The sequence below is a fragment of the Amycolatopsis sp. La24 genome (assembly GCF_029087445.1).
Lineage (GTDB): Bacteria > Actinomycetota > Actinomycetes > Mycobacteriales > Pseudonocardiaceae > Amycolatopsis > Amycolatopsis nivea.
Map to the genome: position 1 here is coordinate 1 of NZ_JARACH010000019.1, position 114,043 is coordinate 114,043.

The window sequence follows — 114,043 nt, forward strand, 5'->3', positions numbered from 1 at the left end:
GACCCCCACCCCATCGGCCGACTTGACGCGCCCTCCGTCCAGGGTGCATCCTCACTGTTATTCAACAGGCGATGAATAAGAGGGAGCTGGGGAAGATGACCGAGCACACGGGCTGCGTCATAGTCGGCGGCGGACCGGCAGGCATGGTGGCGGGTTTGCTGCTGGCCCGAGCAGGCGTACAGGTAACCGTGCTGGAAAAGCACGCAGACTTCCTCCGCGATTTCCGCGGCGACACCGTCCACCCGTCCACCCTGAGGCTCCTGGACGAGCTGGGCCTGGGCGAGAAATTCGAAGCGCTCCCGCACACCAAGGTGACCACCGTCGGACTCCCCACCCCCGACGGCGATGCGCTGACCCTCGCCGACATGTCCCTGCTGAACGTCCCCCGCCCGTACGTGGCGATGGTCCCCCAATGGGATTTCCTGGACCTGCTCGCCGAGACAGCGCAGAAGGAGCCGACCTTCACCCTGCGCCTCGAAACCGAAATGACCGGCCTGCTCCGCTCGGGCCGCCGAGTCACCGGCGTCCGCTACCGCACCGCAGACGGCACCGAAGGCGAACTGAAAGCCAACCTGGTCCTCGCCGCCGACGGCCGCTGGTCCCTGGCCCGCCGCTCAGCCGGCCTCACCCCGCGCGAGTACTACACCCCGTTCGACGCCTGGTGGTTCCGCCTCTCCCGGAAGCCCGAGGAACAGGAAGCCACGCTCATGCCGAGGATGCGCAACCACCGCTTCGCAGTGCCGTTGCCACGCAAGGGTTACTACCAGATCGCCTACCTCACGCCGAAGGGCAAGGACCTGAAAGACGCCGGCATCGAAAGCTTCCGCCGCGACGTCACCGAGGTCTGCCCGGAATTCGCCGACCGAGTGCACGAACTGAAGTCCATGGACGACGTCAAGTTCCTCAACGTCCGCCTCAACCGCCTGCACCGCTGGCACGTCGACGGCCTGCTGTGCATCGGAGACGCCGCCCACGCGATGTCGCCAGTCGGAGGCGTCGGAATCAACCTGGCAGTACAAGACGCCGTCGCCGCCGCGAGGCTGCTGGCCGAGCCGCTCCTCCACGGCAAACCGACCGAAAAGGACCTCACCGCAGTCCGCCGCCGTCGCCTCCTGCCGACCGTCGCCGTCCAGGGCCTGCAACGCCTTCTCCACCGCCGCGTAATGGGCCCCGTGATGACCGGCCACGCCGACGGCCCGCCCGCACAATTGATCGCCCTGCTCAGGCGCTTCCCGAAACTCGCTCGAGTTCCGGCGTACCTCATCGGCGTAGGCATCCGCCGGGAATCCGCCCCAGCCTTCGCCCGCCGCCCAGCAGAACCGGCCAGCCGCTAAGCCACCCCCGGATTCGCCGCCAACCGGCAACGCCGAGCACCTCTCACCCACGCGACGCACCCGCCCACCGGCATCACCCGCCGGTGGGCAAAGCCGACAACGGGAATGCGTTTCGCCACCCAACGGCAACAACGCCACCGACCCGCCGACTGACCATCAGCGCTCTCGCCACCCAGCGGCCACAACGGCACCAACTCGCCAACTGACGATCAGCTGCGCTCTCGCCACCTACCGGCAACAGCACCGACTCCCAGCCAGCTCAGCACCGATCGTGTTTCGCCGCTCCGAGGCAACAGCACCGACCGCTCGCCAAGCGAAGCGCCAGCGGTCATTCGCCGCTCAACGGCAACAGCGCTGACCACTAACCAGCCCGAGCACCAGTCACCTCTCGCCGCCTCGCGGCGACAGCGCCGACCACTCGCCAGCCACCATTCGCCACTCAACGGCAACAACACCCGCCGCTCCCGCCAGAGCAGCGATCACCTCTCGCCACTCAACGGCAACGGCTGCCACCAACCCAGGCACTAGCCACCCGCTCGCCACCGAGCGGCAACAGCCCAAGCCGCCGCAGCATCACCCCGGCAGCCAGAAAACCAGCCCCGACCAGGGATTCGCCACTAAACGGCAACGCCCGAACGCACTCCGCCGAGCCGCTGTCGCCACTAAACGGCAACACCCGAACCCGCCCAAGCACCGTCGCCACCAAACGGCGACACCCAGCTCAGAGGTCCTGAACCGGGTTCGTCAGAGTCCCGATGCCGTCGATCGTGATGGACACCGACTGCCCGTTGACGATCGGACCGACCCCCTCCGGCGTGCCGGTGAGGATCACGTCGCCGGGAAGGAGCGTCATCACCCGCGACACGAACTCGACCAGTTCGGGCACCTTATGCACGAGATCCGAGGTACGGCCGTCCTGCTTCAGCTCGCCGTCGACCTCGCTGCGGAGCGCCAGGTCGGACGGGTCGATCGACGTGTCGATCCACGGACCGAGCGGGCAGAACGTGTCGAACCCCTTCGCCCGGCCCCACTGGCCGTCGGACTTCTGCAGGTCGCGCGCGCTCACGTCGTTCGCGACCGTGTAGCCGAGGATCGCACTGGCGGCGCGGGCCGCGGGCACGTTCTTGACCGGCTGTCCGATGACGACCGCGAGTTCGCCCTCGAAGTCGACGCGTCCGACGTCCGACGGACGGCGGATCGGAGCATTCGGCCCGACCACCGTCGTGGACGGCTTGATGAACAGCATCGGCGCGGACGGCACCTCGTTGCCGAACTCCGCCGCGTGCTTCGCGTAGTTCCGGCCGACCGCGATCACCTTCGACGGCAGGATCGGCGCGAGCAGCCGAACGTCGGCGAGCGGCCAGCGCTTGCCGGTGAAGTTCGGCTGGCCGAACGGATGTTCCGCGATCTCGAGGACCTGGGCATCGTCGCCGTCCCCCTCGATCGAAGCGAACGCGACACCACTGGGATGAGCAATACGAGCTAGACGCACGGCACCAGTCTACGTACCCCCACCGACTGTCGCGCACCCCGAGCGTGCGCGACAGTCCCCCTCGCTCCATTCCGCACGAACGGCCCCTCGCCCCAGTTGACCGGCCGTGACACAACTGGCGCGAACGGACCCATCGCACCGGCCAGAAACGACCGCAAGTACAAGCCAGCCTCAGCACCAGCACGCACGGCCACCAACGACCCGATTGTGAGCCGCAATACCACCCGCACGAAGGCCAGACCCGAAAGCCTCAACGCCCCCCCCAGCAGGAAAGCCGGAATCACCCGCCCACAGCAGCCACCCCCAGCTCGGGCACCGACGGTTCCGACGCGACGGCCAGGCTCTTGTGCACCAACGCGTCGCACAACGCCAGCCAGCTCGCCTCGACGATGTTGCCGTGCACGCCGACCGTCGTCCATTCGTGTTCGCCGTCACTAGTTTCGAGAAGCACCCGCGTGACAGCGTCCGTCCCTGGGTTCGACGGCAGGATCCGTACCTTGTAATCAGCCAGCTCCATGCTGTCCAACCAGGACAGATATGGCGTCAACGCCTGGCGCAGCGCCGCGTCGAGGGCGTGCACCGGGCCGTTCCCTTCAGCAGTCGCGATGACTCGCTCGCCCGCGACGTGCACCTTCACCGTGGCCTCGGAGACGACTTCGCCGTCCTGGCGGTGGTCCAGCACCACCCGGTACGACTCGAGCTCGAACGGCGGCGGATCCGACTTTTCGCCGGAAACCTCCTCGACCTCGCGACGCAGCAACAGCCCCAGTGACGCGTCGGCCGCTTCGAACGACCAGCCTTCCGATTCGAGTTCCTTCACCTTCCGCACCGCGTTCGTGAGTGCGTCGGGCCGGCCGGCAAGGTCGACCCCGAGTTCACGTCCCTTGAGCTCGAGACTGGCCCTGCCGGCCATCTCCGTGACCAGTACTCGCATGCCATTGCCGACGGAAGACGGATCGATGTGGTTGTACAACAACGGATCCACCTTGATCGCACTCGCGTGCAGCCCCGCCTTGTGAGCGAAAGCGGACGACCCGACGTAAGCCTGGTGGGTGTCGGGTGCGAGGTTGGCGATTTCGGCCAAAGCATGGGAGACGCGAGTGAGCTCGGCGGCTCCTCCGGTCGGGAGGACGTCCATTCCGAGCTTGGTCACGAGGTTTCCCGCTACGGCGAACAGGTCGGCGTTGCCGGCCCGCTCCCCGTAGCCGTTCGCGGTGCACTGCACGTGCGTCGCACCGGCCTGTACCGCGGCGACAGAGTTCGCCACGGCACAGGAAGTATCATCCTGGCAATGGATTCCGAGTCGGAATCCGGTCTTTTCCTTGATCTCGCCTACGGTTTCGGCAAGTCCTAGTGGCAGCTGCCCGCCGTTGGTGTCGCACAGCACGAGAACGTCCGCGCCAGCGTGCGCCGCAGCGTCGAGCACCCGCAGCGAGGTTTCGGGAGAGAAGGCATAACCGTCGAAAAAGTGTTCTGCGTCAAGGAAAACGCGTCGTCCTTCGCCGACGAGGAACGCGACCGTGTCCCGCACCATCGCGCACGCCTCGTCGACGTCGACCCGCAGCGCTCGCTCAATGTGCCGAAGGTCCGATTTGGCCACCAACGTGACGACCGGGGCCTCCGAATCCAAAAGCGCACGGACCTGCGGATCCTTGTCAGCCGCGGTTCCGGCCTTGCGCGTGGATCCGAACGCGACGAGCGCAGCGTGCTTGAGCGGCAATTCTCCCTGTGCCGCGCGGGAAAAGAACTCCGTGTCCTTCGGCAACGCACCCGGCCAGCCGCCCTCGATGAACCCGACACCCAGTTCGTCCAACAGCCGCGCAACAGCCAGCTTGTCCGTGACGGAGTAGGTGATCCCTTCGCGCTGAGCACCGTCGCGCAAAGTGGTGTCGTAGAGGTGGAAGGCATCGCCGAGCGGCGTGCCGGCGGGTTCCGTGCGGGTCACGGTGTTCTCCTTGTGGCGGGGCAGAACCTGGTCCAGGCAACAAAAAAACCTCCCGCATGGGTGCGAGAGGTTGCGCGCCGGTAGCTCTTGTGGAGCGTCTATCCGGCGCGCAAGGCAATAATGACGGAGATGGCGGTCATGTGGGCCATCATGCCACAGCTTCGCCCGGCTTCCAAACGCCGGGCGAAGCATCCCACCTTCTGAGAGTCGTCAGCCGGGCAGTTTCGCCAGGTAGCGGCCGAATTCCTCGACCGCGGCCGCATTTCGCGGCCCCTCCACCAAAGCCGCGTACGGCAGCGCGAAGAAGCGTCCCTTCTTCACCGCCGGGATGTCGCGCAGACCAGGACGCGAGCGGAGGAAGTTCTCCTTCTCGGCCACACTGCCGACCTCGCCGCCGTAGTCGTTGATGAGGATGACGTCCGGCGCTCGCTGGATCACGGCTTCCCAGCTGACACTGGTCCAGCTGTCGTTGAGGTCGGCGAAGATGTTGGCACCACCCGATTTGGTGATGATTTCGTCCGGTCCCGCGTTCCGTCCGGAGGTGAATGGCTGGTCACGGCCGTCGTCGTAGAGGAACACCTTGGGTTTCGGCCGTCCGGCCGGGACCGCGTTCGTGACAGCGGCGACCCGTGCGCGGTACTCTTCGATCAAACGTTCTGCACGATCACTGATTCCGAAAATTTTCCCCAGATTGCGCATATCTGTGTACAGCGCGTCGAGCGGTCTCATGATGCCCCGTTGCTTGCCATTGCCGTTGCGGCAGGCCTCGGTGAGCAAGTAGCTGGAGATGCCCAGCTTCGCGAGGGAGTCCGGAGTGAACCCGGTTGCTTCCGAGAAGCCGTAGTTCCAGCCCGCGAACACGAGGTCCGCTCCCGCGCCCTGCACCACCTCACGGTTGATCTTCTCCGCGAGCTTGGGCACCTTGGCGAAATCTGCTTTCCATGGCGACGAGGCGACGCCGCCGGACTGTCCTTTGTCGACCACGTAACCGGCCATCCGGTCGCCCAGGCCGAGCGCGAACATCAACTCGGTGATGCCGATGTCATTCGTCACGACCCGAGAAGGAGGTTTGGACACGGTCAACGACGAACCGCAATTGGTCACCGTCACCGGAAACCCGGCCGGGGCCGCTCGACTGTCCCCTTCGGACACTTGAGCGCCGCATCCGGTGGCGACGAGGGCGACCGTCACGAGCAACGCGACTGTCCTACGCATGACTGTCCTCCTGGGACTCGAGCAGGTCGAACAACAACTGCGGACGGCCCGTAGCGGGATGCGGCACCACATGCCCGCGCACGCCGAACACCTCGGCGAGCAGAGCGGGCGTGAGCACCTCGGCCGGGGTTCCGCTCGCGACGAGACGGCCGTGGTCGAGCACGTGCACCACGTCGCACACGGCGGCGGCGAGGTTCAAGTCGTGAAGTGCGGCCAGCACCGTAGGTCCGCTGGTGCGTGCGAGCGCGAGGACTTCGAGCTGGTGCCGGATGTCGAGATGGTTAGTCGGCTCGTCGAGCACCAGGATCCGGGGCTGCTGCGCGAGTGCACGCGCGATCAGCACCCGTTGCCGTTCGCCGCCGGACAAGGTGAGCACGCCTCGCTCGGCCAGGTGCGACAGACCCACTTGATCCAGCGCGTCGGCGCACAACCGGTGGTCGGTCGCGCTCATGCGGTCGAGCAGGCCGTGATGCGGCATTCGACCCATCGCCACCACTTCGGCGACGGTGAAGTCGAACTCCGCGTGCGATTCCTGCGCGACCGCGGCGATCGCGCGCGCCCGCTTCCGCGGTGCCAGACCGTCCAGCGGTCGACCGTCGACCAAAACAGCTCCGGCCGACAGCTTGAGCACTTGGCAGACGGCGCGCAAGGTCGTCGACTTTCCGCTGCCGTTCGGGCCGAGCAGTCCGACGAACTGACCTTGCCGTGCTTCGAGGGTCACATCTTCGACCAGCGTGCGACCGGCTGCGGTCACGCTGACGCCGTTGAGCGAGAGGTCCATTCACGCACCTCCGAACACGTAGGCTCGACGGCGCATCAACAGCAGGAAGGCCGGTACCCCGACCGCCGCGGTCAGTACCCCGATCGGCAACTCCTCGGGTGCAGCGAGCACCCGCGCCGCGACGTCCACCCACACCAGGAAAACCGCGCCGGCCAGCGGTGCCACGGCAAGTACCCGACGATGATCCGCACCGACGACCAACCGCACCAGATGCGGAAGGATCAGCCCGACAAATCCGATCGCCCCGCTCACCGCCACCAGAACCCCCGTCATGGCGGCGCAAACGATGAACAGGAGGATCCGCAGTTTCCCGACGTCAACGCCAAGGGTCGTCGCCGCTTCGTCGCCCATGGCGAGCGCGTTGAGCCGTCCGGCCAGCGCCAGCAACAACAAAACCCCGCCGACCACCACGATCGCGGCGATCGGCAGCGTGCCCCAATTCGCGCCGGCGAGACTGCCGAGAAGCCAAAACAGCGCCGACCGCGCGGCCTCGCCGTTCGGCGCTTGGAAGACGATGACCGTGGTAATCGCGAAGAACCCATAAGACAACGTCGTTCCGGTGAGCACCAGACGCAGCGGTGTGAGTCCTTGCCGCGTACGGGCGACGAGATAAACGATCAAAGTCGCGGCGAGCGCGGCCACGAACGCCCCGACCGACAACGCGTAGATCCCGAGCGACGCGAAGACGCCGAACAACGTCACCGCAGTCGCGCCGACGGACGCGCCAGAAGAAATCCCCAGCACGTACGGCTCGGCGAGCGCGTTGCGCACCATCGCTTGAATCGCGACGCCCACCGTCGACAACCCAGCGCCGACAACCACCGCGAGCAGGACGCGAGGAAGCCGAAGGTCCCAGATGATCCGGTACTCCCCGACCGCGTCCGGGCTGATCGTCCCGCCGAACAGCCCCGCGCGGAGAAAGGCCCACGTGTGAGTGACCGGTACCGCCACCGTCCCGATCCCGACAGCGATGACAATCGACCCGAGCAGCGCCACCCCAAGCCCGAGCAGCACCGGCGTCAACGGTCGCCGCCGCTGAACGGCTACCGCCCCGACCTGGGATTCGCCGCTCAACGGCGACGCAGCCTGCTGGCCCTGCGATTCGCCAATCCGCGGCGACACAACCTGCTTGTGCTGGGGTTCGCCATTCGACGGCGACGGGACCCGCTCGCTCTCGAATTCGCCGCTCGATGGCGACGTGACCGGCTGGCTCTCGAGTTCGCCAATCTGCGGCGACACAACCCACTGGCTCTCGAGTTCGCCACTCGACAGCGACACAGCCCGTTCGCTCGGGGATTCGCCACTCAACGGCGACGCCACCCGCTCGCTCTCGGATTCGCCACTCAACGGCGACGTCACCCGCTGGCTCTGAGATTCGCCAGTCCACGGCGACACAACCGGTCGGCTCTGAGATTCGCCAGTCAACGGCGAACCCCGCCCCTCCCCGAAGGATTGGCCATCCAACGGCGAGACATCGCGAGCCCCGGAGCCACCCAACTCACGGCGAGCCGAGTTGTCGGCCGGCAACTCACCGATCGGCGGCTCACCGCACTGCCCCGAGTTGCCGCGAAGTGGCGAATCCGCCGTAGCAGCACCCCCCGGTCGGCTCAAGCCGCGCGTATCGCCATCGCCGCTGAACGGCGAAACACCAGAACCACCGTCGCCGGAAACCGGCGAATCCCCGGCCTCGTCGACCACGGGCTCGGGAGAAGCAGAACGTCCTTCAGAAAAAACCACCGGCGACGACCCAATCGAAACATTGGGCCCGCAAAAGACGGCAGCCGCCGGCGGCGGGAGTGTCGTCTCCCGCAGACCACGACGGGAGGGGACGAGGTTCGAGGAACCTCCGCCGGTATCGGGCTCGCCTTCGGCTCCCGGGAGAGGGAGCCGAAGGCCTACCGTTGCGGGTCAGCGCCGGAATTCGACCGGCTTCCGCGGCGGGGGTCCGAAAAAAATCAGGCGGTCAGCCGGCCTGACGCGCGTTGGACGAGACGAGCGCCGCGAGGCGGTCGCCGATCGCCTGGGTCGCGCCGGGGGACGACTGGTCGCGCGTGGCGAGATCGAACGCCACCGAGGCCTCGATCCGCCGTGCCGCTTCCTTCTGGCCGAGGTGGTCCAGCAGGAGCGACACCGAGAGCACCGCGGCGGTCGGGTCCGCGAGACCCTGGCCTGCGATGTCCGGAGCGCTGCCGTGCACCGGCTCGAACATGCTCGGGTTCCGGCGCGTGATGTCGAGGTTCCCGCTGGCCGCGAGGCCGATGCCGCCGGTCACCGCGGCCGCGAGGTCGGTGATGATGTCGCCGAAGAGGTTGTCGGTGACCATCACGTCGAACCGCGACGGGTCGGTGACCAGGTGGATCGTGGCGGCGTCCACGTGCGAGTACGCGACGGTGACGTCCGGGTGCTCCAGCGAAACCTCTTCGACGATCCGCGACCACAGCGAACCGGCGTGCTCCAGCACGTTGGTCTTGTGCACGAGCGTGAGGTGCTTGCGCGGCCGCTCTTCGGCGCGGTTGAACGCGTCCGCGACCACGCGTCGCACGCCGAAGGCCGTGTTGACGCTGACCTCGGTGGCGATCTCGTGCTCGGTGTCCTTGCGCAGCAGACCGCCGTTGCCCGCGTACGGGCCTTCGGTGCCTTCGCGCACCACGACCATGTCGACGTCCCCGGCGTCGGCCAGCGGGCCGCGCACTCCGGGGTACAGCCGCGCCGGGCGCAGGTTCACGTGGTGGTCCAGCTCGAACCGCAGCCGCAGCAGCAGGCCGCGCTCGAGGATTCCGCTGGGCACCGTCGGGTCGCCGACCGCGCCGAGCAGGATCGCGTCGTGCTGGCGCAGTTCGCCGAGCACCGACTCCGGGAGCAGCTCCCCGGTGGCGTGCCACCGCGAGGCGCCGAGGTCGTAGTTCGTGATCTCCGCCGCCGGTGCTACCTCACCGAGCACCTTGAGCGCCTCGGCGACCACCTCGGGCCCGATCCCGTCCCCTGGGATCACCGCGAGCCGCATCCACACACCTCCGTAGCCCAGGCCACCGGGCGCACCGATGGCCCATTCGCACAAAAACGCCAGCAGCGGAAGGTTACCGGCCGTAGACAAGGTGCCGTAGCCGCACCACCCTTATGCCGCATCCTCCCACAGGGTGAGACACCCGTTCGGGCGAACGGAAACGGGGGCTTGCCCAGGCCGGACAGCCTGGGCAAGCCCCCGCGTCCCGCTATGCGGCCGCCTGCGCGGCGCCCTTCAAGTTCCCCTCAAAGGGTGAACCAGGTCAGCCGCGCGGGAACTGCGATTCGATCCGCACGACCGAGGCGCGCTGCCCGGCCGCGTTGTGGTGCTCGATCGCCAGCAGGCCCTTCGCCTTGTCCCCGGCGACAGCGGCCTTGTTGCGGTTGACCACCAGAGCCGTGCCCGGCTTGGCGACGTAGCCCAGCGCCGCGTCGCCGCCGCCCTGCGCGGAGTACGCCGGTGCGAGCACATCGAACGACAGCGGAGTGCTGACCTGGTCGATCAACCCGTTCGAGGTACCCGGAGCGACGTAGTACCCGGCGGTGCCGACCGTGTAGCTGATCCGGTGCGACGCCTCCTTCGGGTCGATGCCGAGCGCGGCGATGCTGACCGGCAGCACCATCACGTTCGAGTCGAACACGTTGGTGTCGACGTCGCCGAGCTGCCCGTTGATCGCCTGCAGGTCCACCGACGGGTTGCCCGGCTTGGTCAGCGACACCGTGTTGACGAGCAGCACGTCCGACCCCGTCGCCTTCGTCACGAAGGTTTCGAAGTCCGGCTTGCCGTCGCCGGTGGTGTCGATGTCCACGAACGGCACCGTATTGCTGCCGAGGTTCGCGAAATCGCTCCAGGTGGTGATGCCGAACGCCAGCGTCGCGTTCTCCGGCTCCCCCTGCGCCTTGGCGAGCGGGGCCGTCGACGCCGCGCCGACGTAGCGCAGGTCGCCGCCCTTCGCGGTGCGGTTGAGGGTGCAGTCGGACGTGACGTGCGAGTCGCATTCCGGCAGCTGCGGCGATTCGGCCTGCAACTCGAGGACGCTGATCAGCGAGCGGTACCGCTGGGAGCCGCTGCCCTGGTCGATGCCCTTGCCACCGAGGTTCAGCACGGCCTGGTCGGCGTTCGCTCCGAAGCGCACGCCGGCCGGGGTGGTGATCGCCGAAACCGGCTTCGGCGACGAGTACACGGCCACCCGCAGCGGAACGGTCGCGCCGTTCTTCGGGGTGAACGCGACCCGGCCCGAGGCGTCGGCCACGAACTGCCGGGCGAGCCCGGCCTGCGAAGCCGCCATGGTCGGGTCGAGAACCTTGCGCAGCGCCTTCGGGTCGGTGATCTTCAGCGTCACCTTCACCGTCGCGACCCCGCGCGGGTTCAGCTTGACCGAGCTCTTGTCCACTGTGTACTCAACGCCGGGCAGGCTGTTGACCGCCTCGTAGCCCACCGAGTACTCGGCCGCCTTGACGCCCTTGTTGACCACCTTGATCGTCTTGCTCAAGGTGACCGGCCCAGCCGCCTCGACGGTGCCGAACGTGACGCTCACCGCGCCCGGGTTGTCCTGCACATACGCGAGAACCTGGTTGTCCAGCGCGGCTTTCGCGTCGATCCGGCCGGCCCCGACCCGCTGCGGGCCGTAGGTGTGCCCGGCCCCGTCGGTGATGTCGTGCACCGCGGTGCCCACGACGTCGGCCTTGACCTCTTCGACGCTCCAGTCCGGGTGCGCCTGGCGGACCAGCGCCGTGATGCCCGACGTGTGCGGCGCGGCCATCGAGGTGCCCGAGATGACCAGCCGCTCGTTGCCGCTGCCGCGGAACGCCGACGTGATCGTGTCGCCAGGCGCGGCAACGTCCGGCTTCACCGACGGACCGCGTCCGCCGCGCGAAGTGAACGAACTGGGAGTGTCCACGATGGACTGGTCATAGGTCTGCAGCGTGGTCCGGCCGGCTCCGTACAGCCGCACGGTCAGCGTGCCCGCGGTCAGACCCGCCCGCACGGCCTGGGTGGCCTTGCCGGTGAGCTGGAACATCGGAACGGCCGCGTTGCCCGCGATACCCGCGCCGAAATGCTCCACAGTGGACGAAAGCAGCACGCCCTTGGCACCCGCGGCCTGCGCGTTGTTGGCCCGCGCCGCGGAACCGCACGGACGGGTGGCGTCGTTGTCGTCCCACTCCAGCCACGCGATCTTGCCCGCGACCTTTGCCTTGTCCTCAGCCGAATAGGCGGCGCAACCGGCGTTGTTGCTCGCCGAGATCGGCACTACCGGCGCGGTGAGGTCGAGGGTGTCGTAGCCGGTGTACTCCTGGCTGTACTGGCCAGGCTGCTGACCGGCGGTCGGGGCCTTGACCTCGATCGCGTCCCGCAGTTCGCCCGCGTCGCGGCTGCTGGCCACGGTGAGCGCTTCCGGCGTGTTGCCCGGCGAACCGGCGATGTCGTTGATGTCGCCGCCGTTGCCCGCCGAGATCACCGGCAGCACGTTGTTCTGCGCGAGCTTGCGCACGAACAGCGAGTCCGGGTCGTCCGGCGCGCCGAAGTCGCTGCCCAGCGACAGGTTCACGACGTCGAGGTGGTCGGTGAAGTCGCCGTCGCCGTCCGGGTCGAGCGCCCAGTCCAGCGCCTGCGACGTGACGTTCGTGGAACCCTTGCAGCCGAACACCTTGATCGCGTACAGCAAAGCCTTCGGCGCGGTGCCCGGCCCGATCCGCATGGCGTCGAGCGTCTTCTTGTTCAGCTTCTTGTAGTCGCCGGTGAACGTGCTGCCGTCGGCGTTCACGCCGAAGCCGCCGATCGTGCCCGCGACGTGCGTGCCGTGCTCGCCGCACGCGATCGGGTTGGGGTCCGGCACCGGCGTCGGCGAACCGGTCTTGCCCGCCGAGTCGTAGTCGTCGCCGACGAGGTCGGTGCCGCCGACCACCTTGGCGCTCGGGAACAGCGGCGACGGCTTGGCGCGGTCGACCGCCTTGTACGCCTCGGGCGTGCCCGGTCCGCCGAAGTCGGCGTGGGTGTAGTCGATGCCGTCGTCGATCACGCCGACGCGGATGTTGTCGCCGAACTTGCCGGTTTTCTGCCAGCTGGCAAGCGTGTTGGTGAGCTGTTCGGCGCTGGCGTTGGTGCGGTTCTTCGGCACGACCGTGCGCACCGAGACGACGTCCGGCCGTTCCGCGAGCTGGCGGATCTTGGCCGCGTCCGCGGTGACGACGGCGCCGGGCACCGCGTTGGCCGTCTGGGTGACCAGCTTCATGCCCGCGTCCGCGGACCGCAACTGCCCGACGACGGAGCTGACCGCCGCGGCGACGTCGGCCTTGGCCGCCTTCGCTGCCTGCTTGGCCTTCTCCTTGCCCTTGCCCTGCTCCTCCTTGAACGCGTCCACCGCGGGCTTCTTGGCCAGCTCGACGAACGCAGTGATCTGCCCCTGGGCCGCGCTCAGCCGGGGCGAAAGCTTCCCCTGGACCTTGCTCGCGTCGACCTTCACCGGAGCGACCGGCTCGGCAAGCGGCGCGCCCTGCGCGGACGCCGCGGGCACGGCGACAGCCGCCGCCAGCACCACTGCGGAACCCACGACCACCGAGCGGGCAGCCCACCCGGGCAACCGGGTTCTGCTCATGAGTAACCCCTTCTCGAGGCCCGGATCACGAACCTGCCCGCGCTCCCCATTCGCACCCCCGACGGTGAGCACCGGCGCCGCACCGTGCTCTCACGGCGCGTGGTTCAGCCTCGCGGCAAGAACCTAACTGTCCGAAACCCCTACTTTCGTGCGGAAAAAGCTCCGTTACCCGAATGTTGCCGGTGCGGGCGAACGACAGAACGGCCCCTTCCCCGGGAGTCCGGGAAAGGGGCCGTTCGGCGAAATCGGGACTAGCTGAAGTCGACGGCGCGGATGGTGTGCGCGCCGACGGTGGCTCCGATCGGCTCGAGCACGTTGGCGTCCACGTGCCGGTCGACGCGCAGCAGCATGATCGAGTCGGAACCGTCCGTGCTCTGGCTGATCTGCGCGGCCTCGATGTTGATGCCGGCCTCGCCGAGCAGCGTGCCGACGCGGCCCATGACGCCCGGGCGGTCCGGGTACTCGATGACGAGCACGTCGCCCTCGGCGCGGAGGTCGAAGTGCCTGCCCTTGACCTCGACGATCTTCTCGACCTCGTCCTTGCCGGTGACCGAACCGGACACGGTGAGCGTCCCGCCGTCGCCGTGCACCGCGCGGAGCGTGACCAGGCTGCGGAACTTCGGGCTCTCCGACTCGGAAACCAGCTCCGCCTGCACGCCGAGCTCCTCGGCCAGCCGCGGCGCGTTGACGAAGGTGACCTGGTCCTCGACCACGCCCGCGAACAGCCCGCGCAGCGCCGCCAGCTTCAGCACCGCGGTGTCTTCGCTGGAGATCTCGCCCTTGACCTCGACGGTCAGCGACGTCGGAGCCTTCGGGTTCAGCGCGGTCAGCACCTGGCCGAGCTTCTGGGTGAGCGACAGGTACGGCCGCACGTGCTCGCCGACCGCGCCGCCGCCGGACACGTTCACCGCGTCCGGCACGAAGTCGCCGCGCAGCGCCAGCAGCACCGAACGCGCCACGTCCGTGCCCGCGCGGTCCTGCGCCTCGGCGGTGGACGCGCCGAGGTGCGGCGTGACGACGACGTTCGGCAGGTTGAACAGCGGGCTCTCGGTGGTCGGCTCGGTGACGAACACGTCGATGCCCGCGCCGCCCACGTGGCCGCTGCGCACCGCGTCGGCCAGCGCTTCCTCGACGATCAGACCGCCGCGGGCGGCGTTGACGATGATCACGCCGGGCTTGGTTTTCTTGAGCGCCTCGGCGTCGATGAGACCCTTGGTCTCCGGCGTCTTCGGCAGGTGGATGGAGATCGCGTCCGCGCGTTCCAGCAGCTCGTCGAGGGTGACCAGCTCGATGCCCAGCTGGCCGGCGCGTGCGGCCGAGACGTAGGGGTCGTATGCGATCAGCTTCGCGCCGAACGCGGCGAGCCGCTGGGCGAACAGCTGGCCGATCTTGCCGAGCCCGACGACGCCGACCGTCTTGCCGTTGATCTCGACGCCGGAGAACGAGCTGCGCTTCCATTCGCCGCCGCGGAGGCTCTGGTCGGCGGCGGGAACACGGCGGGCGACCGCGAGCAGCAGCGCGACCGCGTGCTCGGCGGCGGAGACGATGTTCGACGTCGGCGCGTTCACCACGAGCACGCCGCGCTCGGTGGCAGCCGGGACCTCGACATTGTCCAGGCCGACGCCCGCGCGGGCGACGACCTTCAGCTGAGTGGTCGCCCCGAGCACCTCGGCGTCGACCTTGGTGGCGGATCGGACCAAAAGCGCGTCGGCGCTCTTCACCGCCTCGAGCAGAGCGGGACGGTCGGTGCCGTCCACGTGCCGGACCTCTACCTCGTCACCGAACACACTCAGCACGGAGGGCGCGAGCTTCTCCGCGATGAGGACTACGGGTTTGCTGGGCTTGGTCACGATGCGGCTCCCACTATCTGGTCACGAAATCGAGGACGCTCTCTCGCGGCGCACGTCGTTGTGCCCGGACTGGCGGGAGTTTAACGCGGGGCACTGACAGCCCGCTGCCCCCGCTGTTCACTTGTTCGTAATCCGGTGAAGACAAGCCCCATCAGGCGCTCTGTACCGCCTTCTCCCGGAAGGTGGGATCCGGCCCAGGAAGCGCCGTGCAGCAACAAAAGCAGCTCCCGGACCGTCACGTCGGCGCGGAAAACGCCGGCCGCTTGCGCCCTGTCCACTAGGTGAGACGCGGCTTCGCGCATCGCTTCGCAGGAGGCGTGCAGCCGCGACTCCGGATCGTCGAACGCGTCCGCGAGCATTTCGGTAAGCCCGCGGTAAACGGCCGAGGTTTCGCCGAAGCCGATCAGCCAGGCGTACAGCCCGTCGAGCGGATCGTCGGCGAGCAGCAGCTCACGCGCCTTTTCCGCCTGGGTGTCGAACCGGTCCCGCAGCAGCGTCTCGATCAGGTCTTCCCTGGTCGGGAAGTGGCGATACAGGGTGCCGATCCCGACACCGGCGCTGCGGGCGACGTCTTCGAGCGAGGCGTCGACGCCGCGTTCGGCGAAGGCGCGCCTCGCTTCGGCCAGCAGGCGGTCGTAGTTGCGGCGGGCGTCCGCGCGCATCGGCTTGACGTCGGTCATCTCGGGTCCGAGTTTATCCCGTGACAAATCGGAGGCTTCCTCCGTATAGTAACCGGAGGCAGCCTCTGGTTCTGCGGTGCGTCCTCAGTGGACGTATCGACCTTGGCTGCGCCGGGATCACGCCGCGCTTCCGCGGCCAGGAACTTCTTGGAGTCTGTTGTGGATCTGTTCGCGAAGCTTCCCGCCGCCGCGGAAGGCGGAACCCGATGACCGTCGGGATCTGGACGTTCGCCTTTGACGGCAAGGAAATCGGCGAATTACGCACGGCCGCCCGCGAGGTCGAGTCGCTGGGTTTCACTGCCCTGTGGTTCGGCGAATACCGCGGCCGAGAGGCGCTCACGCAGGCCGCGCTGCTGCTCGAGACGACCACGACGTTGACTGTGGCGACAGGAATCGCACGATTTTCCGAACGGTCGGCAGCGTCCGCCGAAGCTGCTGGACGCACGCTGGCCGAGGCGTACCCAGGACGGTTCATGCTGGGCTTGGGCGGACATCAGCCCGGCGGCGGAGGCAGCGCGATGCAGGACTACCTCGACGCCATGGATGCAGTCGACCTGGACTTTGCTTCCAGAGTTCGGCCACGTCGGCTCCTAGCCGCCCTCGGCCCGAAAATGCTGAAACTCGCGGCGACTCAGGCCGACGGCGCGCACACGTACTTCGTCCCTCCAGAGCACACCGCATTCGCCCGGGAAACGATGGGACCCGACGCGTACCTCGCCGCCGAACAAGCCGTCGTCCTCGACCCAGACCCGTTGCGGGCGCGGCGAATCGCCCGCGAACACGTCGCCGGCTACGTGCGGCTCGCCCCACACCAAAGAGCGAATCTGCGCCGCCTCGGCTACACCGAGGAAGACCTAGCCGACGGCGGCAGCGACCGTCTGGTCGACGCGATCGTCGCCTACCGCAGCGAGCAGGAAGTCGCCGACCGAATCCGCGCACACCTCGACGCCGGCGCGGACCACGTCTGCGTCCAGGTTCTCGGCGACGGGCCGGAGATTCCCGTAGACGGCTGGCGTCGCCTCGCCGACCTGGTTCCCTGACTCCCCGATGGGGCTTTCGGCACTTCCCGCGAAAGCCCCACCCGGCTTACTCACGAGATCTCCGCCAAACCCGGCTACCGGTTCAGCCCGCACTCGCCGAAGCCGTCCCTCGGACGCCGAATCCCCTGCTCACCACGGATTCGCCACTAAACGGCGAATCCGTTCATCCCCTGCATACGGGCACTTTTTCGTTCATCACCGACATTCTCCCGCCTCCGCGCCCGCCGCAGTGATCCCGACGAACACTTCCCCTGAACGGGCGACCCCGGCGGGACCGTTTCGCCGTTCAGCGGCCACCACCCGCTGTTATCTTCGCGAGACGCCTCGCCCGCGTTCGCCCCGGGAGCCGCCGGTGTTCACGAAACTCGCCATCGCCGCGTCCCGAACAGTCGAACTGGTCCTGCTGGCGCTGGGGATCGTCACCTTTATCCAGGACGACAACGTCCTCGCCCTTCTCTCCTGGGATCTGCTCGCGCTGATCTATCTCGGCATCCGGATCGCGCGCGTGTCCCGTAGCCGGAAAAAAGACCACACCGACGCCCGGTGGCTGAAAGGCGTTCTCGGCCGTCGGCTGGGACTCCTGTTCACCCTGTTGACCAGCCTGGTCGGCGTCACCGCCGGACTGTCGATCGTCTTGCCGGAAACAGCGGGCATCGACCCGGTCGTGGCGAGAATCGTCGGTGTCCCCGCAGTCCTGCTGGCCTGGGCGATCCTGCACTTCGGTTATGCGGAGCGCTACGCCCAGAAGTACTACGACAGCCTCCCGACGCAGCACTTCCGCTTCCCCGAAACGGAACGTCCCACGCTGGCCGATTTCACCTATTTCGCGTTCACCATCGGGACGAGCTTCGCCGTCTCGGACGTCGAAACGAGGACGACGTCGATCCGTTCCCTTGTCCTCGCGCACAGCGTCCTGTCATTCATGTACAACACGGCCACGCTCGGCATCGCGGTCAGCGTCATCACCGGCGGACGTTGACCCCTTTGAGGGCTCATCCCAATCGGGGGTGTAGGAGTTGGGGTCTGAAGCCGCCGGTCTCGAGCAGGCTTCGGGCGATGTAGTTGGTCAGGTTGCGGAACCCGAGTGCGGAGCCGCGCAGGTGTTCGAGCCGTCCGTTGAGCGCCTCGGTCGGCCCGTTGCTGGTGCCGGGTCGTTCGAAGTAGGCGAGCACGTCGGCGGCTCGCTTCTTCAGGGTCCGGCCCAGGGTGGTGAGCTCGGTGAGCACCTTGGGGACGCCGGCGCTGAGGTCGGTGATCAGCTTCTCCATGAGCTCGCGGCCACGTTGCCGGTCCTCGTGGCGATAGGCGGCGATCATGCGCTGGTAGACACCCCAGGTCGCCTCGACCTCGACGTGAGCGTCATCAACGAACAGCGCGCGTAGCCTGTCGCTCTGCTTGTCGGTGAGCAGGTCCGCGCCGGTGTGCAGCGTGCGCCGCGACTTGTAGAGCGGGTCGTCCCTGAACCCACGGTGCCCGTGGATCGCGAGTTGGACCCGGCGCCGGCACCTGTCGAGGGCGTCACCGGCCAGGCGCACGACGTGGAAGGGATCCATCACCGTGACCGCGTCCGGGATCTCCTCCGCAGCGGCGGTCTTGAACCCGGTGAAGCCGTCCATCGCGACCACCTCGACCGCGTCACGGAAGGCGTCGTCGCGGTCGGCGAGCCAGGTCTTGAACGCCGCCTTCGACCGGCCCTCGACCATGTCCAGCAGCCTTGCTGGGCCGGCGCCATCGCGGACCGGGGTGAGGTCGATGATCACGGTGACGTACTTGTCGCCACGCCTGGTGTGGCGCCAGACGTGCTCATCGACGCCAATGACCTTCACGCCCTCGAACCGCGTGGGGTCGTTGATCAGCAGCCGATTGCCTTCGGCCAGGACCGCGTTGTTGGCGGTGTCCCACGCGACCCCGAGTCCCTCGGCGACACGGGCGACGGTGAGGTGTGCGACCACGATCCCTTCCAGCGCCCACCGCAACCCGGTGCGCGAGAGCTTCGCGCGTGGCTCCGTCGCGGCGCTGGTGTCTTGGCGCCACACGTGTCCGCAGTCGGCACAGCGGTAGCGGCGCACTACAACTTCCAGCACGGTCGGTCGCCAGCCCAGCGGCTCGTGGGCCAACCGCCGGATCACGGTGTCACGAGCAGCGCCTTCGCTGCCGCACCGTCGGCACCACTGATCTGGTTCCACCACGCGGCACGCGAGGACCGCACGATCCGGTTCAAGTCGTTGCCCGGTCACGCTCAGACCGAGGCCGTCGAGTCGAGCGAAGGCGGTCAGGTCAGGGCGGCCGAAGCCGGCCGGCGGGGTAGCGTCGGACACGTCGAGGTCTTTCGGATGGATGGCGTAGGAACCTCCATCGTCGGGAGACCTCGACGTCTATCTGCGGACCGACGCGCCCGGCCGACCTACACCCTCATCTGGGAAGAGCCCCTTTGAGTTACAGTTGTCCTCGCGCGGCAGGGGCCGCGTCCTGTCCGCGGAAAGGGCTGAGCCCACCCCCGTACTACGAGTTGCCGAGCTTTTCCTTCTTCCCTGCCCGGTGCCGGCGGACCACGGGGCGCACAAGGGAAGGAAGGACTCCCTGATGACGGCCTTGCCCGCCAACCCCGACCTCGGTCAGCTCCGCAAACAGGCGAAGGAACTCGCCCGCGCGGATGCGGTCGCACTGTCGGAAGCGCAGTTCCGGCTCGCCCGCCGCTACGGATTCCCCAGCTGGCCACAGCTTCAGTCGTACGTCCGGCGAATCGCCGAGCACGGACCGGACGTCCAGCACGCCTACCACCAGGACGTCGAGTACTACCGCGGCCGCGCCGTCGGCCTCCTCGCCTCAGCCGAAGACGGCACTCCCGACGCCCGCGCCGCCTTCGACCGGCACGAACAACCGTTGACCCGCACCGGCGCGCGAACCGTCATCGCCCGCGAGCACGGCTTCCCGACGTGGCGAGCACTGAAGGCCCACGTCGAGAACTTGCCGAAAAACGGCGAACCGTTCGCCCGGGCGTACCAGCTGGTAGAAGCCCGAGACTTGGACGGCCTGACCGCACTGCTCACCGAAGCCCCGCACCTTGCCCACGCACGCGGCACCAACGGGAACGATCTGCTCGGCATGGCCTCCGCGACCCATGACGAACGCCTCGTCCGCATCATGCTCGCCCACGGTGCCGATCCCGCACGAGCCAACGCACACGGTTGGACTGCCTTGCACCAAGCCGCCTACAGCAATTTACCACTGATCGCCGACCTCTTGATCAACGCCGGCGCACCCTTGGCCGTCTCCGGCCGCGGCGACGGCGGAACCCCGCTCATTGTGGCTCTATTTTGGGGAAATCGAGCTGTTGCCGAAAAACTGGCAACGCACGAACGGTCCCCTCGCAACCTGCGCGTCGCAGCCGGTCTCGGTGACGACGCGCTACTGGATGAACTCGTCAGTCCAAAGGGGACTCTTTCTCCCGCAGCCGGCGCACACCGTGAGTTCTACCGTCCACACAGCGGTTTTCCCTTCTGGCAGCCCACAAACGACCCCAAGGAAGTCCTCGACGAATCCCTAGCCTGGGCCGCCCGCAACAACCAAACAACCGCACTCCGCACCCTGGCGTCACGCGGCGCGAACCTGGACGCCGACGTCTACCGCGGCACCGCCCTCACCTGGGCAGCGACGTGTGGCCACTCAGCGGCAACAGAAACCCTGCTGTCACTGGGCGCAAACGTCAACCACGTCGGCACCTTCGGCGGCCCACGCCACGGAGTCGGCGTCACGGCGCTGCACCTGGCCGCCCAAAGCAACCGACTGGACGTCATCGAACTCCTCGTAAACGCCGGCGCCGACCTCACCGCCCGCGACGCTCTCTGGGACAGCACCCCCGAAGGCTGGGCAGAAGCCTGCGACAGCCCCGCCGCTCAAGAACTACTGCACCGCCTCAGTCGCCACTAATCGGCAACTCCCGGCCGGTAGACAACCGGAGTCTGTAGTCCGTATCGTAACGGACTACAGACTCCGGTTAACCGACCCCGCGGAGACCCTCATGCCGACTGCACGCGACCTTTTCGACCAGCTCTCCACCGGAATCACCGACGGCCGCTTCGCCGACCTCGCACGCCTCTACTCCGAAGACACCATCGTGGAACACCCCACCGCAGTCCCCAGGCCCGGACGCTTGGAAGGCCGAGCCGCAGTGCACGACCGTTTCGTCAGCGGCCTGGGCCAAACCCTTCGCCTCAAACGCCACGACGTGACCATTCACGACACCGCCGACCCCGAGGTCATCGTGGCCGAATACCAGTACACCGCCGAATCGCTAAAAACCGGCCGGACCACCGAGACCGCCAACATCCAAGTCCTCCGCGCCCGCGACGGACTCCTTACGCACACCCGCGACTATCACGACTACCTACGCCTGGCCTCGATCCAAAACGCGACCGCCGGCCTAGACCGCGGCATACGCCCAAGCGCCCGCTTACGAACCACGCCCCATCGCTCCGCGCCCGGCTGAACTCTTCTCCCCGAACAGCCGCGAAGGCGTATTCCAACGAGTCGTCTTCGGCGTCGCCGGCGGACGCTGGTCCGAACTCCCCGACCTCTATGCGGCAAAAACCGACGTCCGCCACCCGTTCCTGCCCGGCGCCCCTGTCCTCCGCACCCGAGACGACCTGCGAGCCCACTTCGCCGCCGGTGCCGCAGCAGCCTTCCGCATCGAGGTGACCGACTTAGTGCTCCACTTGAGCACCAACCCCGAAGTCGTCATCGGCGAATCGACCTACGTAGGCGAAACCAGCTCCGGGACTCCGTTCCAGGTGAACAACATCTTCGTCATGCGCGTCCGAGACGGCCAGATCATCGAATCCCGCGACTACGGTGACCACCTCGCCCTGGCCGCAGCCACCGGACGCCTGCCGGACCTCATCGCCCGCGTCGCCGAATAACGGCAACACCTCCAGCCTCTCGCCGCTGAACGGCAACCCCCACGCTATCCACAGCCACCACGGCGGCTCGCCACAAGATTCGCCACTCAACGGCGAACCAACATCCCGACGCAGCCAATCAAGCATCGAAACCCATCGTTGCCATTAAGCGGCAACAGCCGCCGCCCCACCGGCCGCGCCGGTCGCCGCTGAACGGCAAGTCACCCCAGATCAACTTTCGCCATTAAATGGCAAATGCCCCCTGACCAGCTTCAACCCACTGAATCTCCGCCAACCACCGGCACCCGCCTAGGTACTTCCCGAGCCCTCACCACCAACATCCTCACGCTCTTCAACAACCTTCACCAAAGCCGAAGCCACCAACGCCACCGCCCGGTCCCCATCCCCCGCCAGTTGCTGCAACGCCTCGCGCGCGAGCGTCCCCGGCATCTCCGCGAGCGCCTGCGTCAACCGGATCCGCACCGCTGAATCCGCAGGATGCGCCGCCGACGCATCGACCAACGCGCCGACAATGTCGTCCGCGCCCCCGTCCGCCAGCGCGCCCAAAACCTCAGCCGCCTCGACGTCGTTTCGCCCCTCAACGACCATTTCGACGAGCGTCGGCACAGCCTCCTCCACACCGCGCGCGCCCAGAGCGAGCGCCGCATGCCGACGGACCGCAGGATCGGAACCGGCGAGCGCGTCCATCAACACCGCGGTCGCCTCGTCGCCGGGCAACTCGATGAGTGCCAGAATCGCGCGTCGGCGGACGTCCGCGTCCTCCGAGCGGAGACCCGACGCCACATTCGCCACACCGTCGCCGTCGGTCCGGGCGAGGGCCCACCGGAGTGCGCCGGCGACGTTCGGGTCGGATTCAGTGAGGATCGCCCTAGCCAGCACTTCCGCGGGGACCGGAACATCGTCGGCCGGAGCCAGGACGGTCTGCTGTCGACGCGCGGCACCCGGTGAACTGAGCCCGCGCAGCAATTCGACGATGCGCAAGGCACCCTCCCATCCGGAGGGTGCCGAGGCATCGACCGCGCGGAGCCGGTCGAGCAGCTCCTGTTCCCGCTTCAGCCGGTCTTCGGTCCGCCGGATGAGGTCGCCGACCAGCTCCGACGGCACGAAAGCGGGATCTTCCAGCGCCCGGCCGATCTGCCGCAGCGACATCCCGAGCGACCGGAGGCTCTCCACGTGGAAGATCCGGCGGATGTCGTCGGCGGAGTATTCGCGATAGCCGCCCACGGTGCGGCCGGTCGGCCGCACCAGCCCGAGAGCGTCGTAGTGCCGGAGCATCCGGGTACTCACCCCCGAGCGGCGGGCGACCTCGCCGATCAGCACGCGGTTTCCCGAGCCCGTTCCGGACCGAGTGCGACAATCCGTTTCGCCTCGTCCACGGCTTGGTCGAAACCGGCGTCCGGGTCGCGAAGCAGCCGCTCTGTGGCAACAGCGTGCGCCCGAACATCCGGGTCGGTACTCGTCACTGCGGCCTCCAGCACCGGCTCGATCGTGGGGCCGAGCGCGACCAGCGCCCGGCTGAGGCTGAGCTGCAGGGTTCGGTCACCGCGACCGAGCTGTGTCGCCAGTTCAGCCGCCAGCCCGGGCTTGTCCCCGTCCGGCACCAGGACGACAGCTGCCCGCCATGCGCTTCTCGCGACCTCGTCGTCGGCGTCGCACAGCAACGATCGGGTGATCGCTGGCCACACGTTCCGGTCGCCGATTTTGGACAACGTGTGCAGCGACTGGCTCCGGGCCTGCGCCACCGGCGACCGCAGCTCCGCGAGAAGCCGCGGCACCGTGTCCCCTGCCGGGAACCGGGTCAACGCCCAAGTGAGCATGTCGCGCACGTAAAAGTCCGGCTCGATCGCGCACCGTGCGACGAGCGTCTCGACGAGACCAGGGCCGTCCGGGCGCGTTCCGATCGTCAGTGCGGCCTGCAGCCGCGTCGACGAGTCCCCGGCGCCCAACGCCTCGATCAGCCGTGTGAGCTGGGAATTCATCTGGGTCGAGTTCATCGGGATCACCTCCGCCGACCAGTGAAGACCTTGTCACAATGTCAATGTCAAACGCGGCGGGCAAAAGGAGCTGTCGCCGCTCAGTGGCGAATCCGGCCTACGTCCGATCCGCACCGACAGCGACGCCCACGATCGTGCACGGTTCGGTGCCGTGGTTTCGCCAAGCGTGCCGCGTGCCGTTCTGGACGACGACGTCGCCTGTCCGCAAGACCGTCTGCTCCCCGTCGTCCAGCTCCAACGTGACCTCGCCCGAGACGACCAGGACGTAATCGAGGGTGTCGGTGGTGTGCATGCCCGGTACGTCCGGCTCCATTGCGGCGGCCGCGCCCGGTGCCTGTCGCTCCAGTTCTTCCCAGGCTGCCGTCACGTCGAGATCCCGCGCCGGGGTCAGTTCGCCAGGCGCGATCGTGTTGATCATGAACCGCGAACCGTCCCGCGGCGGGTAATACGCCTCGGCCTGACCTGGCGAGCCGTTGTCGGGAAATGCCGGTCGCTCGTCCCTGCCCCACAGCCGGTAGATCGCGCAGCCCGGCATCAAGCCGGAGGTGATCGGCTCGACGGTGCCATCGGCGACCACCCGGGCCTTGCCGTCGGAGTCGTGCCCGGTGACCACTCGGCGAACCTTCGCGTGTGCCATCTCTTCGCCCCTCAGTACGGCAGCGTATGGATACGGCTGCGCATGGATACGCCACCGTATCCAGCGCGGACAGGGCCGTCAATACGGTGGCGTATCCTCCGCGCATGGTGAACGATTCGCCCCGGCTGTCCGCCCAGGACTGGACGCGGGCCGCGCTGAAGGCGATCGCGGACGGCGGACTGGCCGCGGTCGGAGTCGAGCCGCTCGCGCGGACGCTCGGCGTGACCAAGGGCAGTTTCTACGCGCACTTCCGCAACCGGGACGAGCTGATCACCGCGGCTCTCGCCGATTGGGGGCGAAACCACGGCGAAGCGGGGCTCGCCGAGTACGCCGCAATCGCCGATCCGCGGCAACGGCTGCGCGAACTGCTCACCGCCGTCGTGCGCGCCGTCCAGCCGTTGGCCCCGTCGGTACACCTGAGCCTGCTCGGCGATCGCAACGACCCGCGGGTCAAGAACGCGGTCGGCCGCGTCAACCAAGCCCGACTCAACCTTCTGACCAGCACGTATCTCGAACTCGGCTTCCCGCCGGATCAGGCGGCGCATCGGGCGCGAGTCGCTTACGCGGCCATTCTCGGGCTGCTGCACCTGGCCCAAACCGAGGCGGACTCGCCAAGTCCCGACGCACTTGCCGACGCGGCGGCGGCGATCTTCCTGCCGTCCTGAGGGCCAGCCCGCGCGCACCGCACCGGCCGCTGCAGCATTGGCCTCCCAGTGGCGAATCCGACGGGACACGAATCTGGTCCGGCGAGATCGGAGTAGCCGCGAATCGGCGAAACTCGCGATCGACCGAACATCCGGAGACCCGAGAATCCCGCCAAACGCGAGGCGGCCGATCGCGACCCGTGCACGGAATCGCTCGATAAGGTGGCATTCCTGACCATGTGTCGCCAAGAAGGGCGTGATGGAGATGCGGGTGCTCGTCTCGGTCGACATGGAGGGAATCGCCGGAGTAGTCCACGGCGAAGAGGTCATTCCCGGGCACAGCGAATACGAACGCAACCGCAAGCTGCTCACCGCGGAGGCCAACGCAGCCGTCCGCGGCGTATTCGCGTATGACGCAGCCGCGCACGTCCAGGTCACCGAGGCGCACGCGAGCTTCCGGAACCTTCTGCCCGAACTGCTGGACCGACGCGCCGAATTGCTCCGCGGCACACCCAAGCCTGGCGGGATGATGGCGGGATTGGCCGAGAATACGGACGCGGTCCTGTTCATCGGCTACCACGGCAAAGCCGGCACGCCCCGCTCGGTCATGGCGCACACCATCTCCGGCGGGACCATCGCGGACGTCCGTTGCAATGGCCGTTCGTTGGGCGAAATCGGGCTGAACACCGCGCTCGCGGCGCACTACGGCGCGCCGCCGGTGCTGGCCAGCGGCGATGACACCGTGGCCGCTGAGGCGGCCGAAGTCGCCCCGGGCATTCACTCCGTGGTGGTCAAACGCGCGCTGGGTGCGGGCGCGGCCGCGATGCTGCATCCCGACGAGGCGTGCGACCAAATCGAGCACGCGGTACCCGAAGCGCTGGCCGGCCGGGAGGACGTCCGGCCGCTGCGCTTTGACGGCCCGGTCGACCTGGAAGTCCAGGTGCACCGACCCCGGATGACCGAACACGCGCTGCTGGTGCCGGGAATGGAACTCGCCGACGGCCGCACCCTCCGCTACCGGGCACCGGACTTCCCGACTGCCTACCAGGTCATCGAACTCATCGCGACGCTCGGAGCCGTCTGACCCGGACAGCCAGACCCGACCGCGCAGCCGCGCTCGAACCTCTGACCTGGGCAATCACGCCGCTAACCACAGATTCGCCACTAAACGGCAACAGCCGCCCCCAAGCAGGGAGGCCGGTTTCCCGGTCAGCAAGGGCCGCGAAAAACCCTACGACTCCGGCAGTTCGAACTCGCCGTCCCGAACCCCGCGCGTGAACGCGTCCCATTCCGAAGGCGTGAACACGAGCACCGCACCGTCCGGGTCGGTCGGCTGCCGGATGGCCACGTAGGTCACCCCGTCCGAGTGCGGGACGAATGCGTACTCCGCGCAATGCTCCAGGGTCGCGCCCGCCGGTTCGGCGCGGATCCAGGTGACGCCGGTGAGGTCGAGTTCGTGCCGGATGTGCGCCTTGTCGTCGGTCGGGCGGCTCATCGCCACAGCGTATCCGCCATTCAGCGGCAACGCCTTGGAACGAAAAGAGGCCCCTGCCGTCCGGCGAACGGACGGCAGGGGCCTCCTGCCAAGAAAAACCGTCAGGCGGTCTCGGTGATCGGCCGGTCCACCCACGACATGAGGTCGCGGAGCTTCTTGCCGGTCTTCTCGATCGGGTGCTGGTTGCCCTGCTCCTCGAGCTTCGTGAAGTTCGGCCGGCCGGCCTCGTCCTCGGCGACCCACTCGCGGGCGAAGGTGCCGTCCTGGATCTCGCCCAGGATCTTCTTCATCTCCTCCTTGACGGCCGGCGAGATGACGCGCGGGCCGCGGGTGAGGTCGCCGTACTCGGCGGTGTCGGAGATGGAGTAGCGCTGGCGCGCGATGCCGCCCTCGTACATGAGGTCGACGATCAGCTTCAGCTCGTGCAGCACCTCGAAGTACGCGATCTCCGGGGCGTAGCCCGCCTCGGTGAGCACCTCGAAACCGGTCTGCACCAGCGCGGACGCGCCGCCGCACAGCACGGCCTGCTCGCCGAAGAGGTCGGTCTCGGTCTCCTCGGTGAAGGTCGTCTTGATGACGCCGGCCCGCGCGCCGCCGATCGCCGCGGCGTAGGAGAGCGCGAGCGCCTGGGCGTTGCCCGAAGCGTCCTGCTCGACCGCGATCAGGCAGGGCACGCCCTTGCCGTCCACGAACTGGCGGCGGACCAGGTGGCCCGGGCCCTTCGGGGCGACCATCGCGACGTCGACGTTCGCCGGCGGCTTGATCAGCTCGTACCGGATGTTGAAGCCGTGGCCGAAGAAGAGCGCGTCGCCGTCCTTGAGGTTCGGCGCGATGTGCTCTTCGTAGATGAAGCGCTGCTTCGTGTCCGGCGCGAGGATCATGATCACGTCGGCCTCGGCGGCCGCCTCGGCGACCGACAGCACGCGCAGGCCCTGCTCCTCGGCCTTCGCCCGGGACTTGGACCCCTCCTGAAGGCCGATCCGGACGTCGACGCCCGAGTCGCGCAGGCTGAGCGAGTGCGCGTGGCCCTGGCTGCCGTAGCCGATCACGGCGACCTTGCGACCCTGGATGATCGACAGGTCGGCGTCGTCGTCGTAGAAGATTTCCACTGCCATGGGGGGTACTACTTCCTTCCGTACTTACACGAAATCTGAGGTTCAGCGGGGAGAAGCGGCGGTGATCGAGCGGGCCCCGCGGCCCACCGCGACCATGCCGGACTGGACGAGTTCGCGGATGCCGTACGGCTCCAGCATCCGCAGCAGCGCGCCGATCTTGTCCGACGTCCCGGTCGCCTCGACGGTGAGCGCCTCCGGCGAGACGTCCACTACCTTGGCGCGGAAGAGCTGGACGGTCTCGAGGACCTGGCTGCGCACGGTGGCGTCGGCCCTGACCTTCACGAGCAGCAGTTCGCGCTGCACCGCGCTGCCAGTTTCCAGCTCGACGATCTTGATCACGTTCACCAGCTTGTTGAGCTGTTTGGTCACCTGTTCGAGCGGTAGCTCCTCAACGGCGACCACGATCGTCATCCGGGACACCTCGGGGTTCTCCGTGGGCCCGACAGCAAGGGACTCGATGTTGAAGCCGCGGCGGGAGAACAGTCCCGAGACCCGGGCGAGCACACCGGGCTTGTTCTCGACCAGCACGCTCAGCGTGTGGACAGTCATGCTTGTTCTCCCTCCGCGGCCGCGGCCTCGGCGGCTTCCTGCGAAACCTCGTCGTCGTCGAACAGCGGCCGGATGCCGCGGACGGCCATGATCTCGTCGTTCCCGGTGCCCGCGGCGACCATCGGCCACACCTGGGCATCCTTCCCCACGACGAAATCGATCACGACGGGGCGGTCGTTGATTTCCATCGCGCGCCGGATCGTCGCGTCGACGTCTTCCTTGGCCTCGCAGCGCAGGCCCGCACAGCCGAGCGCCTCGGCCAGCAGCGTGAAGTCCGGGATGCGGTGCTTGTGCGTGCCGAGGTCGGTGTTGGAGTACCGCTCGGAGTAGAACAGGTTCTGCCACTGGCGGACCATGCCGAGGTTGCCGTTGTTGATCACGGCGACCTTGATCGGCGCGCCCTCGATGGCGCAGGTGGCGAGTTCCTGGTTGGTCATCTGGAAGCAGCCGTCGCCGTCGATCGCCCACACCTGCGTGTCCGGGAGGCCGAACTGCGCGCCCATCGCGGCCGGGACGGCGAAGCCCATGGTGCCGAGGCCGCCGGAGTTGATCCAGGTGCGCGGCTTCTCGTACTTCACGAACTGCGCGGCCCACATCTGGTGCTGCCCGACGCCCGCGGCGTACACCGCGTCCGGGCCGACCAGCTCGCCGATCCGCTCGATGACGTACTGCGGCGACAGCGAACCGTCGTCGGGCCATTCGTAGCCCGCCGGGTAGTCCTCGCGCCACGAGTCGACCTGCGTCCACCAGTCGCTCAGGTCGGGACGGGCGCGGTCGAACTCGGTCTTCACCGCTTCGATCAGCTCGCCGATGATCTCCTTGCAGTCGCCGACGATCGGCACGTCCGCCTTGCGGTTCTTGGAGATCTCGGCCGGGTCGATGTCCGCGTGGACGATCTTCGCGTCCGGCGCGAACGACGACAGCTGGCCGGTGACCCGGTCGTCGAACCGGGCGCCGAGCGCGACCAGCAGGTCAGCGCGCTGCATCGAAGCGACCGCGGCGACGGACCCGTGCATGCCGGGCATGCCGACGTGCTGGCGGTGCGAGTCCGGGAACGCGCCGCGCGCCATCAGCGTGGTGGCGACCGGGATGCCGGTCAGCTCGGCGAGTTCGCGCAGCTGCTCGGACGCCTCGGCCTTGATCACGCCGCCGCCGACGTACAGCACCGGCCGCTGGGCCTGCGCGATCAGCTTCGCGGCCTCGCGGACCTGCTTGCCGTGCGGACGCAGCGTCGGGCGGTAGCCGGGCAGCCGCAGTTCGGGCGGCCAGGAGAACGAGGTCATCTCCTGCAGCACGTCCTTGGGGATGTCCACCAGCACCGGGCCCGGTCGTCCGGTCGCGGCCAGGTGGAACGCCTCGGCGATCGCCCGCGGGATCTCCGCCGGGTCGGTGACGAGGAAGTTGTGCTTGGTGATCGGCATGGTGATGCCGCAGATGTCGGCTTCCTGGAACGCGTCGGTGCCGATCAGGGCGCGCGACTGCTGCCCGGTGATGGCGACGACCGGAACCGAGTCCATGTTGGCGTCGGCCAGCGGAGTGACGAGGTTCGTGGCTCCCGGACCCGAGGTGGCCATGCAGACGCCGACCTTGCCGGTCGCCTGGGCGTACCCGGTGGCGGCGTGTCCGGCGCCCTGCTCGTGGCGGACGAGGACGTGGCGGACCTTCGTCGAGTCGAGCAACGGGTCGTAGGCGGGAAGGATGGTGCCACCCGGAATGCCGAACACGACCTCCGCGCCGACCGCCTCGAGCGAGCGGACAAGCGACTGCGCGCCGGTGACGCGCACCGGCGTACCCGCCGGCGGGGCGGGCTTCGGACGTGCTCCTGGGACACCGGGCGCGGTCGGCCCGGGCTTCGCGTCGCTGCGCGACGTGGCACTGGTCATCGGTTCTGCCTCGTGGGTTCTCGGTGTCACTCGTTCGGGTTGTCTGGGCCGTACTTCCGGTCGGGGAACCGGTTTCACGCAACAAAAAACCCTCGCCGACCGTAAGGTCGCACGAGGGTCGCGCGTCGACGCAGAGGACTCTTCCTAAGCGTCGGCGCGCTGGGGAAGTACGAGACCGGTCTGCGTAATCACGGCCCCGACGTTAGTCGCGCGCCCGGGCGAGTGTCAACTCTACGGGACGGCGGTTCCGCATCGTGGACGGCCAGTACTGCTCCCGCGCGACCCGGACGCAGGTCACTCCCGGCGTCGGTGCACCATTCCTGCGTGGCCAAGAAACAGCAGGACCAGCGTGCGGACGAGGGCCGGAAGGCCGTGTTCCGGATCCCGACCACGGCGTATCTCGCGATCGGTCTGCTGACCGTCTGTGTGACACCGATCGCACTGGGCGAGATCGGCGGATTCCAGTGGCTGTACGTCTTCCCGCTCGCGCTGCTCGTGTTCGTCGCGCGCACGCGCACCGTCGCGACCCGCGAAGGACTCCACATCCGGACCGTCTTCGGCAAGCGCGACCTGCCGTGGTCGTCGCTCAAGGGCCTGGCGATCACGAACAAGGCCCGCGTGCGCGCGGTCCTCGGCGACGACACGCAGGTCAGTCTTCCCACGGTGCGGACGCGGCACCTTCCGGTACTGGCGCTGGTGAGCGAGGGCAAGATCCAGGACCCGTCCGGCGTGCTGAGCGACGAGGAGCTCACCGGTCGCAAACCGGCCGCCGCCGAGACCGCGCCGGACGCTGCTGAGGAACCCGCTGAGGAACCCGCGCCGGAGCCCTCTCCCGAGCCCTCCCCCGGGCCCGCCGAACCGGAGCCTTCCGCCGACGCGGAACGGACCGGCGGCGGCAGCGGCAAACCCGCCGAGTAGAATTGGTAGGACCAGTTTGCGGAGCCGTAGTTCCCCTCCGCCTGGTTCAGCCTTCTGACCTGGGAGAATGCCGTGCCGCACCTCCGTTCCCGGACCACCACCCACGGTCGCAACGCGGCGGGCGCACGCTCGCTCTGGCGTGCGACCGGAATGACCGACAGCGATTTCGGCAAGCCGATCGTCGCCATCGCCAACTCCTACACCCAGTTCGTGCCCGGCCACGTGCACCTCAAGGACCTCGGCGAGATCGTCGCCGAGGCGGTCGCCGAAGCAGGCGGCATCGCGCGCGAGTTCCACACGATCGCGGTCGACGACGGCATCGCGATGGGCCACTCGGGCATGCTCTACTCGCTGCCCTCGCGCGAGATCATCGCCGACTCGGTGGAGTACATGGTCAACGCGCATCAGGCCGACGCGCTGGTGTGCATCTCCAACTGCGACAAGATCACGCCGGGCATGCTCAACGCTGCGATGCGGCTCAACATCCCGACCGTGTTCGTCTCCGGCGGTCCGATGGAAGCCGGCAAGGCAGTGGTCGTCGAAGGCGTCGCGCACGCCCCGACCGACTTGATCACCACCATCGCGGCCTCCGCGAACTCCGCAGTCGACGAGGCCGGTCTGTCCGAGGTCGAGCGCTCCGCCTGTCCGACCTGCGGTTCCTGCTCCGGCATGTTCACCGCGAACTCGATGAACTGCCTCACCGAAGCGCTGGGCTTGTCGTTGCCGGGCAACGGTTCCACGCTCGCGACGCACGCGGCTCGCCGCGAACTGTTCTCCAACGCCGGACGCACGGTGGTCGAGCTGTGCAAGCGCTGGTACGGCGACGATGACGAGTCGGCGTTGCCGCGTTCGATCGCCACCAAGGAGGCGTTCGAGAACGCGATGGCGCTCGACATGGCCATGGGCGGGTCGACGAACACCGTGCTGCACATCCTCGCCGCCGCGCAGGAGGGCGAGGTCGACTTCACGATCAGCGACATCGACGCCATCGGACGGCGGGTGCCGTGCCTGTCGAAGGTCGCGCCGAACTCCGACTATCACATGGAAGACGTCCACCGGGCCGGCGGAATCCCCGCGATCCTGGGCGAGCTGTACCGCGGCGGCCTGCTGAACACCGGCGTGCACGCGGTCCACGCGCCGGACATCGCGACGTGGCTGAACGAGTGGGACATCCGCGCCGAGTCTCCGTCGGAGAAGGCGCTGGAGCTGTTCCACGCTGCCCCGGGCGGGGTCCGGACCACCGAGGCGTTCTCGACGGAAAACCGCTGGTCGTCGCTGGACACCGATGCCGCTGGCGGTTGCATCCGCGACGTCGAACACGCCTACACGAAGGACGGCGGCCTCGCGATCCTGCGCGGCAACCTGGCCGAGAACGGCGCCGTGATCAAGTCCGCGGGCATCGACGAAGAGCTGTGGCACTTCCAGGGCCCGGCGCGGGTGCTGGAAAGCCAGGAGGAAGCCGTGTCGGCGATCCTCAAGAAGGAGATCCAGCCGGGCGAAGTGCTGGTCATCCGCTACGAGGGCCCGGCGGGCGGTCCCGGCATGCAGGAAATGCTGCACCCGACGGCGTTCCTCAAGGGATCCGGCCTCGGCAAGAAATGCGCCCTGATCACCGACGGCCGCTTCTCCGGCGGCTCCTCGGGCATCTCGGTCGGGCACATCTCGCCGGAAGCTGCCGCGGGCGGACTGATCGGCCTGGTCGAGAACGGCGACCAGATCGTCCTGGACGTCCACGAGCGCCGGCTCGAGCTGCTGGTCGAACCGGAAGTTCTGGCCGAACGGCGGGCGAAGATGGAGGCTTCGGAGCGTCCGTGGCAGCCGAAGGACCGGGAACGCCCGATCACCTCGGCGCTGCGGGCCTACGCCCGAATGGCCACGTCGGCCGACACCGGCGCGGTCCGGGACCCGAACCGCTGATCCTGCTGTTCGCTTTGCCGGAAGGGGCCCGCGCGTGGTGCGCGGGCCCCTTTTCCGTATCTCGGCCAGTCGGCTTCCACCGCCGCAATCCCGAATTGCGCCGCCGACGGTCCCGGCCGACACAATTCGCCGCTAAACGGCCAACGGTTACCGCGGCTGGCCCGAGTCCCCCGGTCCGCCCCATTCGCCACTCAACGGCGACCGCTCCCCTGACCAGCCCAACCCACCCCGGGGTCAACGCGAATCGCCACTCAACGGCGAGCAGTCGCTCCGGCCTGCCCGAGTCGCCAGGCAGCAACATTCGCCGCCAAACGGCGAACACTCGCTCTCGCCAGCCCAAGGCCCCCGAGCGGCACGATTCGCCGCTCAACGGCCACGGACCGCCCACCCGCGCGCCAAGCTCCAGCCGCGGCACCCACGTCTACTGCCGCCACTCACGAGCGAGTCCAGCGAACCTCGGATTGCGGCCCCGACCAGGCATTCGCCACTAAACGGCAACACCTGAGCGGTCTGGTCAACGACCCGAGCCCACCAACCCCACCGTTGCGTCCTCCGCGCAGTCAGCGACGCAGGCCCCGGCCGGGTCAGCGAGTCAGAACGATGACCACCACAGACGCGGCCGCCGCCAGCAGCAACGAGATGAACCCCAGCGGCAGCGGCCGTTTCCGCCACGGCGTGTTCCGCTCCAGCGAGATGGTGCCCGCGCCGGTGAAGATCAGCGTCAGCGCGCACAGGCCCAGGAGCAGCTCGTACTCCCAGCCCTGACCGGCACCCTCGAAGAAGCCTCCGTGGAACTTCGCGTAGACGATGTTCGCGGCCACACCCAGCAGCCCCGCCGCGGCGAGCGGGGTGAAGAGGCCGACGATCAGCAGCGCACTGCCCGCGACCTCGGTGATGCCGGTGATCCAGGACAGCAGCGTCGTCTGTTTGTGGTACCCGAACATCTCGAGCACGTGCGCGAACCCGCCGACGCCCGGTCCGCCGAAAGCGCCGAACAGATGCTGCAGGCCGTGCGCACCCATGATCACGCCGAGCCCCAGGCGCAAGACGAGCAGGCCGAAGCCGAGACCGCCCTGCCGCGGTTCGTCGTAGTCGTTGCCGGCAGAGTCCTCGACACCGGACAGCACGCTGGTCTGGTAGTCGTCCCCTTGAGTGGTCACGCGGCGAAGATTAGGGGATTCAGCCGTGGCCCGCGAGCGAGCACGCCGAGGTCAGGGGCTCTTTCAGGGTTCACCCTGAGTGCCATGCCGACATCCGGGAAATGATCAGTATTCGCCGCGCACGAGATTGCCAGGTAGCTCTCCGCCAGCGTACCGGGCGATTTCCGCGGCAGCCACCAAATAAGCGCGCCGCCGGACGCCCCGCACCGCTCCGGCGACGTGCGGCGTCAGCACGAAACCGGGCGCCGTCCACAACGGATGGCCGTCCGGCAATGGCTCGGGATCGGTCACGTCGAGCGCGGCGCGAAGCCTTCCCGCCACCAGCTCCGCCGCGAGCGCGTCGGTAACCACAACAGGCCCTTGAGCAGCATTGACCAACACCGCGCCGTCACGCATCGCCGCGAGGAAATCAGCGTCGACCATCCCCCGCGTCCGCGACGTGAGGGGGACCATCATGACCACCACATCGTGGTGCGGCAGCAGTTCCGGTAACTCATCGACACCGTGCACGCCCTCACGCGCCGACATCCCGACCATCGTGCAGCGGACGTCGAACGGCTCCAACCGCCGCCGCAACTGCCGTCCGACGTCCCCAGCCCCGACGATCAATACGCGCTGGCCCTGCAGAGTGTCCGACGGCAACTGCTCCCATCGCCCAGCCCGCTGCGCCGCCGCGTAAACGTCCAGGTTCCGATACATCGACAACAGGACGCCGACGACCCACTCCGCCATGCTGCCGCCGTGCGCGCCGCGGCAGGTGGACAACAGCACGCCGTCCGGGACGCGGCCGACCCAGTCTTCCGCGCCGGCGGTCAGGAGCTGGACCAGCTTGAGGTTCGGCAGATCGCTCCAGATGTCGTCGCCCGCCGAATCCATGGCCGGGACGAGCACCTCGGCTTTCGCAGCCTCCGGCGGCAACGGGCGGCCCCATTCGTAGCGCACCGCGTGGACGAGGGGGATTTCGGACAGCACGGCGACGCCCTCGTCGTCCGGGACCAGCACGGTGACTGTCATGATCACCACGGTAACCACTTACCAGTGGCTCACGCCGCGCCACCTAGGCTGGGGCATCATGCGTACCCGGTTCCGGTGGTCGGCGCCGCTGGCCCTCCTCGCCTGCGGCGGCCTCGTGCTTTCCGGCTGCGCCCGGTTCGACGACACCGCCGCCGGCCAGACGTTCACCCCCGCGCCGGTGCCGAGCCCGGAATCGCCGCCGCACGTCCAGGAGCACGGCGACGGCCCCGGCAGCGGTCCCCGAAACGGCCCCGCGCAAGCGCCGCCCTCGCCGGTTCCGCCTCCGCAGGGCTGCAAGGACTTCGACAAGGCCGTCATCGCCACCTGCCTGGACACAGTCGCCGCCGTCGCCGGACTTCCCGGCGAAGGTTCCGCACCCGCCGCTCTCGCCGGTGAACGGAAAACCGGCCGGGTGATGCTGGCCAGCTCCGGACATGACGCGACGTCGTTCGCGCAACTGGACGTCCAGGCCGACGGCGACGGAGGGCTCACCAGCCTGGCGCTGTCGCCGAGTTATGTCGAGGATCAGCTGGTCTTCGCGTACGTCACCACTGCGTCGGACAACCGAGTCGTGCGCTTCGCGAAGGGCCAGGCCCCGAAGCCGGTGCTGACCGGAATCCCGAAGGGCCCGACCGGCAATCGCGGCGCGCTGGCCAGCGACGGAAGCGGCGCGCTGCTCGTCGCGACCGGCGACGCCGGCAACCCAGCCGCAGCTGCGGACCCGAATTCCCTGGCAGGCAAGGTCCTGCGCATCGACGTGTCCGGGAAGCCGGCCACCGGCAATCCCACGTCCGGATCGGCCGTCTACGCAGCCGGCCTGCACTCCCCCGGCGGCATCTGCCGTTCGTCCGACGGGAAGCGCACGTGGGTGACGGATCACCCGGCCAACGGCCCGGACGCCGTGTACCGCCTGCAGCCCGGGCAGCCCCTCAACACACCCGCGTGGACCTGGCAGGACAAGCCCACTCTCGGCGGCTGCGTCGATTTCGTCGATGCGAACGGCATCCTCGGCATCGCGTCGTCCACCGGCATGCAGAACGTGCCGGTCAACAAGGACGGCGCGGTCACCGGCAAGCCGACGGTCACCCTCGACGGCAAAAGCAAGGCCGCCACGACGTACGGCCGGCTCTCCGCCATGAGCATGATCAACCCTCAGCTGGCCGTCGCCGGAACCGTCAACAAGGACGGCGGCAAACCGGTCTCCAGCGACGACCGCGTGGTCCTGATCGTGATGAGCGACACGGGCGGCGGTCCGGGCAAGGACTGACACCGGACGTGCCGGGTAGCGCCTTTCCCGGGGTTCAATAGGCCAGCTGACCTGCGGTTAGCCACTTAGTGGCAACAGCTGACCCGGTCACGCGACATTCTGTTTCCGCTCGAGTTGCCCGCTTGCCGTGGCCCGCTGCGCCCAGCTGACGTGAAATCCGGCCAGAGTCGCCGCTCAACGGCGAATCCACCAACCCGCTTCCCGGCTGAGCATGCGTCGCCGCTCAACGCCCCATCCGCTAAGCGCCGACTCCCGATCCAAGCACCGTCGCCAGCCAGCGGCGAATCCCCCGAAGCCAGCCCACGAAGAGCCACCCCGTCGCCACTGAGCGGCGAATCTGCCAGAAGCCCAGCCAGGACCGACCCGCGTCGCCGTTCAGCGGCGACGACGGGAAGCCCGGCTCTCCGCCCGAGCCGCCCGGATGTCCACGATCGCCAACACGACCGACCCAACTGCGAATGCCATCCCGAGATACCGCCCGACCCCACCCGAGATCGACACGCCCGCAGCGTCCAGGAACGCCCGTTGATCGCTGTCGAACACCCAGTCCAGCGTCGTCCAGCCGATCACCATCAGCAAAACCGTCGCCAGGCCGCCCACCAGCCACAACTGTGGCAGCCCGCTCACCCGCGCCTTCGTGACCTGCCCGAACAGGACCACCGCGAGGCCGACCACGGCCAGCAGCAACGGCGGCCCCCACGAGAAAAGATCCGAATTCCACGCCGTGCGCACGACGTCGCTGTGCGGCAACGTCTTGAACGCCTCGCGGACATCGGGCGTCGCGGTGTCCGCCGACAACACCGTCCAGGGCAGGGCTGTCGACCCGGCCGCGAGCAGCCCGGCCGCCAGGCCGAGCCACTCGCGCCAGGTGACGCGTCGAAGCGAAAAAGCCACTCAGGAACCGACGCGCTCGATGATCAGCTCGCGCACCCGCTTGGCGTCGGCCTGGCCCTTGGTCGCCTTCATGACCGCGCCGACGATCGCGCCTGCCGCGGCGACCTTGCCGCCGCGGATCTTGTCGGCGATGTCCGGCTGCGCGGCCAGAGCTTCGTCGACCGCGGTGAGCAGCGCCGAATCGTCGGATACGACCTTCAGGCCGCGCTTCTCGACGACCTCGCGCGGCGAACCCTCGCCCGCGAGAACGCCCTGCACGACCTCCTTGGCGAGCTTGTTCGTCAGCTCCCCGGAGGACACGAGCCCGATCACCTCGGCGACCTGCGCCGGCGTGATCGCCAGTTCGGTCAGCTCGACCTCGCGCGTGTTCGCTTCCTGCGCCAGCGTGTTGACCCACCAGCCGCGCGCCTCGTCCGGCGTCGCGCCGGCTTCGACCGTCGCCGCGACGAGGTCCACAGCACCGACGTTCAGCAGGTCGCGCAGCGCTTCGTCGGAGAGCTTCCACTCTTCCTGGATCCGCTTGCGCCGCTCCCACGGCATCTCCGGCAGCGTCGCGCGCAGCTCCTCGACCCACTCGCGCGACGGCGCGATCGGCACGAGGTCAGGCTCCGGGAAGTACCGGTAGTCCTCCGCAGTTTCCTTGGCGCGCCCGGACGACGTGGTGCCGTCGGCCTCCTGGAAGTGCCGCGTCTCCTGCCGGATCGACCCGCCTTCGGCGAGAATCGCCGCCTGGCGCGTCATCTCGTACCGCACCGCGCGCTCGACACTGCGCAGCGAGTTGACGTTCTTCGTCTCGGTGCGCGTGCCGAATTCCGTCGCGTCCTTGGCCATCAGCGACACGTTCGCGTCGCAGCGCAGCGAGCCCTGGTCCATGCGGACGTCGGACACATCGAGCGCCCGCAGCAGGTCGCGCAGCGCGGTGACGTACGCGCGCGCCACCTCGGGCGCCCGCTCGCCGGTGCCGGTGATCGGCTTGGTGACGATCTCGATCAGCGGCACGCCGGCGCGGTTGTAGTCGAGCAGCGAGTGCTCGGCGCCGTGGATCCGGCCGGTCGCGCCGCCGATGTGCAGCGACTTGCCGGTGTCCTCCTCCATGTGCGCGCGCTCGATCTCGACGCGCACGACCTCGCCGTCGTCCAGCGTCACGTCGAGGTAGCCGTCGAACGCGATCGGCTCGTCGTACTGCGACGTCTGGAAGTTCTTCGGCATGTCCGGGTAGAAGTAGTTCTTCCGGGCGAACCGGCACCACTCCGCGATCTCGCAGTTGAGCGCGAGACCGATCCGGATCGCGCCCTCGACCGCCTTGCCGTTCACGGCAGGCAGCGAACCGGGCAGGCCGAGACAGGTCGGGCACGTCTTGGTGTTCGGCTCGCCGCCGAACTCGTTGACGCAGCCGCAGAACATCTTCGTGTTCGTGCTGAGCTCAACGTGGACCTCGAGCCCGAGTACGGGGTCGAACCGCTCGATGACCTCGGCGTAGTCCATCAACTCGGCCACGGCAGTCACTTCGTTCCTCCCAGCTCCGGAGCCTGGTGCACGAGCGAGCCGCCGGCAGCGGCGTCGCGCGCGGCCTCGTACGCGGCGCCGACGCGGTACAGCCGGTCGTCGGCGAGCGCCGGGGCCATGATCTGCAGGCCGACCGGCAGCCCGTCCTCGTCGGACAGTCCGCTCGGGACGCTCATGGCGGCGTTGCCCGCGAGGTTCGACGGGATGGTGCACAGGTCGGCGAGGTACATCGCCATCGGGTCGTCCACGCGCTCGCCGAGCTTGAACGCCGTGGTCGGCGTCGTCGGCGACACGAGCACGTCGACCTTCTCGAAGGCCTGCGTGAAGTCGCGCGTGATGAGCGTGCGCACCTTCTGCGCGGAGCCGTAGTACGCGTCGTAGTAGCCCGACGAAAGCGCGTACGTGCCGAGCATGATGCGACGCTTCACTTCAGCGCCGAAGCCCTTCTCGCGGGTCAGCGACATCACTTCTTCGGCGCTGTGTTCGCCGTCGTCCGAAACGCGCAGGCCGTACCGCATCGCGTCGAAGCGCGCGAGGTTCGACGACGCTTCGCTCGGCGCGATCAGGTAGTACGCAGGCAGCGCGTACGTGAAGTGCGGGCACGACACCTCCACCACTTCGGCGCCGAGAGCGCGAAGCTGCTCCACGGCAGCCTGGAACGAGCGCAGCACGCCTGCCTGGTAGCCGTCGCCGCCGAACTCCTTCACAACGCCGACGCGTACGCCGGACAGGTCGCCCTTCGCGCCTTCGCGCGCCGCGGCGACAACCGGCGGCACCGGTGCGTTGATGGACGTCGAGTCCATCGGGTCGTAGCCAGCGATCGCTTCGTGCAGCAGCGCGGCGTCAAGCACCGTACGCGCGCACGGCCCGGCCTGGTCGAGCGAAGACGAGAACGCCACGAGGCCGTAGCGCGACACTCCGCCATACGTCGGCTTCACGCCCACAGTGCCGGTGACAGCGCCGGGCTGGCGGATCGAGCCGCCGGTGTCCGTACCGATCGCGAGAGCCGCCTCGAACGCCGAAATCGCCGCAGAGGAGCCACCGCCCGAACCACCCGGGATGCGCGCGTGGTCCCACGGGTTGTGCGTCGGGCCGTACGCCGAGTTCTCCGTGGAGGAGCCCATCGCAAACTCGTCCATGTTCGTCTTGCCGAGGATCACGACGCCCGCTTCGCGCAGCTTGCGCGTGACGGTCGCGTCGTACGGCGGCAGCCATCCCTCGAGCGTGCGGGACCCGCAGGTCGTCGGGACGCCCTTAGTGGTCAGCACGTCCTTCAGCGCCAGCGGGACGCCCGCCAGCGGCGACGCCGGCTGCTCTCCCGCGGCCAGCTGCTCGTCGACGGCCTTGGCCGCGCCGAGCGCGCCTTCCGTGTCGACGTGCAGGAACGCGTGCACGTGGTCGTCCACCGCGGCGATCCGGTCCAGGTGCGCCTGCGCGACCTCGACGGCGGACACCTCGCGCGAGTGGATCTTCGCCGCCAGTTCGGCGGCGGTCAGCTTGACGAGTTCGCTCACTGTTCTTCTCCCAGGATCCGCGGCACCCGGAACCGGCCGTCCTCGGCGGCCGGCGCGGCGGCCAGCGCGTCCTGCTGCTCGAGACTGGGCCGGACGGTGTCCTCGCGGAAGACGTTCGTCAGCGGCACGGCGTGCGAGGTCGGCGGGACGTCTTCCTCGGCGACTTCGCTGACCTTCGCGACCGAGTCCAGGATCTGATCGAGCTGGCCGGCGAAAACGTCCAGCTCGTCGTCGGTCACGGCCAGCCTGGCCAGCCTCGCGAGGTGTGCGACCTCGTCTCGGGAAATGTTGGGCACGCGGGTGACTCCCGGGGTGTGCTGTGCGGGTGCTCTCGGAAGCTGCAAGTCTATGGTGACGGCGTCGGACGGTTCGACCGGGTTATCGGGCCGCGGGCGCCGGGCAGGGCGTCCCGCTTGCCGGACAGCGGGCCCCCGCGGGTACCCGGTCTGTCACAATCGGCGCCCGGCAAGCGCGTCCCACGACAGGGCTGGGACGCCTGAGGCGAGAGGGGCGCGTGGTGTCGTTCCTGATCCGGGTCCAGCTACCGGACTCCCCCGGCACCCTCGGCGCGGTCGCGACCGCGCTCGGCACGGTCGGGGCCGACATCCTGAGCGTGGACGTGGTGGAACGCGGCGGCGGCCTCGCGATCGACGACCTGGTGGTCGAACTCCCGTCGGGCAGGCTCCCGGACGCGCTGATCACCGCGGCCGAGAGCGTGGAAGGCGTCGAGGTCGACGCGGTGCGGCCGTACGCGGGCATCCTCGACACCCATCGCGAGCTCGAACTGGTCGAGGAGATCGCCGCACAGCCGAAGGCCGGGCTGGATTTGCTCGCCGAAGGTGTGCCGAAGATCATCCGCGCCGGGTGGGCGGTGATCGTCGAGCACGCGGAATCGGGACCTCGCCGCTTGGCTTCGTCGAGCGCGGCGCCAGAGAACCCGTTCACGGACTTGCCGTGGCTGCCGCTGGAACGTGCGACCGTCTTGGACGGCGAGGATTCGTGGGTCCCGGAGACGTGGAAGGAGCTCGGCACCGAACTGGCCGCCACTCCGCTGGGCAAGCCGGGGAAGGCGATGCTCGTCGCGCGACCGGGCGGGCCCAACTTCCGTGCTGCGGAGGTCGCCCGGCTGGCGCACTTCGCCGGGATCGTCGCGGTGGTCCTGGACGGGTGACCCGAGATTTGGGTCAGGTGTCCTGAAGGTGGTGGCCGAGCGGAGCGTCTGGCGGATCTTGGTTGCCGATAATCGGCGAATCGGCCGGTAAAAGGTCGTAGCCAGCACAAATTCGAGCCCGACTCGGCCCCTCGTCGCACTGTAGTTCAGCCGCCGTCGGCCGTCCTCAAGTGCAGACAATCTCCCTCATGAAGGTGAAACGCCTACCGACTCCCCTGGCTGCGGCGATCAGCACTTGTCGGCATAGAGGGTGACGACTGTGCCAGCGGAAACCACGGTCCCGGGCTTGGGATCCTGCCCGGTCTGGCACCAGTTCCGGTCGATGATCATCATCCGTTTCTTCCCGGACGAATCGACCTCGCGCAGGTTGTACAGCCCAGCCGCCTGCATGGCGTCCTGCGCGTCCTGATGATTCATCCCGGACACGTCAGGGACTTTGATCGTCGCCGGCTGCGCAGTGCTGACCGGTGCGCTCACGGTTGCCGTCGCGGACTGGGTCGCCGTCGCGGTCACAGTCTCGCTCGTGACTGTCGTCGTCGAGGTGCCACCAGGTTGTGGTGCCGCGTTGCACGCAACAGCAAGAAACGCGGCAACGCCAACGACCGGTACTGCGGCTTGAACGAATTTCGCCATGCTCACGCTTCCTCGGTACGAGTCGGTACTTCACGCGTGACAGCTTGAGTCGAAGCCAGACATCCAGACGTTACAACCCGTACCCAGTCGAAGCTCGCCAAACAGACGCGCCGACGCACAGCCGTCCGCCAGCGACAGCCTCGACCACTTCCGCCCGACCGACGCCCACCGCCAGGTCCGCCAAAGCGCTCACCAGTACCCGACGGAAGCCCAGGCGGGGTTCGCCAAACCGTCGCCACTCAACGGCGAAAACCGGCGGCGAACCCCGTCCAACGCTTTCGCCAAAAAACGGCAAAAGTCCCTGACCAGCGAGAACGAGCGGTCAGAAGCCGTATTCGTAGGCGATCAGGTTGACCCCCGGATGCGGATGCCAGTCCCGCGCGGGCAAGCGCCGGAACCCAAGCCGCTCGTAGAGCCGGTGCGCCTTCCGCATCACGTCGAGGCTGCTCAGCACGACCCGGTCGACGCCGAGTTCCCGGCCACGGGTCAGCACCGCCTGGGTGAGCGCCTCCCCGACCCCTCGCCCGCGCGCCGCCTCCGCGACCGCCAGCATGCGGAACTCCAGCTCACCCGGCTGGGAAATCTCGGACAGCTTGCTCCCGGGCTGAACGATCGCGACCGAGCCCAAGACCTCTCCGTCCGGATCTACCGCGACCAGCAGCTCGGCGTGCTCCGCTCGCCCCGACACGTCACGGAGTTTCGCCTCGTACGCCGCGTCCGTGTCGAAGAATCCCTCGATCCGGTAAGCCTCGACGGTCACCTCGCCGAGCGCCTCAAACTCCTCCGGCCGCGCCGGACGGATCTCCACCTCACTCATCGCCGCCCTCAGCTTCCTCGTCCGAACCGGTGTCGAGCGCCAGTTCCGCAGCCGCCTCCGGGCCGCGCTCCAGCAACGCGCGGAACCCGTTCTCGTCCAGCACCGGCACCTTCAACTGCACAGCCTTGTCGTACTTCGCCCCCGGAGCTTCGCCCACCACAACGAACGCCGTCTTCTTCGACACCGATCCCGCAGCTTTGCCGCCGCGCGCCATGATGACTTCCTTCGCTTCGTCACGGGAAAACCCGTCCAGCGAACCGGTCACCACGATCGACAGGCCCTCGAGATTCCGCGGGATGGACTCGTCGCGCTCTTCCTCCATCCGAACCCCGGCCCGTCGCCATTTTTCGACGATTTCCCGGTGCCAGTCGACCTCGAACCATTCCTGCACGGCGTGCGCGATGGTCGGGCCGACGCCGTCGACGTCCGCGAGTTCCTCCTCGCTCGCGTCCTCGATCCGTTGCAACGAACCGAATTCGCGCGCGAGCGCCTGCGCCGCGGTCGGCCCGACATGCCGGATCGACAGCGCGACGATCACTTTCCACAGCGGACGGTCCTTCGCCGAATCGAGGTTCGCCAGAAGCTTCCGCGCGTTCACCGACAGGTCGCCTGCCTTGGTGCGGAACAACTCCACCTCGGCGAGCGCCTCCTCGGTGAGGTCGAATACGTCGCCCTCGTCAGCGACCACCCTGGCGTCGAGCAGCGCAACCGCCGCCTCGTACCCGAGCACCTCGATGTCGAACGCACCGCGACCGGCGAGATGGAACAGCCGTTCCCGCAGCTGCGCAGGACAGAACCGGGTGTTCGGGCACCGGATGTCCTTGTCGCCTTCCTTTTGATAGGCGAGTTCCGTGCCGCATTCCGGGCATTCGGTGGGCATGACGAATTCGCGCTCGTCGCCGGTCCGCGCGTCGACGACGGGACCGAGCACCTCGGGAATCACGTCGCCGGCCTTGCGGATCACGATCCGGTCGCCGATCAGCACGCCCTTGCGCTTGACCTCTTCTTGGTTGTGCAGCGTCGCCCGCGCGACCGTCGAGCCCGCGACCTTCACAGGCTCGGTTACGGCGAACGGGGTGACCCGCCCTGTGCGCCCGACGCCGACCTGGATGTCGAGCAACGTCGTGATCGCCTCTTCCGGCGGATACTTGTACGCGATCGCCCACCGCGGCGCACGCGACGTGGTGCCGAGCCGGCGCTGCAAAGCGACCTGATCGACCTTGATCACCACGCCGTCGATCTCGTGCTCGGCGTCGTGCCGATGTTCACCCCAATAGGCGATGTGATCGGTGAGCTCCTTGCCGGTCCGCAGCACTCGCGTGTGCGGCGACACCGGCAACCCCCACGCCGCCAACGCGTCGTAAGCATGCGACTGCGTCACCGGCTCGAAACCATCGCGCTTGCCGAGACCGTGGCAGATCAGCCGTAGCCGGCGCTCCCTGGTGATTTTCGGGTCCTTCTGCCGCAGCGACCCGGCAGCGGTGTTGCGCGGATTCGCGTACGGCAACTTGCCCGCCTCGACCATCTTCGCGTTCAGCTCAAGGAAGTCCTCGACGCGGAAGTAGACCTCGCCGCGCACCTCGACGAGCTTCGGCACTGGGAACTCGTCGGTGCCGGTGAGCTGGTCCGGTACCTGGTCGAGGGTGCGGATGTTGAGCGTGACGTCCTCGCCCGTACGCCCGTCGCCGCGGGTAAGGCCCCTGGTGAGCTTGCCGTTTTCGTAGAGCAGGTTGATGGCGAGCCCGTCGATCTTCAGCTCGGCCAAGTACTCCGTGGACCCGATTTCCTTCTCGACCCGTTCGACCCAGGTGAGGAACTCCTCGGTGTCGAACACGTTGTCCAGGCTCAGCATGCGCTCGAGGTGGTCGTGCGCGACGAACTCGGTGGAGAACGTGCCGCCGACGTTCTGGGTCGGCGAATCCGGCGTGACCAGCGCCGGGTACTCGTCCTCGATCTCCTGGAGATCGCTGAGGAGCGCGTCGAACTGGCCGTCGGAGACGATCGGCGAATCCAGCACGTAGTACCGGAACTGATGGCCGCGGATCTCCTCGGCGAGCGCGCCGTGCCGCTCGCGCACGTCGGCCGGTACGTCGGTCACGTCCTGGGCGGCCTCCACGGCCGCCTGGTCTTGGGGAAGGTCGGTGCTGCTCACAGGTGGTGAGCCTAGCCGGAGGCACCGACACTTTCGTCCGGTCGCTCCGTCAGTCCGCGGACCAGCTCCCGGAACTCCAGCAGATCGATCGTGCCCTCCGGCACCGCCTCGGCGGTCTCGACCCGGCGGAGCCTCTCGGCGGCCAGACGCTCGCCTAACGTCGCGTCGAGCGGCAGGAACGTCATCGTGGTGCGGGCAGCCTCGTCCAGCTCCGCGAACGCCGGATGATGGACTGCGACGTCGACCACGCCATCGTCCACCTGCGCGACAACCCGGACATCGGCCAGCGAGATCCGATGCTCGCCCAGGTTCACCGTCACCTCTGTCGGGTCCGGGACCGGAGGCACCGAATCGTGGTACTCCCAGATCGCGTCGTCCGGCGGTCCAGCCGCTTTCCACGCGTCGGTGTACGGGCGCAGCTCCGGGTCTTCCTGCCCGCTCACGACCAACGCGTAGATGGCGGTCCGGCCGCGTTCGAGCGAGAAGTGCAGCCGCGGGTGCAGCGCCTCGACCAGCACGCACAGATCGTGCTCGACCCGATGCGGCTCGCCTTCGCCCAGCGCAGCGCTGACTTCGGGCAGGAGGTCGTACCACCCTTCCCAGAACGCAGCCGCCGCAGCGACGGCGTCGGACGGCACCTGCTGCTCAGGCCATGGCGTACGGGGATCTGGCGGCGCGGCCTCGGTGTCGGCTTCCGAGCGGCGACGACGGAACAAACGCATGATTCGGAATTCCCCCGATTGTTTCTCTTCGCCAGCCGCGGTACGCGTCACGGCAGCGGCGCGTCCGCGAAATCACCAGTTCTCGGGTGGCTCCACGAACCCTTTGCCCAGGTCGCTACTAAGAGCGAGCGCACGGCGCATCCACTCGTTCGTGGCACCGGCCAGCCCGCACGCCGGCGTCGGAACCGCACGCTCGGCCAGGATTGAACGGTTGAACCCCAGCCGGTCCACGAGCTTGAGCGCCGGCGAAGCGAGGTCTTTCAGGCCCGGAGCCGTCACCGGGTCCGTAGCCGGTACGAGGCCCAAGAAGAACGAGATACCGCTGTCCCAAGCCTCGCCGATCTCGTCCAGGAGCTCGGCAGACGCCCCGGCAAGCAGGCTGACGTCGAACGCGATGGCCCCGGCACCCGCGGCACGGAGGAGCGCGATCGGCGGCCGCGGAGCGCAGCAGTGGACGATGACCGGCTGCCCAGTCAACGCGCCGATCCGTTCGATCGTCGTCGCAAGCAGCTCCCGAACCTCAGGCTCGGGCACCGCCGGCACATTGCCGTACCCCGACGGAGTTGACAGTTTTCCGGCAAGAACAGCAGGCAACGACGGCTCGTCGAGCTGCACGACCACCGGTGCGTCAGTCCTCGCGGTCAGCTCCGCGACATGCTGGGCAAGCCCGTCGAGGAGTGACGCGGTGAAGTCCCGCAACGCCCCGCGGTCAGTGAGCACCCGGTGTCCGCGGGCAAGCTCGATCCCCGCGCCGAGCGTCCACGGCCCGGCGATCTGGGTCTTGAGAACGGCCGGCGCGCCAGCGTTCTCGCGGGCGGCTTGGACGGCGTCGAGGTCCCACTGGAGCAGGTCACGCCCGCGACGATGCTCGTGACCGGGCCTCCCGGCCACGCGGTAACCGCTGGGCACAACCTCGATCGCCAGGTCGACGAGCAACGCCGCGGTCCGGCCGACCAGGTCGGCACCGACGCCACGAGCCGGCAATTCGGGCACATACGGGAAGCCGGGAAGCTCTCCGAACACCACGGCAGCGGCCTCGACGGGATCGGTCCCCGGCATAGACCCGATTCCCGTTGCCGCGCCCGCGGGCCAAGGTCGTTCAGTCACAGGCCGGATTGTCGCGGAACGTGCGGGTGCCGTCCGCACCGCCCCTGTGGACAAGCTTCACCCAGCCGCGCGGCAATAGCCGGACATTCGCCGCATATCCCTTTGCCTGCACCGAATTCGCGGTCACCGCGTTAGTCTGGATCGTCATGACCAGCTCCGCCCCGCCACCGCCCGGCAAAACACCCGGTGACGCATCCGCCCGGGAGCCGCGGCGGGGCAACATGCCCGGCGCACCGGGCCGCCGGGCTTCAAGTCGCTCCTTTGAGCGCACTCTCTTCACCGAGCCGGTCCTTTACGTCAGCCGGGAGGCGAAGCCGACCACCGTCGGCCAGGAGTACGGCGTGTTCGACCGCCACGGCCTCCACATTGGCGACGTGGCCGTCACGACGCCCAGTTTTCTGCGCAGAGTCATTCAGCATCTGTGGAAATCCGGCCAGCACATCGGCCGCAGGTTCGAGGTCCGCGACGCGAACCAGAGCACTGTCCTCAAGGTCGAGAAACCCGCGAAGGACCAGTTGGCCCGCTTCGTGGTCACACGCGCGGACGGAACTCCAATCGGCGAAATCATCCCGGCCGACGCAGGCCGCGTCCGTTTCACGCTTCGCGCCGAAAGCAAGACGATCGCCACCGTCATCGCCACTGGCCGGCAACGCTGGGAAGTCACGGTCGAGGACCCGGCCGGCGCAGAGGTCGCCCAAGTCGGAGTTCCATCGCCGGAGCTTTCGCCGCTCAGCGGCAACGCCTGTCTCGTAGAGATCCCGCAGCAGGTCCCCGAGCCGCTGGCCAGCATGCTCATCGCGACAACGTTGACTATCGACCTCGCGCTCACCGCACCATCCGGCTGATCACGTGACCGGTGTCTCAGCCCCGCCAGGTGGACAGCGACCGGAATACGGCCCAATGTAAGGAAAGTCCGGGACGCCGAGGTCCCGCCTGGACGGAGGTCGCCGTGGAGCCGTTGCCCGAAGGCAGTTACTCGAACTGGGCCGATCCCGGGGTCTACGAAGTGGCCGCGGGCGTCTACCGGATCCCCTTGCCGCTTCCGAACGACGCCCTGCGCGCGGTCAACGTCTACGCCGTCACCGACGGCGCGAACCTCGTGCTCGTCGACTCGGGATGGGCCCTCACCGAATCACGCCAGTTGCTAGCCGACGCGCTCAAGGCGATCGACGCCGAACTCGGCGACGTCCGCGAGTTCCTCATCACCCACGTCCACCGCGACCATTACACACAGGCAGTCGCGCTTCGGCGGGAGTTCGGCAACCGGATCGCCCTAGGCAAGCTCGAGCAGCCTTCACTGGACGCGAGCGCCAACCCGAACCAGTTCCCCATGCAAGCCCAACTCGATCTCCTTCGCCTCAGCGACGGGCAAGAGGTCATCACCGCGCTCAGCAAGCTGTTCGGTTCGGAACCTCGCCACACCGAGGCAAATCTTTGGGAAGAGCCGGACGAATGGCTGACACCCGGCCGGCGAGCGGTGCTGCCCGACCGTGAGTTCGACGTGGTCCACACCCCAGGGCACACCAACGGACATGTGGTTTTCGTCGACGGCGCAGCAAACCTGTTGTTCTCCGGCGACCACGTGCTCCCGCACATCACTCCGTCGATCGGCTTCCAGCCGGTTCCGGCCGAGTTGCCGCTGAACGACTATCTCGACTCTCTCCGTCTGGTTCGAGGCATGCCGGACCGGCGAATGCTGCCGGCTCATGGCCCAGTCACCGACAGCGTGCATGCCCGCGTCGACGAACTTCTCGAACACCACCGGCAACGTCTCGACACGATGGCGGCCCAGATCGAAGCAGGGGCAAGCACCGCTTTCGAAGCCGCCAACCGCCTCGGCTGGACCCGCCGCGGCCGCAAACTGTCCGAAATGGACGCCTTCAATCAGATGCTCGCCGTCCTGGAAACCGGCGCACACCTGGATCTGCTGGTCTCACAGAACAAACTCGCAGCCGAAGAAGTCGACGGCATTCGCCGCTACAAGACCACGTAGCGGTCGACCGTCCAGCGATCGCCCAATGGAATACTGAACTACCGTGCCTCCTATCACTGTGAGACGAGCTCGAGCCGACGATGTCGAAGCGATCGTCCAGATGCTTGCGGACGACCAACTGGGAGCAACCCGCGACTCGCCAGCCGACCTGGAGCCCTACCTGCAGGCTTTCAAAACCATTGATGCAGACCCAAATCAGCTACTGGTCGTCGCAACGTCAAACGACCGACCGGTAGCCACACTTCAGCTGACGATCATCCCCGGTCTCGCGCGGCGCGGAGCACTTCGCGGGCAAATCGAAGCCGTGCGTGTGCACCGCGATCACCGCAGCTCGGGCATGGGCGCACAACTCGTGCAGTGGGCCATCGACGAATCACGACGACGCGGCTGCAACCTGGTCCAGCTCACCTCGGACACAACGAGGACGGCAGCGCACCGCTTCTACGAACGATTGGGCTTCGTCGCGAGTCACACGGGTTTCAAGCTGCATCTCTGATCACTCCCTCCCGCAGCTTCAACCGTCCGCACGCTCGATAGCCCTGCCTTCACCGTGCCAGAGTTGCCACCCGGAAGCCAAGCGATTGCACGAGGGGTCCCCTCGTGCAATTTAGCTGACTGTGCTCGAATAAATGCGTATCGTGACGATCATGAGCAAGTCGACCGCGCCGGCGGATCACGTCGGCCAGACCAACACCACCACCGAAACCGCAGACCTCGCCTTCCTGCTCCGCACCATGCACGCGAACCTCAGCCTTTTCGATCGCTTGCAGCCAGACCAGTTGATAGCGGCAGTAAAGGATGCGAACCGGCAGATCGCCCGCTTGCAGGCGTTGCAGTTGCATTGCATGGCGGGCATGCGAAGACGAAGATCAGACCCGCACGAACTGGCGTGCGAGCTCGCGATTGCCTTGCATATCACCGATACCCGAGCCGGAGCGATGATCCACGCGGCCGAAGCTCTGGCCCACCGTCTGCCTCGAACTTTCCGGCTGATGGACCAGGGCAAGTTCGATCTCTATCGCGCCATGAAAGTCACGGACGGCACCAGCCAGCTGTCCGACCACCACGCGCGGATGGTCGACTACCTGCTCGAACACCGGCTGGAAGACAAGAACCCGACCCAAGTCCGCAAGGCGACTGCATACGTCGCAACGAAAATCGACCCTGACGGGGTGATGAACCGACTGTCTCAGCGGAAAGCTGAGCGTCGCGTCATCCTGCAGCACCAGAGCGAAGGAATCTCGCGGTTCTCCATCGACAACGCCTCGACGGACAAAGCTGCAGCGGCCTACCTCCGCGTCGACAAGATCGCTCGGTCGCTCAAGACGGGCGACGAAAAGCGAACCCTCGACCAGCTGCGCGCTGACGTCGCGATCGATCTGCTGCTCAGCGGCAAGGGCGGCGTTCCCGAGCAGACCGAGGTGTACCTCTACGTCGATCTGAAGACATATCTAGGCCTCAACGAGAATCCCGCTGAGCTGGCCGGCCACGGTCATATCCCCGCCGAACTCGCGCGCCACATCGCGACTGGTCCCGACACGATCGTCCGCCGGGTCATCACTGACCCGCTGACCGGGCAAGTGATCGAGGTCGGCAAGTTCCGGTATCGGCCGAACATCGATGTCGAGGAGTTCGTGCGGGTCCGCGACCGTGAGTGCCGACAGCCCGGCTGCCCGCGGCCCGCACACAACTGCCTCACGGAGCCGACCGGCCCCGATTCCGCGGACGCAGACTCGACTTTGAGCTACTGCCTACGTCACCGTCGTCTCAAGAATCGAGCCGACTGGAGCTATGAGGTCATGCAGGACGGGAAGCTGATCGTCACGACTCCGACGGGCGAGACGGCTGAAAGCGCGCCTCCGCCACTGCACGATCCACAGCCCACGCCGGAGCAACCTGAGGAGGAACGCCTAGGCGCGTAGGGAGATCAGCGCGTGCCAGAGATATTGGCACTCCCGAGCACAAGGTCGCCGGCCTGGTCGTCTTGCCGATAAAGGACAACGACCTGGCCAGGTGCCACACCGCGCAGTGGCTCCCGCAGTTGGATGGAGACTTGTCCGTCTTCATCCACTTCGGCGACCGCATCGGCGATGCCTCCGTGCGCGCGAACCTGGACGGTGCATTCGGTCGGCCCGTCCAATGCTCGTCCGCTCGGCCAGATCGGGCGGTCCGCGTCGATGGCGTGGACACCGAGGTCTGCCGACGAACCGACCTTCACCGTGCCCGAAACAGGTTCGAGCGAAAGGACATACCGCGGTCGCCCATCAGCGGCCGGCGCATCGATGCCGAGGCCCTTCCGCTGGCCGACGGTGAACCCGTGCACGCCAGTGTGATGCCCAAGCACCGCACCGGTCTCTGCATCGACGAGTTCGCCAGGACGTTCGCCGAGTCGCTTCTCCAAGAACTTCTTGGTGTCGCCATCCGGGATGAAGCAGATGTCGTGGCTGTCCGGCTTCCGCGCGACGGAAAGCCCGCGCTGCTCCGCCTCGGCACGCACATCCGACTTCCAGGAGCCGCCCAGCGGAAACATCGCATGACGCAACTGCTCTGGCTGCAGTGAAGCCAGTACGTACGACTGGTCCTTGCCTTCGTCCGCGCTCCGGCGAAGTTCCAATTCGCCGTCAACGGTCGCCAGGCGCGCATAGTGACCGGTCGCGACAGCATCGAAGCCAAGAGCGAGCGCCTTCTCAAGCAGCGCCTCGAACTTGATCTTCTCGTTGCAAGTCACGCAAGGATTGGGCGTACGGCCGGCGGCGTACTCGCCGACAAACGTCTCAACGACCTCTTCGGTGAAGCGCTCCGCGAAATCCCAGATGTAGAACGGGATACCGAGGATATCCGCGGCCCGGCGGGCGTCGTGTGAATCTTCGATGGTGCAGCAGCCGCGGGAACCTGTCCGCAGCGTGCCGGGTTGAGCTGAAAGCGCCAGGTGCACTCCGACGACGTCGTGGCCGGCGTCCACTGCACGCGCGGCGGCGACGGCCGAGTCGACTCCTCCGCTCATTGCGGCCAGTACCCGCATTGCTTTACACCTCTTGCTTCTGGGTCTGCTTGCGCATGCCGACGAGGCCGGCCTGTCGGGCACGGATGACGACGCCACCGATCTCGCGCGCCAGCGTGTGCACGTCGTCCAGGGTCGACGTGTGGCCAAGCGAGAATCGGAGCGAACCGCGAGCCGCGGCGGCGTCTGCCCCCATTGCCAGGAGGACGTGGCTTGGCTGCGCGACACCTGCGGTGCACGCCGAGCCGGTGGAGCACTCGATGCCCTTGGCGTCCAAAAGCATGAGCAGGCTGTCGCCCGCGCAGCCGGGGAAGGTGAAGTGAGCGTGGCTCGGCAAACGCTCGCCGTCGCGACCATTAAGAATCGCGTCCGGGACCTCCCGCAAGACCGCGGCGACGAGTTCGTCGCGCAGCTTCTCAACTCGGTCGGCGTACTCCGCGCGGCTGCTGATCGCCGCTTGGACAGCAGCAGCGAAGCCAGCAATCGCCGGGACGTCGAGAGTGCCCGAACGAACGCTGCGTTCCTGGCCACCGCCATGGAGTACCGGCACGCATGACGTATCCCTGTCGAGAAGAAGCGCACCGACGCCGTACGGGCCGCCAAGCTTGTGACCGGTCAGCGTGAGTGCGGCTGCGCCGGATGCGGTGAAGTCGACCGGAATTGCACCGACCGCCTGGACGGCGTCGGTGTGCAGGGGGATGCCGTACTCGTTGCAGACCGCGGCGAGGGCGGCGACCGGATTGACCGTGCCGACCTCGTTGTTCGCCCACATCACCGTTGCCAGGGCGACAGTCTCCGGTGCCGATTCAATCGCCGCGCGGAGCGTTTCCGGCGAGACCCGGCCCTGGTCGTCGACTTCGAGCCAGGTGATCTCGGCGTCGGAGTGCTGCTCCAGCCACTCGACAGTGTCGAGGACCGCGTGATGCTCGACCGTGCTGCAAAGGATGCGCCGCCGAGCCGAGTCCTCGCCGTGGCGAGCCCAGAAGATGCCCTTGACCGCGAGGTTGTCACTCTCCGTACCGCCGCCGGTGAAGATAATCTCCGAGGGCCGCGCGCCCAGAGCGGCGGCGATCACTTCGCGCGCTTCCTCGACGGCCCGCCGAGCACGACGGCCCGAAGAATGCAACGCGGAGGCGTTGCCCACGGTGGACAAAGCCTCAGTCATCGCCGCAATGGCTTCGGGCAGCATCGGAGTCGTTGCCGCATGGTCGAGATAGGTCATCGCTCTATCAGGGTAGACCGATGCGGCCTGTGACGAAGCTCGCCCCGGGCCGCGGAGTGGCACGTCACACCTGTTTCGGCCACCTGCTCGTGAGTTGGACGCCGAGCAGCGCCAGCAGGACGAGGGCGATACTGAGCAGTCCCATCGCGGAGGACGGCTGGGCGGCGGACGCGACGGCGGCCAGGAGTACCCCGCCGAGCCCGATGAGCAGCGCTGATCCGACCCAGTCGGCGAGCTGCATCGCGGAGGTGTTGAAGCCGCGCTCTCCTTCCGGGGAGTAACGCAGCAGGAGAACTGAGATGGCGGGCATCGCGATTCCCATCCCGGCGCCGCCGACCGCGCAAACAGCGAAGGCCACCCAGGCTGGGAACCACGGTTGGGCGACAAAGCCGAAGCCGACCAGGCCGATCGCGACGAGTGCGAAGCCAGTACGCAGCGATGCCTCGCGGGACCAGTCGAGGAACCGGCCTTGGAGGGCAGATGCGGCGGACCAGCCGAGAGCGGTGATGGTGAGCGGCAGACCAGCGAGTGCAGGGCTGTAGCCGTGAACGGCGGTCATGGTCAGCGGGAGGTACGCCTCCATGCCCGCGTATGCGCCAGCGATCAGGGCTCGGGAGGCAACCACCGTGGGCAGTCCGGGGCGAAAGGTCATCGTTCCGGCAGGCAGGAGTTTGCGCAGTGCGACGGCTAGCGCGACAAGACCCAGAGTTCCGTATGCGATTGCGGCAGGCGATGGGTGTTGGGCGGCCCAGCTCAGGGCGGCGACGCCGAGCGCGGCGACGACGGCGGCGATGACGCCCGCGCGACGTCCGGCTGGCAGCGGCACATGGGCAGGCAAGCGGCGAGTGATCTTGTAGAGCAGAGCAATTCCGATCCCGACCAGCGGAAGCAGGCCGAGGAAGACCCATCGCCAGCCCACCGTCACGGTCACCACGCCGGCGACGGATGGCCCGATGACCGCGGGGAGGACCCAAGCGGCCGCGTTCGCCGCGTAGATGACGGGGCGTTCGCGGTCGGTGAACGTCAGGGCGATCAGCAGCGAGACGGACACCAGCAGAAATCCCGAGCCGAAGCCCTGCAGGGCTCGGCCGACCAGGAGCATCGGCATCGTCGTGGCGATGCCTGCGACAGCTAGTCCTGCCGCAAACAGCGCCGGCCCCACTAGCAGTGCTGGTGCCGGACCTCGACGGTCGCCTAGCCGTCCGGACAAGACGGTCGCGACGACGCTCGCCACCAGGAACGTGGTAAACGGCCACGAGTAGAGCGCAAGACCATGAAGTTCGGCGACCAGCGTCGGCATCGCGGTGGCGACGCCCATGTTTTCAAAGGCCACCAGCGTGACCACAAGCAACAGCCCGACGGTGACAAGGCGGTGTTCGCGACTCCAGAGGACACTTTTTCGAGGCTGCGCTTCGACGGCCTGGCTCATGATCGGAAGCTTGCAACCTCCAGCGCTCTGGAGGTCAAGCCACCCGTAGGTCTTCAGGGGCGAACAGTGGGGCGGATCGCATCCAGGGTGGATCGTTGCCTCAGGTTGGCGTTAGCCCGTGGATGCGGCGGCGGGCCGAGCGAGGGGCGCTCGGCACAGGAAGTTGATGACGCCGGGTAACTGGCGACGTCGCTGCAGTCGCCTAGAACGATGGATCAGGCTCAGGGCTGGTGGTCGAGCGCGACAGAGCCCGGATTTTGCCGTTGACTGGCGAATCGAGCGTGCGGTTCGGAATGCGCCGGATGCTGGCTGGCTTTAAGTAGGACGTACGGCGACCGAAGGAGAGTGCGAACCGAGATGCGAGCCATCACTTTCGCCGAGTACGGCGGGCCCGAAGTGCTGCAACTGAACGAGGTTCCGACGCCGGAGCCTGGCCCGGGCCAGGTCCGGGTCGCGGTCCGGCGCGCGGGGATCAACCCGATCGACTGGAAGATTCGTTCGGGGGCGATGGCTGGCGGTGCGGCGCTCAAAACTCCGCAGATTCCGGGGTTGGAGATCGCCGGAGTGGTCGACGCGGTGGGCGACGGTGCTGAATTCGGCGTCGGAGATGAGGTGTTCGGCTGGTCGGCGACCGGCGGATACGCGGAGTACGCGCTCGGCGGTGCGATCGTTCGCAAGCCTGTCGGCCTCTCCTGGGAAGACGCGGCTGCGTTGCCGGTTGCTGGCGAAACTGCGTTGCGCGTGTTGCGGCTGCTCGACGTCAAAGCTGGCGAACTGTTGGTTGTCCACGGAGCGAGCGGCGCTGTCGGTCGTTTCGCGACACAGATCGCGGTCGCATTGGGCGCGACCGTAATCGGGACGGCTGGACAGCACAATCTCGATGAGGTGAAAGCGCTGGGCGCGATTCCGGTGCGTTACGGCGACGGGTGGCTGGAGCGGGTCCGTGCAGTGGCGGACCGACCGGTCGATGCGGTGTTCGACGCGTCCGGCCATGGCGTTTTGCCGGAATCGATCGAGCTCCGAGGGGCGAAGGATCGCATCGTGACCATTGCCGACGGTGCGGCTTTCGAACTCGGAGTGCCGTTTTCGTCTGGTGGCCAGGACGGACAGACACAAGAGGTCCTGAACGAGATCCTCGGATATGTACACAACGGGCTGCGGATTGCGCAGGGCAAGACATTCCCCTTGGAGGAAGCAGCAGCTGCGCAGGAGGAGAGCCGGAACGGGCACCCCGGCGGGAAGCTGACTCTTGCCATTTCTTGACCATGATCCTCGGCTAGGCTTGAGGACGACGCGGCTCGGCAGGTTGGTGTTGCCGGTTTACGGCGACCGCGGCACGTGGGCCGTTGCCGCTCAGTGGCGAAAAGGCTGAGCACCGCGGGCAGCCGCGCCGAGGGTACGCGACTGTTGCCATTCAGCGGCGACAGATGCGAGTCGCGGAAATTAGGCGCGCCGACCTGAGTGATTCGCCGCTGGGAGGCGAGTGGCGGATGGCGAGGTGGCGGTTACAGGCGACGAGCGGGTAGCCATCCGGCGGTGAGGCGAGTCGGGCGGCTGTCGCCGTTGAGTGGCGAAATGGGCTGGTCCACTGTCAGCCGAAAGGCTAACCGCGGCTGGGCTGGGAGCCGCGGAGAAGGTGTCGCCAAAAAACGGCAACTCCCCTCCGCGGCCCCGTGACCAGGGGGTTCGTCAGTGCGCAACCGGCTGGGAATCCGCAGGGCGGCCGACGAGAACCCGGCGACGACGCTGCGGCGGGATGCGGACTGTGCCGAGGGCCGAGTGGACAGCCGCTTCGGCAAGGGCGGCCAGCGAACGGCGGTCCTCTGCGCGGCCGGGAGCGATCTCCGGGCACACATGCACTTCCAGCACCAGGCCGCGCAGCGCGGCGACCCGGCGTAAAGACGCGATGAGCGACTCCGGTCCGATGAACGCCGGCTGACTGGTTTCGCGGCCATCGGCGAGGCGGTAGCGGAGGGCGATCGGCCGGACCGGAACACCGCCGTCGATCGCGGCTTGGAAGGTGGCCGTCGTGAAGCGGCCGGAGGCCAGGCCGCACCAGGTGGTGCCCTCGGGGGTCACGTTGACGAGCGCGCCCGCGCGGAGGCTGTCGGCAAGTTCGGACATGGTGTCCGGCAGAGCGCGCAAACGGTTGCGGTCCAGGAAAATGCTGCCGCCGCGACGGACAAGCGTCCCTAGGATCGGCCAGGAGGCGATCTCGATCTTCGCGAGGGCGCGCATCGGGCGCAGCGCGTTGATCGCGATGATGTCCAGCCACGAGATGTGGTTGTTCACCACGAGCGCACCTCGACCCGCGGGAGCGGCGAGGAAGTCCGCGCCGCCGACTACGGACATCCGCACGCCGAACGCCCTCAGCACTGCCCGGAAGATCCGGCGCACCAAGCGTTCCCGGCTCCGGCCGCGGATCACCAGCAACGCCGGCGCGAGAAGCAGCGCCGCGAAGACCACTGAAACCGCCGCGAGGAAACGCAAACTCCGTCGAGGCAGACCGACCGTCGGTGCGCCCTCGGTGAGGCAACCGTCACCGCAGGGTGACGTCGGCATCCATGCGTGGCTCATCCTTGCGCCCCGAGGAAGAACTTCAAGTACCGCTCGTCGACCTGCTGCAGATCAAGAAGGACGAAAAAGTCCGCGACCCCGAAGTCGGCGTCGAGAGCCGGCGGGCCGCACACTTTGGCACCGAGCCGCACGTAGCCCTTGATGAGCGGCGGAAGCATGGCCCGGTCGGGACGTGGGATCGCGCCCGGTTCCCAGGGCGTCAACGGCGAGACGCGCAACGAGTCGTCGGCGTGATGCTTGGTGCGCAAGACATCCCAGACGCCCGCGGCATAGCTGCCGCCGTCGTTGATCGGGACCGAAGCGCATCCGGCGAGATAGCGGTGTCCGGAAAGGAGCATGTAGCGCGCGATCCCGGCCCACACCAGGCTCACGACGGCACCGCTGCGGTGGTCGGGGTGGACGCAAGACCGTCCGGTCTCGACCAAGGACGGCCGCAGGGCGGCGAGCGTCGTCAGGTCGAATTCGCTGTCCGAATAAAGCTTTCCAGCCTGCGCGGCGCGCTCCGGCGGAAGCATGCGATAGCAGCCGACGATCTCGCCGGTGTTGTCGTCGCGGACGACGAGGTGGTCGCAGAATTCGTCGAAGTAGTCGACGTCCCGGCCGGGCTCCGGGGAATGCAGTTCCGCCCCCATCTCCTCGGCGAAAACCCGGTATCGCAGTTTCTGTGCGGCGAGCACTTCATCGTTCCCGTTGGCGACCAGAAGCGAATACCGCGGAGCGCCTGCGGGAAGGTCGGCACCCGCCTGATCAGTACTGACGAGGAGCTGTGACGACGTCATGGTCAAGGTGTACCTGCCGGTAAGCGGCCTCGGAGAGTGCCAATCGATGACCGGTCAGTGCACGTTGAGTTAATTGCGGGTTCTCAGGTTCCTCTCAGGCAGCTGGGAAGCTTCCGGAGAACGCGGAAGGCCGCCGCGTGGCGAGCACGCGACGGCCTTCCGAGCGAAAAGAAAACGTCAGCCCTTGCGCTTGTCGACCGCGTCGGTCAGCTGCGGCGCGACGTTGAACAGGTCGCCCACCACACCGAAGTCGGCGATCTCGAAGATCGGGGCCTCGGCATCCTTGTTGACCGCGATGATCGTCTTCGAGGTCTGCATGCCGGCGCGGTGCTGGATCGCGCCGGAGATGCCGAGCGCGATGTACAGCTGCGGCGACACCGTCTTGCCGGTCTGGCCGACCTGGAACTGCGCTGGGTAGTAGCCGGAGTCGACGGCCGCACGGGACGCGCCGACAGCCGCGCCGAGCGAGTCGGCCAGCTTCTCCACGACGTCGAACTTCTCCGCCGAGCCGACGCCGCGGCCACCGGACACGACGATCGACGCCTCGGTCAGCTCCGGCCGGTCGCCGCCGACGACCGGCTCGATGCCGGTGATCTTGGCGGACTTCGCCGGGTCCTGCGCCGGGATCTCGACGGTCTCCTCGGCGGCCGCGCCGTCGGCGGCCTCCGCCTCGACCGCGCCCGGACGCACCGACACGACCGGCGCGCCCTTGGCGGCCTTGGCCTTGACGGAGAACGCCCCACCGAAGATGGACTGGTCCACGGTGCCGTCAGCGTTCACGCCGACCGCGTCGTAGAGCAGACCGGAGCCCAGCCGCAGCGCGACCCGCGCGGCCACCTCCTTGCCCTCGGCGCTAGCGGCGACGAGCACCGCGGCCGGGGAGACCTGCTCGGCCAGCTTCGCGAGCACGTCGACCTTCGGCGTCACCAGGTAACCGGCGGCGTCGTCGCCCTCGGCGACGTACACCTTCGCCGCGCCGTGGCCGGCGAGCGCTTCCTTGGCCTTCGCCGCGGTGCCGGTCGGGCCCACCACGACGGCGGAGGGCTCGCCGAGGGCGCGCGCAGCGGTCAGCAGCTCGAGCGTGACCTTCTTGACATCACCGTCGACGTGGTCGACGAGGACGAGTACTTCAGCCATTTTCCGGAATCCTCCTCGAAACCGTGTCTCAGATGAGCTTCTGCGCGACCAGGTACTCAGCGACCTTCGAGCCGCCGTCGCCCTCGTCCTCGACCTTCTCGCCCGCGGTGCGCGGCGGCTTCGGCGAGGCCTCGACGACCGTCGACCACGCGTTGGCGAGGCCGACCTCGCCCGCGTCGATGCCCAGGTCGGCGATGGTCAGCGTCTCGACCGGCTTCTTCTTCGCGGCCATGATGCCCTTGAACGACGGGTAGCGCGGCTCGTTGATCTTCTCGCTCACGCTCACCAGCGCCGGCAGGTTCGCCTCGAGGTGGGTGATGCCGTCTTCGGTCTCGCGGTCGGCCTTCACGGCGGAGCCCTCGACGGTCAGCTGACGCACATAGGTCAGCTGCGGCACGCCGAGCAGCTCGGCGAGGATCGCGGGCACGGCAGCGCCGCGGCCGTCGGACGCCTCGTTGCCGGCCAGGATCAGGTCGAAGCCCTCGACCTTGCCGACGGCGGCGGCGATGACCTTCGCGGTGGCGATCGCGTCGGAGCCGTGCAGCGCCTCGTCGGAGACGTGGATGGCCTTGTCGGCGCCCATGGAGAGCGCCTTGCGGATCGCGTCGGTCGCGCGGTCCGGGCCGACCGAGATCACGGTGACTTCGCCCTCGCCGGCTTCCTTGATCTTGAGGGCCTCTTCGACGGCCTTCTCGTTGATCTCGTCGAGCACGGCGTCGGCGGATTCGCGGTCAAGGGTGTTGTCGGAACCGGAGAGCTTCCGCTCCGAGTAGGTGTCCGGTACCTGCTTGACCAGGACAACGATGTTCGTCATGGGTCTTCTTCGACCTCCCGGTTGGGGCCGGCTCTCGGCCGCGGGACAGTGCTCTACTGAGCGGTAGATTAGGGGCAATTCCGCGGCCGGACCCCTCGAGGTGACGGCATTCACCTGGATGAGCAATCTAATGGGACCATCGTCCCAGTAGTTGGCCGGTTAGCCCTTCCAGCGCGCCGCTCGCCCGATCGGAGCAACGGTCACTTACTCGCAGTAGGCCGTTAGGGGTTACGCTCCGGCACCATGTCCGCGCACATCGCCGTAGTCACCGACTCGACCTCGTGCCTGCCCGAGCAACTCGCCGCTCAGTGGCGAATCAGTGTCGTCCAGGTCCAGCTGCATGTCGGCGACCAGACGGACGACGAGCACCGCTTCGACCGGAGCGAGCTCATCCAGACGATGAAATCCGGCGCGGCCGTCACGACTTCGCCGCCGGATCCGGGCGCGTTCTTCTGGAGCTACCAGGACGCGGCCTCCGCCGGCGCGTCCGCCATCGTGAGCCTGCACATCTCCGGACGGCTTTCGCAGACCGTCGAAGCCGCCCGCGAAGCCGCCCAGCAGGTCCGGATTCCGGTGCACATCCTCGACAGCGGGACGGCGAGCATGAGTCTCGGCTACGCAGCGGTGTCCGCCGCCCGGGTCGCCGGGGCCGGCGGACAGCTCGAACGGGTGTTGGACGCCGCGGAACGACGAGTGCGCAACTCGACCGAACTGATCTATGTCGACACGCTCGAGTACCTGCGGCGATCAGGACGGATCGGCGCTGCCCAGTCGATGCTCGGAAGTGCGTTCGCGATCAAGCCGCTGCTCACCGTCCGCAATGGAGAAGTGAGCCCGCTCGCCCGCGTTCCCGGCACTAAACGAGCGATGAACCGGCTCGTCGACCTGGCGGTGAAGGCCGCGGGCGACCAGCCGGTGGACCTCGCGGTGACCCGGTTCGGCTCTGACGAGAACGAGATCGTCCGGCGGCTGCGGGAACGCGTGCCGGGCGCGGGCGAGATCGTGGTGGGCGACGCAAGCACCGTGATCGGCGCTCACGTCGGCCCGGGTGCGCTCAGCATCACGGTGTCGCCGTCGAACTGATCTCGATTCGCCGCCCCGGGACCACAAGCACCACGAGCGGCAGCAGGACCGTCACCGCGAGCCCGCCAATGATGAGCACCTGGTCGAGCTGCGGATAGTGCCCGACGTGACCCGCGTGGTAGACGAGGTGCGGGACGGCGAACAGCAACGCCGCGATCGCCACCAGCCTCGCGACAGCTGTGGTGCCCATCACGGCAGCGCCCACCAGCATCGCGCCGAGCGCCAGGCTGAGGCCGCCGAAATCGATGATGAAGTGCTCGTTGTAGGGCCCGTCCATGGAGACCCAGCCATGCCGGAAACCGGGAAAGTCCTGGTAAAACCCCATCGGGTCGAGCAGCGGCCACAGCCCCTGCACCAGGGTGTAGAGACCGAGCAGGATCAGGAGGATGCGCGTGATCGTCCGTTGCATACCGCTGGAACGAGACGGCTGCGCGAAACGTGACAGGCGCTAGGGTCGCGCAGGTGACCAACGCAGCCACCCGGGCCGAGGCACTGCACCTCACCGGCGAACGGACCGTCCCCGGCATCCCCGAGGAAAATTACTGGTTCCGCCGCCATGAAGCCGCGTACCTCGCCCTCCTCCCCCACTGCACCGACGCGACGGTGCTCGAAGCCGGCTGCGGCGAGGGCTACGGCGCCGGGCTCATCGCCCAGCATGCCCGGCGAGTGCTCGCACTGGACTACGACGTACCGACCACCGAGCACGTTGCACGCCGGTACCCAAGTGTCGACGTCGCGCGCGCGAACCTGGCGTACCTCCCGTTGCAGGACGGCGCGGTCGACGTGGTGGCGAACTTCCAGGTGATCGAGCACCTCTGGGACCAGGACGGTTTCCTCGCCGAATGCTTCCGGGTCCTGCGCCCGGGCGGAAAACTGCTGGTCACGACCCCGAACCGACTAACTTTCACGCCGGACAGCGACACCCCGCTCAACCCGTTCCACACGCGCGAACTGGCACCGTCCGAAATGGACGACTTGCTGCGCGCAGCCGGGTTCACCGTGGCGGCGCTGAACGGGCTGCACCATGCGGAATCCCTGCGCACCATGGAAACCCGTTACGGCGGCTCGATCATCGACGCCCAACTAGACGTCGTCATGGGTTCGCTCCCCGGGCAGGCCGCCTGGCCCGCCGACCTCCTCGCGGACGTCGCAGCGATCCGGGCCGACGATTTCGCCGTCCACAGTGACGACCTGGACGCGAGCCTCGACCTGGTGGCCGTGGCGGTGCGCCCGTGAGCGCCCGGAATCCCGCCCACGAAGGCACGTTCTGCCTCGTCCTGCACAGCCACCTGCCATGGCTGCCGCACCATGGCAGCTGGCCGGTCGGCGAGGAGTGGCTGTACCAGGCGTGGACACATTCGTACCTGCCGGTCGTCGACCTGCTGCGCCGATTCGCCGCTGAGGGGCGACGCGACGTCCTGACACTCGGCATGACGCCGGTTCTCGCCGCACAGCTCGACGATCCGTACGCCATCCGCGCCTGCCACGACTGGATCGGCCATTGGCAGCTGCGCACGCAGCACGCATCGACGCTCTGGCACGGCGATCCATTGCTGCGCGACCTGGCCGCCGCCGAGCACCAGGCCGCGATGCACGCCACCGAAGAGCTGGAAACGCGCTGGCGGCACGGTTTCTCGCCCGTCCTTCGGTCGCTTGTGGACAGTGACACGATCGAACTGCTCGGCGGGCCGCTGGCGCATCCGTTCCAGCCGCTCCTGGATCAGCGAGTGCGACGGTTCGCTCTCCAGGCCGGGCTCGAGGACACTGCGCTGCGCATCGGCCGCGCACAAGAAGGTATTTGGGCACCTGAATGTGGTTACGCACCGGGGATGGAACAAGATTATCACGATGCCGGTGTGCGACGCTTCCTTGTCGACGGCCCTTCACTCCATGGTGACACTTCGGCCGCGCATCCCGTCGGAGACTCCGACGTCGTCTGCTTCGGCCGCGATCTCGAAGTCACCTACCGGGTTTGGTCGCCGAAAGCCGGCTATCCAGGCCATGCCGCGTATCGGGATTTCCACACCTGGGCACATGAAGTCGGACTGAAGGCGTCGCGCGTCACCGGAAAAACCGTTGAGCCACAAGACAAAGCTCCATACGATCCTGCGCTCGCCGCAGACGTTCTAGGTTCGCACGTCAAGGATTTCGTCGAGACAGTCGTCGCGCGGTTGAGGTCTCTCCGCGAGCAACATGGCCGCGAGTCGCTAGTGGTTGCGGCATACGACACGGAACTCTTCGGACATTGGTGGCACGAAGGGCCCGCGTGGCTCGAAGGAATCCTGCGCGCACTGCCCGAAGCAGGCGTCCGGGTGACCACGTTGCGCGGCGCGCTCGAGGCTGGCCACCTAGGCGAACCGGTCCAGCTGCCCGCATCCTCATGGGGTTCCGGCAAGGACTGGCGTGTATGGGACGGCGAGCAGGTCGCGGACATGGTGCAGGACAACACCGCACTGCAGGCCCGCCTGCTCGACCTGGTCGATAAGCAGGATGGGACCACTCGCGACGCCGTTGCCGATCAGGCCGTCGCCGAGGCGATGATGGCACTGTCCAGCGACTGGGCGTTCATGGTCACCAAAGACTCCGCCGCCGACTACGCCCGCCGGCGCGCTCGTGTGCACACCGAGCGGTTCGACGCCTTGGCAGGGTTGCTGCGCAGCGGAGATCGCTCTCGCGCGCTCGCCCTGGCCGAGGAATACCGCCGGGCCGACGGCCCGTTCGGACATCTGGACGCGCGCACCCTGCGGCGTCCTCGCGCATGACGATCGAAAGGAACTCCATGGGAATCCGCGACCTGCCCCTCAAGACTCTGTCTGGCGAAGACGCCACTCTTGGCGGACCGCTGGCCGGCAAGACGCTGCTCGTGGTGAATGTGGCGTCGAAGTGCGGGTTGACGCCGCAGTACACCGGCCTGGAACGCCTGCAAGAACGCTACGGCGACAAGGGCTTCTCGGTCGTCGGGTTCCCCTGCAACCAGTTCGCCGGTCAGGAGCCAGGCACGGCGGAGGAGATCCAGACGTTCTGCTCCACCACGTACGGTGTGTCTTTCCCGCTGTTCGAAAAGGTCGACGTCAACGGCGAAGACCGGCACCCGCTCTACGCGAGCATCACGGAAACTCCCGACGCGGACGGCGAAGCCGGTGACGTGCAGTGGAACTTCGAGAAGTTCCTGATCAGCCCGGACGGCAAGGTGCTCGGTCGCTTCCGGCCGCGCACGGAGCCCGAAGACGAGACGATCGTCGCGGCGATCGAAGCGGCGCTGCCTGCTTGAGCTCCGGTCCTGCTCTCCGGCCAGCGTTCATCGCGGCCGGAGGGCATTTGCCGTTTTTCGGCAACTGCTGGCAAACGCCGAGGCGGCTGGCTTCCCAAGGAGACAGCGCTAGCCGTTTGCTGCCGTTGCCGCTCAGTGGCGAAAGATCCGGCGTTCCTCACCTCTGCTTGTCCGCGGTGGTGTCGCCACTTATCGGCGACTGACGACCAGCGCCATAAGTCGCCACGAGTGGACGTCACCGCGCACCACAACGTCAGGCCGGTGCCACGACCGAGGATGCCGTCGCCGTTCAAAGGCTAATTCGGCAGTGACGTCGGCACAGCACGGTGGACGGTGACCCGCCATGTCCGAACTGGACGAAACCCTGGCAGCTTCGAAACACCGTTGGCCAGTTCGTCGCCAGTGAGCGGCGAATCGCAAGTCGGCCTGGTTCGTCCCCCAGGCCGCAGCCCAGTGCAGGGCTGCCTGTCTCGCGTTGCCGCTCAACGGCGAATTGCAGGTCAACGGCTGTCCGAAGCCTCGCCAGCCAGTTCGGCCGCGGTCTTCACGTCGGGATACGAACCACGCGCGATCACCGCTCGGTTGTGGTTCGCGGCGTCGGTGAAGTCGAGCTTTTCCACTCGGCGGTCGTAGGTGAGGAGGCCGTTCACTTCGTTCTCTACATCAGTGGTCTGAGTATAGATCGCGCCGGACAACCCCAGATCGGAAACCAACCGTTCGAGGCGTTCACTCACCTCCGCGTACCGGCGAGTGAGATGCGTGGAATCCGCCGTCATTTCGTAGGCGTTGGGCGGACCTGGCCAAATGTGGTCGTCGAGCACCAAGCCCAGGCCGCCGTATTCACCGTCCACCAGGGCGCGATGGTCCCCCTCGTGCGGCTCCCCTGGCCCGACGTAGGTGTGGTCGTCGTAGATGTCGCCAGCACCAGTGTCGGGGCGAGAGAAACAGCAGTTCACGCCGCTGTTGGCGATCACCAGCCGAGTCGGGTCGAGTTCCTTTACGAGCGCGGCAATCCGGGCAGTGTCGAATTCTCCCCAGCCTTCGTTGAACGGCACCCAGGCGACGATCGACGTGACGTTGCTCAGCTGCGCGACCATTTCCCGCAGTTCGGCCTCGAACCGTTGTTGTCCTTCGGGCAGCGGATCCGGCGCGTGCCCGGGCGGTCCGGCGAACGAGACGACCAGTGACGGCATGTCCTGCCAGACCGCCAAACCCAGCCGGTCCGCCCAGTAGTACCAGCGCGCGGGTTCGACCTTGACGTGCTTGCGGACCAGGTTGAACCCGAGTTCCGTCGTCTTCTCCAGATCGAACCGGAGCGCCTCGTCTGTCGGCGCGGTGTAACCGCCGTCCGGCCAGTAGCCCTGGTCGAGTGGTCCGTGCAGGAAGGTGATCCGGCCGTTCACAGCGATCCGTGGCTGTCCGTCGACATCCGGGACGATTTCTACCGTTCGCAGGCCGCAATAACTGGCGACTTCGTCCAATACATCACCGTGCGCATCGAGAAGCCGGACGGTGATGTCGTAGAGAAACGGATCGTCGGGAGACCACGGATGCGGTTCCGGAAGGTTGGCTCGCAGCCGCGCGCCGGCGGAGCTCCGAACGCGTACTGCCTCGTCGCCGTTTGGCGGCGAAACGATCAGCTCCACTTGAGCGCCACCGGTGACCTGCGGGAACACAGAGACGCCTGATAGGTCCGAGGTGATTTCGAGGAAGGAAACGCGCTCGTTCGGCACCGGCTCGACCCAGACGGTCTGCCAGATTCCCGACGTCGGGGTGTAGCAGATACCGCCAGGTTCGTTGCGCTGCTTGCCGATCGGGTACGGCTCGATGTCCGTCCGGTCCTCTGCGCGAACGGTAATTTCCTGCGGTCCCGATGCACGGAGCGCGTCTGTGATGTCCGCGGAGAACGACGTGTACCCGCCCTGATGGGTGACCACCGTCTGGTTGTTGACCCGAACCTCGGCTTTCTGGTCGACTGCACCGAAATGCAGCAACACCCGTCGCCCGCGCCAGCTTTGCGGAACCTCGAACAACCGCCGATACCAGAGCACTTCGTCGCGTCGGCCGATTCCGGAGAGCGCCGATTCCGGCGCGAAGGGAACCAGGATGCGCTCGCTGTACCCGACAGGGCGCGGCTCCGCGGGCGAAGCGGGCCATCCTGCGTACTCCCAGACGCCGTTGAGGCTCAGCCATTCCGGCCGGCGGAGCTGGGGGCGTGGGTACTCGGGCAGCACCGCGGCCGGGTCGACTCGGTCGGTCCACGGGGTGGTCAGTGGCGGATCCGCTCGCTGCCATTCGGGCTCTGTTGGAGTCATCACTGGTCATGGTGGCAGAGAATCGCGTTCCGCGGCATGGCTTGGGCGCCACCTGGGCAGCCGACGACCCAGGCCCTGCGCGACGGTCATGTCGGCTGTCGGTGGTCGCTGGCTGGCAACTGGTCCTCGGTGGGGGGTCCCCCGGCGAGACGGTGGAGATGCCGTCGACAACCTCATCGCCACTGAGTGGCTAATCGCTGGTCAGCAGCTCGTCAGCGCGCTTCGCCCGCGGGCGCAGTAGGCGTGCCGCGGCGCGTGAGGGTTGCTGGTCGCGGTGGGTGGCTGCAGCAGGAACGTATGTATTCGGCCTGGTGCTCCCTGCGGACCGCGGCGGGGTGCTGAGCTGCGGGGATGCGGTGGTCGCGAGCCGTCGGAGCGGCTGCGCGGACCTTTTGCCGTTTTTTGGCGAAACGCTCTGACCAGCTCGTTCTTGCCTGCTCAGGCACTTTTTCGCCAGCAGAAGGCGAGGCTTTCCGCCGGTCGTTCGGGCGGCCGCCCCGGGGTAAGCGACTGGCGAGTAACCTCGGGCCATGCGCGTGCTGATGTTGTCCTGGGAGTACCCGCCGGTGGTCATCGGCGGGCTGGCCCGGCACGTTCACGCGCTGGCGAGGCACCTCGCGCAGCAGGGCCACGACGTCGTCGTCCTCTGCCGGCACACCGCGGGCACCGACGCCTCGACTCATCCGCGCAGCGATCGGGTCATCGAGGGGGTCCGGGTCGTCCGCGTGGCGGAGGATCCGATGCACCTGACTTTCGAGCGGGATCTCGTCGCGTGGACGCTCGCCATGGGCCACGCCATGATCCGGGCGGCGCAGGATTTGCTCCGCACGTGGCAACCCGACGTCGTCCATGCCCACGACTGGCTGGTCACGCATCCGGCGATCGCGGTCGCCGAGGCTGCCCGGGTGCCGCTCGTCGGGACGATCCACGCGACCGAAGCGGGCCGGCATTCGGGGTGGCTGTCGCATCCGCTCAACCAGCAGGTGCATTCGGTCGAATGGTGGCTGGCCAACCGCGCCGACGCGGTGATCACCTGTTCGCAGGCCATGCGCAAGGAGGTCGCGCACCTCTTCGAGATCGACCCTGCTGACGTCGCGGTGATCCACAACGGCATCGAGGGGCGCAGCTGGCGCGTGTCGTCCAGCGAGGTCGCGAGGATGCGGGAGCAGCACAGCCCGGACGGGGCTCCGTTCCTGCTGTTCTTCGGCCGGCTTGAGTGGGAAAAAGGCGTGCAAGACCTGCTGGCCGCGCTGCCCCGGATCCGCCGACGGTTTCCGGGGACTCGGGTGGTCGTCGCCGGTAAAGGGCGACATCACGACGAACTCGTCGCGCAGGCTCGAAAGCTGCGGATTCGCCGGGCGGTGGACTTCGTCGGTCATCTTTCCGACCGCGACCTGCGAGCTCTCCTCGCTGCGGCCGATGCGGTCGTGCTGCCGAGCCGGTATGAGCCGTTCGGGATTGTCGCGCTGGAGGCTGCTGCCGCGAAAGCGCCGTTGGTGGCGTCGACCGCGGGCGGGCTCGGCGAGGTTGTCATCGACGGGGAGACCGGCTTGGCCTTCGCGCCAGGTGACGTCGCGGGTCTCGCCTCATCCGTGACGACTGTCTTGAGCGACGTCCCGGCTGCGACCCGGCGCGCGCGTGCAGCACAGGCCCGGCTGGGCGCGGACTTCGACTGGGGACGGATCGCTGAGGCGACCGTCGAGGTTTATCGGCGGGCTCGGGTCGGCGAACCGGTAGAGTTGGGACGGCCGAAGATCGCGACTGGCAATGCGTTCGAGGTGTAAGTTAAACGCTGGTCGCAGGTGGTCGGCGAGATTCGCCGTTCAGTGGCGAATACCTGGTCAGAGCGCTTTCAGCGGGGATCGACGGCGGCGATGAGGTCGCGGTAATCGGGGTCCGCTGCCACGCGGTCGAAAGCGTTCGCCAAGGCTGCTTCGTAGACCGGGACGGCTTTGCGCAACGTGGCTCGTCCGGCGTCGGTGATTCCGGTGTAGACGCCTCGGCGGTCGTATTCGCAGAGACGTCGTTCGGTCAGACCGGTCCGCTCGAGCCGGCCCACCAGGCGGGTCGCGGAGCTCTGGTTGAGTGATGTCGCGTCCGCGAGCTCCTGCATGCGGAGTTCACCGTCGGGGCGATCGGCCAGCGACATCAGGGCGACGAATTCCGAGAAGCCCAGGTGGAGCTGCCGTTGCAAGGCTTGCTCGACCTCATGGTCGATGCGGCTGCGAAGGGCCATCATGCGAGGCCACATCGCGCCGAGAGTGGTGAGTTTCGCCCCGGCCTGCTTGCGGCCAGGGGCAGGTGTGGTGGTCACGCGAACGACCTCTCCGGCAAAGCCTTGTCCAGCGTCGAGAAGTGACGCCGAGACCTCTTGTATAGCACATGTGCGTGCATGCAATTGTGCGTTCGTCAAGCCTCTCACGTCCGGAGATCGCGGTGGTCTGCATGGCGCTGGGAGGTGGGAGAATTCGGGGTTTCGGGCTGCGCAAGCAGTCTCGGCCGCTCGGTGGTACCGGTCAGGCCAGCGTCTGCAGGAACTGTTGCAGCAACGGGTTGACCTGCTCTGGATGAGTCAGAGTTGGGGTGTGGGCCGCGCCGCGGATTACGTGCACCTCGCCGGCGTTCGGGAGGCGTTCGCTCAGCAGGTCCATACGGTCGCGCGGAAGGGAAACGTCTTGCTCGCCCCACATCAGCAACGCCGGGCAGGTGATTTCGTTCAGTCGGGACGAGACGTCGTCTCGTTCCAGCAGGCAGTGCGCGGCTGGGCCTAGCGGCAGTGCGGGTTCGGCACGCCATCGTGCGCGCAACTCGTCACGCAGGTCGGATTCTCCGAGCAGCTGTGTCGACAACGGTACGATGAGGTCATCGATTGGTCCGTACTCGCGCAATGCGGCGAACATGCCGCCGTAGGCTGCTTTGTCGGCTGGGTCGCACGGTGTTGCTTCGGTGTCCCAGAGCACCAGGCCTGCGACCCGTTCGGGTGCCAGCAAAGCGATTCGTAGCGCGGTGAATCCGCCTTGGGACAGTCCGCCTGCGACGGCGCGTTCGATGCCCAGGTGGTCGAGCAGGCCGAGCGCGTCTCGGGCTTGGTCCCAATAGGTGTATGAGGTGCCGGGGTCGTCATCCGGGGTTTGCCCGTGGCCGCGGGCGTCCCAGGTGATCAGGCGCCACGTGGGCGCGAGCACCGCTGCTTGCGGCGAGAACGTTGAGTGGTCCAGGAAGTAGCCGTGTCCCAGGAGCAAGACCGGTCCGTCTCCCCCGGTGTCGGCGAAGAAGAGCGGGCGGTCGTTGACGGTCGCCATCGGCATTGGCTGGCCTCCAGGTTCGTCGCAAGCAATGGTGCAGCGTAGTGACGAAAACGTGCTGACGGTGCCCGCCGCCAGAGTTAGGCAGATTCGCTGCCAACTGGCGGATTTGGCGGGACGTCGGGCTGGATACGGTCAGTCGTCAGCCTTCGCCGAATCGGTGGATCCGCCGGCGAGTTTGAGGCAGATGACGCCGGTGATGATCACTGCCAGGAACAGGATGCGCAGCGGTCCCAGACTTTCGCCGAAGATGATCGCGCCGAAGATCGCGGCGCCGCTCGCGCCGATACCCGTCCAGACCGCGTAGCCGACGCCGACGTCGATGGTGCGCAAGGCCAGGCTGAGCGTGAAAATCGTTGCGGCGGCCGTAATCACCGTGGCGATCGACCACGGCAGGTTGGTGAAGCCTCGGCTGCCGTCCGTGCTGACGGCGAACGCGATTTCGCAGACTCCGGCGAAGAGAAGGATGCCCCATGCTCGGCGATTAGTCTGCGTACTCTCCGGTGTGATGGCTGGTGCTGCTTCGGGCTGAACGGACACGGCGGAAATCCTTTCGGGAGCGGGAAGAGGAGCGTCAGGCACCGGTTAGCTGGAGACCGATGATGCCGCAGATCACCAGGCCGAAGCCGATGAGCTTGCGCCAGTTGAGCTTCTCTTTGAAGATCAGCGCGCCCAGCAGCACGATGCCCACCGAGCCGAGACCGGTCCAGATCGCGTAGCCGACGCCGACGTCGAGGGTCAGCAGGGCCCGGCTGAGGAAGAAGATGCCGCCGGCCGCCATGACCAGCGTGAACACCGACGGCCACAGCTTGGTGAACCCGTCCGTGGCGTTGGCTCCGAGCGCGAAGGCGATCTCGAAGAGCACAGCGATGCCGAGGTAAAGCCAATGCATGGGTTTCTCCGGATGCGAGTCAGATCGGAAGCTGCCCGGCACCCTCGCCGGCGACGCTCCCCCAGGTAGTTACATGTGCAATATATGTATGTCGAATCAAATAGGCAAGGTGTGTTCGGCAGTTGGACGGCGCGGCTTCGGGTGCCTGCCGCGGAAGGGAGCCGTCGTGGCCAGGAGGGCGATCGAAGGCTTGAAATGGGCGTCTACCAGGCATTCGCCATTGAGCGGCAACGGTGGTTCGGCCGGGCGACGGCGGAGTCGGGCAGATCGGCGCAGCTCGTTCGCGTTATCGGGCGGACCGGGTTAGGAGCCGAGATCTCCGTGGGATAGGCCGTTCGAGGAGCGATGGCTGAGCGTGGTCAAGGGGCTGGAGACCGGTTGAAGAGAGCGGGCGAAATCCATCCGGCGCGGGCGTGTCAGGGACTCGGCGACATCGGGCGTCGGGGCTGGAGCGCGGGTCCGAACTGGGTAACGCGGTCGAACTGGCAGCGGTGATCGGCTTGATCCGCGACGAGAGGCGAGATCAAGCGCGACCTGGGGCGTACGCGGGGTTCGCCACTGAGCGGCCACGACACCGCCGACCCGAACAGCACCCGGGGTTCGGGCAGCGTGCGTGCGGAAGTGAGCGAGAAGCCAAGCCACGGCCAAGCCCGAAGCATCGAAAACCCGCGAAGCCGAAAACCCGCGCCCCTCGCCGCTCAACAGCGAAGGAGCGCGGGTCCGGAAAGACCCGGGTCCGGTGGCGGGGAGCCTCCGCCACCGGACCCGTCCCCTGCACCATCCCAAAATGTGGTGCTGGGTAACCGGTCGCCGGTGGTCAGGTCACTGGCGACCGGAGCCTGTCACCGCTCGGTCAGGTAGCGGGCGTAGGCGACAGTCGTGAGGAAGCTCGGCAGCTTCTCGCCGAGGGCGGTCTCGGTGAAGATCGCGCGGGCGTCGTCGAGGCGGGCCGACGAGCCGAGGTCCGTGCGGACCTTCGTCAGTTCGTCGTCCAGGAATTCGACGGCCAGCTCGTGGGTCAGCGCCGTGCCGTCCTCGAGCTTCGTGCCGTTGCGGATCCACTGCCACACCTGGCACCGCGCGATCTCCGCCGTCGCGGCGTCCTCCATGAGGTTGTGGATCGCCGCGGCGCCGGTGCCTCGCAGCCAGGAGTCGATGTAGCGGAGGGCGACATTGATGTTCGCCCGCACGCCCGCTTCGGTGACCTCGCCGCCGGCGCTTGCGACGTCGAGCAGGTCCGAAGCGTCGACAGTCACGTCTTCACGCAGCTTGCCGAGCTGGTTCGGCCAGCCGCCGAGCACCTGGTCGAACACCTCGCGGCACACCGGGACCAGGCCGGGGTGCGCGACCCAGGAGCCGTCGAAGCCGTCGCCGGCCTCGCGTTCCTTGTCCTGGCGGACCTTCTCGAGCGCGTTCTCGTTGGTGACCGGGTCCTTGCTCGGGATGAACGCGGCCATCCCGCCGATCGCGTGGGCCCCGCGGCGGTGGCAGGTGCTGACGAGCAGTTCGGTGTAGGCGCGCATGAAGGGGACCGTCATCGTCACCTGGGCACGGTCCGGCAGCACGAAGTCGGCGCCGTGCGCGGAGAAGTTCTTGATGACGCTGAAGATGTAGTCCCACCGTCCGGCGTTCAGGCCGGCCGCGTGCTCGCGGAGTTCGTAGAGGATCTCGTCCATCTCGAAGGCCGCGGTGATCGTCTCGATCAGCACGGTCGCGCGGATGGTGCCGCGCGGGATGCCGAGTTCCTTCTGCGCCAGCAGGAACACGTCGTTCCACAGGCGCGCTTCCTGGTGGCTTTCCAGCTTCGGCAGGTAGAAGTACGGGCCGCTGCCGCGCGCCAAAAGCTGCCGGGCGTTGTGGAAGAAGTACAGGCCGAAGTCCACGAGGCTCGCCGAAACCGGGCGGCCGTCGATGCGGATGTGCTTCTCGACCAGGTGCCAGCCGCGGGGGCGGGCGACGATCGTCGCCGGGTCGTCGCCGATCGTGTAGCGCTTGCCGGCCTCGGTGGTGAAGTCGATGTTGCGGCGGATGGCGTCGAACAGGTTGAGCTGGCCGTCGACGACGTTGTGCCAGGTCGGCGACGTCGCGTCCTCGAAGTCCGCCAGCCACACCTTCGCGCCGGAGTTGAGCGCGTTGACCGTCATCTTCCGGTCGGTCGGGCCGGTGATCTCGACGCGGCGGTCCTCCAGACCGGGCGCGACGGGGGCGATGTGCCAGCTCTCGTCCGACCGGATCGACCGGGTTTCGGGCAGGAAGTCCAGCTGCTCCTCCCCCGACTGCAGCCGCTCGCGACGGCGGCGGCGCTCGTCGAGGAGTTCGCGGCGGCGTCCGGCGAAGGTGTTGTCGAGTTTGGCTACGAAGTCCAGTGCTGCCGGGGTGAGGATCTCGGCGAAGCGGCCATCGGCGGGCCCGGTGACCTCGATGCGGGTGTTCAACGTGTCAGCCATCTCGTACCTCCGCGAAGGGGGAAAGGGAAGGGGCGGGCCGGCGACCGGAATCGCCGGCCCGCGGGGTGCGTCAGTGGAACTGGTCTTCTTCAGTCGAACCCTTGAGCGCGGTGGTCGAGCTCTCCGGGTTCAGCGCGGTGGACACCAGGTCGAACCAGCCGGTGCCGACCTCGCGCTGGTGCTTCGTCGCGGTGTAGCCGCGCTCCTCCGAAGCGAACTCGCGCTCCTGCAGGTCGACGTAGGCGCTCATGCCGTTGCGGGCGTAGCCGTGCGCCAGGTCGAACATCGAGTAGTTCAGCGCGTGGAAACCGGCCAGCGTGATGAACTGGAACTTGTAGCCCATGGCGCCGAGCTCGCGCTGGAACCGCGCGATGGTGTCGTCGTCGAGGTGCTTCTTCCAGTTGAACGACGGCGAGCAGTTGTAGGCCAGCATCTGGTCCGGGTACTGCGCCTTGATCGCCTCGGCGTACTTGCGGGCGACCTCGAGGTCCGGCGTGGAGGTCTCCATCCACAGCAGGTCGGCGTACTGCGCGTAGGCCAGGCCGCGGTCGATGCACGGCTCGATGCCGTTGTTGACCTCGTAGAAGCCTTCGGAGGTACGGCCGCCGGTGAGGTACTTGCGGTCGCGCTCGTCGACGTCGCTGGTCAGCAGGGTCGCGGCCTGCGCGTCGGTGCGGGCGACGACCAGGGACGGCACGTTCAGCACGTCGGCGGCGAGACGGGCGGCGTTCAGGGTGCGCTCGTGCTGCTTGGTCGGGATGAGGACCTTGCCGCCGAGGTGGCCGCACTTCTTCTCGGACGCGAGCTGGTCTTCCCAGTGCACGCCCGCGGCACCGGCCGCGATCATGCCCTTCATCAGCTCGAACGCGTTCAGCGGACCGCCGAAGCCGGCTTCCGCGTCGGCGACGATCGGGGCGAACCAGTCGATGTCGCCGTTGCCCTCGGCCCAGTTGATCTGGTCGGCGCGGCCCAGCGCGTTGTTGATGCGGCGGACGACGGCCGGGACCGAGTTGGCCGGGTAGAGGCTCTGGTCCGGGTAGGTCTGGCCGGCGAGGTTGGCGTCGGCGGCGACCTGCCAGCCGGACAGGTAGATGGCCTTCAGGCCGGCGCGCACCTGCTGCACGGCCTGGTTGCCGGTGAGCGCGCCCAGCGCGTGGACGTAGTCCTCGCTGTGCAGCAGCTCCCACAGCTTCTCGGCGCCGCGGCGGGCGAGGGTGTGCTCTTCGACGACAGAACCGCGAAGCTTCACCACGTCGGCGGCGGAGTAGGTCCGCTGGACACCCGCCCAGCGGGGGTCGGTCTTCCACTGCTCGGCCAGCTCGGCCGCCGCCTGCTCGAGCTGATTGGCCTGCTCGGTCATCGGACTCTCCCGTGTTGCGAAGTTTGCGATTGCTCGCCTTGCCTGGTCACGACCCTGACACGAGCGGGAAAACTCGGTCTACTGCTCCAATTTGCCAATTTCTGCGAAGATTGCCTAGCATGTTGCAAAGGTTGCGAATCTGCTGTTCGCAACCACACCGAAAATTCGCGGGCTTGATCGTTCACGTAATCGTTCAGGCCCGGAAACCTTCCGGCCGGACGGAGCACTCATGGACAAAACTTTCGCCGGGGCGCGGCTGCGGCATCTGCGCGAAAGCCGGTCGATGAGCCAGGCGGATCTCGCCCGTGTGCTCGAGATCTCACCCAGTTACCTCAATCAGATCGAACACAACTCGCGCCCGCTGACCGTGCCGGTGCTGCTGCGGATCACGCAGGCATTCGGCGTCGACACGGAGTTTTTCGCCAACAACGACACCTCGCGGCTCGTCGCCGATGTGAAGGAAGCGCTGCTCGACGAGGCTGTCGGCGTCGAAGCGACCACGAGCGAACTGAACGACCTGGCCAGCAACTTGCCGTCCATCGCCCAGGCGCTGGTGAAACTGCATCGCAGCTACCGCAACGCGGTCGAGAGCACGGCCGCGCTGACCACGGAAAACGGCCTCGGCCTGCACGGGAGCGCCGCCGCGCCGCTGCCGCACGAGGAGGTCCGCGACTTCTTCTACGAGCGGGAGAACTACGTCGCCGAACTGGACGAGCGGGCCGAGCGGATGGCCGCGCAGATCCCGCTGCGGCGCGGGTCGGTGCTGGGGTCGCTCAAGGAACGGCTGTGGCAGCGCTACGGCGTCGGCGTGACGAACGAGGGCATCAACGAATCCGCAGGTGAACAGCATCGGTACGAGCCGGCGACGCGAGTGTTGCGGCTGGCGCCGAGCCTCCGGGTCGGACAGCAGGCGTTCCGGATGGCGTCCCAGATCGCGTTGCTGGAATACGACGATCTGATCACCGAACTCGCCGATTCGTGGGCGTTTTCCGGCCCGGCCGCGCGGACGCTCGCGCGCGTCGGCCTGGCTAACTACTTCGCGGGCGCGCTGATCCTGCCGTACAGCCCGTTCCTGGCCGCGGCCGAGGAGTTCCGGTACGACATCGAGCGTCTTTGCGACCACTTCGGCGTCGGATTCGAGACGACGTGCCACCGGCTGTCGACTCTTCAGCGGCCAAAACAGCGCGGCGTGCCGTTCTCGTTCGTGCGCGTCGACCGGGCCGGGAACATGTCGAAACGCCAGTCAGCGGCGGGTTTCCACTTCTCGCGCGTCGGCGGCGCTTGCCCGTTGTGGAACATCTACGAGGCCTTCACCTCCCCTGGCAAGATCCTCACGCAGATCGCGGCGCTGCCGGACGGCAAGCGGTACTTCTGGGTCGCGCGGACGGTGTCACGCAATATCGGCGGGTACGGCAGCCCGGGCAAGACGTTCACCGTCGGCCTCGGCTGTGAGCTGCGGCACGCTGGCCGGCTGATCTACTCGACCGGCCTTGACCTGGACGAACCCGCCGCCGCGACGCCGATCGGCATGGGGTGCAAGGTGTGCGACCGGCCCGCGTGTTCGCAACGCGCGTTTCCGGCGATCGGCAAACCGCTCACGGTGGACGAAAACACCAGCACCTTCGTCCCGTACCCGGCGGTGCCGAAGACGTGAACGCGGCCAGTGACGTGAGTGCCCCGGACGTGTTCACCGGGTGCGAAGTACATTCACCCGAGTGCACGACATCGACACGGTGAACGCAGAACTGGTCGAACAGGCCGCCGAACGGCTCGCGGGCGTGGTCACACGTACGCCCCTGGAGCCCAACGCGCGTCTCTCGTCCCGCGTAGACGCGCGCGTCTGGCTTAAGCGCGAAGACCAGCAGACGGTCCGCTCGTACAAGATCCGCGGCGCGTACAACTTCATCGTGCAGCTCGACGCTTCGACGCGGGAGCGCGGTGTCGTCTGCGCGAGCGCGGGCAACCACGCACAAGGCGTCGCGTACGCGTGTCGCCGCTTAGGGGCGAACGGTCGCGTGTACGTGCCGGGCACGACGCCTCGGCAGAAGCGTGAACGCATTGCGGCTCTCGGTGGCGCGCACATCGAGGTCATCGTCGTCGGCGAGACCTACGAAGACGCCTTCGCTGCGGCTAAGGATGACGCCCACCGCACTGGAGCCACGCTCGTGCCGGCGTTCGACGACGTACGCACTGTCGCTGGTCAGGGCACTGTCGCGCTTGAAGTGGTTTCGCAGCTCGGCTTCGTGCCGGATGTCCTGGTGGTGCCTGTCGGCGGCGGAGGGTTGCTGGCTGGGATCGCGACGTGGGTTCGCGAGCGGCATCCGGACATCCGGGTCGTCGGCGTCGAACCGGCAGGTGCGATGTGCATGGCGGCGGCTCTTGAAGCGGGCGAACCGGTGCGCATCGACGCGGTGGACCCGTTCGTGGACGGTGCCGCGGTGCGCGAGGCTGGCCAGGTGACGTTCCCGTTGGTCCGCGACAGCGGCGCGGACCTGACGTCCGTCGCCGAGGGCGCGGTGTGCACGGAGATGCTGTCGATGTACCAGTCGGACGGCATCATCGCCGAACCCGCGGGTGCGCTCGCGGCCGCTTCGCTCGGGACCAGCGTGCAGGTCGAGCAGGGGCAGACGGTGGTGTGCATCGTGTCCGGCGGCAACAACGACGTCAGCCGGTACAGCGAAGTCCTCGAGCGCTCGCTGATGCACGAGGGGCTGAAGCACTACTTCCTCGTCAGCTTCCCGCAGGAACCCGGCGCGCTCCGGCGGTTCCTTGACGAAATCCTCGGGCCGGAGGACGACATCACGCGGTTCGAGTACGTGAAGCGCAACAACCGGGAGATCGGGCCGGCGCTGATCGGCGTCGAGATCCCGCGGCGCGCGGACCTGCCCGGGTTGCTGGCGCGGCTGGAGAAGAGCCCGCTGCAGGTCGAGCGGGTGGAGCCGGGGAGTCCGTTGTTCCATTTCCTGCTCTGAGGCACCGGTGTCCACCCGACGCCCTGTGAAGCCGTGACCAGGCGATGGGTGGCCCGACGAGAGCACGAGCCACGAGGACGATCTGAGTGGACGCGCCAGTCGAGATCGTGGACTACGACCCACGATGGCCTCAGGTCTTCGCCAGCCTCAGCGACCGCATCACCGCGGAGGTGGGCGGACTCGCGCAACGCGTCGAGCATGTCGGCAGCACCGCGGTCCCCGGGCTGGCCGCTAAACCGATCATCGACCTGGCCGTCGTGATCGCCACCCGCGACGATCTGCCTGCTGTTGTCGCCAGTTTTCAGGCGATCGGCTATCGGCATAGAGGCGATCTCGGCATTTCCGGTCGAGAAGCCTTCGCTTGGCCTCCGGACAGCCCACCGCACCACCTCTACGTCTGCGCAGCCGACAACGAGAATCTCGCTCGGGTACTCGCGTTCCGGGACTTCCTGCGCACCCACCCGAGCACGGCGCAGGCCTACGCGACGCTGAAGCGCTCACTCGCCCATCGCTTCCGCACCGACCGCGCTGCTTACACCTCAGCGAAGACCGCCTTCATCGACGATGTAGTGGCGAAGGCGCTGTCGGAGCCATCGGGCCGGGACGGCTAGTCACGGGCGTCCAGGTAGGCCGCTCCCCTGCCGCCGACCGGCTAATCGGGCTGCACGGGCTCACGTTTCCGCAGGTCAGCGCGATTCGCCAAAAAACGGCAACACCGGTCAGTCGAGTTCGGCGCTGCCCTCGCGGTAGATCTTCGCCGACTTGATGCGGTCTCCGGACAGCCGATAGAACCCGGCGATGGCGAAAACCTGGTTCTCGCCGTTGTGGGTGAGCTGTTCGGTCAATTGGGCGGCAATCTGATCACCGTCCGCAAGAACGTTCTCGACCGTCAGCGTCGGAAGAAGTTGTTCCATGGCACCGCTGAACAACTCGGTGAGTTCCTCGCGTCCGCGCACGACGCTGCTGCCGGTGATCCAGACCGCGTCCTCGGTGAAGCCGTCGAGGAGGCCTTGCAAGTCACGGTTGTTGAAGGCTGCGACGTGTCGGCTGAGGGCTTCGCTCATAAGGCGAGGCTATCGACGCTGTCAGGTTGTTTTCGCCGCCGAAATCGACGTGCGACTGCGCTGGTGTCAGCTGTCGCCGAGCGTTTTCTGCAGTGCCTTGTTCGCCTTGCGCGCCATGTCCGCGACGGCCTCACGCCGGGCCGCATCCGCGGCGTAGTCGTCCTCGCGGTTGCGGACCACCCGGGCCGGTGAACCAACCGCGATCGAGTAGTCCGGGATGTCACCGCGCACGACGGCGTGCGCACCGAGCACGCTGCCGCGGCCGACGCGCGTGCCCTTGAGGACGCTGACCTTCGTGCCGAGCCACGTGTCCGGGCCGATCCGGACCGGCGACTTGACGATGCCCTGGTCCTTGATCGGCACGTGGATGTCCGCGGTCACGTGGTCGAAGTCGCAGATGTACACCCAGTCGGCGACGAGCGTGGCGGCGCCGAGCTCGATATCGAGGTAGCAGTTGATCACGTTCTGCCGTCCGAATACCGACTTGTCGCCGATGCGAAGGGACCCCTCGTGACAGCGGATGGCGTTGCCGTCGCCGATGTGCACCCAGCGGCCGATCTCCATCCGGCCGTATCCGGGACGGCAGTGGATCTCGACGTTCTTGCCGAGGAACAGCATGCCGCGCAGGATGATGTGCGGGTTCGCGATGCGGAATTTCAGCAGCCGGTAATAGCGCACGAGGTACCACGGCGTGTACGCGCGATTGCGCAGGATCCAGCGCAGCGAGTCGGCCGTCAGGAACTTCGCCTGGTGCGGGTCCCGCCGGGCCCGCCGCCAGGCGCGCACGCGCGACAACGCGGGCGCACCCCACATCGACGTCATGCCCTTGACCGTAACCTGTGGACGACGGCCGGCCACACGCAAGGGGAGCAGGATGGGGACCAAGCTGATCATCGACACCGACCCCGGCGTCGATGATGCTTTCGCGATCGCACTGGCCGCGAGGTCGGCGGACGTCGACCTGCTGGGCGTGACGACCGTGTTCGGCAACGTACCGCTGGCAACGACCACCTCGAACGCGCGCCGGCTGCTGCAGATGTGCGACCGCCCGGACGTCCCGGTCGCCGCGGGTGCCTCGCGGCCGCTCCTGTACCGCGAGCTGCACCGGTCGAGCACCGTCCACGGCTCCGACGGACTTTCCGGGCACGCCGCTTCGCTGCCCGACGCCACCCGTCCGCTCGAGGATTCCGACGCGGTCAGCCTGATGGTCTCGCTGCTCGAAGCCTCGGACGAACCGGTGACCATCGCGCCGATCGGCCCGCTCACGAACATCGCCGCCCTGCTCGCTGCCCACCCCGGGGTGCGTTCGAAGATCGCGCGCATCGTCCTGATGGGCGGAGCGATCGCCCTCGGCAACTCGACCGCGGTCTCCGAATTCAACATCTGGGCCGACCCAGACGCGGCCCGACGCGTGATCGCCGAGGACGACGTCCCGTGCGTGATGGTCCCCCTCGATCTCACCCACCGGTGCGCGGTCGACAGCACGTGGCTGGCGAAACTCGCCGCGTCCGGACCTGTCGGGCAGGCGCTGAACTCGTTCACTCCGGACTACCTGGCGCACTACCGCCAGGTGCTCGGCTACGAAGGCATCGTCATGCACGACGCGGTGGCCGTCGCCGAGGCGATCCGCCCGGGCATCCTGCGCACGGAGACCTACCCGGTCGACATCGACGCCGGCCTCGGCCCGACCCGCGGCATGACGATCGTCGACCGGCGGGCGGTCCCGAACAGGTCGACGGGGCGGCCGATCGAGGTGGCGGTGGATACGGAACTGGATGTGCTGCGCGAGTTCGTGCTGTCGAGACTCGCCGGGGGCCGGTGATGGACGGGGCCGGGAGATCGCCGCTGGATGGCGAATCGCAGGTCACGCCTGGTGCGGTGGCCGGTGGGGAGCCTGGGGGCGCGGGTTCGTTGCCGGTTAGCGGCGAATCGGGTGGCTCCGGTCCTTCGTTCGCCGGTGGGGCGTCGCCGGTTACTGGCGAATCGGGCGGCTCCGGTCCTTCGTCGGTGGGTGAATCTTCGCCAGCGAGTGGCGAAAATCCTGGGTCGACTAGCGTGTCGCCGCTGAGTGGCGAAACAGTCGACGCGGGTGGTTCGTCCGCCAGTGAGGCATCGCCGGTGAACGGCGAACAAGCCGGCTCCGGTCCTTCGTCAGTCCGCGAATCGTCGCCAACGAGTGGCGAAAATCCGGGATCAACCAGCGTGTCGCCGCTGAGTGGCGAAACAGTCAGCGCAGGTCGTTCGTCCGCCAGTGAGGCATCGCCAGTGAACGGCGAATCGGGCAGCTCCGGTCCTTCGTCGATCGGTGAATCGTCGCCATCGAGTGGCGAAAATGCTGGGTCGACCAGCGAGTCGCCGCTGAGTGGCGAAACCTCCGGGCTGGCTGGCGAGTCGTCGAGGGAAGGCGACTCGCCTGAGCTGACCAGTGCGTCGCCGTTAAATGGCGACGGGGGCCAAGCCTCGGAGGGCGAAGGAGGCGCGCGTTCGGCGAGGCAGGGTTTTCTCGCGCGGAATCGGCGGGCCGTGGTGACGTTGGCGGCGGTTGTGGTCGTCGTCGCGGCGTTGGTTGTCGCGGTGCGGGTTTTGCCGGGCGGCGGTGCCGGTGATGCGAATTCCGGGAACGTCGCGGCGACGTCGTCATTGGTTCCGAGTACCTCGAAGACGGCTCCGGTCGCGACTGCGCCGACGTCGGTGGTGCCGTCCCAGCCTGGGGTGCCGCGGGCCGGGGAGTTCGGGGCGTGGGCGTCGCGGACCAGTCAGTGGCTCGATATCCCGTTGCGGGCGATGAACGGGTACGCGCAGGCGACCGTCACGCTCAGCAAGGAGCAGCCTGACTGTCACCTGTCCTGGATCACCCTCGCCGCGATCGGGAAGATCACCAGCGATCATGGGCGGGCGCAGGGTAATCGGGTCGGGGAAAACGGGACTCTCGCGAAACCGCTTGGCACGGTGGAGGTTCTCGACTTCTATCACCGGCCTGTTTCGACGCCGGGGGCAGCGGGGCCGTTGCAGCTCTCTCCTGCGGTGTGGAGCAAGTGGCAGCGCAGTGCGTCCGGCGGCAAGCCTGACATTCAGAACATCGATGACTCGGCGCTCACGGCTGGGCGCGCGCTCTGTGCGAATGGCCGCGATCTGGCGACAGATTGGTGGAACGGGGTCGCCACGTTGGAGCCGGCGCCGGTCGTCTTGCATCGGACGCTTGCGACGACCAACGTCTACGGCACGGTTGGCCAGAGCGATCAGCCGCCTAATCCCGCGGTGCTCACTGCGGTCGACTTCGCGATTGACCAGATTGGTCTGCCTTACGTCTGGGGCGGCAACGGCACTCGAGACGCCGATCCGGGCTTCGACTGTTCCGGTCTGACGACCGCTGCTTACGCGAGCGCTGACGTCAAGCTGATGCGGACGGCGGATACACAGTTCCGCAGCGTTCCCCATGTGAGCGAGCCCCAGTTGGGCGATTTGATCTTCTACGGTGCGCCCACTACGAAGATCCATCACGTGGGGCTGTACATCGGAAATCAGCAGATGATCGACGCGCCGCAGACTGGGCAGGCGGTGCAAGTCCATCCGTATCGAAAGCCCGGCGACGACTACGCGGGTGCGGGGCGGCCGACGGCCTGACTTGCGCGGTGATCTCTCGAGAATGCCGTTCCGCGGATTGGTGCGACCTGCGATGGCAACCACAGGTCCGCGGCTCAATCTGTCGTGTGCACGGCGAAAACCGAGCGAACGTGAGACACGCGCTTGTGGCAACAGACGTGCTTTTCTCTGACGGTGTTGGATCTCCAGCGGGCCTCGTCAGCGTTGACGGACCAGGTCTAGGGACACCTCCCACAGCTGCTGCGCGGCCGAGGCGTCGCGGGCCCAGCGTTTGACGGAGTGGCTGTTGCCAGCCAGGTCGACGTCGTCGGGAACGGTCGGGGATTCGTTGCCGTCGTCCAGGTAATGGCCACCGTTATGGGCGAATTCCGGGGCGGTCGCGGCGACGAGAGTGGTGGCCGCGCCTTGTTCGACGGTCTTGTAGGCGAAGACTCCGGCGGCTTCGAGCCGGTCCAAGTGGTTCTTCATGTTTTGGGTGAAATCCCGTTGCAGGCCAGTGGAAACCCCGCCGGGGTTGACCGCGTTGGCGACGATTCCGTCGGCTGCCCACCGGCGGGTCGCTTCGACGGCGAACAGCGAGTTGGCCGTTTTCGACTGCCCGTAAGCCAATTGGGGGTCGTAGGCTCGGCGGGTAAAGTGGATGTCATCAAAGACAACGGGTGAGTACATGTGCGCGCCGGAGGTCACCGCGACGATCCGGGCCGTTCCTCGCTGATTCGCGCCTGCGGCCAGGGCGTCGTGCAGGCCCAGTGCCAGCGCGAAGTGGCCGAGGTGATTGGTCGCGAACTGCAGTTCCCAACCCTGTGGAGTGCGCCCCAGGGTCGGACGCATGACGCCGGCATTGTTGATCAGCAGGTGCAGCGGGCCGTCCCAGCGTGCGGTGAAGCGGGTGACGGTGGCGAGATCGGCCAGTTCGAGGTGGGCGACGCGGACGGCTCGGTTTCCGGTGGAGGCGGTGATCTCCTCGGCGACGTTTGCGCCGAGGGCGGTGTTGCGTACGGCCAGGGTGACGTCCGCGCCGACGGAGGCGAGCGCGCGGGCTGTTTCGCGGCCGAGGCCGGACGTGGTGCCAGTGACGATTGCGCGGACACCGGTGAGGTTCTGGCCTGCGATGACGTCATCGGCGGTGCTGGCGGCGTCGAAGGCCGTGCGGATCAAGGAGGATTGAGACACCCTTCGAACTATACGCATTGTACGTGGTTTGTATAGTGTGTCCATGGGCAGTGATCGGCGCACGCACGTACTGGATTCGGCGCTGGAGGTGTTCGCGCGCTACGGCTATCGCAAGGCGTCCATGGACGACGTCGCGAAGGCCGCGGACATCTCGCGTCCTGGCTTGTACTTCTACTTCTCGTCCAAGCCGGAGCTGTTCCGCGCGACCGTGCGGCATTCGCTCGACGGCAGCATCGAGGCAGCTAGGGTCGCTCTCGCCGATTTGCGGCAACCGCTTCGCGAGCGGCTGATCGAGGCGTTCGACCACTGGGCCGGTCGCTACGTGGGGCCGATGGCTGCGGAGATCGGTGTTCTGATCGACTCGAATCCCGATCTGCTCGGCACGATGCCGGCTGAGTATCCGAAGCGGTTCCGTGCGCTCGTCATCGACGCGATTGGGGGGCGCTCACCCGACGACGTCGCTGGGACATTGATCAGCACGGCGATCGGGATCAAGTACGACGCGGACACCCGCGACGAGTTTCGCGCTCGGATGACCATCGCGGTCGACCTTTACTGCAAAGGCTGAAGCTCAGGCAGGCGGCCAGTTGCACAGGGCCGCGTCGGCGACTTCCTGCAGTTCTTCTCGGGTTGCGCCGCTTGCCGCTTCGACGGCGATTCCGAACGCGACCGTCATGACGTAGCGGGCCAGCCGTGCCGGGTCGGCACCTGGCGGCAAATCGTGTTCATCGATGGCGCGTCGAAATCTCTTCTCCAGGGCTCGGCGCGCGGCGTTTCGCCACTCTACGAGCAATTCGCGCGCGGGGTGGCCTAGTTCGCCGGCAGCCAATGAGCCTTGGACGCCCAGGCAGCCGGGCGGACAATCGGGATTGGTGGTCGCTCGGACGGCGCCGTTGAGTATCGCGGCGGCCACCTTGGCGGCAGTCGGCTCGGCCCAGGCTCGCGGGCCGTAGGAAGCGGGGCCTTCGTCGTAGAGCGCCAGAGCCTTGCGGAACAACTGCTCTTTGTTGCCGAAAGCCGCGTACATGCTGGTTTTTGTGATGCCCATGGCCCCGGTCAGATCGGCCAGACTGGCCCCTTCGTAGCCCTGCTCCCAGAACACCAGCATGGCGCGCCGGAGCGCCTCGTCGGCGTCGAATCCGCGCGGTCGGCCGATCTGCGCCTTGTCCTGAGTGGTCACCTCGCCAGCATACCCCTTCAGTACCGATCGGTTCAGAAGTGCTACGGTCGCTTTAAGTACCGATCGGTACCGAATAATTCGGAGGTCAGCAGTGGGACAGCTCGAGGGCAAGACAGCGGTCGTCACCGGCGGAAGCAGCGGGATCGGCCTGGCCGCGGCCGAACGGCTCGCTGCCGAGGGCGCGCATGTCTTCATCACCGGCCGGAGTCAGGGCGCGCTGGACGAGGCCGCGAAGTCCATCGGTTCGGCCACCGCGGCTGCGGGTGACATCGCCGATCTGGGCGACCTCGATCGGCTTTACGACGCGGTTCGCGCCCGGGACAAAGGACTCGACATCGTTTTCGCCAACGCGGCGGCGGGATCTTTTGCGAGCCTGGAGGAGACCACTCCGGAACACTTCGATCAGGTCTTCACCACCAACGTTCGCGGCACGCTCTTCACCGTGCAGAAAGCGTTGCCGCTGCTCAACAAGGGTGCATCGGTGATCTTGAATTCGTCAGTGCGCGCCGATGACGGTCTCGTGTCGTTCGGAACGTATTCGGCGTCGAAAGCTGCCCTCCGTTCCTACGCCCGGACTTGGGCGAACGAGCTGAAGGACCGCGGCATCCGGGTCAACGTGGTATCGCCCGGCACCATCGACACGCCGGTGCTCGAGAAGGCGGTCGGCGCGGACAAGGTCGACGAGGCTCGGGCGAGTTTCGCGGCACGGGTTCCGCTTGGACGGATGGGAACGCCGCGCGAGGTTGCGGACGCCGTGCTGTTCCTCGCGTCGGAGCAGAGCAGTTTCATCCTGGGCGCGAACATCTACGTCGACGGCGGCGAAAAGCAGTTCTGACCAGCGTCAGCGCGGGGACAACGGCGTTCCCGCCGCTTCACAGTAGCGCGAAGGCTATACATGCGTGTAGCGTACTGTTCATGCGTATAGCGAAGATGTCATGACCGACCCCGACGACCTGACCGCGCGTGCCCGTATCCGCGACGCGGCGATGCGGCACTTCGGCGAGCACGGCTTCGAGCGCGCCACGATCCGCGGCATCGCGGTGGAAGCCGGGGTGTCACTGGGATTGGTGCGGCACCACTTCGGGTCCAAACAGGCGCTCCGCGAGGCGTGCGACGCGCACCTGATCAAGCTCCTCCGCGAACTCAACGACCAGGTGCCGGACGACCTGGCCACCAGCGTCACCGCGAATCCTGTCGCGGCGGCGCGGGTCGCTGTCGGGCCGTACCGCGACTATCTCGTCCGGGCGCTCGTCGAGGGCGGCGTCGCGCCGTTGTTCGACGAGATGGTCGAACTCGGCACGAACCGGCTCGTCGCCGCTGATCGGCAACGGACGGATCCGCCGACAGTCGAGCCCAAGGTCCGTGCCGCGATCGGCACCGCGATGGCGTTGTCGATCACCGTGCTGCACCAGCACATTTCCCGTGCGGCGGGCATCGACATCCTCAGCCCGGCTGGCGACAACATGCTTGCCCGGGCGCTGATCGACATCTACTCGCATCCGCAGCTCAGCCTCGAGGAAGCGCAGGCGGCGCTCGACCGCCTGCCCGCGGAAGGAAACTGACATGCCGCACGCGACGATCCCCCGCATCCCGCCGCTCGAACTCGACGAGATGGATCCTGATCAGCAAAAGCTGGCGAAACTCGGTGCGGAAACCGTGATCCAGGTTCTCGCCCGTGCGCCGGAAGTGATGCAGGCGTCCGGTGCGTTGGGCGCTTACCTGTTGAGCCAGGGAAAACTGCATCCGCGGATCCGCGAGCTGGCGATTCTTCGCGTCGCGCTGCGGTGCGACGCACCGTACGAGTGGGCCAACCATGCGCCGGCCGCGCTCGGCGGCGGCGCGACGGAGGCGGAAATCGCGGCTCTCTCCGATCCGGACGCCAGTTGGCCGCCCGAGGACGACGCGGTGCTGCGTGCCGTCGACGAGTTGTGCGCGAATGTCTTTGTGTCCGACGAAACCTGGGCCGCTCTTGCTGCGACTCGCGACCATGCCGAGATCATCGAGATTCTGTTCCTGGTCGGCTACTACCGGATGATGGCGGGGTTTCTGAATTCCGCGGGCGTTCCGGTGAAGCCTGGGCAACCGGCACTCGGCGATCCTCCGGTGCCGGTGGCTGTCGCTTCTCAGCAGGTTTGGCCCGCCAGCGGCGAAACCGGCCCGGATGGCAGCTGGAAGATCACGTTCACACATCCGGCGGGGAGCAAAGACCTGCTCCTCGAACTCGCAACCGACGGCACCAAGGTGTCCGGTTCCATTTTTGACACTCAACTGAAGGTCACGGTCCCCATCGTGTCGGGGACGGTCGACGGCCAAGAGGTCGCCTTTACCGCGCTGGTGACTGATCCGGCGCGCTTCGAGGTGAGCGTGACCGGCACGGTTGACGGGGATCTGTTCTCCGGCTCCGTCACGGTGTCCGGTGGCGGTACCTTTCCGCTGACCGGGGTTCGGGAGGTCAGTCCCAGTAATTGAACAGGGCTTCGCCGACGGTCGATGGTTTCCAGTACGCGACGTCGGACCGCATGAGGTGTGGCCAATCTTTGGCGACGAAGGGCCGATCGAGGTCGGCTGGCGTGAGCACTTGGAACTGCTCTGTTTGCGCCAGCACCGCGATCAGGTCCGGTTCGTCGACGAACTCCAGCGGGCCCCATTCCCGCGCTGGCGTGAAGTCGAACGAGCGGGGCCGAGCGAGCGCGATCACCGGTGCGTCGTTGGCGGCGACGACCGAGACCGTGCGGTCGGGATACTCGATGACGGCTTGCCAAAAGTTCGGCGTGACGGCCGGGACGCGGAAATCGGTCAGGGTTCCGCCGGTGCTCCGGGCGAAGTCGTAACAGAGACGGCGAACCTCGCGAACCTCGACCACCGCCGCATTCTACGCGGCCGATCCCCCGGCGGTGGACGCGGAATTGCGGCGGGCGAGGACGGGTGGTCTTCTTGGCTCAAGATCGAAAGGTGAGCCGCCATGCCGTACGCGTACACATTCGACCAGATCCGCGACCGGCCGGTCACCGTGTTCGGTGCCGGGACGCTGGGCAGGCGCATCGCGCTGATGTTCGCCTCGCGCGGCGGGACCGTGCGGATCAGCGACCCGAGCGCCGAACAGGTCGCCGCGGCGGCGGAATACGTGGCGGAAGCGTTGCCTGTCCTGCTGGAAAAACGCGGCAGCGGCGAAGTCGGCCAGGTCGAGGACGCGGCGTCGATCGAGGACGCGCTACGTGACGCGTGGCTGGTCGTGGAGGCGGTGCCAGAGCGACTGGACATCAAAATCCCGCTGTGGGGCCAAATCGACGAAGCCGCGCCCGCCGACACCATCTTCGCGACGAACTCGTCGTCGTATCCGTCGCGGATGATGGCCGAGAAGGTGCGCGACAAATCGCGGCTGTGCAACATCCACTTCTACATGCCACCGACGGCGAACGCGGTCGACCTCATGTCCGACGGCGAAACCGGCCGGACCGTGCTCGACACGCTGCTCGGAGTGCTGCCGGAGTTCGGCATTCATCCGTTCGAGGCGCGAAAGGAAAGCGTCGGCTTCATCTTCAACCGCGTGTGGGCGGCGATCAAACGGGAATCGCTGGCCGTCGTCGCGGAGGGTGTCGCGCGGCCGGAGGACGTGGACGGGATGTTCAAGATCAACTGGCATCTGCCGTACGGGCCATTCCAGATGATGGACCAGGTCGGCCTGGACGTCGTGCTGGACATCGAAAACCATTACGCGGACGAGAATCCGCACCTGTCTGCCGGGCCGCGGGACCTGCTGCGCAGCTACGTCGACGCGGGGAAGCTCGGGATCAAGACCGGCGAGGGGTTCTACACGTACGGCTGAATCACGGCAGCACGACGTCGACCCGCAGCCCGCCGTCCGGCACCGCGACCGCGGACACCCGACCGCGGTGTGCGGTGGCTACCGAGTTCACGATCGACAAACCGAGGCCGGCTCCGTCGCGATGGTTCAGGCGTTCGTCGGTCAGCCTGCGGAACGGCTGGAAGAGCGAATCGACTGCCTCGGCAGGCACGCGGTCACCGGAGTTGCGGACGCTCAGCGCCGGTTCGCCGCCGACGTTCACCTCGACCCACCCGCCGGGCCGGTTGTACTTGATCGCGTTGTGCACGAGGTTGGCGATCATCCGTTCGAGCAGGACGGGATCGCCGGGCACCGTGCGCTCGGCCGAGTGGTGGCGCAGGGTCAGTTCGTGCTCGGTCAGCTGATCGCCGTACCGGGTGACGACGGCGTCCACCAGCTCGTCAAGCCGGACCGGGACCATGCCGGGCAGTCCGCGGTCGGCTTCGGCCAGCACCAGCAAGCCCTCGATCAGCTGCTCGTTGCGTTCGTTGACGACGAGCAGCTGCGCCGCGAGCCGCCGCACGTCCTCTCCCCCGCCGGTGACGATCGCGACCTCCGCGAGCGTCCGCTGCACCGCGAGCGGCGTGCGCAGCTCGTGCGACGCGTTCGCCGCGAATCGGCGCTGACCTTCGAAGCCGGCCGCGACGCGGTCGAGCATTCCGTTGACCGCTGTCGAGAGGACCCGCAGCTCGCGCTCGGTCTGGTGCGGCGGCATGCGCTGCCCCAGGTTCCGCGGCCCGAGCTGGTCGATGGTGGACGAAAGATCCAGCAACGGCCGCACCACCCACGACACCACCGGGCGCCAGCTGCGGATCGCCAGAATGACGACGAGGGCCAGCGGCAGGAACCACAAGATCGTGCCCAGCGGGTTTCGGCAGGCGGTACCGCGCGGGCAGAACGAAGTGTCCACGTAGGTCCCGAGCACCATGGAGACTCCTTTGCCGACTGGGTACGCCAGGACCAGCGCGACCAGCAGCCCGCCGAGGAACACCAGCTCGATGCGACCGCGCAGCGAGGCTCGGGCCCGTTTCAGGTAGCCAAACGGTAGCCAGCGCCGGGAACCGTGTGGACTATCGGCGGCGGGCCGAGTTTCTTCCGCAGCGTCATGACCGTCATCCGCACTGTGTTCGTGAACGGATCGGCGTGTTCGTCCCATGCCTTCTCCAGCAGCTCTTCCGGGCTGACGACCCGCTCCTCGGCCCGCAGCAGCACCTCCAACACGGCGAATTCCTTGGGAGACAAGGACAACGGCCGACCGTCGCGCGACGCGAACCGCTTGGCTGGGTCCAGCTCGACGCCCGCGCCGTGCAGCACCGGCGGCAACGAGGGTCGTGCTCGCCTCGCCAGGGCGTGCACCCTGGCGACGAGTTCGGCGAACGCGAACGGCTTCGTGAGATAATCGTCCGCGCCGAGACCGAGCCCTTCGACCCGGTCGCGAATACCCGCCGCGGCGGTCAGCATCAGCACCCGGGTCTCGCTGCCGTCGCCGGCGATCCTTCGGCAGATTTCGTCGCCGTGCACCCGCGGCAGGTCTCGGTCCAGCAGCACGACGTCGTACCGATGGACGGCGACGCGTTCGAGCGCGGCGTCGCCGTCGTAGCAAACGTCGACTGCCATGCCGAGGTGCCGCAAGCCCTCCGTGACGGAGTCGGCCAGCATCCGCTCGTCTTCGGCCACGAGCACTCGCATTCAGCTTCTCCTCACGAGCGCCAGTACAACGCCGAACGGATAAAGACCGGATAAACGCCGATCTTAACTGCCCGGGACCACGCGCTGACTAGACCTGCGGGATGATCTTCGCCGGGAAACGCGCGTCTGGTGCACGGGTCGCAGGGACAGGCGGCTCTGTCGCGAGATTCTGGTCCGCCGTGCGATTTCCGCGCAGGACACAGCGCGAGCCGAGTGTGCGAGCCCGGTCCCGTGCACTGCTCGAGCCGCGCGCTCTTGGCCGATGCACCTCGCCGGTCAGACCACTCAGCCGGGTTGCGGTGGCCGCGTCCAGTTTCTCGTCCGGAGCAGGCACAGGGAGCGCCGGACGGCTCGAACCGTCTGGATTCTTGGCGCAGCCTAGGCTCCTTGGGCCGTTCGGATTCGTGGCGTGGCTCGGATCGATCGCACGGGCCTGGCCTGACGCACGAGTCGCTGGAAAACACGCGCCAGCCCCGAAGGCCGCCGGAAGACACGCGGCTACCTCTGCGCTCCCGAGAATGCGCGCCTTTACCGCGAGGTCTTCTCGAGCGAGCGCGTCTGCCGCCGGTCTCGCCGGGAAACGCGTGTCCACACCAGCGTTCGCCGGAAGAAGCGCTTCCGTCTCGGCGCGCTCCGCGAAACGCACCTTGGCTGCGCGGTTTCCCAGACGCGGAGCGCCTGCTGTTGGGCTCGCTGGATCGGTCCTGGTTTCGCTCGGAGCGTTCGGCGCGGGCGCGACGGTGCCGCATGATCCTGTGCTGTCCGGAACCGTGTTCAGCGCCGTGCGCTTCGGCCATGGCCGCCTGCTGGCGACTGCTGTTCTCTATCTCGGCATTTTCCTCCTGGTATCAGCTTGGGTCCGATTAGGACACTCCGCGCGTGCTGGGCAGGCGGACGCGCGAAAGATCGTGCGGACCACCTGGATGTGGTGCGCACCGCTGCTTTGCGCGCCGCCGTTGTTCAGCACGGACTTGTACACGTACCTCGCACAGGGCGTGGTGGCACAGTCCGGGTTTGATCCCTACACCCGCGTTGCGGCGAACTTTCCGGGTCCGATCACTGACAATGCGGCTGGCGGCTGGCTGCGTATTCCGTCGCCTTATGGGCCGTTGCATATCCTGATCGTGAAAAGCGTCCTCTCGGTAACTGGTGACAACGTGATTCTCGGGGCGCTGCTGACCCGCCTTGCCATGACGGCGGGTTTGGCGCTGATGTGCGTCGCTGTGCCGATCTTGTGCCGACGACTGGGCGCGCGGCCGGAATGCGCACTGTGGATGGCGGCTGCGAACCCGTTGACGGTGCTGTGCGTGGTTTCAGGCGGGCACAACGATTTGCTGATGATCGGGCTCTTGAGTGCGGGCGCGGCGTTGGTGATCACCACTGTACCAGGGTTGGGGTTCGTCTTGGTAGCACTTGCTGCGGCGGTGAAAGTTCCGGCTGCGGCGGCGTTGCCGTTTCTCTGGTGGGAGTGGGCACGTCGTCGATCGGGTGGGCAGTTTTCCGTTCGTGGCTACGGATTCACGCTCATCGCCGCGATGTCCATTGTGGTCGTCACGATGGGTCTCTGCAGTGTCTTCGCCGGGGTCAGCCTCGGGTGGATTCGTGCGTTGAGCGGAAATTCGGAGCTCGAACCGTGGTTGTCGGCCTCGACGTCGGCCGGGAAGATCGTGGGCTTACTGGCAGGCGATCCGGCGGAAGCTGTTGCGGTGAGCCGGATTGTGGGATGCGTTGTGCTCGTGGTTGTGGTCGCCTGGTTGTGGTGGCGTTCGCGAGCGGGTGGCGGGCGTGCGGTGCGCGGAGCTGCTGTGGCGCTGTTTACGACTGTTGTGCTGGCTCCGGTGGCGCTTCCCTGGTATTTCACGTGGCCGTTGGTTCTGGGAAGTGCTGCTGCGTGGCCTCTTTCTGGGGTCGCCGCTGCGGCCGCTGCGTCCATGTGGTTGGTGGTCAGCACTCATCCTGATGGCAAGAGTTTGTTGCCACCATGGGGGTTTGGGGTGCTAGCGGTGGCGTCGGTCGCCGTGGGCGTGCTGACTGCGCGCGGGAAGTTCGCACGGTTGGGTGATGCCGGGGCTGGTAGAGTGGTGGCATCAACCTTCGAAGGTTCTTCTTTACCCATCAATGGATTTCTTGCCATTCGTGCGCGTCTGTGTGCCGGCTTGAGTGTGGCGTTCAAGGATCGTGACCGTGTTGCGGTTACTGCACCGCGGTCTGCCGTGGCGGTGATCGACAATGCTGAGGGGGTGCCGGCCTGGCTTCGGGCGGACGGATGGGGCTGCGAGCAGCGGGCGGATTGCAAGGCGGGCGACGAGCAGTGTGCAGAGAGGCGGATCGGCGACAAGCGGCGAGTGGACAGTCAAGCCATCGACGGACGGTGCGCAGGCTGCAGGATCGAGGACAGACGACGGGAGGACAGCGAGGACAGCAGCGAGCGGCGCACGGACAGCAGGGGCGGCGATGAGCGGCCCACGAGCAGCAAGGTCGGCAATGAGCGGCGCACGAGCAGCTAGGCCAGCGATGGACGGCCGCCGGGTAGCTTGACTGACAATGGGCGGCAGCCGGACAGCAAGGCCGATAATGGGCGGCAGCCGGGTAGGAGGGCCAGCGGCAAGCGACGCGTGGACAGCCGCACCGGTAGTACGGCAAGCGACACGTGGACAGTCGCACCTGTAGTAGACGTGCGGACAGTCGCACCGGTAGTAAGCGGCAGCCAGGCGGCGAAACCAGCGTGCGGGCGGCCCGCGAAATGCTCGACGACCCGCGCCACGGCGAGCAGCGAGCAGACAGCCGAACCGGCAACAAACCGCAGCCAGACAACGAAACCTGCGACAAGAAGCGCGGAAGAAGGAGGTGCGAAGGCAAGCAGCGGCCGCACAGTTGGGGCGGAAGGGAGCAGGTGAAAGGTGGGACGGAAGGGAGTAGGCGGAGGGCCCGGCGGTGTGGGCATGACCGCCGCCGAGACCGATTGCTGGGGAGCTCAGCCGGGCGTGGCGCGACCGTCGTGCTGGCACGGAAGAGCGACGACGCTGAGCATGGCTGGCTGAGCACGGGTTCAGGTTGTGCGTGCGCTCAGCCGGGCCAGGCTCCAGGGAGGAGAGTCAACGAGAAACAACCGCCGGCTCAATTCAGCGAAACCGCGACTTCTTCCAGTGCGTCCATCGACGTCTGCATTCCGCCCTCCATACCGGATTCCAGGATGGCGTCGCGGAGTTCCTTGGTGTGCGTTTCGGTCAGCATGGTCACTGTGGTGCGGCCGCCCGATTCGGCGAACGTCACGGTGACCACGGGGGCTTCCACGTCCTCGGCACCGGGGGTTTCGTAGACCTCGGTGTGGACCAGGCGTTCGTTGGGCGTTATCTCTCGGTACTCGCCGTGAAAAGCGACCTCGAAGTTGCCGTTCGCCAGCATCACGTAGCGCCATTGGCCGCCGACGCGCAGGTCGATGTCTACAGACGTCACGGTGCCTCCTTTGCCTGCCCACCAGCGTTTCACCAGCTCCGGCGTGGTCCAGGCGCGGTAGACGTGCTGTCGCGGGGCGGCGAAGTCGCGGGTGATCAGGATTTGGTCGTCAGCGGGCAGCGTCACCTTCGCGGTGCCGGTCGTCGTGTCGGTCATGGGGTTTCCTCCTCGGTCGTGTCCATTTCTTCCAGCACGGCGTCCAGCGAGGCGAACCGTTCCTCCCAGGAGCGTTCGTAGCGGCGTACCCAGTCGTGGATCGGCTTGAGGGCGCGGCCGTTCAGGCTGTAGAGGCGTTGCCTGCCCTCGTCTCTTACCTCGACCGCGCCTACCTCGCGCAGAACTCGCAGGTGCTTCGACACTTGCGGTTGGCCTAAGCCCAGCACGCGGACCAGGTCGTTCACTGGGCGTTCGCCCTCGGCTAGGACGTCCAGGATTTCCCGGCGTCGTGGTTCGGCGACGGCGTTGAAGACGTCCGCGGTGGTTGCTGCCCGTGCCATGCGGCAATCATATGCCGATATGGGTATGCGTCAAGAGGCTGGACGGGCGCGGACGTGGAAGCGTTCTCCTTGCGGGCCGAACAGGGCCAGGACCTCGCAGACCTCCTCCCCCGCGTTGCCGAACCAGTGCGGGACGTGGGTGTCGAACTCGGCGACCTCGCCTGGTCGGAGGATCACGTCGTGTTCGCCGAGCATCAGGCGCAGCTGTCCGGACAGGACGTACATCCACTCGTATCCCTCGTGGACCCGCTGATCCGGGGGTTCGGGCGAACGTTCTGGCGGGAGGATCATCTTGTAGGCGCGCAGGCCGCCTGGGCGACGGGTGAGCGGCAGGTAGGTCCTGCCGTGCCGGACGAAGGGTTTCGGGTGCAGGCGCGGGTCGCCGGTCGGGGGTGCGCCGACCAGTTCGTCCAGCGGGACCTGGTACGCGCGGGCCAGGGCCAGCAGCAGCTCCAGGGTCGGTTTGCGCTGGCCTGCCTCGAGGCGGGACAGGGTGCTCACCGAGATGCCGGTCGTTTCCGAGAGGCCGGTCAGCGTCGCGTTGCGTTGTTTGCGCAGGGCGCGCAGCCTCGGGCCGACCGCGTGCAGGACGTCGCCCAGGTCCTGGTCGTCTTCGCTCATGCCGTTCAATTTGCCACTTCGGCAAAGAACTTTGTCAAGTCGGCGCGTTCTCCGGATAGTCCGTGGCACGGGGACTGACAGGAGGATCCAGTGGACGAGAAGTACGACGTGGTGGTGGTCGGCGGCGGTGCGGCCGGGCTCAGCGGAGCGGTGGCGCTCGCTCGGTCGCGGCGGTCGGTGCTGGTCGTGGATTCCGGCGAGCCGCGCAACGCGCCGGCCGGGCACGTGCACAACTATCTTGGCCGCGAGAGCACGCCGCCCGCCGAGTTGCTCTCGCTCGGGCGCGCGGAGCTGGCAGGGTACGGCGGCGAGGTCGTCTCGGCGACGGTGACCTCGGTTGCCAAGGGGGACAACGGGTTCGAGATCTCGCTGGCCGACGGGCGGCGCACGCGCGCGCGGCGGGTGCTGGTCGCGACCGGCCTCGTCGACGAGCTTCCCGACGTCGCCGGGCTGGCGGCGCGGTGGGGGCGCGACGTGCTGCATTGCCCGTACTGCCACGGCTGGGAGGTCCGCGACCGTGCGGTCGGCGTGCTGTCGACCGGTCCGATGACCGTGCACCAGGCGTTGATGTGGCGGCAGCTGACCGACGACGTGGTCGTTTTCCGGCACACGCACGGGGATTTCGACGAGGCTCCGCTACTGGCTCGCGGGATCCGGATCGTGGACGGGGCGGTCGCCGCGGTCGAGGCCGAGGGCGACCAGCTGACCGGGGTGCGGCTCGAATCGGGCGAGGTCGTGGCGCGCGAGGCGTTGGCGGTCGCGGCGCCGGCCAGGACGCGGGCGGACTTTCTCGCGCCGCTCGGGATCGAGCCGGAACCGGTGGAGTTCAACGGTTTCGTGATCGGCACGCGGGTTCCCGCGGACGCGGCTGGGCGGACGTCGGTGCCCGGTTTGTGGGTGGCGGGGAACGTCACGGACATGCGGGCGCAGGTCGTCGTGTCCGCGGCGGCGGGGTTGATGGCCGGGGCGGCGATCAATGGCGAATTGGTCGAGGAGGAGGCCGCGGAGGCCGTGCGGCTGCGGGAAATGCCGTTCTCGCATGAGATGGAGAGGGAGGTTGCGCGGGCTAACGAGCGCCTCGCCGAGGACCGGGAGGGCGCACGAGCCGACGAGCACCAAGCCAAAGACCGCGAGGGCGCGCGAGCCAACGACCACCGCACCGAGGAGCGGGACGGCGCGCGAGCCATCGAGCGCAACGCCGAAGACCGCGAGGGTGCACGAGCCGACGAGCACCACACCGAGGACCAGGAGGGCGCGCGAGCCGACGAGCGCCACACCGAAGACCGCGAAGGCGCACGAGCCGACGAGCACCACACCGAAGACCGCGAAGGCGCACGAGCCGACGAGCACCACACCGAAGACCGCGAAGGCGCACGAGCCGACGACCACCACGCGGAGGCACCGCCGTTCGACCGGGCTTCCTGGGAGGAGCGGTATCGCTCGCAGGACGGAATGTGGAGCGGACGGCCGAACGATCAGCTCGTGACCGAGGCTCGCGGTCTCGAACCGGGGCACGCGCTGGACGCCGGTTGTGGCGAGGGTGGCGACGCGCTGTGGCTCGCGCAGCAGGGTTGGCGCGTGACGGCGGTCGACTTCTCCACGACGGCCATCGAACGTGGACGCGTGCAGGCGGCGAAGCTCGGGGTCGCGGACCGGATCACGTGGGTTGCGGCGGATTTGGGTGAGTGGGTGCCCGAGTCGAAGTACGACCTGGTGACGTCGCATTTCCTGCACATTCCGTCGGCGGCTCGGACGGTGGCGTTCGCGCGGCTCGCGGACGCGGTGGCTCCGGGCGGCACGCTGCTGGTGGTGGGGCACGACCCCGCGGATCATCACGCCGGGCGGCCGCACATGCCGGACATGATGTTCACGGCGCAGGAAGTGGCGGAGACGTTGGATCAGTCGTGGGCGTCGGTGGCCGCGGACAATCGTGAAAGGCCTGCGGTCGGGGCGGAGATGGTGGTTCGGGACACCGTGCTGGTGGCTCGGAAGAGGTGACGGCTCCCCCGGTCTGGTTACGGGCAACCCTGCCAGACCGGGGGTCGGCCGCAGCTGGGTTGCTGAGGGGTGGCGTGAGGCAGCGCCGTCATGTCGGGGCGAGGTCGGCGGGGCTCGCGCGTCCGCATCGGCAGGCGCCGGGGTCACCCGTTGACCCAGCATGAATCAGGCGTGGTGCACGGATTCCACGGTGCACAGGTGCGGATCGCTCTCGGCCAGGGCCAGGGCGGCGGACAGGTGGTCGCGGCATTCCGGGGCGGCGAGCATGGCCTGGAAATCCTCGGCGCTCGCCCACTGGGCGTAGTTCACCACGCGGGTGCCGTCGGTGCTCGCGTGGATGTTCGCGGACACGAAACCGGGCCGGTGGCGGATGACTTCCTCCGTCGCCGTCGTCAGGACCTCGACGAGGGCCCGCTGCTTTTCCGGGGCGACGGTGAAGACGTTCACCAGGGTGGCGACGTCGGCGTCGGTGCTGATGGTGGTGAGCGGCATCGGATTCTCCCTATGACAGGTTCCTGACAAAGTTCATTATGTGTAAGGTTCCTGTCATGAGTCAAGAGACGACGCGGCGGCCGGGGTACCTCGTGAAGCGGGTGCAGCAGGCGTTCCGGCAGGCGTCCGACGAGCTCTTGCGGCCGATCGGGCTGTCGATGGCGCAGTACGCGGTGCTGGCGGCACTGGCGGAGAACCCGGGGGCGTCGTCGGCTGAACTCGCGCGGCATTGCTTCGTGACACGGCAGTCGTTGCGGGACGTCCTGGCCGGGCTGAAGACGGCCGGGCTGGTCGCGGTTGCCGAGGAAGCGTCGACCGGGCGGGCGCGGCCGGTGCGGCTCACGGCGTCCGGCGAAGACCGGCTGAGCGAGGCGCATCGGGTGGTCGACCAGGTCGAGGAGCGGATGCTCGCCGGGATGCCGGAGGACGAGCGGCATCGGCTGGCTGAGCTGTTGAGCATCTGTTCGGAGAACCTGACGCCAGGGGACCGATGAGTTTTCGCTGCCCCGCCGGTCTACCTCGTTATCGAGCACACGAGGAGGACCCATGGGCAAGGTGTTGTGGCACGTCGCGATGTCGCTGGACGGGTTCGTCGCCGCGGACGGGCATGCGATGGACTGGATGTCGGGCATGCGCGTCACGCCGGGGGTGCACGAGGAATCCATCGCGCGGATCGGGGCGATTCTGGGCGGGCGGCGCGGGTTTGACGCGCTCGTCGCCCGCGTGCCCGGGGAGGTCGCCAGGCAGCCGTATGGCGGAGCGTGGAGCGGGCCGGTTTTCGTGCTCACCCATCATCCGGAGGACGCTCCGGCTGAGGACGGGGTGACGTTTCTCGGTTGCGACGTCCTGGAGGCGGTCGAGATCGGGCTCGCGGCGGCCGGCGGGAAGGATCTTGAGCTGCACAGCCAGGATATCGCGCGGCAATGCGTTGAGCTGGGGATTCTCGACGAGTTCCAGGTGCATCTCATGCCGGTGATGCTGGGCTCCGGGGTGCGGCTGTTCGACAATCCGGGCGGGAAACCGGTCCGGTGGGACCGGGTGCACGACGGGGATCCGGCGCTGGCGGTCGACCTGCGGTACCGGCCCGCCGCGCGACGCTGAATCCCGGTCAGCGGGACGGATCGGCCTACTAATGGCGTATGGCCTCCAGGGGGTTATTGGTCTATACCATTTGGACAGGGGTTTACCGCCCCTCGGTCCTCACCGTGGAGGTTCCACCTATGCGTCTCCCCTCCCCCCGGAAACTGGCGGCCGCGCTCGGCGGGTTGCTGGCCGTAGCCGGACTCGCGGCGCCGCCGAGCACCGCGGCCGCGGCGAGCGGCTCGTCGATCGCGCTCGCGCCCTATGTGGACATGGGCGCGTGGCCGTCGCCTGTGCTGTCTTCGATGTCCCAGCAGAGCGGAATCAAGAGTTTCACCCTCGGCTTCGTCACCGGAGCTGCTTGCAAGGCCAGCTGGTTCGCCGCTTACGACCCGCGCCAGGGCTGGCAGTCCGACGAAATCGCGAAGATCCGCGCGGCAGGCGGAGACGTCAAGGTCTCGTTCGGCGGTGCGTCCGGCGTCGAGCTCGCGCAGGCTTGCGGGGACGTCAATTCGCTGGTCGGCGAGTACGAGGCGGTGATCAAAGCCTACGACCTCAAGTACATCGACGTCGACATCGAGGGCGCGGCGGTCGCGGACCCGGGTTCGATCAAACTTCGTTCACAGGCACTGAAAAAGGTGCAGGACGACAATCCCGGGCTCAAGATTTCCCTGACGCTGCCGGTGCTTCCGACCGGGCTCACGTCGGACGGGCTGAACGTCGTGACCTCGGCGCGGGACGCGGGCGTCAATCTCGATCTGGTGAACGTCATGGCGATGGACTACTACCAGGGCTCCGGCGACCAGGGCGCCAAGGCGATCCAGGCCGCGCGATCCACGCAGGCACAACTGAAATCGGCGCTCGGACTGTCCGATGCGGACGCTTGGCAGAAGGTCGGGCTCACGCCGATGCTCGGCGTCAACGATTCGCAGAACGAGATCTTCTACCAAAAGGACGCCAGCGCCGTGGTCAGCTTCGCGCAGAGTGTCCACTTGGGAATGCTGTCGTTCTGGGAACTCGGCCGGGACGCGAACGCGTGCAGCGGGCCGCTGTACCGGTGCACGAACATTTCCCAGCAGCCGTACGAATTCTCGAAGATCTTCGCCGGGTACTCCGGCTGAGGAGAAACGGAGCAGCCCGGGCCCGGCGCGGGACCCGGGCTGCTTCCGGCAAGGAACTCAGGGCAGGTAGTACATCGGGTTCGGCAGCTTCACCGGGCGGTCCGCGTAGCCGCCTTCGAGGTCGCTGAACTGGTCGCCGAGGTTGAGCACGATGTGCGCGCCAGTCGACTGGATGTGCGCGCGGGTGCCCGATTTGTACTGGACGGTGGTGCAGGTCAGCCCGCACGGCAGGTAGTCCGGCGGGGTGGTCTTCGGCTTGAAGTACGCGCCGGCCGGGGTCGGGTAGCCCTCGTTGGCGAGGTTCTTGAGCGACTGCGGGCCCTGCTTGTCGTTGCGGCCGGTCAAGAAGTAGATCCGCACCCCGCGGTCGGCGGCCCACTTCGCCAGTTCCAGCACCGGCTTGTTGGCTTCGAACGTGCCGTCGTCGATGGCTTTCTGCTGCTTCACCGGGTCGAAGCCGAAGTCGTTGTCGGCTTCCCAGCCGTAGGTGATCTCGGACGTGTCGTCCACGTCGAGCACGATCGCCGGGTTCTTCACCTTCCCGAGCTGCTGCTGCAGGTACCGCTTCGCGTCGGCGACCACGCGCTTGGTGTCGGTGACGAACCGGCTGGTTTCGGAGTAGTGGTGCTTGCCGGACGCGTCGAGCCAGTCGCCGTAGTACGCCTTGACGTCGTTCTTCACCTGGCCGATGTTGGCCGGTTCGCGGCCGTGCGCGGCGGTGACGGCGTCGGACCCGGCCAGCGCGGTCGCGCCGCCTGCGACGGTGGCTCCGATGGCCGCGGCGGCGGCCAATTTGACGAGAGCGGGAAAACGAGACACAGCGACCCTCCAGTGATTATTCGCCAACCCGCAGAACTTACGCCGCGTTACCCGGCTTGAAAACCCTCCGTTGGGATGCGCTCGGCGCGGCACACGAACGCCGCCGGTGACCGGCCGATCCGCGTCAGCACCACAGTGGACTCTTCGCGACCGCGCGGTTTCAGCTTGCGACGCAAGGCGTCCGGGTCCACGTCGAGACCGCGGACGAGGATCTCCAGCCGTCCGACGTCGAGCTTCTTCAACGCCTGTCCGAGCGTCTTTTCCCGGTACGGCAACTGTTCGAGCACCCGGAAGGCGCGCACTCCGGGCGGCGGCGTGTCGCCGGTGAGGTAGGCGATGCGTTCGTCCAGCTGCCACAAGCCGTGCCGCGCCGCGTAATGCCGCACGAGCCCGGCTCGGACGACCGCGCCGTCCGGGTCCACGAGCCACTCCCCCGCCGCCCGCACGGGAATGTCGTCCGGTTCCGCGTCAGTGAGAGTCCACTGTGTACCGTCTGAACGCAACACTGTCGCGCGGCGGGTGACCCCGGACGAGAGCCCGCGCCACAGGCAGGCTTCGCGGACTTGGCCGTCGAGCGACACGAGTTCGACCTCGTCCGCCCACGGCGCGATGGAGAAATCCATGCCGGGCGCGCATTTCACCGACAGGATCCGGCCGGGATACGCGGCCACGAGTTCGTCGAGCGGCGGCAGGAAGTCGGCCGGACGCCATACCCGTCGACCCGCGGAGTCGCGGCGGGCGGGATCAGCGACCACAGCGGTGGCCCGGGAAACCGGCCGCAAGGCGTCGGCCCGGGCGATGAGCGGGGAGACTCCGGCAGCGGAAGCGTTGTGCTGAGCCATTTCCAGCCGTACAGGGTCCACATCGGACCCGACAGCCACCGAGGCGACGCGAGACAGTTCAATCAGGTCCGCGCCGACCGAGCAGGTGACGTCGTGCACCGGCAACCCCGCGAGCCGGGAAGCGCGATGCCGGGCCACTGGGGTAGCGCTCGCCTGCTGCAAGGCGTCGCCAGTGAACAGCCAATCTTCGGAAGAGGCCAGTTTCAGAACCGATTTACGCCGCAGCGCAACGGTTTCCAGCACCGGGGAAGCGTGCTCCCCGGCCAGGCGACGAGCTGTCGTGACGTCCGCGATCCGCGAACCGTCCAAAGCGGAGCACTCGGCGAGCGCCGCCCGTCCCGCGCCGGAGCGCAGGAAGGCGACGTCGTCGAGCGTGAAACTGTAGGGCAATTCAGGACGGCCGCTTGGTCCCGGTGATCATCACGTTGTAGAACAGCTCGCGCGGCAGCACCTTCGACAGCAGCTTCTTGTCCAAAGCGGACAGCCGCAGCCACAGGTGGTAGGCGAACAGCCGCCAGCGCACGGTGAGCTTCTCCTGCGGCACCGCGGCCTCGAAGGTGCGGATCGGCCAGCCGGCCAGCGCCGCCGAGAACTCCTCGGTGACCGCGCGGACGTCCTGGGCGCCGGCGCCGCGCGCCATCGCTTCCAGCTCCGACGGGTCGAAGGTGTGGATGTCGACCACGGCCTCCAGCGCCGCCGCGCGCGAGGATTCGTCCAATTCGGACTGCGGACGCCGCCAGCCGCTCAGCGCGGGCAGCTTGGTGATGTTCGTGGTCAGGTACCAGGTGAGCTGGCCGAGGCGGCGCGCGTAGCGGTCGCCGATTTTCGTCGGCTCGCCGGCGAACACGAACCGCCCGCCCGGCTTGAGCACGCGCAGCACCTCGCCGAACGCCTGGCGCACGTCCGGGATGTGGTGCAGCACCGCGTGCCCGACCACGAGGTCGAACGTGTTGTCGTCGTACGGGATCCGCTCCGCGTCGGCGACCCGGCCGTCGACGTCGAGGCCTAGGCCCTCGGCGTTGCGCAGCGCGACCTGCACCATGCCCGGCGACAGGTCGGTGACCGAACCCTTCTTCGCGACGCCGCCCTGCATCAGGTTCAGCAGGAAGAAGCCGGTGCCGCTGCCCAGTTCCATCGCGTGCTGGTACGGCTGGCCGTCGTCGCCCGCCACCGCGTTGAACACGTCGGTGGCGTAGGAGATGCAGCGCTCGTCGTAGGAAATCGACCACTTCTCGTCGTACGTCCCGGCTTCCCAGTCGTGGTAGAGGACGTTCGCGAGCTTCGGGTCGGCGTAGGCCGCCTTGACCTCGTCTTCGGTGGCGTGCGGGTTCGGCGCCGGGTCGGACACGGAAGTCACTTCCCCTCGAAACTGGCTTTGCCGGGGCCGTTGTCGATGAACGACTGCATGCCGTTGCGCTGGTCCTCCGTCGCCCACAGCGCGGTGAACAGCTGCGTTTCGATCTTGAGGCCGGTGGCCAGGTCGACGTCGAGACCGGAGTCGATCGCGGTCTTGGCCGCGCGCAGCGCCACCGCCGGGCCGTTCGCGAACTGCGAGGCCCACTTGCGCGCCGCCGCGTACACGTCGTCCGGGGCCACGACCTCATCGACGATGCCGAGCTTGAGCGCCTCTTCGGCCTTCACGAACCGGCCGGTGAAGATCAGGTCCTTGGCCTTGCTCGGGCCGATCAGCCGGGTCAGCCGCTGCGTGCCGCCCGCGCCGGGGATGATGCCGAGCTGGATCTCCGGCTGGCCGACCTTCACGTTGTCGCCGGCGATCCGCCAGTCCGCGGTCAGCGCCAGTTCGAGGCCGCCGCCGAGGGCGTAGCCGGTGATCGCGCAGACGACCGGCTTCGGGATGTTCGCGACCCGGGCGAGGGACGCGGTCAGCTCGGCGCCGAACTTCGCGATCTCCGGGTAGGTGCGGGACGCCATCTCCTTGATGTCCGCGCCGCCGGCGAAGGTCTTCTCGCCGCCGTAGAGGATCACCGCGCGCACGTCGTCGCGGTCGGACGCCTCGCGCGCGGCCTCGGCGAGCTCGGCCTGCACCTGGTTGTTCAGCGCGTTGACCGGCGGCCGGTCCAGCCGGATCGTGCCGACCCCGCCCTCGACCTCCAGGGTTACGAACTCTCCCACGCGAACTCCTCCTCGTTAACGGCGTTGACGCAGCGCCAGCAGGCTACCGGCCGGTAAGGCCAACCTAGCCGACCTACCTGCGGCGGGCGAAGAACCGCTCGCCCGAACGCTGCAGCACCAGGTCCTGGTCGAACGTCTTGGACAGGTTCTCGCTGGTGATCACGTCGTCCACCAGCCCGGACACCACCGCGCGGCCCTCGCGCAGCAGCAGCGCGTGGGTGAAGCCCGGCGGGATCTCCTCGACGTGGTGGGTGACCAGCACCATCGCCGGCGCGTCCGGGTCCATCGCGAGCACCGACAGCCGGGCCACGAGGTCCTCGCGACCGCCGAGGTCGAGGCCCGCCGCGGGCTCGTCGAGCAGCAGCAGCTCCGGGTCGGTCATCAGCGAACGGGCGATCAGCACGCGCTTGCGCTCGCCCTCGCTCAGCGTGCCGAACGTGCGCTCGGCCAGGTGCGCGATGCCGAGCGTGCCGAGCAGTTCGGTCGCCCGGTCGAGGTCCATCCGGTCGTACTGCTCGCGCCAGCGGCCCATCACCGCGTACCCGGCGCTGACCACGACGTCGCCGACGAGCTCGTCGCCGGGCACGCGCTGGGCGATCGCGGCGGACGTGAACCCGATGCGCGGGCGCAGGTCGAAGATGTTCACCTTGCCGATCCGGTCGCCGAGCAGGTCGACGGTGCCGGAGGTGGGGTGCAGTTCGGCGGCGGCCAGGCGCAGCAGGGTGGTCTTGCCGGCCCCGTTCGGCCCGAGCACCACCCATCGCTCGTCCAGCTCGACCGCCCAGTCGAGGGCCGCGAGGAGGTCGTTTCCGGTACGGCGGACGCCGACACCGGACATCCGCACGACGAGGTCGTCAGGATCGCTGGGCAGGATCGGCTCGCTCACGAGCCCATTGTGGCGGTCGCCCGGGCACGGACTCGCACCCGCCCGGGGCTAACGGCGCGCCGGGCGTCCAGCCGCTGGGACGAGCGGCCGTGATCGCGTGGCTGTGGCAGCATCCCCGGCATGTCCAGGTCCGCGCGCCCCGTGTTGTGGCGCCGTCGCGCGATCGACCTGCTCCTGGTGGCTTCCAGCGGATGTAGCCGGGCGCGGCACGCACGCTGATCCTCCGTCGGCGTGCCGCGCTGCCTCGCGTCCCGGCACCGACTCATTTCAGGAGCACCCGCGTTGACCACGTCCATCGTCCGTCCGGAAATCGAAATCCACCCCCAGCTGACCGATCCGCTGCTGCCCGAGTTGCTGCACCCGTCGCGGCTGCTGTGGACGCCGCGCGAACTGGTCGACCTGACCCGCACGGTCACCACCGAACTGACCACCAGCCTGCGCGACGTCCTGCGCTTCGACGAGGACCGGCGCTGGTGGGCGCGCCTCGCGCTGACCGACGGCGTCGAACTGTGGCTGCTGTCGTGGCTGCCCGGCCAGGCCACGAAGCCGCACGACCACGGCGGCGCGTCGGGTTCGTTCACCGTGCTGCAAGGCGAACTCGGCGAGGAGTACCGCTACCCCGGCGGCCCGGTGCGCCGCCGCACGCACCTCGCGGGCCAGGGCATCGGCTTCGGCGCGGGGCGCGCGCACCAGGTGCTCGGCGTCGGCAGCGAACCGGCGGCCAGCGTGCACGCCTACTCGCCGCCGCTGGTGCCGACGCGCGAGTACACGAGCCTCGCCGACGTGCCCAACGAGATCCCGCCGCTTCCTGCCATTGTGCGGTCATGAGCGCACTTGATGGTTTCCTCGCCGCCGCCCGGTCCGCCTTGGACCGGGCGGACCCGGCGCGCGCCGCCGAACTGCAGGCCGACGGCGCGCTGATCGTCGACATCCGGCCGTACGCCAACCGGGTCGCCGAGGGTGAGATCCCCGGCTCGGTGGTGGTCGAGCGGATCCACCTGGAGTGGCGGCTGGCCCCGGAGAGCGAGTGGCGGCTGCCGGGGGTTTCGGCGGAGACGGTCGCGGTGGTGGTGTGCAACGAGGGGTACGCGTCGAGCCTGGCGGCGGCGGATCTGCAGCGGCTGGGGCTGGTGCGGGCTACGGATCTGGTGGGCGGGTTCCGGGCTTGGGCGGCGGCTGGGTTGCCGGTGCGGGAAGGCGGAACCCCGGCGGTCGATTGAGCTGGGTCGCGAGCGCCCCAATGTGGCATTGGGTGCGTCCCACGCACCGAACGCCACATTGGGTGCGTCAGATGCACCCAATGTGGCATTGGGGCGCGAGCGGGCTCAGGCGAGCACGACGCGCGCCAGTTCCGCCGGACTAGCCAGCAGCGGATGCTTCGGCAGCACCCGCACCGTGTAGCCGACCGAGCCCGCTCGTGGCAGGCGCAGGGTCGCGGCGAACGCGCCGATTCCGTCCGGTGTCATCGGGACCTGCACCGCGTCCGCGAGTTCGTCCCCGTCGCCGACCTGGCCCACCACGGCTTGGATGTCCACTTCGGACGGTTCGAGGCCGGCCAGGTCGATCCGGGCGCGGATGGTGACCTCGGTGCCCACCACGAGGCGTTCGGTGTGGTCGTACCGGAGTTCGGCGTCGAAGATCCGTACGCGCGGCCACGCGACTTCCAGTTTGGTCCGGTAGTCCGCCAGCGAAAGCGCGCCTTGGTGGCCGTTGTCGGTGGCGGCGGCGACCATCCTCGATGCGGGCAGGTAACCGGAATCCACGTACTCGCGCACCATTCGCGACGCCTGCACGCGCGGGCCCAGCGTTTCGAGCGTGTGCCAGACCATCGCGAGCCAGCCGGTCGGCACGCCGTCCTCGCCGGTGTCGTAGTAGAGCGGCGCGATCTGCTGGCCGAGCAGGTCGTACAGCGCCGCGGCTTCCAGGTCGTCGCGGCGGAGCGGGTCGGTGACGCCGTCCGCGGTGGGGATGGCCCAGCCGTTGGAGCCGTCGTAGCACTCGTCCCACCAACCGTCCTTGATGGACAGGTTCAGGCCGCCGTTGAGCGCCGACTTCATCCCCGACGTGCCGCACGCCTCCAGCGTCCGCACCGGGTTGTTCAGCCACACGTCGCAGCCGCGGTAGAGGTAGCGGGCCATCGACATGTCGTAGTCCGGCAGGAAGACGATGCGGTGGCGCACCGCGGGATCGTCGACGAACCGCACGATCTGCTGGATCAGCTGCTTGCCGTTCTCGTCCGCGGGATGCGATTTGCCGCCGATCACGATCTGGATCGGGCGCTTCTCGTCCAGCAGCAGCGCGCGCAGCCGGTCCGGGTCGCGCAGCATCAGCGTGAGCCGCTTGTACGTCGGCACGCGGCGGGCGAAGCCGACGGTCAGCACGTCCGGGTCGAAAACGCGGTCGGTCCAGCCCAGTTCCAGCGCTGACGCGCCGCGCTGCATCCACGCCGCCCGCACCCGCCGCCGGACCTCGCCGACCAGCTTCCCCCGCAGTTCCCGGCGCAGTTCCCACAGCTGCTGGTCGCTGACGCCGTCGCGCAGCGAACTGTCCGGCGTGCGGCCCTCGTGGCCGAACTCCTCGTGGTTGCCGCCGAGCAGCGCGCTCAGCTCACGCGCCACCCAGGTCGGCCCGTGCACGCCGTTGGTGATGGACGCGATCGGCACCTCGGCGTCGTCGAAACCGGGCCACAGGCGGGAAAACATCCGGCGCGTGACGCGGCCGTGCAGCTTGGAGACGCCGTTCGCCCGTTGCGCCAGCCGCAGTCCCATGTGCGCCATGTTGAACAGGCCGGGGTTGTCCTCCGCGCCGAGTTGCAGCACGCGGCGGACGTCGACGTCCGGGACGAGCCTGCCGTCGGAGAAGTACCGCTGCACGAGGTCGACCGGGAAGCGGTCGATGCCCGCGCTGACCGGCGTGTGCGTGGTGAACACGGTGCCGGCGCGGACCGCGGGCAGCGCCTCGTCGAAGGCGAGACCGTCGGACTGGATGATCTCGCGGGCGCGCTCCAGCCCGAGGAACCCGGCGTGGCCCTCGTTGGTGTGGAACACCTTCGGCTGCGGATGCCCGGTCAGCTCGCAGAACTTCCGCACCGCGCGGAACCCGCCGATGCCGGCCAGGATCTCCTGCCGGATCCGGTGGTCGGCGTCGCCGCCGTACAGCCGGTCGGTGACCGAGCGGAGGTCCTCGTCGTTGGCCTCGATGTCGGTGTCGAGCAGCAGCAGCGGGATCCGGCCGACGCGCGCCCGCCACATCTGCGCGCGCAGGTCGCGTCCGCCGGGCATGGCGACCTCGACCAGCACCGGGCGGCCGTCCTCGGTGACCAGCTCCAGCGGGAAGGCGTTCGGGTCGATCACCGGGTAGTGCTCGACCTGCCAGCCGTCCAGCGACAGGCCCTGGCGGAAGTAGCCGGACCGGTACAGCAGGCCGACGCCGACCATCGGGACGCCGAGGTCCGAGGCCGCCTTGAGGTGGTCGCCGGCGAGCACGCCGAGGCCGCCGGAGTAGTTCGGCAGCGCCTCGGTGACCCCGAATTCCATCGAGAAGTACGCGACCGACTGGGGAAGGCCGTCGTCGGTGCGCCGCTGGTACCAGCGCGGTTCGCTGAGGTAGCGCTCCAGCCCGGCCGCGGCCTCGCGGGTGCGGTTCAGGAAGTCCTCGTCCTTCGCCAGTTCCTCGAGCCGCTCCGGCGGCAGCGCGGTGAGCATGCGCAGCGGGTCGCGGATCTTGTTGAACAGGTCGGCGTCCATCGAGGCGAACAGGTCGCGCGTCGGCGGATGCCAGGTCCAGCGAAGGTTGGTCGCGAGTGCCCCGAGCCCGGCGAGCGGCTCGGGCAGGCTGGCACGGACGGTGAACCGGCGGACTGCACGCATGGTCAGCGACGATATCCGGCCCGCTTCGCCCGCGCTCGCACCCCACTTCGGGGATTGCCGCCACGTTCCGCCATCCGGGTCAGTAATGTCCCGGTTCGTTGTCGGACGCGGATGGGGAACGAGGGAACATGAGCCGAGGGGGACGCCGGTACGCGCTGGTCGCGCTGGTCGCGGCGACCGTGCTGGGGACAGCCGCGTGCGGGGACAAGACTCCGGCGGCGACGCCGGGAGCCGGGAACGTCGCCGGCCTGCCGGTCACGCACTTCGAGAGCGGACTGCGGACCGACGCGCCGCGGCCGGACCTGCGGGTGCGCAACGCCAGCGGCGGCGAGGACGACCAGCTCGCCACCGCCGCGATCGCGGACGTGCAGGCGTACTGGACCGAGGCGCTGCCCGCGGAGTTCGGCGGCAAGCGGTTCGAGCCGGTCAAATCGCTGCTGTCCTACGACTCGAAGCACGACACCGAGGACACCGCGTGCGGCAGCGTCAAGCAGCTGGTGAACGCGTTCTACTGCGCGGGCGACGATTCGGTGGCCTGGGACCGCGGCGTGCTGCTGCCGATGCTGCGCAAGCGGTTCGGGCCGATGTCGGTGGTGACCGTGCTGGCGCACGAGTTCGGCCACGCGATCCAGTACCGGCTCGGGGCGACCGCGGGGATTTCGAAGTCGACGCCGACGGTGGTGAAGGAACAGCAGGCGGACTGCTTCGCCGGCGGGTACTTCCGGTGGGTCGCCGAGGACAAGAGCAAGTTCTACCGGGTGTCGACCGCCGAGGGGCTCGACCAGATCATGGCGGCGATGTTCTTCATCCGCGACCAGGCCGGGACCAGCGCGACGGACCGGCAGGCGCACGGCACGGCTTTCGACCGGACGTACGCGTTCCAGGCCGGGTTCGAGAAGGGGCCGAAGGAATGCGCGGCGATGAACGCGCAGAACGTGCAGAAGCGGTTGACTGAGCGGCCGTTCGACTCGGGCGACAAGGGCAAGGGCGACGCCCCGTTCGACGAGCAGCGGGTGGCGAAGCTGAAGGGCAGCCTCGACGAGGCGTTCCGGGAAGCGGGCGTGCAGGGGCCGCAGTTCCGGGCCGGGTCGGGCAGCTGTCCCGGCGGGCCGAGCACGCCGCCCGCGTCTTATTGCCCCAACGACAACACGATGGTTTTCGACCAGCGGGCGCTGGAGAAGCTGGCCGAGCCGGTGGACCAGGAAGCCGAGATGGCCGGCCGGGCCGGGGGCGGGCTGGGCGACTTCGCCGCCTTCGCCGAGCTGGCGTCGCGGTACGCGATCGGGGTCCAGAAGGGCGTGGGGGCGTCGATCGATACGCCTAATGCTGGGTTGCGGACTGCTTGCCTGGTGGGGGCTTGGGCAGCGTTCTCGAACCATCCGACGGGCGGGGTGAATCTGAAGCTGTCGTCCGGGGACCTGGACGAGGCGATCGCGGATCTGCTCCGGCCGGACGGACTGGTGTCGGCGAACGTGAACGGGGAGCGGCCGGACAGCGGGTTCGACCGGGTCGAGGCGCTGCGGCGGGGCTATCTCGAGGGGTCGTCTTCCTGCTCGAAGCAGTACCCCTGAGCCAGACAGAAAAAGGGCCGCACCGGAACGCTCCGGTGCGGCCCTTCTCGTTCGTCAGCTCAGAACAGGGCGCTCGCCAGGTCGCGGCGAGCCTTCGCGACGCGCTCGTCGGCCGGGTCGAAGAGTTCGAACAGGGCGACCAGGTGTTCGCGGACGCGGTTGCGGTCGTCCCCGGCGGTGCGGCGGACGACGTCGACCAGGCGGCGGAACGCGCCTTCCACGTCCTGTTCCGCGATGTCCAGGTCGGCGGCCGCGAGCTGGGCGTCGATGTCCTTCGGGTCGGCTTCGGCCTTCTCGCGGGCGCTCGGGTCGGCGGCTTCGGCGCGGGCGGTGAACTTGACCTGGGCCAGCGCGTTCTTCGCCAGCTCGTTGGCCGGTTCGGCGTCCAGGATGCGCTCGTACGCGGCCTGCGCGGCGGCGTAGTCGCCCTGCTCGAAGGCTTCCTCCGCCTCGGTGAAGCGCGGGTCTTCCGGCTCCTCGACCGGACCGCGGGCCTCTTCGGCGGCGCGGATGCCGGGCAGGCGGTCGCGCAGCGCGTCGAGCAGGGAGTTCAGCCACTTGCGGATCTCCGGCTCCGGCAGCGCGCCGGAGAAGGCGTCCACCGGCTGGCCGCCCGCGATCGCGACCACGGTCGGGACCGACTGCGCGCCGAACGCCTGCGCGATGCGCGGGTTCGCCTCGACGTCGACCTTCGCGAGCACCCAGGCGCCGCCGCTCTCGCCGGCCAGCCGCTCCAGCACCGCGGTCAGCTGCTGGCACTGTTCGGAGAACCCGGCCCACAGGTCGACGACCACGAGCTGGTTGAGGGAGAGTTCGACGACGGACTGGAAGGTCGCCTCGGTGACCTCGAGCACCGTGTCCGACGGAGGCGCGGACGTGCCGCCCGGCTGTCCCGCCCCCGAAGGCGGCTGGTTCCGGGACGCCTCCGCCCTGGCTTTGAGCGCGGACAGGTCGACCGCGCCGGACAACGCGGCGGACATGGCCGCTGAGTTCGCTGCAGATCCGCGTGGGTGTGTCACGCCCTCCATCCTGGCACGCCTCGCCGCGAGAGTTCAGCAGCAGCCCCGAGGTTCGCTTTTGGCATGCGCACTCCGCTGAGGCATGCTCTGCGCGAGGACAACGAGGAGGCCGCAGGATGCTCAGCCGGCGCAACGTGACGGTGGTCGCGGCCGTCGTGGTCGCGGTGGCGTGGATCGCCAGCATCACGGCGACCGTCGCGCACCAGGACCCGCCCGGCGCGGCGTCCCCGCCGGAACTGCGCACGGAGCTGACCGCGGCGCTGAGCGGGCGGGACGCGGACGCGCTCGCCGGGCTCTTCGACGTCCCCGGCTCCGGCGGCGACGACCTCGCCAAGGACTACGTCAGCGTCCTCAAGGACAGCAACGCGCACGACATCTCCGTGCGGCTCGCGCCGGACGAGCGCTCGCCGACCGCGGCCGTCGTGCAGGGGAAGACCGGGGCGGGCGAGCAGTTCAGCTACCGGCTCGCGGTGACCAGTGCCAAGGGACGCTGGACCGTCGCGTTCACGCCGCCGATTCCGTAGCTCAGTCCTCGCGCAGGTGCGCTTCCACGCGCTCGACCTTCGCGGTGAGCTGGCCGGAGTCGTAGCCGGGGCGGATGTCGGCCTTCAGCACCAGCCCGACGCGCGCCGAGCCCTCCCCCGCGGCTTCCACCGCCTTCTTCACCACCGCCATGACGGAGTCCCAGTCGCCTTCGATCTCCGTGAACATCGAGCTGGTCGAGTTCGGCAGGCCCGATTCGCGCACCACCTTCACCGCGCGCGAGACGGCCTCGCTCACTCCGCCGTCCGGTTCCCCCGCCGAGGGGCTCACGCTGAACGCGACGATCATGCCGGATTCCTTTCGCTGTTCTCGCAGGGCGACCCCCACGACCGGGGTACCCGCTGGTAGCTTCGGTTGCCATGAACCGTCCGCTGCCGTTCGATCCGATCGCCCGTGCCGCGCAGCTGTGGGAAGACCGGATCGGCCCGGCCGGAACCATGGCCGCGGTCACCGGTGTGATGCGGGTGCAGCAGATCATCCAGTCGGCGGTCGACGGCGCTCTCAAGCCGCACGGCCTCACCTTCGCCCGCTACGAGGCGCTGGTGCTGCTCACCTTCTCCCGCAACGCGCGGCTGCCGATGCGGGTGATGGGCGAACGGCTCCAGCTGCATCCCACCAGCGTCACCAACATAGTGGACCGGCTCGAGCGCGACGGGCTCGTGAAGCGCGTGCCGCATCCCACCGACCGGCGCACCACGCTCGTCGAGATCACCGACGAGGGGCGCGCGCTGCGGGAAACCGCCACCGCCGCGGTCACCGGCATCGACTTCGGGCTCACCGGGCTCACCGAGCGGCAGGTGGAGCAGCTGACCGACCTGCTCACCAAGGTCCGCAAGTCCGCGGGCGACTTCACCTCGTAACGCGCGAAGGGCCCGCGCGGTTCGCACGGGCCCTTCGGGAAAAGCGGAAGATCAGACGCCGACCGGCTCCTGCGCGCGGACGAAGAGGCCGACGCCGCCGTGGGTCAGCCGCTGCGGGCCGTCCAGCTTGCCGTTGCGCAGGGCCCACTTCTCGAACAGCCAGGTGAACAGCGGCGGAATGCTCGCGAGCAGCGCCAGCACCAGGGTCTTGCCGCGCCAGCCCAGCGGCTTGGCCACGGACAGGGAGACGATCACGTACAGGGCGAAGACGACGCCGTGCACCATGCCGAGGACGGGCACGCCGCCCTCGTTAGACGCGTCGACGACGTACTTGAGAAACATCCCGATCAGCAAGCCGAGCCAGGACAGAGCCTCGGCGACTGCGGCCACGCGGAACACGAGAGCGGCCTTGCTGGACACGACATCCTCCTGTGCGTCACCCGGTGCGTGCTGACTGCACACACAAAAAACACGTCCGACGGACTGTCCAAGGCGGACGGAAACCGCCTGGCGTCAACAGCACTGTCGAACGGGTATGAGACCAGTGTGAGGCGTGACCGGCCTCACCGGAACACCGGGGCCCGTGACTCTGGTCACGAGCGATCGCGGCAAAGGTCCGAACCAATTCCGGACGAGAGCCGGAAACAGGCGGGAAATGCCCGGTTAACGGGAAAGGCCGCCTCCCGATCCCAGGATCCGGGAGGCGGCCCTCACTTACCGTCCACGTGCGAACACTAACCGGCACAAGGAGAAGGCGGCGCGGAGGAGGGTGACGTTCCCCACGTGGCCTTCGGCGCGTCGGCGGTCAGCGCGAAGTCCAGAGTGGACCCGCGGCGCAGTTGTTCGAGGCTGACGAACGTTTTGTCCGACGCCGTGCCGTTGACGCGCAGCCCGGAGACGTACTGCAATTGCGCCCCGTTCGCGCCGCGCGCGTTGATGGTGAAGTCGCGGCCGTTCGGCAGGTGCACTACGGACTTGGCGAACCGCGGCGCGTTCAGCACGAAGTTCCCGGTGCCCGGAACGGCCGGGTAGAGGCCGAGCGCGCTGAAGACGTACCAGGCGGACATGGTGCCGAGGTCGTCGTTGCCGGTGACGCCGTTGGGGGCGTTCGTGAACAAGGTGTGCGCGGCCCGCACCACCGCGGAGGTCTTCCACGGCTGTCCGGTGAGCGTGTACATCCACGGCGAGTGCAGATCGGGCTCGTTGTTGGGGTTGTAGCGGAACTGCTTGTAGTAGTCGTACGGACCGACGACCCACTTCTCGTGCGCGGTCTTCGCCGGGTCCTTCACCAGGTCGTCGTAGGCGAAGAAGTCGTCGAGCCGCTTGCCCGCGTTGGCCGCGCCGCCCATCTTCGCGACCAGGCCGGGCACGTCCTGCTGCACCAGCCACTGGTACTGCCAGGCTGTGCCCTCGTGGAAGCCGTCCTGGCCTTGCGGGCTGTACGGGCCGTCAGCCGGGGTGTACCAGCTGCCGCCGGTGACCTTCGGGCGGAAGTAGCCGGTGAAGCCGCGGTCGGTCACCGACGGATCCCACAGCGTCGCGTACGTCCGGCCCTTGGCGGCCAGTTGCTTCGCGTCTTGCTTGCGGCCGAGCGCGGAGGCCATCACCGAGAGGGAGCAGTCGGCGAGGGCGTATTCCAGCGTCGCGGACGCGCCGTGTGCCGGATCGGTGTCCTGGCCCTTTTTCGGGAAATTCGGGTCGTATTGGACGAATCCGTCGGCCTGGTAGCTCGCGTTGCCGGAGCGGCCTTGGAACGGCGACGACGCGGGCGGGATCTCGGTCGAATTCTGCAGCAGTGCTTGGTAGGCGTGCATTTCTTCGCCGCTCAGCGCGCCGAACCGCCACAGGTCGACCAGGAACGGCGTGACCGGGTCGCCGGTCATCGTGTTCGTTTCCTGGCTCGCGTACGCCCAGCGCGGGAGCCAGCCGCCTTGGTCGTGGATGGCGAGGATGCTCTTCGCGATGTCGCGGGCGCGGTCCGGTTTCAGCAGCGCCAGCAACTGGTTCTGCGAGCGGTAGGTGTCCCAGAGGGAGAAGAAGTCGTAGTACGTCCAGCCGATCGCGCGGTGGATCTTCTTGTCGAAGCCGTAGTACCGGCCGTCGGCGTCGTTCGCGGTCAGCG

At 67.9% G+C, this 114,043-nt stretch carries 107 protein-coding genes and 1 riboswitch (1 of these 108 cut by a window edge); of the genes, 42 read left to right on the plus strand and 65 right to left on the minus strand.

All coding sequences use genetic code 11. The features are described 5' to 3' along the window. Nucleotides 1–95 precede the first annotated feature (95 nt). Entirely contained in the window at nt 96–1,334 is a 1,239-nt protein-coding gene (locus PUT80_RS19325; RefSeq protein WP_275293019.1) for an FAD-dependent oxidoreductase, read from the plus strand. 721 nt (nt 1,335–2,055) lie between these two features. On the opposite strand, the gene PUT80_RS19330 is transcribed toward PUT80_RS19325, so the two are convergent. The 9 genes from PUT80_RS19330 to PUT80_RS19370 form a co-directional block, all read right to left on the minus strand. Continuing rightward, entirely contained in the window at nt 2,056–2,826 is a 771-nt protein-coding gene (locus PUT80_RS19330) for a fumarylacetoacetate hydrolase family protein (RefSeq protein ID WP_037811749.1), read from the minus strand. Between the two features lie 280 nt (nt 2,827–3,106). Then, complete coding sequence (cimA, locus tag PUT80_RS19335) at nt 3,107–4,771, minus strand: citramalate synthase (protein WP_275293020.1); 1,665 nt, start codon at nt 4,769–4,771, stop codon at nt 3,107–3,109. Nucleotides 4,772–4,981: 210 nt separating this feature from the next. Next, a complete protein-coding gene (locus tag PUT80_RS19340) occupies nt 4,982–5,986 on the minus strand; it encodes an ABC transporter substrate-binding protein (RefSeq protein WP_275293021.1) in 1,005 nt (334 codons plus the stop codon). Then, nucleotides 5,979–6,767, minus strand: a complete 789-nt coding sequence (locus tag PUT80_RS19345) for an ABC transporter ATP-binding protein (protein WP_275293022.1) — start codon at nt 6,765–6,767, stop codon at nt 5,979–5,981. Before PUT80_RS19345 ends, PUT80_RS19340 begins: the two co-directional genes overlap by 8 nt. Beyond that, nucleotides 6,768–7,841, minus strand: coding sequence for an iron ABC transporter permease (locus PUT80_RS19350; RefSeq protein WP_275293089.1), 1,074 nt, complete (start codon nt 7,839–7,841; stop codon nt 6,768–6,770). Between the two features lie 755 nt (nt 7,842–8,596). Beyond that, a riboswitch (cobalamin riboswitch) is annotated at nt 8,597–8,725 on the minus strand. 5 nt (nt 8,726–8,730) lie between these two features. Further along, nucleotides 8,731–9,771: a 3-isopropylmalate dehydrogenase gene (locus PUT80_RS19355; protein ID WP_275293023.1), complete on the minus strand. Its 1,041-nt coding sequence runs from the start codon at nt 9,769–9,771 to the stop codon at nt 8,731–8,733. A 262-nt stretch (nt 9,772–10,033) separates the two neighbouring features. After that, complete coding sequence (locus tag PUT80_RS19360; protein WP_275293024.1) at nt 10,034–13,366, minus strand: S8 family serine peptidase; 3,333 nt, start codon at nt 13,364–13,366, stop codon at nt 10,034–10,036. A 251-nt stretch (nt 13,367–13,617) separates the two neighbouring features. Continuing rightward, nucleotides 13,618–15,216 carry a phosphoglycerate dehydrogenase gene (gene serA, locus PUT80_RS19365; protein WP_134665574.1) on the minus strand — a complete coding sequence of 533 codons (1,599 nt, stop codon included), beginning with the start codon at nt 15,214–15,216 and terminating at the stop codon, nt 13,618–13,620. Between the two features lie 80 nt (nt 15,217–15,296). Then, nucleotides 15,297–15,896, minus strand: coding sequence for a TetR/AcrR family transcriptional regulator (locus PUT80_RS19370; protein WP_275293025.1), 600 nt, complete (start codon nt 15,894–15,896; stop codon nt 15,297–15,299). Between the two features lie 206 nt (nt 15,897–16,102). Between PUT80_RS19370 and PUT80_RS19375 the strand changes: the two genes are divergently transcribed. Both PUT80_RS19375 and PUT80_RS19380 read left to right on the plus strand, forming a co-directional pair. Continuing rightward, on the plus strand, nt 16,103–16,936 hold the full coding sequence (locus PUT80_RS19375) for a TIGR03620 family F420-dependent LLM class oxidoreductase (protein ID WP_275293026.1): 834 nt from the start codon (nt 16,103–16,105) through the stop codon (nt 16,934–16,936). Between the two features lie 352 nt (nt 16,937–17,288). Then, nucleotides 17,289–17,915, plus strand: coding sequence for a DUF1345 domain-containing protein (locus PUT80_RS19380; protein ID WP_238607912.1), 627 nt, complete (start codon nt 17,289–17,291; stop codon nt 17,913–17,915). 13 nt (nt 17,916–17,928) lie between these two features. On the opposite strand, the gene PUT80_RS19385 is transcribed toward PUT80_RS19380, so the two are convergent. Next, complete coding sequence (locus PUT80_RS19385; protein WP_275293027.1) at nt 17,929–19,254, minus strand: ISL3-like element ISPfr2 family transposase; 1,326 nt, start codon at nt 19,252–19,254, stop codon at nt 17,929–17,931. Between the two features lie 265 nt (nt 19,255–19,519). Between PUT80_RS19385 and PUT80_RS19390 the strand changes: the two genes are divergently transcribed. From PUT80_RS19390 to PUT80_RS19400, 3 genes are all read left to right on the plus strand, one after another. Beyond that, nucleotides 19,520–20,866: an ankyrin repeat domain-containing protein gene (locus PUT80_RS19390; RefSeq protein WP_275293028.1), complete on the plus strand. Its 1,347-nt coding sequence runs from the start codon at nt 19,520–19,522 to the stop codon at nt 20,864–20,866. A 91-nt stretch (nt 20,867–20,957) separates the two neighbouring features. Next, nucleotides 20,958–21,425 (plus strand): nuclear transport factor 2 family protein, encoded by a 468-nt coding sequence (locus PUT80_RS19395; RefSeq protein WP_275293029.1) that lies wholly within the window; start codon nt 20,958–20,960, stop codon nt 21,423–21,425. Next, nucleotides 21,406–21,855: a nuclear transport factor 2 family protein gene (locus PUT80_RS19400; protein ID WP_275293090.1), complete on the plus strand. Its 450-nt coding sequence runs from the start codon at nt 21,406–21,408 to the stop codon at nt 21,853–21,855. Before PUT80_RS19395 ends, PUT80_RS19400 begins: the two co-directional genes overlap by 20 nt. Nucleotides 21,856–22,143: 288 nt before the next feature. Here PUT80_RS19400 and PUT80_RS19405 read toward each other — a convergent pair whose 3' ends face one another. The 3 genes from PUT80_RS19405 to PUT80_RS19415 all read right to left on the minus strand — a co-directional run bounded on the left by PUT80_RS19405 (nt 22,144) and on the right by PUT80_RS19415 (nt 24,486). After that, nucleotides 22,144–23,175, minus strand: coding sequence for a HEAT repeat domain-containing protein (locus tag PUT80_RS19405; protein ID WP_275293030.1), 1,032 nt, complete (start codon nt 23,173–23,175; stop codon nt 22,144–22,146). Beyond that, nucleotides 23,169–23,849 (minus strand): HEAT repeat domain-containing protein, encoded by a 681-nt coding sequence (locus tag PUT80_RS19410; protein WP_275293031.1) that lies wholly within the window; start codon nt 23,847–23,849, stop codon nt 23,169–23,171. The genes PUT80_RS19405 and PUT80_RS19410 overlap by 7 nt, the downstream gene beginning before the upstream one ends. A 97-nt stretch (nt 23,850–23,946) precedes the next feature. Continuing rightward, on the minus strand, nt 23,947–24,486 hold the full coding sequence (locus PUT80_RS19415; protein WP_275293032.1) for a cupin domain-containing protein: 540 nt from the start codon (nt 24,484–24,486) through the stop codon (nt 23,947–23,949). A gap of 104 nt (nt 24,487–24,590) precedes the next feature. Here PUT80_RS19415 and PUT80_RS19420 point away from each other — a divergent pair, with 104 nt between their 5' ends. Both PUT80_RS19420 and PUT80_RS19425 read left to right on the plus strand, forming a co-directional pair. Next, nucleotides 24,591–25,151 carry a TetR/AcrR family transcriptional regulator gene (locus PUT80_RS19420; RefSeq protein WP_275293033.1) on the plus strand — a complete coding sequence of 187 codons (561 nt, stop codon included), beginning with the start codon at nt 24,591–24,593 and terminating at the stop codon, nt 25,149–25,151. Between the two features lie 238 nt (nt 25,152–25,389). Then, nucleotides 25,390–26,214: a M55 family metallopeptidase gene (locus PUT80_RS19425; RefSeq protein ID WP_275293034.1), complete on the plus strand. Its 825-nt coding sequence runs from the start codon at nt 25,390–25,392 to the stop codon at nt 26,212–26,214. A gap of 147 nt (nt 26,215–26,361) precedes the next feature. Here PUT80_RS19425 and PUT80_RS19430 read toward each other — a convergent pair whose 3' ends face one another. The 4 genes from PUT80_RS19430 to PUT80_RS19445 all read right to left on the minus strand — a co-directional run bounded on the left by PUT80_RS19430 (nt 26,362) and on the right by PUT80_RS19445 (nt 30,172). Then, nucleotides 26,362–26,625 (minus strand): DUF397 domain-containing protein, encoded by a 264-nt coding sequence (locus PUT80_RS19430; RefSeq protein WP_238607916.1) that lies wholly within the window; start codon nt 26,623–26,625, stop codon nt 26,362–26,364. Between the two features lie 101 nt (nt 26,626–26,726). Further along, nucleotides 26,727–27,740 carry a ketol-acid reductoisomerase gene (gene ilvC / locus PUT80_RS19435; protein ID WP_037811773.1) on the minus strand — a complete coding sequence of 338 codons (1,014 nt, stop codon included), beginning with the start codon at nt 27,738–27,740 and terminating at the stop codon, nt 26,727–26,729. Between the two features lie 42 nt (nt 27,741–27,782). Continuing rightward, the gene (ilvN, locus tag PUT80_RS19440) at nt 27,783–28,289 is read right to left on the minus strand and encodes an acetolactate synthase small subunit (RefSeq protein WP_037811774.1); all 507 of its coding nucleotides are present in this window, start codon (nt 28,287–28,289) and stop codon (nt 27,783–27,785) included. Next, on the minus strand, nt 28,286–30,172 hold the full coding sequence (locus PUT80_RS19445) for an acetolactate synthase large subunit (RefSeq protein ID WP_167756505.1): 1,887 nt from the start codon (nt 30,170–30,172) through the stop codon (nt 28,286–28,288). The genes ilvN and PUT80_RS19445 overlap by 4 nt, the downstream gene beginning before the upstream one ends. Before the next feature lie 324 nt (nt 30,173–30,496). Here PUT80_RS19445 and PUT80_RS19450 point away from each other — a divergent pair, with 324 nt between their 5' ends. After that, a complete protein-coding gene (locus PUT80_RS19450) occupies nt 30,497–31,090 on the plus strand; it encodes a PH domain-containing protein (RefSeq protein ID WP_275293035.1) in 594 nt (197 codons plus the stop codon). A 72-nt stretch (nt 31,091–31,162) separates the two neighbouring features. Continuing rightward, nucleotides 31,163–33,007 (plus strand): dihydroxy-acid dehydratase, encoded by a 1,845-nt coding sequence (ilvD, locus tag PUT80_RS19455; RefSeq protein ID WP_275293036.1) that lies wholly within the window; start codon nt 31,163–31,165, stop codon nt 33,005–33,007. A gap of 584 nt (nt 33,008–33,591) precedes the next feature. Here ilvD and PUT80_RS19460 read toward each other — a convergent pair. Beyond that, nucleotides 33,592–34,167, minus strand: a complete 576-nt coding sequence (locus tag PUT80_RS19460; protein ID WP_134665599.1) for a DoxX family membrane protein — start codon at nt 34,165–34,167, stop codon at nt 33,592–33,594. Between the two features lie 105 nt (nt 34,168–34,272). After that, a complete protein-coding gene (locus PUT80_RS19465; protein ID WP_275293037.1) occupies nt 34,273–35,181 on the minus strand; it encodes a 2-hydroxyacid dehydrogenase in 909 nt (302 codons plus the stop codon). Nucleotides 35,182–35,239: 58 nt separating this feature from the next. Here PUT80_RS19465 and PUT80_RS19470 point away from each other — a divergent pair, with 58 nt between their 5' ends. Then, complete coding sequence (locus PUT80_RS19470) at nt 35,240–36,448, plus strand: PQQ-dependent sugar dehydrogenase (protein ID WP_275293091.1); 1,209 nt, start codon at nt 35,240–35,242, stop codon at nt 36,446–36,448. Between the two features lie 375 nt (nt 36,449–36,823). Here PUT80_RS19470 and PUT80_RS19475 read toward each other — a convergent pair whose 3' ends face one another. The 4 genes from PUT80_RS19475 to gatC are packed head-to-tail and all read right to left on the minus strand — an operon-like array spanning nt 36,824 to nt 40,658. Beyond that, nucleotides 36,824–37,342 (minus strand): hypothetical protein, encoded by a 519-nt coding sequence (locus PUT80_RS19475; RefSeq protein WP_275293038.1) that lies wholly within the window; start codon nt 37,340–37,342, stop codon nt 36,824–36,826. Further along, nucleotides 37,343–38,848, minus strand: a complete 1,506-nt coding sequence (gatB, locus tag PUT80_RS19480; protein WP_182892232.1) for an Asp-tRNA(Asn)/Glu-tRNA(Gln) amidotransferase subunit GatB — start codon at nt 38,846–38,848, stop codon at nt 37,343–37,345. Beyond that, complete coding sequence (gene gatA, locus PUT80_RS19485) at nt 38,845–40,362, minus strand: Asp-tRNA(Asn)/Glu-tRNA(Gln) amidotransferase subunit GatA (RefSeq protein ID WP_037811788.1); 1,518 nt, start codon at nt 40,360–40,362, stop codon at nt 38,845–38,847. The genes gatB and gatA overlap by 4 nt, the downstream gene beginning before the upstream one ends. Further along, nucleotides 40,359–40,658 carry an Asp-tRNA(Asn)/Glu-tRNA(Gln) amidotransferase subunit GatC gene (gatC, locus tag PUT80_RS19490; protein ID WP_037811790.1) on the minus strand — a complete coding sequence of 100 codons (300 nt, stop codon included), beginning with the start codon at nt 40,656–40,658 and terminating at the stop codon, nt 40,359–40,361. The genes gatA and gatC overlap by 4 nt, the downstream gene beginning before the upstream one ends. Before the next feature lie 221 nt (nt 40,659–40,879). On the opposite strand from gatC, the gene PUT80_RS19495 reads away from it, so the two are divergent. Then, complete coding sequence (locus tag PUT80_RS19495; RefSeq protein ID WP_037716711.1) at nt 40,880–41,533, plus strand: amino acid-binding protein; 654 nt, start codon at nt 40,880–40,882, stop codon at nt 41,531–41,533. Between the two features lie 228 nt (nt 41,534–41,761). Here the strand turns inward: PUT80_RS19495 and PUT80_RS19500 are convergent, their stop codons facing one another. From PUT80_RS19500 to PUT80_RS19525, 6 genes are all read right to left on the minus strand, one after another. After that, entirely contained in the window at nt 41,762–42,166 is a 405-nt protein-coding gene (locus PUT80_RS19500; protein WP_037811792.1) for a PASTA domain-containing protein, read from the minus strand. Between the two features lie 322 nt (nt 42,167–42,488). Next, entirely contained in the window at nt 42,489–42,983 is a 495-nt protein-coding gene (locus tag PUT80_RS19505) for a GNAT family N-acetyltransferase (protein WP_037811794.1), read from the minus strand. Then, nucleotides 42,976–45,135 carry an NAD-dependent DNA ligase LigA gene (ligA, locus tag PUT80_RS19510; protein WP_275293039.1) on the minus strand — a complete coding sequence of 720 codons (2,160 nt, stop codon included), beginning with the start codon at nt 45,133–45,135 and terminating at the stop codon, nt 42,976–42,978. Before ligA ends, PUT80_RS19505 begins: the two co-directional genes overlap by 8 nt. 11 nt (nt 45,136–45,146) lie before the next feature. Next, a complete protein-coding gene (locus tag PUT80_RS19515; RefSeq protein ID WP_037811798.1) occupies nt 45,147–45,857 on the minus strand; it encodes a hypothetical protein in 711 nt (236 codons plus the stop codon). A 72-nt stretch (nt 45,858–45,929) separates the two neighbouring features. Then, nucleotides 45,930–46,964 carry a methionine synthase gene (locus PUT80_RS19520; RefSeq protein WP_275293040.1) on the minus strand — a complete coding sequence of 345 codons (1,035 nt, stop codon included), beginning with the start codon at nt 46,962–46,964 and terminating at the stop codon, nt 45,930–45,932. Beyond that, nucleotides 46,957–47,112, minus strand: a complete 156-nt coding sequence (locus PUT80_RS19525) for a hypothetical protein (protein ID WP_275293041.1) — start codon at nt 47,110–47,112, stop codon at nt 46,957–46,959. Before PUT80_RS19525 ends, PUT80_RS19520 begins: the two co-directional genes overlap by 8 nt. Between PUT80_RS19525 and PUT80_RS19530 the strand changes: the two genes are divergently transcribed. From PUT80_RS19530 to PUT80_RS19545, 4 genes are all read left to right on the plus strand, one after another. Then, nucleotides 47,111–47,809: a hypothetical protein gene (locus PUT80_RS19530; protein ID WP_275293042.1), complete on the plus strand. Its 699-nt coding sequence runs from the start codon at nt 47,111–47,113 to the stop codon at nt 47,807–47,809. The two genes, PUT80_RS19525 and PUT80_RS19530, sit on opposite strands and share 2 nt — an antisense overlap. A 104-nt stretch (nt 47,810–47,913) precedes the next feature. Beyond that, complete coding sequence (locus PUT80_RS19535; protein ID WP_275293043.1) at nt 47,914–48,957, plus strand: MBL fold metallo-hydrolase; 1,044 nt, start codon at nt 47,914–47,916, stop codon at nt 48,955–48,957. A 43-nt stretch (nt 48,958–49,000) separates the two neighbouring features. Further along, nucleotides 49,001–49,453, plus strand: coding sequence for a GNAT family N-acetyltransferase (locus PUT80_RS19540; protein WP_275293044.1), 453 nt, complete (start codon nt 49,001–49,003; stop codon nt 49,451–49,453). Between the two features lie 151 nt (nt 49,454–49,604). Then, entirely contained in the window at nt 49,605–50,879 is a 1,275-nt protein-coding gene (locus PUT80_RS19545; RefSeq protein ID WP_275293045.1) for a DUF222 domain-containing protein, read from the plus strand. A 5-nt stretch (nt 50,880–50,884) separates the two neighbouring features. Here the strand turns inward: PUT80_RS19545 and mnmA are convergent, their stop codons facing one another. The 3 genes from mnmA to PUT80_RS19560 form a co-directional block, all read right to left on the minus strand. Next, the gene (gene mnmA / locus PUT80_RS19550) at nt 50,885–51,979 is read right to left on the minus strand and encodes a tRNA 2-thiouridine(34) synthase MnmA (RefSeq protein ID WP_275293046.1); all 1,095 of its coding nucleotides are present in this window, start codon (nt 51,977–51,979) and stop codon (nt 50,885–50,887) included. Nucleotides 51,980–51,983: 4 nt separating this feature from the next. Next, a complete protein-coding gene (locus PUT80_RS19555; RefSeq protein WP_275293047.1) occupies nt 51,984–53,180 on the minus strand; it encodes a cysteine desulfurase family protein in 1,197 nt (398 codons plus the stop codon). A 64-nt stretch (nt 53,181–53,244) separates the two neighbouring features. Beyond that, nucleotides 53,245–54,609 carry an MFS transporter gene (locus PUT80_RS19560; protein WP_275293048.1) on the minus strand — a complete coding sequence of 455 codons (1,365 nt, stop codon included), beginning with the start codon at nt 54,607–54,609 and terminating at the stop codon, nt 53,245–53,247. A 357-nt stretch (nt 54,610–54,966) separates the two neighbouring features. Between PUT80_RS19560 and PUT80_RS19565 the strand changes: the two genes are divergently transcribed. Then, entirely contained in the window at nt 54,967–55,872 is a 906-nt protein-coding gene (locus tag PUT80_RS19565) for an NADP-dependent oxidoreductase (RefSeq protein WP_275293049.1), read from the plus strand. Between the two features lie 426 nt (nt 55,873–56,298). On the opposite strand, the gene PUT80_RS19570 is transcribed toward PUT80_RS19565, so the two are convergent. From PUT80_RS19570 to PUT80_RS19585, 4 genes are all read right to left on the minus strand, one after another. Then, nucleotides 56,299–57,186: a lysophospholipid acyltransferase family protein gene (locus PUT80_RS19570; RefSeq protein ID WP_275293050.1), complete on the minus strand. Its 888-nt coding sequence runs from the start codon at nt 57,184–57,186 to the stop codon at nt 56,299–56,301. Next, nucleotides 57,183–57,965: a GNAT family N-acyltransferase gene (locus PUT80_RS19575; protein WP_043839115.1), complete on the minus strand. Its 783-nt coding sequence runs from the start codon at nt 57,963–57,965 to the stop codon at nt 57,183–57,185. The genes PUT80_RS19570 and PUT80_RS19575 overlap by 4 nt, the downstream gene beginning before the upstream one ends. A gap of 177 nt (nt 57,966–58,142) precedes the next feature. Continuing rightward, nucleotides 58,143–59,102 carry an electron transfer flavoprotein subunit alpha/FixB family protein gene (locus PUT80_RS19580; protein WP_037811816.1) on the minus strand — a complete coding sequence of 320 codons (960 nt, stop codon included), beginning with the start codon at nt 59,100–59,102 and terminating at the stop codon, nt 58,143–58,145. A gap of 28 nt (nt 59,103–59,130) precedes the next feature. Further along, entirely contained in the window at nt 59,131–59,916 is a 786-nt protein-coding gene (locus tag PUT80_RS19585) for an electron transfer flavoprotein subunit beta/FixA family protein (protein WP_037811817.1), read from the minus strand. 243 nt (nt 59,917–60,159) lie between these two features. Here PUT80_RS19585 and PUT80_RS19590 point away from each other — a divergent pair, with 243 nt between their 5' ends. Continuing rightward, entirely contained in the window at nt 60,160–60,999 is an 840-nt protein-coding gene (locus tag PUT80_RS19590) for a DegV family protein (RefSeq protein WP_043839119.1), read from the plus strand. Here PUT80_RS19590 and PUT80_RS19595 read toward each other — a convergent pair. Next, the gene (locus tag PUT80_RS19595) at nt 60,977–61,408 is read right to left on the minus strand and encodes a hypothetical protein (protein ID WP_037811819.1); all 432 of its coding nucleotides are present in this window, start codon (nt 61,406–61,408) and stop codon (nt 60,977–60,979) included. The genes PUT80_RS19590 and PUT80_RS19595 overlap by 23 nt on opposite strands. 53 nt (nt 61,409–61,461) lie before the next feature. Here PUT80_RS19595 and PUT80_RS19600 point away from each other — a divergent pair, with 53 nt between their 5' ends. From PUT80_RS19600 to PUT80_RS19610, 3 genes are read left to right on the plus strand one after another with little or no spacing between them, the layout of a single operon-like run. Then, entirely contained in the window at nt 61,462–62,235 is a 774-nt protein-coding gene (locus PUT80_RS19600; protein WP_037811820.1) for a class I SAM-dependent methyltransferase, read from the plus strand. Next, nucleotides 62,232–63,761 carry a glycoside hydrolase family 57 protein gene (locus PUT80_RS19605; RefSeq protein ID WP_037811821.1) on the plus strand — a complete coding sequence of 510 codons (1,530 nt, stop codon included), beginning with the start codon at nt 62,232–62,234 and terminating at the stop codon, nt 63,759–63,761. The genes PUT80_RS19600 and PUT80_RS19605 overlap by 4 nt, the downstream gene beginning before the upstream one ends. Before the next feature lie 17 nt (nt 63,762–63,778). Then, on the plus strand, nt 63,779–64,270 hold the full coding sequence (locus PUT80_RS19610; RefSeq protein WP_037811822.1) for a glutathione peroxidase: 492 nt from the start codon (nt 63,779–63,781) through the stop codon (nt 64,268–64,270). Between the two features lie 500 nt (nt 64,271–64,770). Here PUT80_RS19610 and PUT80_RS19615 read toward each other — a convergent pair whose 3' ends face one another. Continuing rightward, nucleotides 64,771–66,585 (minus strand): sugar-binding domain-containing protein, encoded by a 1,815-nt coding sequence (locus PUT80_RS19615; RefSeq protein ID WP_275293051.1) that lies wholly within the window; start codon nt 66,583–66,585, stop codon nt 64,771–64,773. Nucleotides 66,586–67,115: 530 nt separating this feature from the next. Here PUT80_RS19615 and PUT80_RS19620 point away from each other — a divergent pair. Then, nucleotides 67,116–68,369: a glycosyltransferase family 4 protein gene (locus tag PUT80_RS19620; protein ID WP_037811824.1), complete on the plus strand. Its 1,254-nt coding sequence runs from the start codon at nt 67,116–67,118 to the stop codon at nt 68,367–68,369. Nucleotides 68,370–68,437: 68 nt separating this feature from the next. Here the strand turns inward: PUT80_RS19620 and PUT80_RS19625 are convergent, their stop codons facing one another. The 6 genes from PUT80_RS19625 to aceA form a co-directional block, all read right to left on the minus strand. Then, nucleotides 68,438–68,899 (minus strand): MarR family transcriptional regulator, encoded by a 462-nt coding sequence (locus PUT80_RS19625; RefSeq protein ID WP_107051012.1) that lies wholly within the window; start codon nt 68,897–68,899, stop codon nt 68,438–68,440. 202 nt (nt 68,900–69,101) lie between these two features. Next, a complete protein-coding gene (locus PUT80_RS19630; protein ID WP_275293052.1) occupies nt 69,102–69,893 on the minus strand; it encodes an alpha/beta hydrolase in 792 nt (263 codons plus the stop codon). 132 nt (nt 69,894–70,025) lie between these two features. Then, on the minus strand, nt 70,026–70,430 hold the full coding sequence (locus tag PUT80_RS19635; RefSeq protein ID WP_051728875.1) for a multidrug efflux SMR transporter: 405 nt from the start codon (nt 70,428–70,430) through the stop codon (nt 70,026–70,028). Between the two features lie 34 nt (nt 70,431–70,464). Beyond that, nucleotides 70,465–70,782 carry a multidrug efflux SMR transporter gene (locus PUT80_RS19640; RefSeq protein WP_037811827.1) on the minus strand — a complete coding sequence of 106 codons (318 nt, stop codon included), beginning with the start codon at nt 70,780–70,782 and terminating at the stop codon, nt 70,465–70,467. 842 nt (nt 70,783–71,624) lie between these two features. Next, nucleotides 71,625–73,229: a malate synthase A gene (gene aceB, locus PUT80_RS19645; protein WP_037811828.1), complete on the minus strand. Its 1,605-nt coding sequence runs from the start codon at nt 73,227–73,229 to the stop codon at nt 71,625–71,627. 70 nt (nt 73,230–73,299) lie between these two features. Next, entirely contained in the window at nt 73,300–74,589 is a 1,290-nt protein-coding gene (gene aceA, locus PUT80_RS19650; protein ID WP_037811829.1) for an isocitrate lyase, read from the minus strand. Between the two features lie 229 nt (nt 74,590–74,818). Here aceA and PUT80_RS19655 point away from each other — a divergent pair, with 229 nt between their 5' ends. The 3 genes from PUT80_RS19655 (at nt 74,819) to PUT80_RS19665 (ending at nt 78,172) form a co-directional block, all read left to right on the plus strand. After that, nucleotides 74,819–76,243 carry a short-chain fatty acyl-CoA regulator family protein gene (locus tag PUT80_RS19655; RefSeq protein ID WP_275293053.1) on the plus strand — a complete coding sequence of 475 codons (1,425 nt, stop codon included), beginning with the start codon at nt 74,819–74,821 and terminating at the stop codon, nt 76,241–76,243. Between the two features lie 61 nt (nt 76,244–76,304). After that, complete coding sequence (ilvA, locus tag PUT80_RS19660; RefSeq protein WP_275293054.1) at nt 76,305–77,561, plus strand: threonine ammonia-lyase IlvA; 1,257 nt, start codon at nt 76,305–76,307, stop codon at nt 77,559–77,561. Nucleotides 77,562–77,647: 86 nt separating this feature from the next. Next, complete coding sequence (locus tag PUT80_RS19665; RefSeq protein WP_275293055.1) at nt 77,648–78,172, plus strand: GrpB family protein; 525 nt, start codon at nt 77,648–77,650, stop codon at nt 78,170–78,172. Between the two features lie 108 nt (nt 78,173–78,280). Here the strand turns inward: PUT80_RS19665 and PUT80_RS19670 are convergent, their stop codons facing one another. Together PUT80_RS19670 and PUT80_RS19675 are read right to left on the minus strand one after the other, a co-directional pair. Next, nucleotides 78,281–78,625 carry a nuclear transport factor 2 family protein gene (locus PUT80_RS19670; protein WP_275293056.1) on the minus strand — a complete coding sequence of 115 codons (345 nt, stop codon included), beginning with the start codon at nt 78,623–78,625 and terminating at the stop codon, nt 78,281–78,283. A 66-nt stretch (nt 78,626–78,691) separates the two neighbouring features. Next, entirely contained in the window at nt 78,692–79,447 is a 756-nt protein-coding gene (locus PUT80_RS19675) for an acyltransferase (RefSeq protein WP_037712791.1), read from the minus strand. A gap of 52 nt (nt 79,448–79,499) precedes the next feature. Between PUT80_RS19675 and PUT80_RS19680 the strand changes: the two genes are divergently transcribed. After that, nucleotides 79,500–80,447: a nucleoside hydrolase gene (locus tag PUT80_RS19680; protein ID WP_275293057.1), complete on the plus strand. Its 948-nt coding sequence runs from the start codon at nt 79,500–79,502 to the stop codon at nt 80,445–80,447. Between the two features lie 701 nt (nt 80,448–81,148). Then, on the plus strand, nt 81,149–82,249 hold the full coding sequence (locus PUT80_RS19685) for a C40 family peptidase (protein WP_275293092.1): 1,101 nt from the start codon (nt 81,149–81,151) through the stop codon (nt 82,247–82,249). 177 nt (nt 82,250–82,426) lie between these two features. Here PUT80_RS19685 and PUT80_RS19690 read toward each other — a convergent pair whose 3' ends face one another. Further along, on the minus strand, nt 82,427–83,401 hold the full coding sequence (locus PUT80_RS19690) for an SDR family NAD(P)-dependent oxidoreductase (RefSeq protein ID WP_275293058.1): 975 nt from the start codon (nt 83,399–83,401) through the stop codon (nt 82,427–82,429). Between the two features lie 43 nt (nt 83,402–83,444). On the opposite strand from PUT80_RS19690, the gene PUT80_RS19695 reads away from it, so the two are divergent. Then, a complete protein-coding gene (locus PUT80_RS19695; protein ID WP_238607929.1) occupies nt 83,445–83,969 on the plus strand; it encodes a TetR/AcrR family transcriptional regulator in 525 nt (174 codons plus the stop codon). A 3-nt stretch (nt 83,970–83,972) separates the two neighbouring features. On the opposite strand, the gene PUT80_RS19700 is transcribed toward PUT80_RS19695, so the two are convergent. Continuing rightward, the gene (locus PUT80_RS19700; RefSeq protein ID WP_037811843.1) at nt 83,973–84,581 is read right to left on the minus strand and encodes a TetR/AcrR family transcriptional regulator; all 609 of its coding nucleotides are present in this window, start codon (nt 84,579–84,581) and stop codon (nt 83,973–83,975) included. Nucleotides 84,582–84,672: 91 nt separating this feature from the next. Between PUT80_RS19700 and PUT80_RS19705 the strand changes: the two genes are divergently transcribed. From PUT80_RS19705 to PUT80_RS19715, 3 genes are all read left to right on the plus strand, one after another. Next, a complete protein-coding gene (locus PUT80_RS19705) occupies nt 84,673–85,416 on the plus strand; it encodes an SDR family oxidoreductase (RefSeq protein WP_275293059.1) in 744 nt (247 codons plus the stop codon). Nucleotides 85,417–85,516: 100 nt separating this feature from the next. Beyond that, nucleotides 85,517–86,143, plus strand: coding sequence for a TetR/AcrR family transcriptional regulator (locus PUT80_RS19710; RefSeq protein ID WP_275293060.1), 627 nt, complete (start codon nt 85,517–85,519; stop codon nt 86,141–86,143). A gap of 1 nt (nt 86,144) precedes the next feature. Then, nucleotides 86,145–87,050, plus strand: a complete 906-nt coding sequence (locus PUT80_RS19715) for a carboxymuconolactone decarboxylase family protein (protein ID WP_275293061.1) — start codon at nt 86,145–86,147, stop codon at nt 87,048–87,050. On the opposite strand, the gene PUT80_RS19720 is transcribed toward PUT80_RS19715, so the two are convergent. Beyond that, nucleotides 87,034–87,444 (minus strand): hypothetical protein, encoded by a 411-nt coding sequence (locus PUT80_RS19720; RefSeq protein ID WP_275293062.1) that lies wholly within the window; start codon nt 87,442–87,444, stop codon nt 87,034–87,036. The genes PUT80_RS19715 and PUT80_RS19720 overlap by 17 nt on opposite strands. 99 nt (nt 87,445–87,543) lie before the next feature. Here PUT80_RS19720 and PUT80_RS19725 point away from each other — a divergent pair, with 99 nt between their 5' ends. After that, nucleotides 87,544–88,407 (plus strand): 3-hydroxyacyl-CoA dehydrogenase family protein, encoded by an 864-nt coding sequence (locus PUT80_RS19725; protein ID WP_275293063.1) that lies wholly within the window; start codon nt 87,544–87,546, stop codon nt 88,405–88,407. Nucleotide 88,408: 1 nt separating this feature from the next. On the opposite strand, the gene PUT80_RS19730 is transcribed toward PUT80_RS19725, so the two are convergent. Both PUT80_RS19730 and PUT80_RS19735 read right to left on the minus strand, forming a co-directional pair. Next, entirely contained in the window at nt 88,409–89,416 is a 1,008-nt protein-coding gene (locus tag PUT80_RS19730) for a HAMP domain-containing sensor histidine kinase (RefSeq protein WP_275293064.1), read from the minus strand. Nucleotides 89,417–89,454: 38 nt separating this feature from the next. Further along, nucleotides 89,455–90,114, minus strand: a complete 660-nt coding sequence (locus PUT80_RS19735) for a response regulator transcription factor (RefSeq protein ID WP_037811855.1) — start codon at nt 90,112–90,114, stop codon at nt 89,455–89,457. A gap of 518 nt (nt 90,115–90,632) precedes the next feature. On the opposite strand from PUT80_RS19735, the gene mptB reads away from it, so the two are divergent. Next, on the plus strand, nt 90,633–92,621 hold the full coding sequence (gene mptB / locus PUT80_RS19740) for a polyprenol phosphomannose-dependent alpha 1,6 mannosyltransferase MptB (RefSeq protein WP_275293065.1): 1,989 nt from the start codon (nt 90,633–90,635) through the stop codon (nt 92,619–92,621). Nucleotides 92,622–93,231: 610 nt separating this feature from the next. On the opposite strand, the gene PUT80_RS19745 is transcribed toward mptB, so the two are convergent. Genes PUT80_RS19745 through PUT80_RS19755 form a run of 3 tightly spaced genes read right to left on the minus strand, consistent with a single transcriptional unit; the run spans nt 93,232 to nt 94,688 of the window. Then, the gene (locus PUT80_RS19745) at nt 93,232–93,726 is read right to left on the minus strand and encodes an SRPBCC family protein (RefSeq protein WP_037811858.1); all 495 of its coding nucleotides are present in this window, start codon (nt 93,724–93,726) and stop codon (nt 93,232–93,234) included. After that, complete coding sequence (locus PUT80_RS19750) at nt 93,723–94,067, minus strand: metalloregulator ArsR/SmtB family transcription factor (protein ID WP_134669912.1); 345 nt, start codon at nt 94,065–94,067, stop codon at nt 93,723–93,725. Before PUT80_RS19750 ends, PUT80_RS19745 begins: the two co-directional genes overlap by 4 nt. Nucleotides 94,068–94,097: 30 nt before the next feature. After that, nucleotides 94,098–94,688 carry an XRE family transcriptional regulator gene (locus PUT80_RS19755; protein WP_063697878.1) on the minus strand — a complete coding sequence of 197 codons (591 nt, stop codon included), beginning with the start codon at nt 94,686–94,688 and terminating at the stop codon, nt 94,098–94,100. Nucleotides 94,689–94,778: 90 nt separating this feature from the next. On the opposite strand from PUT80_RS19755, the gene PUT80_RS19760 reads away from it, so the two are divergent. Continuing rightward, the gene (locus PUT80_RS19760) at nt 94,779–96,686 is read left to right on the plus strand and encodes an FAD-dependent oxidoreductase (RefSeq protein ID WP_275293066.1); all 1,908 of its coding nucleotides are present in this window, start codon (nt 94,779–94,781) and stop codon (nt 96,684–96,686) included. Nucleotides 96,687–96,851: 165 nt separating this feature from the next. Here PUT80_RS19760 and PUT80_RS19765 read toward each other — a convergent pair whose 3' ends face one another. After that, a complete protein-coding gene (locus PUT80_RS19765; RefSeq protein WP_134669914.1) occupies nt 96,852–97,178 on the minus strand; it encodes an antibiotic biosynthesis monooxygenase family protein in 327 nt (108 codons plus the stop codon). A 56-nt stretch (nt 97,179–97,234) separates the two neighbouring features. Between PUT80_RS19765 and PUT80_RS19770 the strand changes: the two genes are divergently transcribed. From PUT80_RS19770 to PUT80_RS19780, 3 genes are all read left to right on the plus strand, one after another. Continuing rightward, nucleotides 97,235–97,672 carry a MarR family transcriptional regulator gene (locus PUT80_RS19770; RefSeq protein ID WP_275293067.1) on the plus strand — a complete coding sequence of 146 codons (438 nt, stop codon included), beginning with the start codon at nt 97,235–97,237 and terminating at the stop codon, nt 97,670–97,672. A 52-nt stretch (nt 97,673–97,724) separates the two neighbouring features. After that, nucleotides 97,725–98,279 (plus strand): dihydrofolate reductase family protein, encoded by a 555-nt coding sequence (locus PUT80_RS19775; RefSeq protein WP_275293068.1) that lies wholly within the window; start codon nt 97,725–97,727, stop codon nt 98,277–98,279. Nucleotides 98,280–98,398: 119 nt separating this feature from the next. Further along, nucleotides 98,399–99,379, plus strand: a complete 981-nt coding sequence (locus PUT80_RS19780) for a chitinase (protein WP_275293069.1) — start codon at nt 98,399–98,401, stop codon at nt 99,377–99,379. A gap of 57 nt (nt 99,380–99,436) precedes the next feature. Here PUT80_RS19780 and PUT80_RS19785 read toward each other — a convergent pair whose 3' ends face one another. The 5 genes from PUT80_RS19785 to PUT80_RS19805 all read right to left on the minus strand — a co-directional run bounded on the left by PUT80_RS19785 (nt 99,437) and on the right by PUT80_RS19805 (nt 104,059). Beyond that, nucleotides 99,437–100,198, minus strand: a complete 762-nt coding sequence (locus PUT80_RS19785) for an HAD family acid phosphatase (protein ID WP_275293070.1) — start codon at nt 100,196–100,198, stop codon at nt 99,437–99,439. 47 nt (nt 100,199–100,245) lie between these two features. Next, nucleotides 100,246–101,430 (minus strand): class I SAM-dependent methyltransferase, encoded by a 1,185-nt coding sequence (locus PUT80_RS19790; RefSeq protein WP_275293071.1) that lies wholly within the window; start codon nt 101,428–101,430, stop codon nt 100,246–100,248. Between the two features lies 1 nt (nt 101,431). Continuing rightward, nucleotides 101,432–102,397, minus strand: a complete 966-nt coding sequence (locus tag PUT80_RS19795; protein ID WP_037811873.1) for a class I SAM-dependent methyltransferase — start codon at nt 102,395–102,397, stop codon at nt 101,432–101,434. Beyond that, nucleotides 102,394–103,173 carry an enoyl-CoA hydratase-related protein gene (locus PUT80_RS19800; RefSeq protein WP_101435362.1) on the minus strand — a complete coding sequence of 260 codons (780 nt, stop codon included), beginning with the start codon at nt 103,171–103,173 and terminating at the stop codon, nt 102,394–102,396. The genes PUT80_RS19795 and PUT80_RS19800 overlap by 4 nt, the downstream gene beginning before the upstream one ends. 73 nt (nt 103,174–103,246) lie before the next feature. Continuing rightward, on the minus strand, nt 103,247–104,059 hold the full coding sequence (locus PUT80_RS19805) for an ABC transporter ATP-binding protein (protein WP_037811875.1): 813 nt from the start codon (nt 104,057–104,059) through the stop codon (nt 103,247–103,249). Nucleotides 104,060–104,341: 282 nt separating this feature from the next. Here PUT80_RS19805 and PUT80_RS19810 point away from each other — a divergent pair, with 282 nt between their 5' ends. Together PUT80_RS19810 and PUT80_RS19815 are read left to right on the plus strand one after the other, a co-directional pair. Continuing rightward, a complete protein-coding gene (locus PUT80_RS19810; RefSeq protein ID WP_037811876.1) occupies nt 104,342–104,887 on the plus strand; it encodes a cysteine dioxygenase family protein in 546 nt (181 codons plus the stop codon). Next, nucleotides 104,884–105,279 (plus strand): rhodanese-like domain-containing protein, encoded by a 396-nt coding sequence (locus PUT80_RS19815; protein ID WP_275293072.1) that lies wholly within the window; start codon nt 104,884–104,886, stop codon nt 105,277–105,279. The genes PUT80_RS19810 and PUT80_RS19815 overlap by 4 nt, the downstream gene beginning before the upstream one ends. Before the next feature lie 105 nt (nt 105,280–105,384). Here the strand turns inward: PUT80_RS19815 and glgP are convergent, their stop codons facing one another. Continuing rightward, entirely contained in the window at nt 105,385–107,928 is a 2,544-nt protein-coding gene (glgP, locus tag PUT80_RS19820; protein WP_275293073.1) for an alpha-glucan family phosphorylase, read from the minus strand. A gap of 128 nt (nt 107,929–108,056) precedes the next feature. On the opposite strand from glgP, the gene PUT80_RS19825 reads away from it, so the two are divergent. Further along, on the plus strand, nt 108,057–109,499 hold the full coding sequence (locus PUT80_RS19825) for a neutral zinc metallopeptidase (protein WP_275293074.1): 1,443 nt from the start codon (nt 108,057–108,059) through the stop codon (nt 109,497–109,499). Between the two features lie 59 nt (nt 109,500–109,558). Here the strand turns inward: PUT80_RS19825 and PUT80_RS19830 are convergent, their stop codons facing one another. Beyond that, nucleotides 109,559–110,479: a tetratricopeptide repeat protein gene (locus PUT80_RS19830; RefSeq protein WP_199817577.1), complete on the minus strand. Its 921-nt coding sequence runs from the start codon at nt 110,477–110,479 to the stop codon at nt 109,559–109,561. A 155-nt stretch (nt 110,480–110,634) separates the two neighbouring features. On the opposite strand from PUT80_RS19830, the gene PUT80_RS19835 reads away from it, so the two are divergent. Continuing rightward, nucleotides 110,635–111,042: a hypothetical protein gene (locus PUT80_RS19835; protein ID WP_275293075.1), complete on the plus strand. Its 408-nt coding sequence runs from the start codon at nt 110,635–110,637 to the stop codon at nt 111,040–111,042. Nucleotide 111,043: 1 nt separating this feature from the next. On the opposite strand, the gene PUT80_RS19840 is transcribed toward PUT80_RS19835, so the two are convergent. After that, nucleotides 111,044–111,349, minus strand: coding sequence for a thiamine-binding protein (locus tag PUT80_RS19840; protein ID WP_043839187.1), 306 nt, complete (start codon nt 111,347–111,349; stop codon nt 111,044–111,046). A 71-nt stretch (nt 111,350–111,420) separates the two neighbouring features. Here PUT80_RS19840 and PUT80_RS19845 point away from each other — a divergent pair, with 71 nt between their 5' ends. After that, on the plus strand, nt 111,421–111,921 hold the full coding sequence (locus PUT80_RS19845) for a MarR family transcriptional regulator (protein WP_037811883.1): 501 nt from the start codon (nt 111,421–111,423) through the stop codon (nt 111,919–111,921). A gap of 51 nt (nt 111,922–111,972) precedes the next feature. Here the strand turns inward: PUT80_RS19845 and PUT80_RS19850 are convergent, their stop codons facing one another. Both PUT80_RS19850 and PUT80_RS19855 read right to left on the minus strand, forming a co-directional pair. Beyond that, nucleotides 111,973–112,341, minus strand: coding sequence for a DUF3817 domain-containing protein (locus tag PUT80_RS19850; RefSeq protein ID WP_037811885.1), 369 nt, complete (start codon nt 112,339–112,341; stop codon nt 111,973–111,975). Between the two features lie 314 nt (nt 112,342–112,655). Next, nucleotides 112,656–114,043, minus strand: partial view of a GH92 family glycosyl hydrolase gene (locus PUT80_RS19855; protein ID WP_275293076.1) — the 3' portion only. Its footprint extends 1,000 nt past the window's final position; only the last 1,388 of its 2,388 coding nucleotides appear in the window; the start codon falls outside the window, past its right edge; it ends in the stop codon at nt 112,656–112,658.

Excerpts from the sequence above, each read along its gene's own strand:
- PUT80_RS19830 (WP_199817577.1), bottom strand. The coding sequence starts at position 110,479 with ATGTCCGCCGCGTTGTCCGGCGCGGTCGACCTGTCCGCGCTCAAAGCC.
- PUT80_RS19525 (WP_275293041.1), bottom strand. The coding sequence starts at position 47,112 with ATGACGATCCAGACTAACGCGGTGACCGCGAATTCGGTGCAGGCAAAG.
- PUT80_RS19615 (WP_275293051.1), bottom strand. The coding sequence starts at position 66,585 with ATGACTCCAACAGAGCCCGAATGGCAGCGAGCGGATCCGCCACTGACC.
- ilvN (WP_037811774.1), bottom strand. The coding sequence starts at position 28,289 with ATGACTGTCCACACGCTGAGCGTGCTGGTCGAGAACAAGCCCGGTGTG.
- PUT80_RS19555 (WP_275293047.1), bottom strand. The coding sequence starts at position 53,180 with ATGACCTATCTCGACCATGCGGCAACGACTCCGATGCTGCCCGAAGCC.
- PUT80_RS19770 (WP_275293067.1), top strand. The coding sequence starts at position 97,235 with ATGAGTCAAGAGACGACGCGGCGGCCGGGGTACCTCGTGAAGCGGGTG.
- PUT80_RS19370 (WP_275293025.1), bottom strand. The coding sequence starts at position 15,896 with ATGACCGACGTCAAGCCGATGCGCGCGGACGCCCGCCGCAACTACGAC.
- PUT80_RS19765 (WP_134669914.1), bottom strand. The coding sequence starts at position 97,178 with ATGCCGCTCACCACCATCAGCACCGACGCCGACGTCGCCACCCTGGTG.
- PUT80_RS19500 (WP_037811792.1), bottom strand. The coding sequence starts at position 42,166 with ATGGCGAAATTCGTTCAAGCCGCAGTACCGGTCGTTGGCGTTGCCGCG.
- PUT80_RS19835 (WP_275293075.1), top strand. The coding sequence starts at position 110,635 with ATGCTCAGCCGGCGCAACGTGACGGTGGTCGCGGCCGTCGTGGTCGCG.
- PUT80_RS19640 (WP_037811827.1), bottom strand. The coding sequence starts at position 70,782 with ATGCATTGGCTTTACCTCGGCATCGCTGTGCTCTTCGAGATCGCCTTC.
- PUT80_RS19425 (WP_275293034.1), top strand. The coding sequence starts at position 25,390 with ATGGAGATGCGGGTGCTCGTCTCGGTCGACATGGAGGGAATCGCCGGA.
- PUT80_RS19505 (WP_037811794.1), bottom strand. The coding sequence starts at position 42,983 with ATGAGTGAGGTGGAGATCCGTCCGGCGCGGCCGGAGGAGTTTGAGGCG.
- PUT80_RS19620 (WP_037811824.1), top strand. The coding sequence starts at position 67,116 with ATGCGCGTGCTGATGTTGTCCTGGGAGTACCCGCCGGTGGTCATCGGC.
- PUT80_RS19375 (WP_275293026.1), top strand. The coding sequence starts at position 16,103 with ATGACCGTCGGGATCTGGACGTTCGCCTTTGACGGCAAGGAAATCGGC.
- PUT80_RS19340 (WP_275293021.1), bottom strand. The coding sequence starts at position 5,986 with ATGCGTAGGACAGTCGCGTTGCTCGTGACGGTCGCCCTCGTCGCCACC.
- PUT80_RS19570 (WP_275293050.1), bottom strand. The coding sequence starts at position 57,186 with ATGAGCCACGCATGGATGCCGACGTCACCCTGCGGTGACGGTTGCCTC.
- ilvC (WP_037811773.1), bottom strand. The coding sequence starts at position 27,740 with ATGGCAGTGGAAATCTTCTACGACGACGACGCCGACCTGTCGATCATC.
- PUT80_RS19675 (WP_037712791.1), bottom strand. The coding sequence starts at position 79,447 with ATGACGTCGATGTGGGGTGCGCCCGCGTTGTCGCGCGTGCGCGCCTGG.
- PUT80_RS19355 (WP_275293023.1), bottom strand. The coding sequence starts at position 9,771 with ATGCGGCTCGCGGTGATCCCAGGGGACGGGATCGGGCCCGAGGTGGTC.
- PUT80_RS19775 (WP_275293068.1), top strand. The coding sequence starts at position 97,725 with ATGGGCAAGGTGTTGTGGCACGTCGCGATGTCGCTGGACGGGTTCGTC.
- PUT80_RS19530 (WP_275293042.1), top strand. The coding sequence starts at position 47,111 with ATGACCAGCTCCGCCCCGCCACCGCCCGGCAAAACACCCGGTGACGCA.
- PUT80_RS19610 (WP_037811822.1), top strand. The coding sequence starts at position 63,779 with ATGGGAATCCGCGACCTGCCCCTCAAGACTCTGTCTGGCGAAGACGCC.
- PUT80_RS19565 (WP_275293049.1), top strand. The coding sequence starts at position 54,967 with ATGCGAGCCATCACTTTCGCCGAGTACGGCGGGCCCGAAGTGCTGCAA.
- PUT80_RS19815 (WP_275293072.1), top strand. The coding sequence starts at position 104,884 with ATGAGCGCACTTGATGGTTTCCTCGCCGCCGCCCGGTCCGCCTTGGAC.
- glgP (WP_275293073.1), bottom strand. The coding sequence starts at position 107,928 with ATGCGTGCAGTCCGCCGGTTCACCGTCCGTGCCAGCCTGCCCGAGCCG.
- PUT80_RS19715 (WP_275293061.1), top strand. The coding sequence starts at position 86,145 with ATGCCGCACGCGACGATCCCCCGCATCCCGCCGCTCGAACTCGACGAG.
- PUT80_RS19750 (WP_134669912.1), bottom strand. The coding sequence starts at position 94,067 with ATGGCACGGGCAGCAACCACCGCGGACGTCTTCAACGCCGTCGCCGAA.
- PUT80_RS19580 (WP_037811816.1), bottom strand. The coding sequence starts at position 59,102 with ATGGCTGAAGTACTCGTCCTCGTCGACCACGTCGACGGTGATGTCAAG.
- PUT80_RS19515 (WP_037811798.1), bottom strand. The coding sequence starts at position 45,857 with ATGCGTTTGTTCCGTCGTCGCCGCTCGGAAGCCGACACCGAGGCCGCG.
- PUT80_RS19575 (WP_043839115.1), bottom strand. The coding sequence starts at position 57,965 with ATGACGTCGTCACAGCTCCTCGTCAGTACTGATCAGGCGGGTGCCGAC.
- PUT80_RS19585 (WP_037811817.1), bottom strand. The coding sequence starts at position 59,916 with ATGACGAACATCGTTGTCCTGGTCAAGCAGGTACCGGACACCTACTCG.
- PUT80_RS19710 (WP_275293060.1), top strand. The coding sequence starts at position 85,517 with ATGACCGACCCCGACGACCTGACCGCGCGTGCCCGTATCCGCGACGCG.
- PUT80_RS19695 (WP_238607929.1), top strand. The coding sequence starts at position 83,445 with ATGGGCAGTGATCGGCGCACGCACGTACTGGATTCGGCGCTGGAGGTG.
- aceB (WP_037811828.1), bottom strand. The coding sequence starts at position 73,229 with ATGGCTGACACGTTGAACACCCGCATCGAGGTCACCGGGCCCGCCGAT.
- PUT80_RS19445 (WP_167756505.1), bottom strand. The coding sequence starts at position 30,172 with ATGACCAGTGCCACGTCGCGCAGCGACGCGAAGCCCGGGCCGACCGCG.
- PUT80_RS19755 (WP_063697878.1), bottom strand. The coding sequence starts at position 94,688 with ATGAGCGAAGACGACCAGGACCTGGGCGACGTCCTGCACGCGGTCGGC.
- PUT80_RS19845 (WP_037811883.1), top strand. The coding sequence starts at position 111,421 with ATGAACCGTCCGCTGCCGTTCGATCCGATCGCCCGTGCCGCGCAGCTG.
- PUT80_RS19420 (WP_275293033.1), top strand. The coding sequence starts at position 24,591 with ATGGTGAACGATTCGCCCCGGCTGTCCGCCCAGGACTGGACGCGGGCC.
- PUT80_RS19545 (WP_275293045.1), top strand. The coding sequence starts at position 49,605 with ATGAGCAAGTCGACCGCGCCGGCGGATCACGTCGGCCAGACCAACACC.
- PUT80_RS19360 (WP_275293024.1), bottom strand. The coding sequence starts at position 13,366 with ATGAGCAGAACCCGGTTGCCCGGGTGGGCTGCCCGCTCGGTGGTCGTG.
- PUT80_RS19655 (WP_275293053.1), top strand. The coding sequence starts at position 74,819 with ATGGACAAAACTTTCGCCGGGGCGCGGCTGCGGCATCTGCGCGAAAGC.
- PUT80_RS19390 (WP_275293028.1), top strand. The coding sequence starts at position 19,520 with ATGACGGCCTTGCCCGCCAACCCCGACCTCGGTCAGCTCCGCAAACAG.
- PUT80_RS19595 (WP_037811819.1), bottom strand. The coding sequence starts at position 61,408 with ATGCAACGGACGATCACGCGCATCCTCCTGATCCTGCTCGGTCTCTAC.
- PUT80_RS19735 (WP_037811855.1), bottom strand. The coding sequence starts at position 90,114 with ATGCGAGTGCTCGTGGCCGAAGACGAGCGGATGCTGGCCGACTCCGTC.
- PUT80_RS19345 (WP_275293022.1), bottom strand. The coding sequence starts at position 6,767 with ATGGACCTCTCGCTCAACGGCGTCAGCGTGACCGCAGCCGGTCGCACG.
- PUT80_RS19725 (WP_275293063.1), top strand. The coding sequence starts at position 87,544 with ATGCCGTACGCGTACACATTCGACCAGATCCGCGACCGGCCGGTCACC.
- PUT80_RS19415 (WP_275293032.1), bottom strand. The coding sequence starts at position 24,486 with ATGGCACACGCGAAGGTTCGCCGAGTGGTCACCGGGCACGACTCCGAC.
- PUT80_RS19630 (WP_275293052.1), bottom strand. The coding sequence starts at position 69,893 with ATGCCGATGGCGACCGTCAACGACCGCCCGCTCTTCTTCGCCGACACC.
- PUT80_RS19465 (WP_275293037.1), bottom strand. The coding sequence starts at position 35,181 with ATGACAGTCACCGTGCTGGTCCCGGACGACGAGGGCGTCGCCGTGCTG.
- PUT80_RS19680 (WP_275293057.1), top strand. The coding sequence starts at position 79,500 with ATGGGGACCAAGCTGATCATCGACACCGACCCCGGCGTCGATGATGCT.
- PUT80_RS19430 (WP_238607916.1), bottom strand. The coding sequence starts at position 26,625 with ATGAGCCGCCCGACCGACGACAAGGCGCACATCCGGCACGAACTCGAC.
- PUT80_RS19590 (WP_043839119.1), top strand. The coding sequence starts at position 60,160 with ATGTCCGCGCACATCGCCGTAGTCACCGACTCGACCTCGTGCCTGCCC.
- PUT80_RS19840 (WP_043839187.1), bottom strand. The coding sequence starts at position 111,349 with ATGATCGTCGCGTTCAGCGTGAGCCCCTCGGCGGGGGAACCGGACGGC.
- mptB (WP_275293065.1), top strand. The coding sequence starts at position 90,633 with ATGCGCGCCTTTACCGCGAGGTCTTCTCGAGCGAGCGCGTCTGCCGCC.
- PUT80_RS19780 (WP_275293069.1), top strand. The coding sequence starts at position 98,399 with ATGCGTCTCCCCTCCCCCCGGAAACTGGCGGCCGCGCTCGGCGGGTTG.
- mnmA (WP_275293046.1), bottom strand. The coding sequence starts at position 51,979 with ATGCGGGTACTGGCCGCAATGAGCGGAGGAGTCGACTCGGCCGTCGCC.
- PUT80_RS19470 (WP_275293091.1), top strand. The coding sequence starts at position 35,240 with ATGCGTACCCGGTTCCGGTGGTCGGCGCCGCTGGCCCTCCTCGCCTGC.
- PUT80_RS19825 (WP_275293074.1), top strand. The coding sequence starts at position 108,057 with ATGAGCCGAGGGGGACGCCGGTACGCGCTGGTCGCGCTGGTCGCGGCG.
- PUT80_RS19325 (WP_275293019.1), top strand. The coding sequence starts at position 96 with ATGACCGAGCACACGGGCTGCGTCATAGTCGGCGGCGGACCGGCAGGC.
- PUT80_RS19670 (WP_275293056.1), bottom strand. The coding sequence starts at position 78,625 with ATGAGCGAAGCCCTCAGCCGACACGTCGCAGCCTTCAACAACCGTGAC.
- PUT80_RS19560 (WP_275293048.1), bottom strand. The coding sequence starts at position 54,609 with ATGAGCCAGGCCGTCGAAGCGCAGCCTCGAAAAAGTGTCCTCTGGAGT.
- PUT80_RS19410 (WP_275293031.1), bottom strand. The coding sequence starts at position 23,849 with ATGAACTCGACCCAGATGAATTCCCAGCTCACACGGCTGATCGAGGCG.
- PUT80_RS19395 (WP_275293029.1), top strand. The coding sequence starts at position 20,958 with ATGCCGACTGCACGCGACCTTTTCGACCAGCTCTCCACCGGAATCACC.
- PUT80_RS19745 (WP_037811858.1), bottom strand. The coding sequence starts at position 93,726 with ATGACCGACACGACGACCGGCACCGCGAAGGTGACGCTGCCCGCTGAC.
- aceA (WP_037811829.1), bottom strand. The coding sequence starts at position 74,589 with ATGACCGAGCAGGCCAATCAGCTCGAGCAGGCGGCGGCCGAGCTGGCC.